We start from the raw sequence: 115,343 nt of genomic DNA on the forward strand, positions 1-115,343 counted from the left end.
CGCGCAGCTCGGCTCCGTGGGTGAAGGCGGCAGTCGTGTAGTCGAGGGTCGTCAGGCGCTCGGCCGTCTGCATGGTCATGACGAAGTTGGTGCAGAACGCCTTGACCGGCCACCGGAGCCCACGCACGTTGAAGATCGAGTCGCCGGTGATGAGGACGCCGCTGTCGCGGTGAAGGTATGCCGCGTGGCCGGGTGAGTGCCCGGGAGTGTGGACCACCTCGAGGCCACCGGCAACGGGCACGATCTGGCCGTCGACGAACGTCTCGCCGACCTCGATCGGCTCGAAGGCCTGGCGGCCACCCATGAGCCGGTTGGCGAGGGCGCCGATCCGCAGGGTGTCGTCGCGCGGTGGCGACTGACCGCTGCGGGCGAACTCGGCGTCGTCCTCGTGGATGCCGAACGGCTTGCCGGTCTCGCGCTGGACGTGGGCGGCACCGCCGGCATGGTCGGGGTGCGCGTGGGTGAGCAGGAGGCGCGTCACGTCGCTCGGGCCGGAGCCGATGGCGGCGAGCGCTGCAACGACCTTGGGGCCGTGGGACTTCAGGCCCATGTCGACCAAGGTCACCTGGCCGTCGTCGTCGCGGAAGATGAACCCGTTGATGAAGTCGCGCAGCAAACGAATGCGCCACACACCGGGAGCGAGCTCGACGACCAGGTCCGTGGCCATGTCAGGGCGCCTTCGCCGTCAGCTGTAGACGTGCGGGGCGAGGGTGCCGACCTGGCGGAGGCCGCGGTACTGCTCGGCGTAGTCGAGGCCGTAGCCGACGACGAACTCGTTGGGGATGTCGAACCCGACCCACTTGACGTCGACCTCGACCTTGGCGGCCTCGGGCTTGCGCAGCAGGGTGACGATCTCGACGGAGGCCGGCTTGCGGGACTCGAGGTTGGCCTTGATCCACGAGAGGGTCAGGCCGGAGTCGACGATGTCCTCGACGATGAGGACGTGCTTGCCGGAGATGTCGGCGTCGAGGTCCTTGAGGATGCGGACGACGCCGGAGCTCTTGGTGCCCGACCCATAGGACGAGACCGCCATCCAGTCGACGGGAGCGGTCATCGGCAGGGCGCGCATGAGGTCGGCCATGACCATCACCGCTCCCTTGAGGACGCCGACGAGGAGCAGGTCCTTGCCGGCATACTCCTTGGCGATCTCCTGCGCGAGCTCGCCGAGCTTGGCCTGGATCTCGTCCTCGGTGATGAGGACCCGCTCGAGGTCGGCCCCCATGTGGGCAGCGTCCACGGTGCACTCCCTGGTTGTGTCGTTCCTGGGTCAAACCGGTTGGTCGCGTCCTAGTCAACCGGACGCGACCAACCGGAGGACACCCGGGGATCACCCGGATGTCACCTCGGCCACCGCCGACGTGTCCCCTGCGATCACGCGGGGGCGGCGTCCGAGGAGGACCAGGGTCCCGATCAGGCCGATCGCGATCATCAGCGCTCCACCCACTTGGACGAAGGTAAGCAGCGCTACCAGCTCCTCACGTGTCCGCTCGATCGCCCTGCGCACCGAGATCCAGGCGCCGCACTCCCCCGAGGCCGACGCCTTCGTCACCGCCTGCACGCAGGCGCCGAACTGATCCCGATCGGCTGAACGACCCGCGCGACGCGTGCCTGGCCCTAGAGTGCGAAACAGACCCCGGAAACGGGCACATCCACGAGAGGCCCTTCCCATGAGCGAGCTCAACGTCGTCGCGACCATCCCCGTGAAGCCCGAGCACGTCGAGGCGATGCGTGGTCCGCTGAACCAGCTCGCCGAGGCCACCCGGCGGGAAGAGGGATGCGTGGCCTACGACCTCTACGAATCGGCCGCAGCTCCCGGGGTCTTCGTCACTGTTGAGCGATGGACGGGCCAGGACGCACTGGATGCCCACATGAAGACGCCTCACGTTGCGGCGGCCTTTGCCGCGGCCGGCGATGCGCTCGCCGGCGAGGTGGCCATCCACCCGCTGACCCCCGTCGAGGGCTGACCGCACGCACCGGGGCTCGGCCCTCAGGCCTCAGGCGAGGTGGATGCGACCGTCGGTCCGCGACACGCGCAAGGGGCCCGGGACGTGGGCCGCGCCCTGTCCGCGCCAGTCGACCACCAAGCTGTCACACGCGTCGGTATGCCGGGTGCTCACCTGCCCGGCCGGCGCACCGGCCGCGATGAGGAGCCTTCGCCACACGCGGCTGCGCACCGCCCGAGGCAGCGCGGCCAGCTGGGTGACCTCCCATGGCCCAGGGCCCAGCGCCGCAACTGCATCGTCGGCCAACGAGTCGAGGAAGTCGGCGTCCTCACGGAGCTGATCGGCCGAACGCCCCAGTGCTGCAACGATTCCCGGCCCGAGGTCAGCCTCGAGGTCGGCGACGGCCCGGCGTGCGCGCACCCGCGTGAAGGCTGCGTCATCGTTCATCGGGTCGTCCCACCACTCAACGCCTTCGGCCTTGAGCGACTCGCGGCACTCGGCCCGCGTCACCCCCAACAGGGGCCGTCGATAGATCCCGCGCACCGACGCCATTCCGGCCAAGGACCGCGCGCCCGAGCCTCGGACGAGCCCCAGCAGCACCTGCTCGGCCTGGTCCTCGAGCGTGTGGCCCACGACGACCACAGCGGCACCGAGCCGGTCGGCGACACCGGACAACGCGGCATACCGGGCATCTCGGGCCGCAGACTCGAGTCCGGAACCGTTGTCCACCACCGCAACTCGTTCCACGACGACCGGACCCAGCCCCAGGTCTCGCAGGCGACCAGCAGCCCGCGCTGCCACGTCGGCGGACCCTGCCTGCAGCCCGTGGTCGACGACCACGGCACCTGCCGACCACGACGCCCGCCGAGCCTCGTGGGCCACCGCCTCGGCCAGCGCCATCGAGTCCCCGCCCCCGCTGCACGCCACGAGGACGACAGCGTCAGGTGCAATGTCCGCCAGAGATGAGCGGACGGCATACCGGACCTTCGCCGTCGACGGGTGCGGACCACTCACGGGACAGGCCAGCTCAGCCGTGCACGCGCGTGACCCAGGCCGCCGGATCGGTGATCTCGAGCGGCTTGGGCAGAGTGTCGGGCGAGGTCCAGATCGCGTTGAAGCCCTCGACGCCGACCTTCTCCTGCACACCACGAACGAACGCCGCGCCGTCCTTGTACTGCCGCATCTTGGCCTCGAGCCCGAGCAGGCGGCGCAGCATCTTGTCGACCGCCCCGGCACCCTTGCGGCGCTCGGTGAACTTTGCGCGGATCTGCGCGACCGACGGGATGTGGGCCGGGCCCACGTCATCCATGACGACGTCGGCGTGACCCTCGAGGAGCGACATGACCGCGGTGAGCTCGGCGAGCTTGGCGCGCTGCTCGGGCGTCGTCACGAGGTCGGTGAGACCACCGGAGCCGCTGCTGAAGAGCTCGGGGAGCTTCTCGGTGAGGCGCTTGGCCAGCTCTTGGACGCGCTCGGGGTCGGGCGCCATGTCGGTCGCGAGCTGGCGGGCCTCGGCGATCATGTGGTCACGCAGCCACGGCACGGCGGTGAACTGCACGCGGTGCGTCTCCTCGTGCATGCAGACCCACGCGCGGAAGTCCTCGGCGTCGACACCGAGCTCGCGCTGGGTCTGGACGAGGTTGGGCGCCACGAGCAACAGGGAGGGAGTGCCGCCGGGCGCGAGGTCGTACTGACCCAGCACCTTGCTCGACATGAACGCGAGCAGCGCACCGGCCTCGGCCCCCGTGACCTTGCCGCCGATGGCCGCGCCGACACCGCTGGGCGCACCGCCGCGCTTGCTCACGATCTGCTCGAAGGCCGGCTCCAGCATGGCGCTCATCGAGTCGGCGTTCATCGCGATCCAGGTCGGGCGGTCGACGACGAGGGCCTCGGGGGCGCTGTCAGGAGTGGAGAGGCGTGAGGTCTCGGCGACCGGCCCGTGCGCCCGGCGGGCGGCCGCGTGGATGGCTCCCACCTCGGCTGCGGCCTCGTCGGCCGACACCGCCGGACCCGCAGCGACCAGGGTCCGGCCCGTGGTCTTGGCGAACTCCCAGTCGACGTAACTGTTGCTCACGTGCCCTCCTAGGTGCAGCCGCACAGAGTCAGTGCGGTGACGAACCGGTCCAACGCCGCACGTGCACCGAGCGTTCCCGATGAGGGTGGCACACGGTCGGCGAGGACGACGAACGTCAGCAGGCGCCCATCGGCGTCGACGGTCGTGCCGGCCAGGCTCGAGATGCCCTTGAGCGTGCCGGTCTTCGCCCGGGGTATGCCGGCCACACCCTTGGTCTGCTTGTTTCGGTAGCGATCCGAGAGGCTTCCGCTCAGGCCCGAGACGGGCAGGGTGGCGATGGCCCGGCGCAGCTCGGGGAGCTTGCCGGTCGTGGCCAGGGTGAGGACGTCCGACAGCGCCGTGGCGGTGACGGTCTGGCCCGGCGAGAGCCCACTCACGTCGAGGAGCTTGAGCCCGGCAGTGGGCACACCGGCCTCCGCGAGGGACTTCACGACGAACTGCGGCGGGGCCAAGGGCGCCGCGGGCGACTGACCGTCGGCGACCATCGCCTGGCGGACGAGGTTCTCGGTGAGGGCGTTGTCACTGTGGAGGAGTGCGGTCTCGAGGTGCTCGCCATAGGTCGCCGATTCGACGGCTCCGAGCTCGGTGGCACTGGCCGGCGCGGCCGTGCCGTGGCCAGACAGCGGAAGCACGGTCGTGGCGTGGCCCCGGGCCGTGAGTGCCTTGGCCAGGGCTGAGGCCACACCGGCTTCGGGCACCCGTGGCGCCGCTCTGCCTCCACCGGCTCGCTGGGACACGAGGTCGAGCATCGACACGGACTGGCTGAAGCCAGCGGCGATGTCCTCCTTCTTCCACGTCGCGGGGTAGCGCGGGCCAGCGGCATACGTCGCGTCGATCCGCAGGGTCACTGCTCCGGCGGATCGGTCGGTCAGGGACTGGGCCACCTGATCGGCCAGAGTCGCGATACCGGCGCGGCCCTCGACCGCAGTGGGATTCGAGGCGCCCCCGCCAAGCAGGGTGTCGCCGCCTGCGACGAGGACGATCTGGTTGGGGGTGTCGCCGGTGACGACCTTCGTCGTCATGCGGGCGTCGAGGTCGACGTGCTGCGTCACCGCCAGCGTGCTGAGGAGCTTGAGCGTCGACGCCGGGGCACGAGCAACGTTGGGCTGCACGGCATACAGCTCGGTGCCCGTCAGGCCGTCGCGCACGCTGATGCCCACGCTGGGACCCAGCCAGGGGTCCTTGCTGAGGGCTCCGATGGCCTTGGTCAGACCGGCTGCCGTGGGCACCGCGGCCGCGACCGCGGAGGGAGGGGCGGACGCACCCGACGCTGTCGGGCTCGGCAGCGCAGCCCACGTCGGGGACGCCGAGGAGGAGCCGGTCGGTGTCGGCGGGTCGACCGGCGCACCGTCGTACGTCAGGATGCCGGGAGCGATGTCCACGACGTCGGCGGCGGCATACCCGACACCGCCGACCAAGAGGCACGTGACCCCCGCCACAACAGCCCGTCGCATCCGACCCCTTTTCCTGCAGCACCCGATCCATGCGGGACAATGATCCCGAGCGTAGGTCATTGATACCCATCCGAAAGAAGGCCACCACCGTGGAGTTCGACGTCACCATCGAGATCCCCAAGGGTCAGCGCAACAAGTACGAGGTGGACCACGAGACCGGACGCATCCGCCTCGACCGGATGCTGTTCACCTCGATGGCCTACCCGTCGGACTACGGCTACATCGAGAACACCCTCGGTGAGGACAGCGACCCGCTGGATGCCCTGGTCCTGCTCGATGAGCCCACGTTCCCCGGTTGCCTCGTGAGCGCCCGCCCGATCGGCATGTTCCACATGCGCGATGAGGCCGGCGGCGACGACAAGATCCTGTGCATCCCCGCGGGCGACCCGCGCAAGGCGCACATCAGGGAGCTCGAGGACATCAGCGAGTTCGACCGCCTCGAGATCCAGCACTTCTTCGAGACCTACAAGGACCTCGAGCCCGGCAAGTCCGTCGAAGGCGCCCACTGGGCCGGCCGCGAGGACGCCGAGCGGACCATCAACGAGGCCGTCCAGCGCGCCAAGGATGCCGGCATGTCCACGGCCCGTTGGCGTATGCCGGAGGGTCACGACGCTGACGACCACGCAGCTTCCGCTGCGCGCACCGAAGAGGAGCACGCGGCAGCCCGGGCCAAGGCCAAGGAGGAGCTCGCCACCAAGGAGAGGCCCCTCAGCGACTCTCCTTCCTGATCCCTCCAGCAGTCACTTCCGGGCCGCCAGCGATGTTCGCTGGTGGCCCGTGTCGTCGAAGTTGCCGGGGGCGAGCCAGGCCTCGTGGGCGGTTCGCACGCGCGGCCACTCGCCGTCCGTGATCGAGAACCAGTCGGTGTCGCGGTTGCGGCCCTGCGTGACCATGTGGTTGCGGAACTGCCCCTCGTAGGTGAACCCCAGCCGCAGTGCCGCCCGCCGCGACGGCTCGTTGAGGCTGTCGCACTTCCACTCGAAGCGGCGATAACCGAGGTCGTCGAAGGCGTAGCGCATCATCAGGTGGATCGCCTCGGTGGCCCCACGAGTGCGCTGCAGGCTCCGGGCATAGAGGACACCCGCGACCTCGACCTGCCCGGTCTGCGGGTCGATCCGGTAGAACGACGCGATCCCGCTCGCAAGGCCAGCCCGCTCACCCTCCAAGGGGATCAGGGCAAAGGTCAGGTTGGGCGAGTCCAGGACGTCGGCGAGGTGCATCCACAACGTGGCGAGCGACGTCGGCTTCGGGATCGGCCGGTAGGTCCAGAGCGAGTCGTCCTCCGGGCCGCACACGGCAGCGAAGAGATCGGCATAGTGCACCGAGTCGAGGGGAACGATGCGGACGTAGTCGCCCTCCAGGGTCACCAACTCAGGAGCCGGCCGCCCCTCCCACCCGGGCACGACGTCTCCGACGGACTGACCAAAGCTGTTGAGTTCCGGCACGCGCCGAGGCTATCCGAGCGGCCGTTCGAGCAGTGCCGCCATCCCGCGTTCGCACGACCGCATCATCGCGCCGTGGTCCAGTCGCGACGGAACTGCCAGAGCCGGGTCATGACCTGAAGTCTCGTCCCAGGGTTCACCCGGGCGGCGCAGTGCGTTCACCCGACTTCGGTTGAGTGGGTCGTCTGCCACTCCACCCCTGAGGAGATCTGCCATGCAACGCCTTGCGTATGCCGTCCTGCCCGCGACCGTGGTCGCGCTCACTGCCGCTGTGCTCGCCCCGTCCGGCGCCGTCGCCGACCCGGCTCCCGCCAAGAAGGACCATTTCGCCGTCATCGGTGACGTGCCCTACGGCGCCGACCAGATCGCCCGGTTCCCCGCGTGGGTGCAGGAGATCAACGCCGCGAACCCGGAGTTCACCGTCCACGTCGGTGACATCAAGAACGGCTCGACGGTCTGCTCGGACGCCTACATCACGAGCATCCGCACGGTCTTCGACACCTTCGCCAACCCGCTCGTCTACACCCCGGGCGACAACGAGTGGACCGACTGCCACCGCGCCAACAACGGCAGCTACGACCCCCTCGACCGGCTGGCGTTCGTGAAGTCGACGTTCTACCCGACGCCCGGTCAGACGCTCGGCGAGACGACCCGCAAGGTCACGGCCGACACGTCCGCGGGCTACCCGGAGAACGTCCGCTGGCGCGAGGACCGCGTCTCGCTGGCGGCCGTGCACGTCGTCGGCAGCAACGACGGAACCCTCCCCTGGACCGGCGCCACTTCTGCGAACGCCGCCCAGCTTGCCGAGGAGTCCGCCCGGATGCGGAGCGTCCTGGCGACCGTGCGCGAGGCCTTCGCCGATGCCCGCCGTCGCCAGGACCGCGCCGTCGCGATCTTCCTGCAGGCCGACATGTTCGACCCGACCTACTCGCCCACGCTCGCGGAGGACTCGGCGTTCGCGCCGCTCGTCCAGCTGCTCATCGACGAGTCGTCTGCCTTTGCCGGTGAGACCTACCTCTTCAACGGCGACAGCCACGTCTACAACGACGACCACCCGCTCGCGGCGGGCTCAAAGTGGCTGTCGCTGTATGGAGTTCGAGGCTCGAGCAATCTGACGCGGGTCACCGTCGACGGCTCGGACAACAACAAGGACTGGCTCGAGGTCACCGTCGGTCGCGACAAGGACGAGCCGGTGCTCAGCTGGACGCGCGTGCCCTACGTGCACTGATCCTCAGGAGTTCAGGAGGCGTGCGTCGCCAAGTCCTCGCGCAGTGCCGCGAGGGTCTTGGCGATGTTGCGCTTCTGGAACGACGCGAAGGTGCGACCACCCGTGAGCCTGCTGTCGACCGCGTTGGCGACGACATCCGGCCAGTGGCGCCGAGCGTCGCTCCAGGTCTCGGTGACCTTGGTGCCGTCCGTGGTGGCCTCGAAGGTGTACTCCCAGCGCGCGATCGCGATCCTGAGCAGTGGCGACTTCAGGCCCCAGCCGACGACGTCGAACATGAAGCGCTCCCCCGGCTCGGCTGCAACGACCTTGCAACGCGTCTGCCACCGGGCGCCACCGCGCTTGTTGGCGCCGACGAAGACATCGCCGGCCGTGAGGCTCCCCAGACTGCCGCGCTCGACCTCGGCACCGGTGTTCTCCGGGCTCCACCGCGCCATTTGCGACGGGTCACTCACCTGCGCGTAGACCTCGGCCGGGGTGACTCCTGCAATGACGACCGAGTCGCTGACCTTCATCTCACGTGCCATCGTCCGAGCCTACGTGCCGCGCGAGGGCGCACTGACCCACTGCACCTGGTCGTCGAGGTGCCGGACAGCCGCTGCGCCTACCGGCTCACGTAGAGCTGGAAACCCGGGTGGTCGGTCCAGTCCAGGCTCATCACGCGGGTGCTCGAGAACGCGAACCCGTTGGAGGCGATGAAGTGCTGGACGGAGCCGTCGCCCTTGCGGTACATCCCGGACGGCACGTAGGTCTGCGCGTTGGGTGACCCGCCATAGGTCATGTTCCAGTCGCCGCCGAGGATGGCAACACCGCCGCTGTTGTAGCTCGCCATGATCGACTTCATCTGCTCCGCCTGACTCGTGCGAGCGGTGCCGCTGGTGGCGAGGTGGGTCACGCAGACTCGGAAGGCCCCCGAGGCACACGACAGCGTTCGCTTCTCCACCGTGGAGTTCTGGGCCGTGTAGGTGTGGCGCACGACAGAGGTCGCGGTCACACCCGGGCGGAACAGCACCGCGTTGCCGTAGGCATAGCCGTTGGTGCACTTCTGGGTGCCCGACTGGGTGAACTGGCCGCGGTAGCCGGCACTGTTCGCGATCGCGGTGATGTCGTTCGAGCAGGACTCGTTGAGCGTGACGGCATAGGGCGTTCGCGCCTTGATGAGCGCGATCGTCCCGGCCTGGGCTCGACCCGTGAAGCACGAGGCCAGGCCCGAGTTGCACATGTTGATCTGCAGCACGCTGTAGGCGGTCGCAGCATGCGCCGTCGTCGGCAGCACGACGACGGCGCTCGCCCCCACGAGCAGTCCGACGAAGAGCCTGATGAGCGAGCGCACCGTATGCGATGGGGTGTTCATGGATCGAGGCTAGGGATGCGACTCGGATCCCGCCACCGAATCAGGGAAGCCGGGTTGCTCTGGACGGCCGCGCTGGTGCTGCTGACCCTGGACTCACTCGAGCCCAGCTGGGCCGCTGGCCGCGCACTCCGGCCACTTGGACGATGCGAAGTGGTGAGCCTGCCGTGGGTAGGGTCGGCGCGTCCGTCGGCGAGGTCGCCGGCCGTCATCGCCACGAATGGAACCCCCGCATGAGCACCGCCCTGTCCCACGCCCCTGAGCCGACCGTGCGTGCGGCCCTGCGTTCTCCCAAGCTCTTGCGCACCGAGGTCCTGGCCGGCCTTGTCGTGGCCCTGGCCCTCATCCCCGAGGCCATCTCGTTCTCGATCATCGCTGGAGTCGACCCGCGCGTCGGGCTCTTCGCGTCGTTCACGATGGCCGTGTCGATCGCGTTCCTCGGTGGCCGACCGGCGATGATCTCGGCCGCCACCGGCGCAGTCGCACTCGTCGTGGCGCCGGTGGTGCGCGAACACGGACTCGACTACCTCATCGCAACCGTGCTGCTCGGCGGCACCCTGCAGGTCATCCTCGGCCTCGCAGGTGTGGCACGGCTGATGCGCTTCATCCCTCGGTCGGTCATGGTGGGCTTCGTCAACGCCTTGGCGATCCTCATCTTCCTTGCGCAGCTCCCCCACCTGGTCGACGTGCCGTGGCTCGTCTACCCGATGATCGCGGTGGGCATCGCGCTCATCGTCGGCCTCCCGAGGATCACCTCCGTCATCCCTGCCCCACTCGTCGCCATCGTCGCGCTGACTGCCTTCACGTTGGTGGCGTCGATCAGCGTGCCGAACGTCGGAGACGAAGGAGAACTGCCGGACAGCCTCCCGTCGCTCGTCATTCCCGACGTGCCCTTCACCGTCGAGACCCTGCGGATCATCGCCCCCTATGCCCTGGCCATGGCCCTTGTCGGCCTCCTTGAGTCGTTGCTGACGGCCAAGCTCGTCGACGACATCACCGACACGCACTCCGACAAGACACGCGAGGCCTGGGGCCAGGGCCTGGCCAATGTCGTCACCGGCGCCTTCGGCGGCATGGGCGGCTGCGCCATGATCGGCCAGACGATGATCAACGTGAAGGCCTCCGGTGCTCGGACACGGATCTCGACCTTCCTCGCCGGCACGTTCCTGCTCATCCTCGTCGTCGGGTTCGGCGACGTCGTTGCACTCATTCCGATGGCTGCCCTCGTGTCAGTGATGATCATGGTGTCCGTCGGCACGTTCGACTGGCACAGCATCCGTCCGGCCACCCTCCGGCGCATGCCCAAGTCCGAGACGTCCGTCATGCTCGCGACCGTCGCCGTCACCGTCGCCACCCACAACCTCGCCATCGGGGTTGCCGTCGGAGTCCTCGTGGCCATGACCCTCTTCGCACGCCGGGTCGCGCACCTGACCGAGACCGGCCGCGAGCTCACCGAGGACGGGCAAAGCGCACTGGCGGTCTACCGCGTCACTGGCGAGCTGTTCTTCGCCTCCAGCAACGACCTCTACACGCAGTTCGAGTACGCCGACGACCCCGACCGCGTGGTCATCGACCTGAGCGGGTCACACATCTGGGATGCGTCCACCGTCGCGGCACTCGATGCCATCACGACGAAGTACGGCCGGAAGGGCAAGACGGTGGAGATCGTCGGCCTCAACGAGGCCAGCGCCGCGCGCCACCAGCGGCTCACCGGCGAGCTGACCTCACACTGAGGACCCCGCCCGGCAGGGACACTGGGTCGATGGACAACTCAGCGGCACAGGCCACGTCGGTCGAGGCGACGTTCACGGTGACCGAGGACGACACCGCTGCTGCGCTCGGATCGGGGAGCCTGCCCGTCCTTGCCACGCCGCGGTTGCTCGCGTGGCTCGAGGCGGCGACGTGCACGTCACTCGAGCCGTTGATCGGCGTTGGACGCACGAGCGTCGGCACTCGGGTCGACCTGCAGCACAGCGCCGCCTCACCTGTCGGCGCAACGGTCATCGTCACGGCTGACCCGGCCTACGCCGATGGGCGACTGAACCGACTCAGGGTGAGCGCACGGCATACCGACGGGAAGGTCGTCGCCACCGGCGAGATCACCCGCGTCATCGTCGACACCGACCGCTTCCTGGGGCGAATCCAGTGACGTCGCCGCGGCAGCACGTGAAGAACGCCGCTGGCTTCGCCCTCGTGTGGGTCGCGGCCAAGGCAGCGCACCGCGTGCGGTTCCGCACCCTGGGCTCGGTGCCGCGGACCGGCCCGGTCATCCTCGTCGCCAACCACCTCACGATGACCGACCCGCTCGCGGTGGCGCGGGTGGCCATCGGGCACCGGCGTTTCCCCCACTTCCTCGCGATGCAGGAGGTGTTCGGCTGGCCCGGTGTCGGCGCGCTCGCGCGCGCGACCGGCCAGATTCCGGTGGCCCGCGGTTCGGCGTCCGCGGCCGACGCCCTCCGCAGCGCGTCGGAGCGGCTCGCGCAGGGCCAGCTCATCGCGCTCTATCCCGAGGGGCGGCTCACGACCGAGCCCGACCAGATGCCGGGGCCGGCTCGCACCGGTGCCGCACGGCTCGCGCTCCAGCACCCCGAGGCACCGGTGATCCCCGTGGGCACGTGGGGACCCAAGCAGGGCAACGAACACCTCTGGCACCGGCACACCGCCTGCCTGTCGGTCGGGCCGGCCATCGACCTGACACCGTGGGCGGGACGCACGGATGACGCCGCCGCTCGCGAGGTCACCGACGCGATCATGGCCGCCATCCGCGCCGAGATCGCGCACGCCAAGCAGATGTGGCACACCCGCTGAAACCAGAAACGCCCCCGCCACGAGGGCGGGGGCGTCAACTGAGCCGCTTATCGGAATCGAACCGATGACCTATTCATTACGAGTGAATCGCTCTGGCCGACTGAGCTAAAGCGGCGTGGTGCCCGAACCGAAGGTCAAGCACGCCGGACGAGTATACGAACAACCCCGCCCCATCGCGAAACCGGCCACTCCAGCCCCTGGCTCGCGCGGCCCAACGGAGCTGTGGCGGTGCCGGTCGGGCCCGGAGCGCCAGCTGCGCTGGGGACGGAAGGTGAGCGGGCGGCATACCCACCGCAGGTCCATCGGCTCAGCCGATCAGCACTTGAGCCCGTCCTTGGGGAGCGTGCCCTTGAGGTAGAACTCGTCGATCGGCTTGTCGACACAGCTGTTGGAGCGCATGTATGCCGTGTGCCCGTCGCCGTCGTAGGTGATGAGTGAGCTCTTGGCCAGCTGGTCGTGCAGCCGTTCCGACCACTCGTAGGGCGTGGCCGGGTCGCGGGTCGTGCCCACGACGACGATCGGCTCAGCGCCCTCGGCCGTCACCTTCTTGGGTGGCTCGGTCGAGCGCTCGGTCTTGACCGGCCAGGAGCCGCAGGTCAACGAGGACCAGGCGAGGAACGGCCCCCAGGTCGGCGCCTCCTTCTTCGAGGCCTCGGCCAGCGCCTCGTGCTCGGGGATGTCGGCCGACTCGGGCTTGTCGAGGCAGTTGACCGCGTAGATGACTTCCATGATGTTGCCGGAGTAACCGCCGTTGGGCTGCCGGTCGGCGTAGGAGTTGGCGAGCCCCATGAGGTCGGACCCGTCGCCCTGGAGCGCCGCCCGCATCGCCTCGACGAGCGCGTCCCACATGCCCTCGTCATACATCGCGGAGGCGATCCCGGTCGACGCCCACCCCTCGGTGAGCTCGGTGACGGCGGTGTCGCCCGTCTTGGGAAGGGGCGTCTTGTCGACCTGGGCGAGGAAGTCGCGGATGCCCTGCATGACACCGTCCACGGTGCTGCCGAGCGGGCAGTTCCCCTTGTCGATGCAGAACTGCGCCCACGCACGGGTCGCGGTCTCGAAACCCTTGGCCTGGCCGAGGTTCACCTCGGCGGAGGTGAGGTCGGGAGCGACGACCCCGTCGAGCACGAACCGCCCGACGAGCTTCGGGAACAGGTCGGCATACGTCGCACCGAGATAGGTCCCGTAGGACTTGCCGAGGTAGTTGAGCTGAGTCTCGCCGAGGCGCGCGCGCAGGATGTCCATGTCCTTGGCAGCGTCGACCGTCGAGACGTGGCCGAGCAGGGGGCCAGCGTTGGCGCCGCACTTCTCGGCAAAACCCTTGGCGTTGGCGGCGAAGGCCTGCTCCTCGGCGGGATCGTCCGGCGTCTGCTCCGCACCGAGGAACTGATCGAGTTCGGCGTCGCTCACGCAGTCGATCGGCGCCGAGCGACCCACACCGCGGGGATCGAACCCGACGACGTCAAAGCGTTCGCGCACACCGGAACCCACGATGAAGTCCGCGGCCCGCGCATAGTCGACACCGGAGCCACCGGGGCCGCCCGGGTTGACGACGAGAGCGCCGATCCGCCGCGACTGCTTGCTCGCCGGCACCCGCAGGACGGAGATCTGGATCGTGTCCCCGTCCGGTTTTGCGTAGTCCTGCGGCACCGTGAGCTGCGCGCACTGTCCGCCCTGGCAGCTCTGCCACTTCAGGTCCTGGGCATAGAACTGCTCAGTGCCCTCCATGCCGGCCGGCGGCGTCTGCGGCCCGACCGAGGCGGGCTTCACCTCATCCCGGTTGAAGAGGTCCTCGACGGCGGAGCAGCTCGACAGCAGCAGGGCAGCCGAAGCCAGGGCAGCGATGGGGGCGACACGACGCATGCGACGACCCTACGGGCCGTTCCTGAGGTATGCCGTCCGCCCCCGTCAGCGGGGCAGGCGGAGTTCCAGGGCCATCGCCTCGAGCGCGAGCAGCGGCTGAACGTTGGCGGCGATGCGCTCACGCGCCGTGCCGATGGCGTCCATCGCGACGAGCACCCGGACAGGGGAGAGCACCTGGGCCACCTGCTGAACGGTCTGGCGGGCGTCCTCGTTGACGAGCGCTGTCGGAGCACCGGTGTGCAGGACGAGGGCATCGCGATAGACCGACAGGAGGTCGACGAGGGCGCGGTCGACCATGTCGCGTGAGAAGCGGGTCGCGCGGGCCTTTTGGTCCTTCTCGAGGGAGGTCACCTGCGAGCGGATGTGGGGAGGCTGGGTCCTGGCCGACGGATCGGCGCCGAGAACCTCGAGGAGCTTGGCCTTCTCGGCGGCGTCGCGTTCGGCCGACGACGCCTGGGACTCCTCGGTGGCGATCGTTGACAGGTCCGAGGCGGCATCGATCGCGTCGCCGACCGTGCGGATCTTCGAGGCGAGGGTGATGACGTCGTGGCGGCGGATGCGGGCGTTCTCGTCGCGAGCCAGCCGACGCGCAAGGCCGACGTGGCACTGAGCTGCGCGGGCGGCATACATGGCCATGGGCGGGTCCACGCCGTCTCGGCGAACCAACAGATCGGCCACGGCTTCGACGGACGGGGTCCGCAGCCGCACGTGCCGCGAGCGCGAGCGGATCGTGATGATGACGTCCTCGACCGAGGGCGCGCAGAGCATCCAGACGGTCCTCGGCGTGGGCTCTTCGAGGGCCTTGAGCAGGGCGTCGGCCGCGCGCTCGGTGAGGCGGTCGGCGTCCTCGACGATGATGACCCGCCACGTGCCGACGGACGGGCGGTGGGCCGCGAGCGCGACGAGGTCACGGGCCTGCTCGACCTTGATCGAGAGGCCCTCGGTGGCGATGAGGTCGACGTCGGCGTGGGTTCCGTCGGCAGCGGTCCGGCACTCGCGGCATTCGCCACACCCACCCGAGGGGCACTGCAGCGCGGCCGCAAAGGCACGCGCCGCGACCGAACGGCCGGACCCCGGCGGACCGGTGAACAGCCAGGCGTGGGTCATCGAGGCCGGGTCCGTGACGGCCCGCGACAGGGTGGCGATGGCCGGGTCCTGTCCGATGACGTCACGCCAGACCGTCATGCCGGCCCACCCTCGGCGAGGAGACCGGAGGACTCGAGGCGCCCCATGACGGCTGCGTGGATCTCGTCGGGTGGGGTCGTGCCGTCGACGACGAGGTAGCGCTCCGGCGACCCTTGCGCCATGGCGAGGAAGTGGTGACGGATCGCGTCGTGGAAGGCGTCGGCCTCGGACTCGAGCCGGTCGTGGACCTCCCCACGACGACGTCGCCCCTCCTGCGCCGTGACGTCGACGATGACCGTGAGGTCGGGGACGAGGGAGCCGACCGCCCACATCTGCAGCTCGTGGACCTCGGACGCACCGAGGTCGCGCCCCGCGCCCTGGTAGGCGACAGCCGAGTCGGTGTAGCGGTCGGTGATGACGACAGAGCCGCGGTCCATCGCCGGGCGGATGAGCTGGTCGACGTGGTGCGCCTTGTCTGCGGCAAAGAGCAGGGCTTCGGCCCGCGGTGAGACGTGGTCGCCGTGGAGTACGAGGTCACGGATCTGGGCACCCAGAGGCGTCCCCCCGGGCTGGCGGGTCACGACGACCTCGCGGCCCAAGGACTCCAGGGCAGCGGCCAGCAGACGCACCTGCGTCGACTTGCCCGCGCCGTCGCCGCCCTCGAAGGCGATGAAGAGTCCCTGTGTCACGCGCCCGAGCCTAGGCGAGCCGGGAGACACCGACGCCTCGTGTGCCTCAGCGCGAGCCAGAGGTCGCACTGAGGCCCACGAGGCGAGGGGTCAGCGGGAGTGGCGGTCGGCGTTCGCGTGGATCGCGTCCCGCACATAGACCGCGAGGCCCGGCTGGATGTCCTCGTAGGTCTTCGTGAACCGCGGGTCGGCGACGTACATGTCGGCGAGGTTGCGGTGGAAGTCGTGGCTGAGGTCGTAGAACCACGTCTCGATGTGGACCCGCGCGGCCTCCGCGGCATCCATCGCTTCGGTCGAGTCCGCCGACAGTCCAGCCTTCAGCGCCGCGACGAAGGCGTCGTTGTTGGCGGCCGCCTCGGCCTTGACCTTCTCCCAGTCCGCGACCGTGTAGTTCTTGGTCCGGCCAGCCGACTGCTTCCAGGCGTCGGTCTCGCCCCAACGCTCCTGCGCCTCGGCCTGGTACTCGTCCTTGAACCCGTCGCCGAAGATCTCCTTGAGGTCCTCGCGGGTCGCCGGCTTGTCGTTCATCTCTCTCTCCAATGCTCGGTCGATCGCGTCGACGAGCCCGTGCAGCTCCTCGACCTTGGTCATGACCGCGTCGCGTTGGCGCCGAAGGTGCTCGAGGGTCGAGCCGTCACCACGGAGCAGGGCCGCCACCTCGTCGAGGGGCAGGTCCAGCCGCCGGTAGGTGACGATCGTCGCCAGTCGCTCCAGGTCCTCTGAGGTGTAGAGGCGATAGCCGGCACGGGTGCGCTCGGACGGGCTCAGGAGGCCGATCTCGTCGTAGTGGTGCAGCGTTCGCACCGTCACGCCGAAGGTTTCGGCCACCTGCCCCACCGTGAGCATCTCCATGTCGCCAGTGTCTCGCGACCAAACACCTGAAGTTGCGGTCTGTGTTCTCACATGAGCAACCGTCCTGCCTCACGTCGCGTGAGGGTCAAGTCCCTTCCCTTGCGTCTGCGGATGCGGTTGCCAGAACGACCAGATGCACAGACGCAACGGGGGTGGTGCAGGGTCAGGGTTGGCGGGGGCGGCGGGCTTCGAGGCCGTCGAGGGTGACGTCGAGGCCGAACTCGAACTCGGTCTGGTCGTCACAGAACCCCAGCGTCTCCTCGGGGCCGTCGACGTGGGCGGCATTCGCCAACATGGCCACGAGGTTGGGCACGAGCCCGGCCATTTGGGCGAGGACCTCTTCCGACGTGTCCTCGGCACCTTCGCCCGGATCGAAGAGCTCCTGGTTGAACCCGAGGACCCGGCTGCCAAGGGCGTGCAGGGCGTGGTGGGTGAGGTCGTGACCGAAGCCACCTGCCATGAGGATCGCCACGACCCCGTCGTAGTAGCGCACCACTTCAAGGCTCATCTGCGTGCGGCTCTGGAGCGCTGCCGGCATCCACTTGTGCCTGAGCATCACCTCACGGGCCGCGAGTGACCTGGAGCGCATTGCGCCCGCCCAGTCCTTCGTGGGATCGGGCAGGTCAAGCCCGGAGATCTCCGCGTTGAGCTCGGCGCCGACGTGCTCGACCATCGCGTCGAGCAGCGCCTCCTTGTTGGCCACGTGGTTGTAGAGGGACATCGCCTCGACGCCGAGCTCGGTCCCGAGGCGTCGCATCGACACCGCGTCGAGTCCGGAGGTGTCGGCGAGCTTCACGGCGCGGCGGAGCACCCGGTCGCGGCTCAGCGGCCGGCGCGTGGGGCGAGCGGCGCCGTCGGCGCGGGCCGTTCCGGTCGTGCGTCGCGCGGTGTTCGTCACGGGTGTCCTCCTGTCGGTGGGCATCGTATCCGTTCGGGCCATTGACGTACTTACACCGTAAGCCCTACCTTACAGCGTAAGTAGTCGGCGAACCCGCCGCCCACCCCGCACCAGGAGGTTCGTCATGACTGACTCAACGCAGGCCCCCACCCGGGACCACGCGACCAACTCCCCCGTCCCCGCAACGATGCGGTCCGCGTTCCACGAGCGCTACGGCGCCCCCGAGGACGTCGTGTCCGTCCGCACCGTCCCCACCCCGAAGCCGGCCCCGGGCGAGGTCCTCGTCAGGGTCCGCGCTGCGTCGGTCAACGCCCTCGACTGGCACTACGTCACCGGCCTGCCGATGTTTGCCCGTCCGAGCCTCGGGCTGCGGCGCCCCAAGCGTCAGGTCCCCGGCGCTGACGCCTCCGGTGAGGTCGTCGCCCTCGGCGAGGGCGTCACCCGTCACGCCATAGGCGACCCGGTCTTCAGTGAGGTCGACGGCGGCGGGTTCGCCGAATATGTCATCGCACCGGAGGACTGGTGGCAGCCACTGCCCCAAGGCGTCTCCCACGAGCAGGCCACGACGCTCGGTGTCGCAGCCGAGACCGCCCTCCAAGGTCTGCGCGACTGGGGCAACCTGCACGAAGGACAGCGCGTTCTCATCGCTGGAGCTTCGGGTGGAGTCGGGAGCTTCGCCGTGCGCCTGGCCAAGCTCCTCGGCGCCAGCCACGTCACCGCCGTGTGCAGCACCCGCAACGTGGACGCCGCCCTGGCCGGTGGCGCAGACCGCGTCGTCGACTACACCCGCGAGGACGTGCGCGACCTCGGCGACCGGTTCGACGTCTTCTTCGACAATGCCGGCACGATGTCCCTGCGCGAGTGCCGCAAGCTGCTCGTCAAGGGCGGCACCTATGTCTCGATCACCGCCCCGAAGACCAAGTGGGTCAAGCCGATGCCACGCATGCTGAGCGTCCCGCTCCACTTCGCCCTCACCAGCGAGAGCGCGCCCGCCTTCAAGGTCGCGTCACGCAGCGCAACCGACCAGTCCTGGCTCGCCGCCCAGATCGCCGCCGGTCGCCTCGAACCCCTCATCGAACAGCGCTGGTCACTCGAGGACGCTCCCGAGGTCCTGCGCCGCCAGGGCGAGTTCCACGCGCAGGGCAAGTCCCTCGTCATCCCGTGAGGACCGTGGGAGGGTGAGCCATGAGCTTCCTCAGCGCGCTGTCCGGCTCGTTCTCCACCCCGGCCGACGACAACCCGACGGTGGCGATGATGGAGGCGGCCTACGCAGCAGCGGGGCTCGACGCGCGCTACCTCAACTGCGAGGTGTCGTCGGCTGACCTGGCCGACGCAATCCTCGGCGCCAAGGCCATGGGGTGGGTCGGGTTCAACTGCTCGATGCCGCACAAGGTCGCCGTCATCGACCACCTCGACGGCCTCGGCGAGTCGGCGGAGCTCATCGGTGCCGTCAACTGCGTGGTGGCCCGCGACGGCGGCCTCATCGGCGAGAACACCGACGGCAAAGGATTCGTCGAGGCGATGCGCGAGCTGCGTCACCCGGGCGGGACCCACGTCGTCGTACTCGGCGCGGGCGGCGCGGGCCGAGCCATCGCCGTCGAGGTCGCTCTCGCCGGTGCGGCCCACGTCACCGTCGTCAATCGCAACATCGCCCGGGGCGAAGCCCTCGCCCAGCTCGTGGGCGACCGCACCGAAGCCACGGCGGACTTCCAGCCCTGGACCAGCGCGTATGCCGTCCCCACCAGTGCCGATGTCGTCGTCAACGCCACGTCGGTCGGGTTGGGCGACGCCGATGCCCTCATCGCCATCGACCTCGAGAGTCTGAGACCCGAGCTGCTGGTCGCCGACGTGATCCCCAATCCGCCGCACACGGCATACCTGCGCGCGGCAGCGCAACGAGAGGCGCAGACGCTCGACGGACTGGGCATGCTCGTCGCCCAGGGTGCGGTCGCGATCGAGCTCTGGCACGGCATCAGTCCCGACCGGGACGTGATGCGAGCGCGACTCTCCGAGGTTCTGGGCCTCAAAACGCCGAACTGACGAATACCTGTACCGTCCTTGTCGTTCCCTCGTCGGAGCAGCGACGAATCCGCTGCACGAGGTGATCAGCAAAGGAACAGGTACGCCATGAGTCCGACCAGCACGGGCCGCAAGCTCGTCATCGTCGAGTCACCCGCGAAGGCCAAGACCATCGCCGGATATCTCGGCCCCGACTGGATCGTTGAGGCGTCCGTCGGCCACATCCGCGACATCCCGACCCCGTCGGAGATGCCCGCCGACATGAAGAAGGGCCCCTTCGGTCGCTTCGGGGTCGACGTCGACAACGACTTCGAGCCCTACTACGTCGTCGATGCGGACAAGAAGAAGAAGGTCGCCGAGCTCAAGAAGGCACTGAAGAGCTCTACTGAGTTGTATTTGGCCACAGATGAGGACCGCGAGGGCGAAGCCATCGCGTGGCACCTCCTCGAGACCCTGCAGCCCAAGGTCCCGGTCAAGCGCATGGTCTTCCACGAGATCACCAAGGAAGCCATCCAGCGCGCCGCAGCCAACACCCGCGACCTCGACACGGCCCTCGTCGACGCGCAGGAGACCCGCCGCATCCTCGACCGTCTCTACGGCTACGAGATCTCGCCGGTCCTGTGGCGCAAGGTCAAGGCGGGCCTGTCCGCTGGCCGCGTCCAGTCGGTCACCACGCGCATGGTCGTCGAGCGTGAGCGTGAGCGCATGGCGTTCCGCAGCGCCAACTACTGGGACGTCGAGGGCGAGTTCACGCCCGACGCCGCGTCTTCCGCCTTCACGGCTCGCCTCTCGCAGGTCGACGGCAAGCGCGTCGCCAGCGGTCGCGACTTCGGCGACGACGGCCGCCTCAAGGGCGAGGTCGCCCACCTCGACGAGGCTGCCGCGACCGGGATCGCCCACGCCGTCCTGGCCGCCGACGTCACGGTGACCAACGTCGCCGAGAAGCCCTACACCCGCCGCCCGAGCGCACCGTTCACGACGAGCACCCTGCAGCAGGAGGCCTCGCGCAAGCTGCGCCTCAGCTCCAAGAACGCGATGCGCGTCGCTCAGCGTCTCTACGAGAACGGCTACATCACCTACATGCGTACCGACAGCACCGCGCTGTCGCAGTCCGCCCTCACCGCCGCCCGCCAGCAGGCGCGCGACCTCTACGGCGGCGACTACGTCCCCGACGCACCGCGCAACTACGCCAAGAAGGTCAAGAACGCGCAGGAGGCCCACGAGGCCATCCGCCCCGCCGGTGACCGTTTCCGCACGCCGGCCCAGGTCGCCGGCGAGATTCGCGGTGACGAATTCGCCCTCTACGAGCTGATTTGGAAGCGCACGATCGCCTCGCAGATGGCCGATGCGAAGGGTTCGACGGCCACCGTGAAGCTCGGCGCCACCCTTGATCGCGAGGCGCCCGCGGAGCAGGTCGAGTTCACCGCCAGCGGAACGGTCATCACGTTCCGAGGCTTCATGGCGGCATACGAAGAAGGCCGTGACGAACAGCGCAACGCGAACGCCGACGAGGAGCGTCGCCTCCCCCGCATGGGCGAGGGCACCGAGCTCAAGGTCATCCGCGCCGAGGCCGACGGTCACGACACGTCGCCGCCCGCCCGCTACACCGAGGCCACGCTGGTGAAAGCCATGGAGGAGAAGGGAATTGGTCGCCCGTCGACCTACGCCTCCACCATCGGCACCATCCAGGACCGCGGCTACGTGTCGAACCGCGGCAACGCGCTCGTGCCGTCCTGGCTCGCCTTCGCGGTGACGCGCCTCATGGAGGAGCACTTCACCCGACTCGTCGACTACGACTTCACCGCGTCGATGGAGGAGGACCTCGACCAGATCGCCAACGGTGACGCCCAGCGCGCGACCTGGCTCAAGCGCTTCTACTTCGGTGACGAAGCCACGTCGAGCGAAGGCCTGCGCGACCTCGTCGCGGACCTCGGCGACATCGACGCGCGCGCCATCTCGACGATCGACATCGGCGACGGCATCGTCGTGCGCGTCGGTCGCTACGGCCCCTACGTCGAGGAGGTCGCCCCCGCCGGTGTCGACCCCGTCACCGGCGAAGTCACCGAGGCGTATGCCGGTGACTCCGCGTCCGAGGGCGACGCTCCTGCCGCTCCGCGTCGCGCCACGATCAACGACGACATCGCGCCCGACGAGATGACGCCCGAGAAGGCCCGCGAGCTGCTCGCCACTGCCGCCGACGACGGTCGCGTGCTCGGCCAGGAGCCGGAGACCGGTCGCGACATCATCGCGAAGTCCGGGCGCTACGGTCCGTACGTCACCGAGGTCCTTCCCGAGGAGGTCGCCGCACTCAAGGGCAAGAACAAGGTGAAGCCGCGCACCGCGTCGCTCTTCAAGGACATGGACCTGGCGACTCTCGACCTCGACACCGCGCTCAAACTGCTGTCGCTTCCCCGCGTCGTCGGCCTCACGACCGACAAGGTCACGGGAGAGGACGGCAAGGAGTCCGAGAAGCAGGTGGAGATCACCGCGCAGAACGGTCGCTACGGTCCCTACCTCAAGAAGGGCACCGACTCGCGCTCGCTCGAAACCGAGCAGCAGCTCTTCGACATCACGCTCGAGCAGGCCGAGGCGATCTACGCCAAGCCCAAGGAGCGTGGCCGGGCTGCGGGCAAGCCGCCGCTCAAGGAGTTCGGCCCCGACCCCGTGTCGGGCAAGCCGGTCGTCGTCAAGGACGGCCGCTTCGGCGAGTACGTCACCGACGGCGAGACCAACACGACGCTTCGCCGCGACGACGACCTCGAGACGATGACCGCTGCTCGCGCGTTCGAGATGCTCGCCGAGAAGCGCGCCAAGGGTCCGACGACTCGCAAGCGCGCCGCCAAGAAGACGGTGAAGAAGGCCGCCACCAAGAAGACGGCTGCCAAGAAGACCGCGGCCAAGAAGACGACGGCGAAGAAGGCCACCAAGAAGGCCTGACCCCACCTCGGGCATTCACACGGGGCCAGACGCGCGACACACCGCGCCTCTGGCCCCATGTGCAATGGCGGTGGCGAGTTCTCGCCACTGCGGCACGCCAGACGGGTGCGACCGACTACCCTGACGCTGCCGTGCCAAGGGGGCCGGCCGCTGCGGACGGGGTACGTCCGCCAGAACCAAAGGCCTGGCACGATGCGCACCGCCCTTCGACGACTCCTGTCCACCCTCGGGGCCGCGGCCCTCGTGACCACCTTCGTCACGGCCTCGCCCGGCGCCTCCGCGGAAGCCGCGGACGCGGCATACCCGACCCTCAACGGGATCACGATGACAAAGTCGACCGTGACCGCCGGGTCGTCCATCACTGCCGCAGTGGACGCCAGCGACGACGTCGGCATCACGTCGGTCTCCATTCGATTCGTCAACACCGAGAACTACCTGCAGACGATCTCAGTGACGCGTCCTTGGCGCAGCGACGGGCTGCTCTCGGTCTCAACCTCGGCGGAGCTGGCCAACGGGCCCTACTCACTTCGTGCTGTGACGCTGTCGGACGCCTCGGGCAAGAAGGCGGAGTACCTGTCTGCAGGCCGCAAACTGACCCTCACCCCGGCCGTGCCCGACGGGCCGACCACCCACTCCCTCGACCTCGCGGCGACGGCGTTCGCCGTCACCGGCGGCGCCGACCTCACGGCGCCGCGGGTCACCTCGGTCGCCCTGCCGATCAAGCCGTCCACCGCTGGCTCCACGGGACGTCTCGAGTTCACGGTCGATGACGCCGGTCCCGTGACCGCCTCAATCGTCTGGGCCAGCTTCGCCGCAGACAGTGAGTACACGTTCGGCCCCCAGACTGCCACCGGTGGTCGGATCAACGTCCCATTCACACTCGGCCTTCCCGGCACCCACCGACTGGCCTACATCATCGTCACGGACGAACGCGGCAACCGCCGCCAGTACGACAGCGCCGGGAGGGCGACCTCGGTTGGATGGAGCGGGACCCACACGTTGGACTTCTCCCGGTTCGACTTCTCCCAGAAGCCGGCGGCACCAACCCCCATCGTCACGCCGCACCCGGCGTCCGTGCGGGTTCATCTCCACGCCACTGCGGAAGAGGCGAAGGCCCTGACCGGATGGCGAGTCGTCGTCAACCCCGGCAACATCGTGCGGGACGTCCCCATCAGTGAAGGGGCCACCCAGATCGACATCAAGGGCCTTGTCAACGGGACCACCTACAGCGCCTCCACCATCGGCCGCAGCACGGCCGGTGACAGCGCTGCGACCACCCTGTCCGTGCGACCCATGCAGTCCACGAACGTCTTCGCTGTCACGGACGCCACTGGCGGTGACCTGAACGTCGACGTCGTGGCCCGACAGCCCAGGACCACCACCACTGAGGGGCAGACCTACATCTACCCGACGAACGGAAAGGGTGCATGGGGTAGCCGCGTCACTGGCTTCGGCGCTGAGGAGAGGAACTGCGCCCGCGTTGCTCCAGGCGACATCTACGACCTGTATCGGTCCGAGGTCCTCTGCTACGGCAACGCGCTCACCGCGCTGAGCCGCGATGGCAGCGGAACCGTGATCGGCACAGCAGGGTGGTCGTCCATGCGGTTCGTCGACGGCGGTCAGGACCTGACCGGCGACGGCTGGCCCGACATCGTCGGCGTGACATCCGACGGCGTGCTCAAGATCTACCAGACAGGATCCGCGAGTCGCATCGTCTCCACGACGACCCTCGGCAGCGGCTGGAACGCCTTCACCGCGCTCCTGCAGGTCGGTGACTTCTCCGGTGATCGCAAGGCGGACCTGGTCGCTGTCGACACGGCCGGACGCCTGTGGATGTATCCGGGCAACGGCCGAGGTGGCTTCGGCGCACGCGTCGGGATCGGCAGCGGTTGGGGCGGCTTCGGCGCGGTCCTGCCGCTGCGCGACTTCAATGGTGATGGCCGGGCCGACATCGGCGCCATCACCACTGACGGCAAGTTGCTCCTGTACCCGGGCAACGGTCGCAATGGCTTCCTCACGGCCAAGACCATCGGCACCGGCTGGGGCGTGTACCTGTGATGCGCGCTTCCCTCCGACGGGCCCTGTCCATCCTTGGAGCGGTGGCCCTCGTGACCACCTTCTTCACGGCCTCGTCGGGCGCCTACGCCGAGCCGACCACTGACTCGCCAGAACTGACGTCCTTCTCGGTCGACCCCGGTCCGTATCGCCCTGGGGACCTCATCGACTTCCACTTCAGCATCAGCAACGCCGACCTCTTGCAGAGGGTGTCGGTCGAGTACCGCGAGTCCGAGACCGGGCACCTGGATGGCTTCAAGCCGTCTTGGGACTACTCCCCGGTCACGGGAGTCGCAACCCTGCCCTACGTGGTTCCAACGTCTCTCAGCACCATGCCGTTCGCGGACGTCACCTATCCCCTTCTCTCCGTCAACCTCCAGGACCGGCAAGGACGATGGACGCGCTACTGGTCCGACGGTTCGTTCAGCTCGGAGACTCAGCCGGGCGACACCCACGACGTTCCCCTCTCGTCCGAGATGACGTTCGTGGATTCCCCTCGCGATCACACACCCCCGGTCCTGAAGAGCCTGACGATCTCACCACTCACGGTGACGGCTGACGCCCCGGTCACCATCAGCTACTCCGCCTCGGACCCCGCCCTGTACAGCGTCAGCGTGCTGGGCTTTGACGAGACCAACTCGTGGACCCAACTGGCCTTCTTCGCCCAGACTGCCCTCCCCACCACGGGGAGCACCACGTGGTCCTACGGCCTGCCTGAGCGTGTGAGGCTGGAACGCGTCGATGTGGCCGACCGCTTCGGAAACGTTGCGCGCTACTACCCAGATGGACGGCTGACCAGTGGCGCCAAGTACGACTACGAGGCCACGGTCACGACGCACTCCGTCGCACTGCCGACGACACCCATCACGGTGCGCGCCAAGGCACCAGTCGGGCTGACCGCGGAGGCTGCCAGCACCTCTGTGCGGCTTCGCTGGTCCCAGCAGGCTGATCTGGGACATCGCATCGTGGTCTCCCCCGGCGGAAGGGTGCTCACCGGCGCCGGAGGCGCAGGCGCGCGCGATGTCCTCGTCACCGGCCTCAACAACGCAACCGCATACTCGTTCTCGGTCGTGGCCACCTCCACCGTGGCAGACAGCCTTCCGGGACAGGTGACTGCCACACCGCGCATGTCGATGCGGGTGTTCGGCACCGGGAACCACCACATCAGCAACCGTGGACACGACCTCTGGGGAGCCCCACGGCCAGGGGCAACAGAGCAGAACCGGTGGCTCTCCTACCCGGGCTCGGCGGCGGTCTCTTCGGCAAGACCGGACTCAGCCACATCTCCGCCGACTTTGCGCCCTTGCCCGGATCGGCCACCGGTCGCGGCCCGGGCGCACCTCTTGGCGCCATGTACCTCTCGGGTTCCTCCTTGGTGGAGCCCACACCCGGCGACCCGCGCGTCATCGGCAAGGGGTTCAACATCTTCCGCACGATCGACGCGTCCTCCGACCTCACCGGGGACGCCATCGCCGACCTCATCGGCATCACTCCGGCAGGTGACTTCTACCTCTACACGTCGACGTCCACCGGGGCCATCGGACGCGGCGTGCGGCTCGGCAGCGGTTGGGGCGCCTTCCACACCGTCTTCTCCCCGGGCGACTTCAACGGAGACACCCGCTCCGACCTCGTCGCGGTCGATGGTCTGGGCAAGCTCTGGCTCTATCCCGGCAATGGCCGTGGCGGCTTCGGCGCACGCGTCGGGATCGGTACGGGCTGGGCTGGTTTCGGGTCGGTCCTGCCCATGCGCGACTTCTCCGGCGACGGCAAGGTCGACATCGGTGCCATCACGACCGACGGCAAGCTCCGGATGTATCCCGGCAACGGCCGCGGCGGCTTCCTCACCTCGTCCCAGATCGGGACCGGCTGGGGCATCTTCCTCTGATCGTGCAAGCCCAAGGCACGGCAGCGACTACTCTGACGCTGCCGTGCCTTGGGGGGCGGCCGTTCGCGGGCTGACGATTCGCCCGCCGCTCACCTGAAAGTCACACCTGTGCGTTCCCCCCTGCGACGACTCCTGTCCTCCCTCGCCATCGCCGCTCTCGGCGCCACAGTCCTCGTCTCGCCGTCCGCCGCCGAGCCGGAGCCCGACACGACGCCGGTGCTGCGGTCAGTGGGGTTGCCAAACTTGCCTTACGTCCCTGGGACGCAGGGCACGGTCTCGTTCGACGTGGACTCGCCCACCCCGATTCAAAATGCCTATGTCATCCTCACGCAGCCCTCGATCTCTCTCGGGGAGAGTGTCCGGCTCACCATCCAGGTTCCGCCCGCGGGATGGCACAGCGGCGAACTCACCTTCACCACGCCGGCCGGCCCCGCGAGCGCGCCTCGCAACGGTCAGCACCAGATCCAGCTCGTGACCCTCATCAACAGCGCGGGTGCGTCCACCTACGGTCTGGGCGGCTCAGCGGACCTCTCGGCGCAGTTGACTGTCGTCGACTCCCCTCGAGACGACGTCCCACCCAGGCTTGACTCCCTCACCTTCCCCGAAGTGGGGACAGTCGGCGTGCCCGCGTTTGGGCGGTACAGCCTGACGGAAGCGTTCCCACGTGAGACCGACATCTACGGGGTGCGAAGCGACTATCCCTACGAGACTCTCGTGGCTTTCCACAACAAGGCATCGACCGGGCCTCTCGCCATGTCGATGCAGTCGGTCGGCGACATTCGTGTGACCAAGGTTCTTCTCAAGGACATTGCTGGCAACTCCGCCACCTACCTGCCCGACGGCACCTTCACGGCGACGTCAAACCTCGGTGGCACCACCACAGGGCGACATTCCCTCGCCATTTCCTCCCGAGTCGCGTTCCTCCCCGCCGCGGCAACCTCGGTGACCGCTGTCCCCCGGAGTGCGGGCGCGACGATCAGTTGGGACCAGCACTACTCCGCTGGATTCAAGGTCACTGTTCAGCCAGCCGGGCTGGTCTTGGAAGACGCGCCTGTTGCCCAAGGGGTCGATAGGCGAACGTTGACCCTCCCTTCGCTGCCCAACGGAACTGTGCAGACCGTGACCATCACGCCGACGTCGCCTTTCGGCAATGGTCCCAGTACCACCACGACCGTTACGCCTCGGATGGGGGCGATGCGCGTGTTCGGCGCCGGCGACCGCAGCAAGGACGGGAGGGCTGACCTCTGGGCTGCTCCGACCACCACCGACCCGAAAAGCACCGCGACCTGGCGGCTCTACAAGGGCGCAGGGGCTGGCAAGTTCGCTGGCACGATGACCAGCCAGATCCCCGCCACGAAGGCTCCCTTCCCCGGGGCCACCACGGCTCGCGGCCCCGGCGCATCACTCGGCGCCCTCCACCTCTCCGGCGCGGACCTCGTCGAGCCCACAGCCGCCGGCACAAAGGTCATCGGCAAGGGCTTCAACATCTTCCGCACCATCGATGCCTCGTCGGACCTCACCGGCGACGGAATCGCCGACCTCATCGGCATCACGCCGGCCGGCGACTTCTACGTCTACCCGTCCACCTCCACCGGGGCGATCGGCCGAGGCACCCGCCTCGGCTCCGGCTGGGGCGGCTTCCAATCGATCTTCACTCCCGGCGACTTCAACGGAGACACGCGGGCGGACGTCATCGGCGTCGACGGCCTCGGCAAGCTCTGGCTCTACCCGGGCAACGGGCGCGCGGGCTTCGGAGCACGGGTCCTCATTGGGTCGGGTTGGGCCGCGTTCGGTTCGGTGTTCCCGATGCGCGACTTCTCCGGAGACGGCAAGGTCGACCTCGGCGCCATCACCGCAACCGGCGCCCTCCGGATGTATCCCGGCAACGGCCGCGGCGGCTTCCTCACCTCGTCCCAGATCGGGACCGGCTGGGGCATCTTCCTCTGAGAGCCGCTCAGATGACCCGGGCGAACTCGCGCCATCGCGCGAGCATCCCCGCGTCGTCGGCGACGAACTCCTCGCCGCGGTTCCACAGTCCGAGATAGAGCTCGGCGGCGCTGCCGTTGAACGTCACGTCAACGTCGTCGAGCTCCGCAACACCCGGCGTATGCCGTGTGCTCACCAACGGTTCTGCGCTCACCTCGACGATCCAGGCGAGGTCAACATCGCTGGGGCGCACCGCGATTCGCATCGGCGTCTCGCTGCGCAGCTGATACTTTCCGCGCGGCAGGAAGCCGGTGAGCAGCTCGTCGATCCCGTCCGCAGCGACAGTCGCGCCGATGTCGGCGAGGTGAGCGGACGGCATACGCGACAGCTTTGCCGACAGCGCGTCGACCGCGTGGATCGTCGTCTCGTGGCACTGTCGGCGCGTCCAGAACTCGCGAGCCGCAGGCGCATCCTTGAGGAAGACGAGGGCGTCGAGGTCGGCGGGCGCGGCTTCGAGAGCCGCGACCAGCGCCGCGCCACCCTCCGCCACCCAGCGGACCGGATCGGCGAGCGCCAGGCCCTCGCGCTCGAAGGCCTCGATGTCACGCGCACCCTCGCCGTCACCCACGATGTTGGCGGTGGCCCAACGGTGCACGGCGCCCTGGTGCGCGAGGAGGTCGCGGACCGTCCAGCCGGGACACGTCGGAACGGGCGCGTCGAGGCCAGCCGATGCGGCGTCACGGACGAGCCGGTCGGTTGCCGCGGTCAACGCCACGAGGTGAGACTCACGATTCATGGCTGCATCGTTCCCCATCGGTGTGACCGGAGGCACGGGAGTGCGCGCCTTGTCGCCCTACCTACTCACAAGTAGGGTCGATCCTTGACCCCACGTACCTCAATGAGGAGGAGCCTCACGATGACTGACATCGACCCCACGAGTTTCGCCACGATGGCCCCGGCCGAGTTCGCGGCCACCGTCAAGAAGCTCTCCGACAAGGAGATCAACGAGCTCATGGGCGGCGAGCACCGTCAGGCCATCCTCGACGCGATCTTCAACCGCTTCCCCACGCTCTTCAACGCCGAGAAGGCTGCTGGCGCCGACGCCCGCGTCAACTGGCGGATCACCGGTGGCCCGGACGGCACCGATGACACCTACGCCGTGGTCGTCAAGGACGGCGCCTGTTCGGTCGAGAAGTCCCCGACCGAGGAGCCGAAGACCTCGATCATGCTCGGCCCGGCCGAGTTCGCGAAGCTCATCACCGGCTCCGGTAACCCCACCATGATGGTGATGATGGGCAAGATCAAGGCTCGCGGGGACCTCAGCGCGGCCATGGCCTTTCAGAACTGGTTCGACACCCCCAAGGCCTGATCGGATGTCGATCAGCCTGCTCACCGTCGGCACGGTCATGGCCAAGCGCGGCATGCTCGCGCCCGGCCCTCCCCACCGCCAGATCAGCCAGCTCCGCTCGCTCCACAAGTGGGGATTCGGCCTCGCCGGCGAACTCCGTCAGGCCGCACACCGGAGCCCCAAGCAGATCGCCGTCATCGACGAGCTGCGTGGGTCCGTCACCTACGGCGAGCTGCTCGCCAGGTCCGAGCAGGTCTCGGAACTGCTGAGCGCCAGGGGTTTCCGTCCCGGACAGCGCCTCGGCCTCCTCGCGCGCAACCACGTCGGGGCGATCGAGATCATGACCGGTGCGTCGGCTGTCGGCATCGACCTCGTGCTCATGAACACCGGCCTGTCGGCGGGCCAGCTCGCCCTCGTCGCCGGACAGCAGGAGCTCACCGCCCTCATCCACGACGACGAGTTCGATGGTGTGGTCGGTGAGCTGCCCGACGCGATCACGGTCATTCGCGAGAGTGACTGGGTGGCCGAGCTCAACGCTGCGCCCGTGGCCACCTCATTGGCTCCCCCGGCCAAGGGCGGCCGCACGATCATCCTCACGTCGGGGACAACCGGCACTCCCAAGGGCGCCGCTCGCAAGACCCCCGGCGGCTTCGGTCCGCTCATCTCGATCATCGAGCGCATCCCCCTGCACGCGGAGGACCGGATCCTCATCAGCGCGCCGATCTTCCACACGTGGGGGTATGCCGCGATGCAGCTGAGCTTTGCCCTGCGGGCCACGATCGTGCTCCAGCGGCGCTTTGACCCGCAGGCGGCCAAGGACCTGTTGGAGATGAAGGCGTGTCACGCAATGTTCGCCATCCCCGTGATGCTGCAGCGAATGATGGAACTGCCTGCTGACCCCGCCGGCAAGAAGCGGCGCCCGAACCTGCGGACGGTCGCAACGTCGGGATCTGCCTACCCGCACGGGTTCACGACGAAGTTCATGGACGAGTACGGCGACGTGCTCTACAACCTCTACGGCTCCACCGAGGCGTCCTGGATCTGCATCGCGACTCCGGAGAACATGCGCCGCGACCCCGACACCGCCGGCACGCCGCCGCTGGGCACGGTCGTCAAGATCCTCGATGCCGACAACAACGAGGTCACTCCGGGCGAGACCGGTCGGATCTTCTGCGGCAACGACCTCGTCTTCGACGGCTACACCTCCGGGTCCACCAAGGACTTCGTCGACGGGCTGGTGTCCACCGGCGACATGGGCCACGAGAAGGACGGCCTGTTCTACGTCGACGGTCGGGACGACGACATGATCGTCAGCGGTGGGGAGAACGTCTATCCCATCGAGGTCGAGTCCCTGCTCGTCGACCACCCGGCGGTGCGAGAGGTGTCCGTCGTGGGCGTCCCCGACCCGGACTTCGGTCAACGTCTGGCAGCGTTCATCGCCCTCAACGACGGGGCGCAGCTGAGCGCCGACGAGGTCAAGGCGCACGTCAAGGAGCACCGGGCGCGTCACTGCGTGCCACGTGAGGTGCACTTCCTCGAGGAGCTGCCCCGCAACGCCACCGGCAAGATCCTCGCCCGAGAACTCCGGGCCAGCATCACCTGATCCAGCCAGCGACTTTGTGCCCCAAACGGACACGCATCCTTGGCCGAAGGCCTCCGTCTGCGTGTCCGTTTGGGGCACGAAGTCGGGAACGCACGAACGACGGACGCCCCCGGTGGGGAGTGCTCAGTGGGCCCCTGATCCCCCACCAAGCACCCTCCGCCGGGGGCGTCCGTCGTCTGCGCTGCCTCACCCTGCTCGGCAGCGCCCGCACATGCGGCTACTTCACCTCGCGGTGCATCACCCGGTAGGACCCGATCGCCAGCGGCAGCAGGACCCACACGCCGAACGAGGTCGCCAGCTGCCCCCAGTTCTCGCCGGTCATCGTCCCGCTGAAGAGCGGGTCGGTCACCTGGTTGAGGTCGAACCACTTGCTCGGGCCCTCGAGGGCCGTGATGAGGCTGGTCGCGACCGTCCACAGCGTCGGGAGCAGCAGAGAAGCCACGATGGCGAAGGGCGTGTTGAGGAAGACGAACCCGAACGCGAGGCCCTGCAGCACATAGATGCCGAAGGCGACGATGACCCCGACGGCGACCTTCCAGGTGACGTCCCAGGTGCCGTCACCACCGGCAACGCCACCGCCGATGACGTTGGCGATCGCCGAGGCCGCGAACGCCGATGCCGTGACGATGAGGCCGAGCACGACTGCTGCGATGACCTTGGCGACGATGACTCGGCCGCGGCGCGGCTCAAGGGTGAAGGTGACCAGGCCGGTGCGTTGGCTCCACTCGGCGGTTGCGGCCATGATGCCGACGATCGGCAGGAGCATGACGAGCGGGAGCGCGGTGAACCCGAGGAACGTGCCATAGGTCATCTCGTCGGCCTCTCCCCAGATGAGGAGGGCGGTCACGACGAGGACCGAGATCGCCGACATGACGATGAGCATCCAGCGGCCGGCACGCGTGTCGACCATCTTGCGCAGCTCGACGTTGATCAGGCGGGACATCGGGACCCCGGGTCGCCCGTCCTGAGCGGGGGTTGCCACCGGCCGCGCGAGGGCGGGATCAATCTCGGGGGTGCGGGTGTCGGTGGTGGTCATGCTGCGGTCCCTTCGCGTGACGTGGCGGCGGTGAGGCTGAGGAACATCTCCTCGAGGGCCTCCCCGCCACCGGAGCGGAGCTCCAGGAGGACGATGCGTTCGTCGAGGGCGATCTGGCCGACGACGCCGGGCTCGGCGTCGACGACGAGGCCGGACGCGATGTCGTTGACCGTGACCCCGGCGCGCTGGAGTGCAGCGAGCAGGGCCGCGTTGTCGTTCGACCGGACGGTGGTGCCGCCGCGGCTGAGCAACTCGTCCTTCGTGCCCATCGCGACGATCTGGCCGCGGCCGATCATGACGAGGTCGTCGGCGATGACCTGAACCTCGTGGAGCAGGTGGCTCGACAGAAGGACCGTGCCGCCACCGTCAGCGAAGTTGCGGAGCAGCCCACGCATCCAGTGGATGCCCTGCGGGTCAAGGCCGTTGGCCGGCTCGTCGAGGATGAGCACCTCGGGCTGCCCCAGCAAGGCGGAGGCGAGTCCGAGCCGCTGACGCATACCGAGGGAGTAGTTGCGGACCCGGCGGCTGGCTTCCTCGTCGGTGAGCCCCACGATGGCCAGGGCCTCGTCGACACGCGACTTCGGCACACCGATCTGGATCCCGGCGAGACGCAGGACCTCTCGGCCGGTGCGGCCGGGGTGCTGCGCCGAGGCGTCGAGCATGACGCCGACCTGGCGGCCGGGGTTGTGGAGGTCGCGGTAGGACTTGCCCAGGATGGTCGACCGTCCACTCGTCACGGGCGTGAGGCCCGTCATCATCCGCATCGCGGTGGACTTGCCGGCGCCATTGGGGCCAAGGAAGCCGACGACGCTCCCCGGGCGGACCTCGAAGGAGATGTCGTCCACCGCGGTGAACCCGCCGTAGCGCTTCGTGAGGTTCTCGACTGTGATCATGGTGACCACTCTGGTCCGTGCGCGGGGCAGGCACATCGGCCGCCGGTCCCGACCGGCATACGACTTTGGTATGCCGGTCGCTCACCGATCGCAGTCCGTGGGCTGACGTGCCCGCACCCGTGGGCTGCCTAGGCTCGGGCCATGCCCGACACCGCCCCGATCGCCCACAGCCGACTGAGCTCGCTGTGGCGCTATGCCCTGGCGCTGCTCATCAGTGCGGTGGCGTGGGGCGCGATCGTCATCGCCGTGAGCAACACCAAGGTGGATGAGAGCGAGCCGATCATGGCCTGGCTCTTCTTCGGTGACACCGCGCTGGGGCTGGCGTCGTTCGTCCTCATCCGGTGGCGACACCGCTGGCCGGGTCAGGTCGCGGTGATCACCACCCTGGCCTCTTTCGTCTCGGCAACCAGCGCCGGTCCGGCGACCTGGGCCGTCGGTTCGCTTGCTGCGCGCAACCGCTGGCGGCTGCTCACCCTCGTGGTGCCCCTCAGCATCCTCGGGGGCGTGGCCCAGGAGCGGTTGTACCCCGGCGAGGACGACCTGCCACTGTGGGCGTCCATCCTGTTCGGGTTCCTCATCGTGGGGATCGTCGTCGCCGTCGGCTACGCGATGGGATCGCAACGCAGCCTGCTCGAGTCCCTGCGCGACCGCGCCGAGACGGCCGAGCGAGAGCAGCAGGCGCGCGTGGCCCAGGCTCAGGCCGCCGAGCGCACGCGCATCGCACGCGAGATGCATGACGTTCTCGCACACCGGATTTCACTCGTCGCGATGCACGCAGGAGCGCTCAGCTATCGCACCGACCTCACCCCCGAGGAGCAGGCGACAGCCGCCAGGACGATCGAGGACAACGCCCATCGCGCCCTTCGGGACCTGCGAGACGTCCTCGGAGTCCTGCGAGATCCGACGCAGCCGACGGACGGCGACCCCGAGCGACCGCAGCCGGTCATCAGCGACATCGCCCGCCTCGTCGAGGACGAGCGCGCGAGCGGCATGCGCGTCAGCCTCGACAACGCCATCGTCGGTGAGCTGCCCGACAACCGTGGGCGGACGGCATACCGGATCGTTCAGGAAGCACTCACCAACGCACGCAAGCACGCTCCGGGAACGTCCGTCTCGGTGACACTGAGCGGGAGCGAGGACGACGGTTTGACGGTGACGATCCGCAACGCCGCCCCCGTGGGTTCGCCCCGTTCCACCCTGCCCGATTCGGGCCTCGGCCTCATCGGGCTCGACGAGCGAGTCGGGCTGACCGGCGGCCGTCTGCGACACGGGCGCGACGCCGGGGGCGGCTATGTCGTCGACGCGTGGATACCGTGGCAGGTGTGAGCGACCCTGCACCCATCCGCCTGGCCATCGTCGACGACGACCCGATGGTGCGCGCGGCGCTGCGGATGATGCTCGGCGGCAACTCCGGGATCACCGTCGTCGGTGAGGCGACCAACGGCGAAGAAGCCCTCGCCCTCGTGCCCGAGTCCGGTGCGGAGCTCGTCCTCATGGACATTCGCATGCCGGTGCGTGACGGGTTGAGTGCGACCGAGGTTCTGCTGAGCCGTGATCGGTCGCTCAAGATCATCGTGCTCACCACCTTCGACGCCGACGACATGGTGCTGCGGGCGTTGCGTCTCGGTGCGGCTGGCTTCATGCTCAAGGACACTCCCCCGGCGCGGCTCGTCGAGGCGATCAAGACGGTGGCCGCCGGGCAGCCGATGCTCTCGCCGAGCGTCACCGCCCAGCTCATCGCGGCCGTCACGGGACCGGACTCCGGCGCCGACGAGCGCGCCGATGCCCGGGCCAGACTCGACACGCTCACCGACCGGGAGCGCGAGGTTGCGGACGCCGTGGGGCGGGGGCTGAGCAATGCCGAGATCTCGGCGGAGCTCTTCATGGGGGTGCCGACGGTCAAGACCCACGTCGGGCGGCTGTTCATGAAACTGGGGGTCGAGAACCGGGTCCAGGTCGCGATCCTCGTCCACGACGCCAGTGACTGAGCACCTCGTCGGGGTCATCGTCCACCCGGCCAAGCCACGCAGTGCCGCGGCACTGGCGGCACTGCGGCGGGCCACGCGGCGCCGCGGCTGGCCGGAGCCAATGGTGCTCGAGACCTCCGTCGACTCACCCGGCGCCACCCAAGTCGGCGAGCTGCTCGGCCAGGGCGTCGACCGCCTCGTCGCCATCGGCGGGGACGGCACGCTGCGTGAGGTCGCCGCCGCACTGTCCCGCTCCGGACCCGCGTCCGACCAGGTCGCCCTGGGGGTGGTCCCTGCGGGCACCGCCAACCTGTGGGCCCGCACCATCGGCGTCCACGGCTGGGATCTCGAGGCCGTGGCCGACGTCGCCATCGCCGGACCGGCACGAGACAGCGACCTCGCCTGGGTGACGATCACCCGGGCGGACGGCACGACCCGCACGCACGACGTCGCCGTCGTCGCTGGGGTCGGGATGGACGCCGAGGCCTTCGCCGCAACCCAGGAGCGCACGAAGCACCGGATGGGGTGGGCGGCCTATTTCGCGGCCCTCGCGCAACGTGCGGTGGGCGACCCGATCACGGTCGCAACGCAGCTCGACGACCGCCCCTCGGCACACGAGTCCGCGCGCACCGTGCTCGTCGGCAACTGCCGCGTGCTCCCCCTCGGCCTGCCGCTCATGCCCACGGCGTCGATGACCGACGGCCGCCTCGACGTGCTCGCCATCGCACCGCAGAGCGCCGTCGGCTGGCTCGGCGTGGGCGCCGGAGTGCTGACGGGCCGTCGCGGCGGCTGGACCGGCATGCGCACCCACCGCGCCCGCCACGTCGTCCTCGTCCTCGACGCCCCCACCGCCGTCCACGTCGACGGAGACCCTGTCGGCGAGGGCGTCCGACTCGAGTTCGGGGTCTCGCCGGCGGCCCTGCTCGTGCGCAGTCGCGAGGTGGCCGAGAGCCCCGACGAGCGCATCCACCGCCTCGTGGACGATCCGGAGCGCGACCTCGCCGACCTCGCGAACGCCCTCCACCGCAGCCGCCGCTGGTCCTCCGACCATGCGCGGGAACATCTCGTCCGCGACGCCTTCCTGTCCCTGCACGGCGCCGACCTCACCCGCTTCAAGAGCCTGCTCAGCGCGGGATCGGACCACCGCGACCTCGAGCACCTGGTCTTCGACGTCGTCGGCGACGAGGGCGCCCGGCAGGACATCCTCGATCACATCGCCGCGGAGGCCGCCACCATCGAGGTGCCCGACCTGCACGTGCTCAGCGACATCGACGACACCCTGCGGTGCGCGCTCCACGACAGGCGCTATCCGCGCGGCACGGTCTATCCGGGGGTCATCGCGCTCTATCGCGCCCTCGATGCCGGCCGCTCCGGTGACCCGACAACGCCCGGTGACCTCACCTTCGTCACGGCGCGACCCATGGACCCGTTCGGCCTCATCGAGCAGCACACGCGACGCGGTCTGCGTGATCTCGGGCTGCCCCCTCACGCCGTGCTCTCCGGCACGTTCGACGGATTGACGAGCCACGACTCGATGGCTGGCGCCAAGATCGAGAACTTCGAACGCTTCCGTTTGCTCATGCCCGAGACCCACGTCGTCTTCATCGGCGACAGCGGTCAGGGCGACGTCGAGGTGGGTCGCCGGATGCTCGCAGCCGACCCCGAGGCGGTGCGGTTCATCCTCATCCACGACGTGGTCGCCCTTGCTGAGGAGGAGCGAGCAGCGTTGCGATCAGAGGGAATCGTCGTCGTCGACACCCCCGTGGGTGGTGCCCTCGAGGCGTATGCCGCCGGGCTGGTTTCCGCTGCCGGCCTCACCTCCGTGGTCGAGGCGGCCGAGCGCGACCTCACCAGCATCGAGTGGGAGTCGCCCGAGCAGGAGAAGGCGACGACAGCGCTCCTGGAGCGCGACCTCGCCGCCGCACACGCAGCCATCAACGCGTGCTCCCCTCCGGACGACTGCGGCTCATCCCTTGACATGGGATAGACGCACTATCCACTATTGGAGAGAGCCACTATCCAAGGAGTTCTCATGTCTGCCCTGACCGACCCCCACACCCTGGCCACGACCACCGCCGTCCTCTCCGACGCCTCCCGCACCACCGCCGGGATCCTGCTGCTCGGACTCGTCACGGTCGAGACCGGCGGGATGTACCTGCTCAAGGTCGTCCGCGGCGGCGCGGACGTGACGGCGTTCCAGGAGAAGTTCGCTCGGGCCGGTCACGCACACGCCGGTGTGCTGCTCCTCCTCGCCCTCATCTGCCAGATCCTCGCCGACTCCACGACCCAGACCGGGGCCCTGAACTGGCTCTCGCGATCCGGCGTCGCGGCGTCGGCGCTGCTCATGCCCGGAGGCTTCTTCTTCTCGTCGATGGGGGCTGGCCGAACCCAGCCCAACAGGCTCATCGTGCTCGTCTTCGCCGGTGCCGCACTGCTGGCCGTCAGCCTCACCTCGCTCGCAGTGGGTCTGCTGACCGCCTGACGCACGACCCGTGACATCGCGTCGCGGACGTGCACAGAATGAACCATGGTCACCCCAGCGAGTCCATCCCGCCGCCTGATCCTGACCGGTGCCGCAGCTTCGGTTGTCGCGTCCTCCTCCGCCCTGGCCACCCCTGCAGCGGCCGAACCACGTCGCGCTGCCCCGGCGCCAGAGACCGTCCCGCTGCCTGACGGCATCCGCCCCGAAGGCATCACGTCCGGACCCGGCACGCGCTTCTATGTCGGCTCACTCGCCGACGGACGCATCGTTGCTGGCGACCTTCTCACGGCGACCTCGACGACACTTCTGGCTGGCATGACCGGGCGGGCCCTGCGCGGACTCTTCTGGGACGAGCGCACCGACCTCGTCTGGGCTGTCGGCAACGTCGGCTCCAAGGCCCACGTCTGGGCGGTCGACGGCACAACTGGCGCAGTCGTCCAGGACACCGAGGTGCCCGGTGGGGTGTTCCTCAACGATCTCGTCGTCACCTCGGACACCGTGTGGGTGACCGACTCCCGCATCGTCCCGGACGGCCTCACCGCCATCGCCCTCACGTCCGAGGGTGCACCCACGGGCGCCGACCCGACCTTCGTGCCGCTGGGCGGCGACTGGCCTGCTGGCGATGGAAACGCGGTGAACGCCAACGGGATCCGGGCTCTGCCCGACGGCAGCCTCATCCTCAACAACTCTCGCGTCGGCGGCCTGTGGCAGGTCGACCCGGCAACCGGCGAGGCCTCCGAGATCCCTGTCGGCGGCGGACCCGGCATCGTCGGGGGCGACGGGCTCGTCCTCGAAGGCTCCACCCTCTACAACGTTCGCGGGTCCGGACAGGCCGAGGTGTCGGTCGTCGAACTCGTCCCTGTGGGAGCGGCCTGGGCCGCACGCTGGCGAGGTGCCCGCACCGACGAGAGCCTTGACGTGCCATCGACGGCAACGCTCTCCGGTGGCTGGCTCTGGGCGGTCAACGCCCGGTTCGGTGTCGCCTCACCGGGCACCGCGACCTACTGGATCACTCGGCTCCCAGCGCGCTGACCCGGGCCTCCGCGTGGAGTGAGCCCTGGGTTTTGGAAGTGGGCCTAGAGTCGGGACGTGGACACGCGAAGCCCGGTCATCTATCTCAGCCACGGCGCCCCGCCCCTCGCGGACGACGAACGCTGGACCGGCGAGCTCGCCACCTGGTCCGGCGACCTGCCGCGACCCACGAGCATTCTTGTCGTCTCGGCGCACTGGGAGCAGGCACCGATCTCGGTGAGCTCCACGACGGCGAACACTCCTCTGCTGTATGACTTCTGGGGCTTCCCACAGAAGTACTACGACGTCACCTACGCCGCGCCGCCCGCACCCGAGCTGGCCAAGTCCGTGGCCGGCCTCCTTGGCGAGGTTGGGGGCGGGCTGCACCAGGACCCGTCGCGCGGGCTCGACCACGGCGCCTACGTGCCGCTCGTCGAGATGTTTCCCGAGGCCGACATCCCAGTGATCCAGCTGTCCATGCCGACGCTCGATCCGCAGGAGCTCTTCACCATCGGCACCAGGCTCGCACCGCTGCGCGACGAGGGCACGATGATCATCGGCTCCGGCTTCACGACCCACAACCTGGGATGGTTCAACCCGCACGCCGGGGCCGACAGCGCTCCTCCGGCGCCGTCCGCAGAGTTCGACCACTGGGCTGCCGAAGCCGTCGACGCCGGTGATGTCGACGCGATTCTAGACTTCATGGCCAAGGCCCCCGCCGCCCGCGAGGCCCACCCGCGCACGGAGCACTGGGCGCCACTCTTCGTCAGCCTGGGTGCCGCTCACGCCAGCGGTGGCATCGATGGCCAGAGCATCATCGACGGGTTCTGGTTCGGCCTGTCGAAGCGCTCCTGGCAGTTCGCCTGACGGTCGCCCCACGAAACGGAAGAACGCCCGGTATGCCGGGTGGCCGGCATACCGGGCGTTCTTGCGTTTGTCCTTGGGCTGGGAGTCAGCGCCGCTTCTTCTTGGACTTGTTGGAGTTGTTGGACCTGGGCTTCTTGCGCGGCGCAGGTCGCGTCGCGTCATCGACAACCGGCTCGACGTGGTCGGGCACGACCGTCGGCTTGGCCTTGGCCCAGCCGAGGAAGCCGGCCGAGACGACGAGCAGGGCGAGCCCCGTCCAGAGGTTGGCGTTGACCCCACCGGTCTTGTCCAGCTCCTTGTCCCCGAAGAGACCCGTGAGCGTGAGGATGATGCCGTAGAGGCCGAGCAGCATCCCGATGAAGTTGCGGATGTCGAAGGCCCCGGCCGTCTTCTTGCCGTCGGCCTTCGTGGCGGTTGTCTTCTTGGTGTTTGGCATGTCGCGCACCCCTTAGAAGGCGAAGTTGAGGATGAGGACGAGGACACCCGCGATGATCGCGAGGGGAATCGTGCGCTGGAACCACGGACGGCCCGCTTCCTCGGGGTCGATGAGGTCCTCCTTGGGCGTCTCGGAGTAGACGAGACCCTTGAGCTCGGAGGCTGGTTTGGGCTTGGTGACCAGCGAGACGGCGACCGAGACGACGATGTCGACGACGAACGCCGTGGACGCCGCGACGAAGCTGGCGCCCTGCCCCTCGAGCGGAATCACACCGAGGCTGGCCGTGCCGAACGAGTCCTTGGACAGGAACGCCACCGCGACCGCGGAGAGGGTTCCGGCGACGAGGCCGGCCCAACCAGCGGTCGGGGTCATGCGCTTCCAGAACATTCCGAGGATGAACGTCGCGAACAGCGGTGCGTTGAAGAACCCGAACAGCGTCTGGAGGTAGTCCATGATGTTCGAGAAGCCGCCGGCGATCGACGCCGTGAAGATGGCGATGATCGTGGCCGCAACCGTCGCGAGCCGACCGATGCGCAGGTAGTAGTCGTCGGCGCGGTCCTTGCGGATGTAGCGCTCCCACAGGTCATAGCTGAAGACCGTGTTGAAGGCCGAGATGTTGGCTGCCATGCCCGCCATGAACGCCGCGAGCAGACCGGCGATGGCCAGACCCAGGAGCCCGTTGGGCAGGACGTCACGCATGAGGAGCAGCAACGCGTCGTTGTACTTGACGCCCTCGCCGCTCGCGCCACCGGCAGGAGTGCCACCGTTCTTGAGGTCCATGATCTCCTGCACCAGCACGGCCGCAACCATGCCGGGGAGGATGACGATGAACGGCACGAACATCTTGGGGAAGGCGCCGATGATCGGCGTCTTGCGGGCCGACGAGATCGAGTTCGAGGCCATGGCGCGCTGGACCTCGACGAAGTTCGTCGTCCAGTAGCCGAAGGACAGGACGAAGCCGAGACCGAAGACGATGCCGATGACGGAGAGGAAGCCGGAGTCGAATCCGGTGAGGGCCTGCCCCGGCCAGGACTCGAGCTGCTGGGCTGCCGGTGCGACTCCCGCCTCGGGCGGAGCGGCCTCTGCGAAGGCGGTGAGCTTCTCCTTGAGGCCGCCGTAGCCGCCCACCCGGTGCAGACCGATGAGGGTCAGCGGGAGGAGCGAGGCGACGATGACGAAGAACTGCAGCACCTCGTTGTAGATCGCGGCCGAGAGACCACCGAGGGTGATGTAGGACAGCACGATGATCGCGGCCACGATGAGGGCGACCCAGAGGGGCCAACCGAGGAGCGCGTGGACGATGGATCCGAGCAGGAAGAGGTTGACGCCGGCGATGAGGAGCTGGGCCACCGCGAAGCTGATCGCGTTGACGAGGTGCGCGCCCTTGCCGAAGCGCCGCAACATGAACTCGGGGACCGAGCGCACCTTGGAGCCGTAGTAGAACGGCATCATCACGATGCCGAGGAACAGCATCGCCGGGATGGCCCCGACCCAGAAGTAGTGCACGGTCGGCAGGCCGTACTTTGCGCCGTTGGCCGACATGCCCATGATCTCGACGGCACCGAGGTTGGCCGAGATGAAGGCCAGACCGGTGACCCAGGCAGGCAATGACCGCCCTGAGAGGAAGAAGTCGATCGAGTCCGAGACGGCTCGCCGGGCGGCGAGGCCGATTCCCATGACGAAGACGAAGTACAACGCCACGATGATGTAGTCGATGGCGTTGGCGTCGATGAGTGGCTCAGCGGCGATCAGTGCTGGTGCGAGGGCCGATGACATCGGCGACCTCCTCGGATCGAGGGCGGCTCCACGAGCCCGAACGCCCCAAACCTACTCCCGCACCGTGCCGTATCGGGGGACCAGCACCGCCCCTGACCTGCGACGGTGGGCCAGATCCGCTGGCGCAGGTCACTCCACCGTGGCGACTCGCTCGGTGATCCAGTCGCCGAGTTCCTGCAAGGTCTCGAGAGTGATGCCGTGTCCGCCCGGGTCACGGCGCGAGCGGGTCGTGGCCCCGGACTCGTCGTGGAGGTAGGTCCACGTGCGATTGAGCAGTTCGCGCGGGATGACGTGGTCCTGGTCGCCCTGGGCCACGAAGGTCGAGGCCCCTTCCAGATGACCTGGCGCGACGGACAGGCCCACATCGAAAGGCAACGTGCCATACAGAACGGCCACGCCGGCATACCTCGTGGGGTTGTCGAGCAGCAGGCCGCCGGCGAAGGCGGCACCGCCGCTGAAGCCCACCAGGACGACGGGGCGCCCCTGCGGCGCAACATCATTGAGCCATGTGGTGAACCAGCTCATGGTCTGCTCGAGCGACTCGGCGATGGGGCGACCGATGCCGCGGTTGGCGAACCACGCGTAGCCGCCGCCTTCGGCGATCGGTGCCCGAACCGCGGCGTATGCCGGCCCCACCGGAAGGTGGTCGGCAAGACTCACGATCTGGGTCTCGTCCGACCCCCGCCCATGGAGGAGAACGACGAGGGGGGCGTCGGGTTCGGTCGAACCAGCCTGTGCGACAGCGGGTGCAGCGAAGTTGGCGTCGTTCACGCCGGGGCTTCGGTGACGATGCGGCCAGCGGTGCGGACGCCGGACCACTCGTTGATGGCGCCGGGGAGGTCGAGCGGGAGCACGGGTGCGAGGTCGTCGAACTCACCCCACTTCTCCACGGGGAGCATCCACATGATCTCGAACTCGTTGCCGTCGGGGTCCGTGCCATAGATGCTCTTGGTCGCACCGTGGTCGGACTCGCCCGAGTAGGCGTCGGCAGCGGTCAGGAGCTGGCGCGCGGTGTCGAGGTCCTCGATCGCGTCGACCTGCCAGGCCAGGTGATAGAGCCCGATACGACGCTTCGGGGTGGCGTCCGGCCCGACTGCAAAGAGGCCGAGGTCGTGGTGGTTGCCCGAGCGGGGCAGACGCAGGAAGGCCGCGCCCATGCGGGCCTCGCTCGCGGCGATCTCCATGCCGAACACCTCGGTGTAGAAGGCGACGGAGCGCGCGAGGTCGGAGACATAGAAGACGGCGTGGTTGAGGCGGACCGGGTTGATGCCCATGGCGAACTCCTTGACGTTGGTTAGTTGATCTTACAACTATCTCCAACGGAGCGCGGACGCGTTCTGTTCCGCGATGGGGCCAGGCGGGGACCCGGAAGTCCTCAGCGGCGCAGGTCAGGCGGGACTGTCGCGCGGGTCCTGCGGCGCGTGACCCAACGGGTCGATCCTGGCGAGGATGGCGGCGAGGGCGTCCGACAGCGCTTCGGTCTGCGTCGACGTCAAGTTGTCAAAGACGCTCTCTCGCACCGCATTCAGGTGGCCGGGAGCCGCTGCCTCGAGCGCGTCGAAGCCGGCATCGGTGAGCGTGGCGTTGCTGGCTCGTCGGTCCTCGGGTGCCACGACACGCTCGACGAAGCCGCGATCCTCAAGGCGTCGGACGACATGGGACAGGCGCGGCAGGGTCGCGTTGGTCTGGAAGCCGAGCAGGGTCATGCGGAGCGTGCGATCCGGCGCGTCCGACAGCATCGCGAGCACTTGGTACTCGTAGTGGGTGAGGGCGCTCTCTCGCCGCAGCTGGGAGTCGAGCACTCCCGGCAGGCGCTCGGCCACCGCGATCAGCCGCAGCCACGCGGTCATCTCGGTCTGGTCCAACCAGCGCGGTTCGTCCTTGCCACTCACGATCGCGAGCCTAGCCGGGCGCCGCCGCCCGCAGGCAGGGGCGAGGTCGGCGGCATTTCCAGGTCACCCTTGCCGCTGGCGAGAAGGTCTCCTGGAACGGTGGGTTCTGCGTCGTCCGCTGACCCTGCCCCCGGAACGCGACGGTGCGGCATACGCCATCCCTTGCCATCGCGTCACGGCAGAGAGACAGTGATGGGGACGGAGAAACGAAGGGTCGGGGTTGGTATGGGGCGCAGGGACCGCTGGGCAGCTTGGGTATCCGTGGGGGCGCTGACCGCCGCACTGGGGATCGCGACGGGGAGCCCGGCGTCGGCGTTCGCTCCGGTGACGGCGAGTCCCGCCCAGGACGTGTTCGCCCGGATGAGCGTGGCGCAACGGGTCGGCCAGTTGTTGATGGTCGGGACGCCCGCGACGGGGGTGAGTTCGGCGACGGCGACCGCGATCGCCAGCTCGCACGTCGGCAACGTCATCCTCACCGGACGCAGCACTGCAGGAGTCAGCGCCACACGGACCGTCACGAACAACCTGAAGTCGCGCGCCACGACCTCGGCCACGTTCGGGGTGCCCCTCGCCATCGCGACCGATCAAGAAGGTGGTCAGGTCCAGGTCCTCCAGGGCAGTGGATTCACGCGTATGCCGTCCGCTCTCGTTCAGGGGACGTGGTCCACGACCACTCTGCGAACCAATGCGACGACCTATGGGCAGCAGCTGGCCGCGGCCGGGGTCAACCTCAACCTCGCCCCCGTCATGGACACGGTCCCGAGTGCTGCGTTCGCCCCGCAGAACATCCCCATCGGCTACTACGACCGCGAGTTCGGCTACACCCCCAGCACCGTCGGCAGCCACGGCAGCGCGTTCGTGAGCGGCATGCATGCGGCGGGGGTTGCCACGTCGGTCAAGCACTTCCCGGGACTCGGCCGGGTCACGGCCAACACCGACACGACGTCGGGAGTGACCGACTCGCAGACCACGAGCACCGACCCCTACCTCCAACCGTTTGCCGACGGAGTCAGCGCGGGTGCGGACTTCCTCATGATGTCGTCGGCGATCTACAGCAAGATCGACGCGACCCGACCCGCGGCCTTCTCCCCCACCATCGTGACCGGCATGGCGCGCCAGGGCCTGGGCTTTCGCGGCGTGATCATCAGTGATGACCTTGGCGCCGCCAAGCAGGTGTCCGGCTACACGGTGGGCGCCCGAGCGGTGAACTTCATCGCGGCGGGCGGCGACATGGTCCTCACCGTCAACCCGTCGCAGGCCGCGGCAATGGCGAGCAGCGTGATCTCCACGATGTCGTCGAACGCGTCCTTCCGGGCCAAGGTCAACGCCTCCGTGATGCGGGTGCTCACGGTCAAGCAGCGCATGGGTCTGCTGCGACCCAACGGCGCCGTCCGCTCCACCGACGTCGATGAGGACGGCGGTCCCGACGTCATCGCTCGACGGATCAGCGATCGCGCGCTCCTGCTGTATCGCGGCAACGACATGGGCGCGTTGCAACCGACCGGAACCGACATCACCGGGGACTGGGGTTTCGCCAACCTGGTGATCAGTGCGGGTGACTGGGACGGCGACCGGCACGCAGACGTGATCGCCCGCCGGGCCTCCGATGGAGCGCTTCTCCTCTACAGCGGCAACGGCCGTGGTGGACTGGGCAGCGGTCGGGTCATCGGCACCCACTGGGACACCCGAGACCGCATCCTTGCCATGGGCGACCTCAGTGGCGACTCCCACCCCGACCTGTTGGCCACCGACCCCAGCGGCGCCCTCCACCTCTATCGCGGCAACGGCGTCGGCGGGTTCGGCACCGCATCGGTCATCGGGCAGGGCTGGCAGTCACTCGACCTGCTCGCCTCGGTCGGCGACTTCGACCGCGACGGGCATCCCGACCTCATCGCCAGGGTGAAGGGCGCCGGAACGCTCCGCCTCTATCGCAGCAACGGTCTCGCCTCCTGGCGCACCACCCTCGCGATCCCCAGCTCGGGCTGGGGCAGCGTCAACGCCCTCGTGGGCCCGGGCGACTTCGACGGTGACGGCCTCAAGGACCTCATGGGCCGATCCGCCTCGACCGGCGCTCTCGTGCTCTATCCGGGCAACGGGGTCTCCGGCATTCGCAACGGCCCCGTTGTCGGCACCTTCAACGGGATCGACCTCTTCGGCTGACGGCCCTTCCCTTGCGTCCGCGCCGATGGTCGCGTTCTCGACCATCGGCGCGGACGTCAGCGGGGTGGAGTTGGGCTACTCGACAGGTTCGGCGACAGCGGCACGGAACTGTGCGGCATACAGCTCCGCGAATGCGCCGCCGGAGGCGAGCAGGTCCGCGTGCGAACCCTGCTCGACGATCCGACCGTTCTCCATGACGAGGATGAGGTCGGCATCGCGGATCGTCGAGAGACGGTGTGCGATGACGAAGCTCGTCCGGTCCTGCCGCAGCGCGGCCATGGCCTGCTGCACGAGGAGCTCGGTGCGCGTGTCCACCGACGACGTGGCCTCATCGAGGATGAGGAGCGCCGGGTCGGAGAGGAAGGCGCGGGCAATGGTGATGAGCTGCTTCTCACCGGCGCTGATGTTGCCGCCCTCGGCGTCGAGCACCGTGTCGTAGCCGTCGGGCAGCGAGTGCACGAAGCGGTCGACGTAGGTCGCCTGGGCCGCAGCGATGACCTCGGCCTCGGTCGCATCGGGGCGACCGTAGGCGATGTTCTCGCGGATCGTCCCGCCGAACAGCCACGTGTCCTGCAGGACCATCCCGATCTCGCCGCGCAGGTTGTGCCGGCTGAGGTCGGTGATGTCGACACCGTCGAGCGTGATGCGGCCGGAGTCGAGCTCGTAGAACCGCATGATGAGGTTGACGAGGGTCGTCTTGCCCGCGCCGGTGGGTCCGACGATGGCGACCATCTGGCCCGGCTCGACGGTGAGGTCGAGGTGCTCGATGAGCGGTGTCTCGGGCACGTAGGAGAACGAGACGTCCTCGAACGCGACGCTCCCGTGGGGGTCGTCGAGGACGACGGGAGTGGCGCTCTCGGCCTGCTGCTCGGGGGCGTCGAGGACATCGAACACCCGCTCCGCAGAGGCGACTCCGGACTGCATGAGGTTCGCCATCGACGCCACCTGGGTGAGCGGCTGGGTGAACTGGCGGGAGTACTGGATGAACGCCTGCACGTCACCCAGGCTCATCGATCCGCTCGCCACGCGCAGCCCACCGACGACGGCGATGATGACGTAGTTGAGGTTCCCGATGAACATCATCGTCGGCATGATGATGCCGCTGATGAACTGCGCGCCGAAGCCCGCGTCGAAGAGGTCATCGTTCTTGGCCTTGAAGGAGGCGCGAACCTCATCCTGACGGCCGAAGACCTTGACGAGCTGGTGACCGGTGAAGGTCTCCTCGACGATGCCGTTGAGCTCGCCGGTCGACTTCCACTGCTGCACGAAGTGCTTCTGCGACCGCTTGCCGATGGCCGCCGTGACGAGCATCGTGATGGGGATCGTCACCAGCGCGATGAGGGCCAGCAGCGGCGAGATGTAGAGCATCATGACGACCATCGCGATGACCGTCAGCAGCGAGGTGAGCAGCTGGCTCAGCGTCTGCTGGAGGCTCTGCGCCACGTTGTCGATGTCGTTGGTGACGCGGCTGAGGAGCTCGCCGCGCGGCTGGTTGTCGAAGTAGGGCAACGGCAACCGGTTGAGCTTGTCCTCGACGTCGCGTCGCAGGTTGAAGATCGTCCGGTTGACCGCGCCGGTGAGGATGAAGCTGCTGGCCCACTGCAACAGGCTCGCCACGACATAGATCGCGAGCACGAAGAGCAGGACGCGGCCGACGGCGCCGAAGTCGATGCCCGCGCCCGGGACGAGGTGCGGCATACCCGCGACGAGGTCGGCGAACGTGTCCTGACCATTGGCGCGCAGCCCGGCGACGATCTGGTCGACGGACCCCTCGGACGGAAGCTTCTTGCCGACGAACCCGGCGAAGATGAGGTCGGTGGCCTTGCCGAGGATCTTGGGGCCGATGGCGTTGAGGATGACGCTGGCGAGCGCAAAGGCCAGGACGCCGTAGAGCGCGAGGCGTTCGGGCTTGAGCAGGCCGAGCAGACGCTTGGCCGACGGCTTGAAGTTCGTCGACTTCTCGGTCGGCTGACCGATTCGCATGTGCGGCGGTCCACCTCGCTGCGACGCGGCTGGCCCCCGACGCTGCTCAGCTGCCTTCTCTTCCTCGGTGAGGATGCGGTCCCCGCTCATGCTGCTGCCTCCTCTGCGCTGCGCTGGCTCTCGACGATCTCGACATAGGTCGGGCACGTCTCGAGCAAGGCGTCGTGCGTTCCTGTGCCGACGACGGCGCCGTCCTCGAGGACGACGATCTGGTCGGCGTCGATGATCGTCGAAACCCGTTGTGCGACAACGATGACCGTTGTATGCCGGGTGACCGGCTTGAGTGCCGCCCGGAGCCTTGCGTCCGTGGACAGGTCGAGGGCCGAGAAGCTGTCATCGAAGAGATAGACATCGGGTTTGGCGACGAGGGCCCTGGCGATGGCGAGCCGTTGGCGCTGGCCGCCGGAGACGTTGGTGCCTCCCTGGGCGATGGCCGACTCGAGGCCGTCGGGCATGGCCTGGACGAAGTCCTGCGCCTGGGCGATCCGCAGTGCCTCCCAGAGCTCCTCGTCGGTGGCGTTCGCGTCGCCGTAGCGCAGGTTGGACGCGACGGTGCCGGTGAACAGGTAGGGCTTCTGCGGGACGAGTCCGATGCGCGACCAGACGTCCTCGAGCGTTGCGTCCCGGATGTCGACTCCGCCGAGCAGCACTGCGCCACCCGTGACGTCGTAGAGCCGTGGGATGACCGAGAGCAGGGTCGACTTGCCAGAGCCTGTGCTCCCGATGATCGCGGTCGTCTGGCCGGGCTCGGCTGTGATCGAAACCCCCTGCAGGACAGGCACATCGGCGCCCGGATAGGCGAACTCGACGCCACGCAGCTCGACGGACGTGCCGCCGACCGGGATGGCGACGGGATTCGTCGGCGGGACCACCGTCGAGTCGGTGTCGAGGACCTCTGCGATGCGCCCGGCCGAGACCGTGGCACGCGGGATCATCATCGACATGAAGGTCGCCATCATGACCGACATGAGGATCTGCATGAGGTAGCTCATGAAGGCGGTGAGCTCGCCGATCTGCATCTGGCCGTTGTCGACGCGGTGGGCACCGAACCACAACACCGCAACCGTCGACGCGTTGAAGATGACCATGACGATGGGGAAGACCAGGGCCATGAGCTTGCCGACCGCAAGGGCGGTCCCGGTGTACTGCGTGTTGGCCTCGGCGAAGCGCGCGCGCTCGTGGTCCTCACGGACGAAGGCCCGCACGACGCGGATGCCGGTGATCTGCTCGCGCAGGACCCGGTTGACCCAGTCGACCGACTCCTGCATGAGGCGGAAGTTCGGGATCATCTTGCGGATGACGAGGGCAACGCTCAGGGCGAGCAGCGGCACGGCGACCGCAACGAGCCAGGACAGTCCGGCGTCCTCACGCAGCGCCATGACGATGCCGCCGACCATCATGATCGGCGCAGACACCATCATCGCGGCGCCCATGAAGACGACCGTCTGCACCTGGGTGACGTCATTGGTGTTGCGCGAGATGAGGGTTGGCGCACCGAAGCGCGACACCTCCTGCGCGGAGAAGTCCCCCACGCGGGCGAAGACGCCGGCGCGCAGGTCCCGGCCCATACCGGCGGCGGCGCGGGCACCGAGATAGGTGGCGGCCACGGTGGCCGCGATCTGGATGAGGGAGACGGCGAGCATCCAGCCGCCGGCCGACAGGATGTAGCCCGTGTCGCCCTTGGCGACACCCTGGTCGATGATGCGGCCATTGAGGCTGGGCAGGTAGAGCGAGGCGATCGTTCCGACCAGCTGGAGCAGGACGAGCACCGTGAGCGGCCCGCGATAGGGCCGCAGATAGTCGCGCATGAGTCGAAGCAGCACTACTTCTTCCTCCGGGTCGTGGTGGATGTGGTTTTTGTGGCCTTGGTCGCGGCCCGCTTCAACGCGCCTTCGAGCAGGACGTCGACGAGCTGCTCAGGAGAGGACGCTTCGCCGTCGAGCATGGGATGGACACTGGAGAGGGTGAGCATGCGCAGGTAGCCGATGAACGTGGTTGCGGGGACGCGGAGCAACCTCACGTCTTCCCCCAGGACCTCGACGAAGGCCGCATCCAGCTCCGCTGTGGCCTCGTGCCGACGCTTGTGGGCATCGCCCCCGACGGGCGGCCGCAGTGGCTGACCCGAGGAAGCCAGCACCGTCATGAGCTGGAAGATTCCCTGCAGGTGCACCTGCATGATGGCGACACCCGCCGCGAGTCGCTCGGGCATCGAGAGTGAGCGGTCGATTTCCCCGAGCTCGGTGACCAGGGTCGAGTTGTCGAAGGCGTCGTGGATGACTGCCTCGATGAGCGCGTCCTTGCTCTCGAACACCCGGAAGATCGTGCCCTCGGCAATGCCCGCCGCCTTGGCGATCTCCTTGGTGCTCAAGCTGCTCCCCTTCGCGCGCAGCAGCGGCAGGGTGGCAGCAATGATCGAGGCCCGACGTTCGTCGGGGCTCAGGGCGGGGGCACGAGGTGGCACGTCCTCAAGTATGAGTGAGTGAGCACTCACTCACAACAAGTTTTCTGACCTGCACATATGCCAACCCGGGCAACTCCCCACGTGAGTGTCACTCACTCAGCGGACCCCTCAGACGAGCAGTCCGTCCTTGGCCGCGTCGCGGATGAAGGCGACCACTTCGCGCTCGGTCTCGTCCGTCTCGGCCTCGAGGATCCCGGCGATTGCGCTCGCCGCTTGCCTGGGCGTGAGCTCACCGTCCGCAACGGAGAGGTATGCCGCCGTCACCGTCGTGAGCGTGATGATCCGTCCCAGCCCACCGCCCTGACGCGCCACGATGACCGACGGGTCGGGGGCACCCGGGCGTGTGTGGCGTTCCTCGGTGACGTCGGGGGTCGCGGTCCACGCCCGGTCGAGGACCTCGTCGTCGGAGTGCTCCGCCAACCAGGTGCGGGCCTCGAGTCCCACCCGGACCACGTCTCCCATCGCCGGCGGCACCGGGCCGCGCGCATCCATGAGGTCGACGAACGGCTCCCGGTCGCCCACCGGGCGCTGGAGGGTGATGACTCCGAAACCGATCGACTCGACATCGCGAGCTGCGAAGTCATCCAGCCACGCGGCATACATGGCATCGAAATCCGCCGTGCCCGGGTGGTGACCGCCGTCGCGAGACCACGTCTCGGCATACTCCGCCGGGTCCTGGACCTCACGCTGGACGATCCAGGCGTCGACGCCGGCGCTGTCGAGCCAGGAGCCGACTCGGTCGGTCCAGGTCGAACCGCGGGGCACCTCCCAGTTGCCGAGGAACTGTGCGACTCCCCCGGGCTCGAGGTGCTCACCGACGGAGCGCACGAGGTTGGCGACGATCGCGTCACCGGAGGCGCCACCGTCGCGGTACTCGAAGAGCGGCACCTCACCCGAGCGCGGCGTGATGACGAACGGCGGGTTGCTGACGATGAGGTCAAAGCGCTGCCCGGCAACGGGATCGAGCATCGAGCCGGCCCGCACGTCCCACTCGACCTCGTTGAGGTTGGCGTTGAATCGCGCGAACGCCAGCGCCCGCTCCGAGAGGTCAGTGGCAACGATGGAGTCGGTGTGCGCGCCGAGGTGGAGCGCCTGGACACCACACCCGGTGCCGACGTCGAGGGCGGCACCCACGGGCCGGCGAATCGTCCACGCCGCCAACGTCGTCGAGGCCCCACCGATCCCGAGGACGTGGTCGTTGCGCACCGGCGAACCGGTCGCGACCTCGGCCAGGTCGGAGGCGATCCACCAATGACGTTCATCGGCGGCATAGGGGCGCACGTCGACGCGGGCGACGACACCGTCACCCTCTTCGTCCACGAGTCCGAGGGCCACGGCCCCCTGAGCGCGAAGGGTCGGCAGTGCCCGGTCGACCTCGGCCACATCGACCGGGTCGCCGAGCGTGAAGAGGCGAACGAGGATCGCAACCGGTTCGGTGGAGGCACCGGCCGCGCGACGTGCGGGCAGCGGCTGTTCACGCAGCAGGGCACCGCTGGCCAGCGGACCGAGGAACTCCGTGACACCCGTGACGTTGAAGTCGGCGGCCGTGAGATCGGCTCGGAGCCGGGCGATGAGGTCCTCGTTCAGGCGAGGCACGCGAGGGGTCACAGGGCGTCAGCCGTCGAGGAGCGCATGCCGCCCAGCCTAGAGCCGCCCGCGGACCCACACGCGAGCCGACCACTTCTCAGCGGGAGGTCCACCTCTGGATGGTTGCGCCGCCAAGAAGTGGACCCCTGGTCGTCATGCTGCGTCGAACCACGTGTTCCTCGGTTGCCGCCTGATCCCCTGCGCCTCCAACTTGGCCACCATCTGCATCGGGCGCGTCGCGTCGGCCCACACCCAGCGCGCCATCTTGTTCCCCTTGGCCCTGATCCGGTCCTCCCGCGCCTTCTCGCTCCAGAGGGTCTGCTCGATCTGTTCGGGGCTCATCCCCTCTCGCACGCGGTACTTCATCCGTCCGTCAAACTCACCGACGACGCCCTCCCACCCGAAGTCGCCAACGCCAATGAGGCCGCCCTCGTCCTCGATCGGGACCTGAAGAGTCGGGCGGGGGATGTTGAGCCGGAACATTTGCACGCGTGACAGCGACTCGCCCACCGACATCGCACCGGCCTCGGCGAAGTCCGCGACGAGGGCGGCCTGGACTCGACCACGAGCTCCTGCCGGGACCAGTTCGAGCTCGGCGAACAGCTCCTCCCGCGAGCACAGATGGTGATGCAGAGCGTGATCTGCGGCGGCCACGGCGTCAGGCAGGCACTCCGTCCTGGCCAGGTCGATGAGAGTTCTCGCCAGCGGAGTCACAGGCAGACCGTCGATCCACTCCACGTCTCCCACCTGTGCTCGGTGACGACGCACCAACCCCGACGAGTGGATGTTGCCGCCGTCGATGGACACGTCGATCCGCTTCGGCCACGAAGTGATCCGCGGTAGTCGCCACAGCGCCGCCGCCTACGCGTGGGAGTAGGTGGACGCCATCGCACCCTTGGCCTGCAAAGCCGTCGCGTGCACGAATGCAGCGTGCCGCTGTTCATGAGTGAGCGCGTTCCACGTGTCCGTCCTGACAACGACCCCACGACGCACTTTCGCCCACCTCGGCTGACCCGTGGAATCGCGGTCCTCCGGCGTCTCGCCGAGCCGACGCAGGTCTGCTGTTGGCCGCAGGAGGGCCGGACGAAACGGTTCGGGACGTGACGTGGGCATGGCCGATGGTCGCAGTTTTGGCGATTCTCACCGCCTCGTCATCCACAGCCTGCCGCCACAGGACCACTTCTTGGTGGGGCGTCCACCTCTACTTGGTCGCGCCACCACGGAGTGGTCGACTCGAGCTCTGCGCACAAAGCAGGCGGCCGGCTCACCCTGTCGGGTGGGCCGGCCGCCGTTCACTGCTTGTGGCGTATGCCGTGTGCTCGCCTAGCGCTGAGCAGGAGCCTCGGCGTCTTCGAGCGTCTCGTCGACAGCCTGACCGGGGTCGGTGACCGCACCCGAGTCCGGGGCCTCGTTGTCGAACGCGGCGACGGGCTCGTTCTCGTCGTCGCCACCGATGGCCAGGTCGCGACGCTTGGAGATTGCGACGGCCGTGACGACGATGACGAAACCGACACCGGCGATGCCGTAGCGGATCGGCGCACTGGCGTCCTCACCCACCGACAACATGACGATGGCGGGGGCGATGAGCACCGCAACGAGGTTCATGACCTTGAGGAGCGGGTTGATGGCCGGGCCGGCGGTGTCCTTGAACGGGTCGCCGACGGTGTCACCGATGACGGTGGCCTCGTGGGCGGGCGAGCCCTTGCCGCCGTGGGTGCCGTCCTCGACGATCTTCTTCGCGTTGTCCCAGGCGCCGCCCGAGTTCGCGAGGAAGACGGCCATGAGGCAACCGGTGCCGATGGCGCCGGCGAGGAAGCCGGCGAGGGCACCGATGCCAAGACCGAAGCCGATGATCACCGGGCTGAGTGCAGCGAGCAGCCCCGGGGTGGTGAGTTCGCGCAGCGAGTCACGGGTGCAGATGTCGACGACCTTGCCGTACTCGGGCTTGGTCGTGCCCTCCATGATTCCGGGGATGTCGCGGAACTGGCGACGCACCTCGAAGACGATGGCTCCGGCAGCGCGGGTCACGGCGTTGATGGCCAGGCCCGAGAACATGAACACGACGGCCGCACCGAGAAGCAGGCCGACGAGCGTCGACGGGTTCGTGACGACCGCTTCCGCATCGTTGAGGAAGCGGGTGGCCTGCTCCTGAGTCGTGTCACCTGGCGCCTTGATCTCGCGGACAGCGGTCTGCCAGGCGTCGGTGTAGGAGCCGAAGAGCGCCGTCGCGGCCAGCACGGCCGTGGCGATGGCGATGCCCTTGGTGATCGCCTTGGTCGTGTTGCCGACCGCGTCGAGCTCGGTGAGGATCTGCGCGGCCTCGGGGCCGACGTCACCGGACATCTCGGCGATGCCCTGCGCGTTGTCGGAGACCGGACCGAACGTGTCCATGGCGACGATGACACCGACGGTCGTGAGCAGCCCACAGCCGGCGAGTGCAATGAGGAACAGCGACAGGGCCACCGAGCCACCTCCGAGGAGGAAGGCGAGGTAGACCGCGCCACCGATGATCGCGGCGGTGTAGACGGCCGACTCGAGGCCGACGCCGATGCCCGAGAGGACGACGGTCGCAGCACCGGTGAGCGACGTGCGGGCAACGTCCTTGGTCGGACGCTTGTCGGTGCCGGTGAAGTAGCCGGTGAGCCAGAGGATGATCGCGGCGAGAACGATGCCGATGATCACGGCAAGGATCGCGGTGATCCGCGGGTTGCCGTCGAGGGCGCCGATGGCCTGGTCACGCGAGCCGAGCTCGGCGTAGGTGGCGGGCAGGTAGAGCCAGGCAGCGACCGAGCAGAGCACGGCCGCGATGCCGGCGGAGATGTAGAAGCCCTGGTTGATGGCGTCGAGCGCGCTCTGCGTGCCACGGGCCTTGGTGATGAAGACGCCGATGAGGGCGGTGATCGCACCGAGAGCCGGAACCAGAAGCGGGAAGACGAGACCGAACGACCCGAAGGCAACCGAACCCAGGATGAGAGCGGCAACGAGCATCACGGCATACGACTCGAAAAGGTCTGCTGCCATGCCGGCGCAGTCGCCGACGTTGTCGCCCACGTTGTCGGCGATGGTCGCCGCGTTGCGGGGGTCGTCCTCCGGGATGCCGGCCTCGACCTTGCCGACGAGGTCGGCGCCGACGTCAGCGGCCTTGGTGAAGATGCCACCGCCGACGCGCATGAACATCGCGAGCAGGGCGGCGCCGAAGCCGAAGCCCTCGAGGACCTTGGGGGCGTCAGCCTTGTAGAGGAGGACGACGATGGAGGCGCCGAGCAGGCCGAGGCCCACGGTCGCCATGCCGACGGTGCCACCGGTGCGGAAGGCGATGCGCATGCCTTCGTCGCGACCGTTCTCACCGCGCGAGGCGGCGGCAACGCGGACGTTGGCCTTCGTCGCGAGCTTCATGCCGAGGTAGCCGATGGACGCGGAGAAGACCGCACCCACGATGAAGAAGCCGGAGCGACCCAGCTTCACACCCCAGTCGGGAGCGGGCAGGAGGAGCAACAGCCCGAAGACGAGCACGACGAAGATTCCGAGCGTCTTGAACTGACGCGTGAGATAGGCCTGAGCCCCCTCTTCGACTGCGGCGCCGATCTCGCGCATCTTGTCGGTACCAGTGTCCGCGGCCAGAACCTGCGCCCGGAAGACGAACGCCATGGCGAGGGCGATCACGGCGATGACCGCGACCCCCACGACGAGCGTGACGTTCGATCCGGTGAGTTCCAGCGTGGACGTCGCCTCGGCCGGTGCGAGCGCGAGTGCAGCCATTCCATCCTCCTTGACGGGTGTGCGTCATCGAACCTCCACAGGTCTCGCGATTCTCGCGATCCCGTGGACCACAGGCAGACGCGGGGTGGACCTTACCCGGTGACACAGGTCACATGAACCCTCAGTGGGTGGGTGTGACTGCTCTCACGCTCACGAAGGCGAGGGAGAGGGCTGGTTCAGGCGGGGACGTCGGGCTCGAGGAAGTCGTCGGGACCTGCCGCGAGGGCCGCGTCGACGGACTCGTGGATGGGCAGGACGCGGTCGAGACCCGTGATGCCGAAGAGGCGGAGGATGCGCTCGTTGGTGCAGACCACGCGCAGCCAGCCGTCGACCTTCTTGACAGCCTTGAGCCGGCCGACGAGCACGCCGAGACCGGTCGAATCGAGGAAGCCCACGCCCTGCAGGTCGACGATGATGGCGGTGTGACCTGCGGCGATGCGCTCCTCGAGGGCAGATCGCAGCTGAGGCGCGGTGTAGACGTCGACCTCACCGGAGACGGTGACGATGGTGACGTCATCGCGTTCCGTGGTCGCCACAGTCAGCTTCACTACAGCCGGCTCCTTGTTCGCAATCCGCCCATGTGTTGGGCCCACCCTTGGCACCGACCCCCGAAGCGTTCGCGCCACGAGGTCTGTCAGTGCACCGCATTACGGTAACCGTTGTGCCGTCATCTGCCGAGCCAACCGCGATCCTCGCTGCCTTGGCAGCCGGGGAGCGCGGAGCCCGGCTGCGCCACGTCGAACGCCTGCCCGCCCGGGCCGCTCAGGTTGCCGACTGGCCCGACTGGATGGCGTCACCCTTGCTGGCGAGCCTGACGGGCTCCGGCATCGCTCGCCCCTGGTCGCACCAGCGCGAAGCCATGGACCTCGCCCACGCCGGGTCGCACGTCGTCATGTCGACGGGCACGGCGTCGGGCAAGAGCCTGGGCTACCTCGTGCCAGCGTTGACGGCGGTGCTCGACGGGCTCTCGTCCCCGACGGGGCGTGGCGCCACTGTCCTCTACATCGCCCCGACCAAGGCCCTGGCTGCCGACCAGTTGGCGCGCATCGAGGCGCTCGCGATCCCGGGCGTTCGCGCGGCGACCTATGACGGTGACACCCCGAACGACGAGCGCCGCTGGATCCGCGAACACGCCAACGTCGTCCTCACCAACCCCGACCTCCTCCACCACTCGATGCTGCCGGGGCACAAGAACTGGTCGCCGTTCCTGCGGTCCCTGAAGTACGTCGTCATCGACGAGTGCCACATCTATCGCGGCGTCTTCGGCTCGCACGTGTCGTCGGTCCTGCGGCGCCTGCGGCGGGTGTGCACTCGCTATCGCTCGACGCCGACGTTCGTGCTCGCCTCCGCGACCGTCAGCCACCCCGCGTCCCATGCCAGTTCCTTGGTGGGTATGCCGGTCAGTCCCGTTGACGTCGACGGTTCGCCTCGCGAGGCGCTCACCTTTGCCCTGTGGGAGCCGCCGACCATTGAGGAATCGCGGCGCTCGGCGACGACTGAGGCTGCTGAGCTGCTGGCGGATCTCGTGGCCGCTGGCGTGCAGACCCTGGCGTTTGCCCGCAGCCGCGCCGGAGTCGAGTCGTTGGCGTCGTCGGCGCGGCGACGACTCGGACAGGTGAGCGGGAGCGCGGAGGCGAGCATCGCGGCATACCGGGGCGGTTATCTTCCGCAGGAGCGGCGCGAGCTGGAGCGCGCACTGCGCGACGGTGAGCTGCGCGGACTCGCGGCGACGAACGCGTTGGAGCTGGGAGTCGACATCAGCGGGCTCGATGCCGTGCTCATGGCGGGGTGGCCCGGGCGCCGGGCCAACCTGTGGCAGCAGGCTGGGCGGGCCGGGCGTTCAGGGCGGGAGTCGTTGGCTGTCTTCATTGCGGCTGACGATCCACTCGACACCTATTTCCTGGAGCATCCGGAGGCGATCTTCGGTGCGCCGATCGAGTCGACCGTCATGGATCCCGCGAACCCGCACGTGCTGGCGCCGCACCTTGCGGCCGCGGCTCACGAGCTGCCACTGACCGAGGCGGACCTGCCGATGTTCGGGACCGGGGCCCGGGGCGTCGTCGACCTGCTCGTCGAGCGCGGGATCCTGCGGCGGCGACCGACGGGGTGGTTCTGGGCGCGTGATGACCGGCCCGGCGACCACCTCAACCTCCGTGGGACGACCGAGGTGGTGTCGATCGTCGAGCGGCGCAGTGGTCGCGTGCTGGGGACGATCGACGAGGCGTCAGCGCACTCGCAGGTCCACACGGGCGCAGTGCACGTGCACCAGGGCGACACGTTCGTCGTGACCGACCTCGACCTGCCGGGGGCGACCGCAACGATCGTGCGCGGCGACCCGGGGTGGAGCACGCACTCGCAGTCGCAGAGCTCGTTCTCGATCCTCGGCGCCAAGCGGACGCAGCGGTGGGGCGAGATCGACGTGTGCTTCGGGTCGGTGCGGGTGACGACGCAGGTGACGGGGTTCTTGCGGCGGTTGCCGTCGGGTGAGGTTCTGGGGACACACCCGCTCGACCTGCCCGAGCGCTCGCTGGTCACTCGTGGGGTGTGGTGGACGATGCCGCTCGACCTGCTGGAGGAGGCGGGGATCGAGGAGGCGCAGGTGCCCGGGGCGGCACATGCTGCCGAGCACGCGGCGATCGGGATGCTGCCGCTCGTCGCGACGTCGGACCGGTGGGACGTCGGCGGAGTCTCGACCGACATGCATCCCGACACGGGGCTGCCGACGATCCTCATCTATGACGGCTATCCGGGTGGGGCGGGGTTTGCCGAGCGGGCACATGGGGCGTTCGGCGAGTGGATCGAGGCGACCCGTGACGCCGTGGCGAGGTGTCGGTGCGAGCGCGGGTGCCCTGCCTGTGTGCAGTCGCCGAAGTGCGGCAACGGCAACGAACCCCTCGACAAGGCGAGGGCGATCACGCTGCTCGACCTGGTGCTCCTGTCGCGCCCTGCTGCCTCCTGACCGGCGTCCCGAAGTGACCCAGTTGGACGGTTGGGGACGGGCGGGCAGCGTCCCCATCTCTCCCATCGGGTGAGTTCGGGACAGGACGCGAGCCTCTGAACAGGGACGATGCGTCAAAAGAGCGCTAGCCTCGCAGGCGTGATCATCCTCGGACTCATCCTCGTACTCGCCGCCATTGCCGCAGGAATCCTGCTGTTTGAAGGCACCTCCCAGTTGACCGACAAGGTCGACATCGACACGTTCAGCGGCACCTTCAGCCTGCCGCCGCTGGCCCTGCTCATCACCGGAGCAGCGGTCATCACCGTCTTCTGGCTCGGATGGGTGTTGATGCGTGAGGGGTTCAAGCGCGGCGCCCGTCGCCGTCGTGCGGCCAAGGAGGAGAAGGCCCTCACCGAGCAGCGCCGCGTCGAGAACGAGCGCAAGATGCAGGAGGAGTTCGCCCAGCGTGAGCGTCAGCTCACCGAGGAGCGTCGCCGCCACGAGGAGGAGACCTCCACCCTGCGCCGCGAGGGCGACGCCCGCGTCGAGGAGCAGCACCTCTCGACCGAAGAGGCTCGTCGTCGTGCCGAGATCGCCGAGGCCGAAGCCCGCGCTCGCTCCGGCGAGGCCCCGCGCACCGACCCCCGCGCCTGACCCAGACACCGGGAGCGAACCTTCGCCCGGCATGGCATCCACCGATGCCGTGCCGGGCGCTCCTCATTTCTGCGCGGCCGGCGCCAACCGCGCAGAAGCTGACCAGCCGCGTCCGCATTCATGTGCGGTTGGTCACGTTCTGCGCCCTCGGTCACGCGGGGCCGGCGCGGGCTGAGGCGACGGCGCGATCAGGCACGCCCGGCCAGCTCGTCGCGACCTGTGTGGACACCCGGACCGAGACCGACTCGTTGACACCGAGGGCGCACTCGACGACCTGGGCGCCGTTGCGTCGGGCGACGACTGCAGCCCGGACGCAGGCGTCTGCCTGACCCGACTGAAGGGCGCCGGCTCCGGCCAGCGCCGCGAGGTCGGCGGCGGTGCGAGCGCGATGGGCAGCGCTCGCGGCGGCGCCGAGCTGGAGGCCGGCCGTCGTGAGGACCAGGAGTACTCCGATGGCCGCCACGGTCAGCACCGTGCCGGAGCCCCGCTCCCGCCAGGTGCAGGACGACTCAGGACCCGTTCGCGCAGGTTCCGGCATCAGGGAGCCGTGGGAGGGGACGCGCGAACGGGCGGTCATGGGGCGGCTTCGGGGACGGCATGGGCGATGCCCCGGGGGCGGGCGCTGACACCCAGAGCCCTGAGCAGGGGTGGCGACTCCGCCGTCACGTTCACGGTGATCGCATCGGCGCCGACGTCGAACCCGATGACGGCGCCTTCCGGCGCCTGGAGTGCCACCTCGGCGCGAACCCGACCCGCGTCCTCGCCCCGGGCAAGGAGTCGCGCACCCACCCGCGCAGCGTCGACGCATCGGAGATGGTCCGTGACCACCGACACGGCGCCGAGAGCGAGCGTCAGGACGAGGACGAGGGCCGGCAGGGCCACGGCGATCTCCGCCGTGACCATGCCGCCCTCGCTGCGTCGACCTCGGATCACGTTCCCGTGCCGAGAGCAGCGGTGATGACGCTCGCCAGGGCGAACTTCACCGGGCCGGACTTGACGACGATCATGAGCACGGCGGCGAAGGCACACGCGGCGAGCGTGCCCACGGCATACTCCGCAGTTGTCATGCCTGCCTCGGCAGACTCCTTGATGCGCGCCAGACGACGCGAAAGACGCTGTGTCACAACGGATCTCCTCGATTCGGAGCGGGGCGAGTCCCCGCTTCAGGACGAGTCCAGCGCACGCGCTCCTCGAGCGCGAGCGCCGTTCGGAGATCTGTGGACGACCGACAGCAACGCGGCCTTCTGTGGACAACTCGCTCAGCCGACACCGAGGCTTGATCGGGCGAGGTGGAGCACGACCGGCACCACCGTGGTGCCGACGAAGCCGGGTAGGAAACAGGCGCCGAGCGGCAGGACGAGAAGGACGCCTGCGCGCTGGACGGCGGCCTCGACCCGCGATGCTTCCTCGCGCCGCATCCGCTCGGCAGCGGCGAGGACGACACCGGCCGGTGCTGCGCCGGACTGCTCCGCCGCCTGCCAGGCAAGGGCGGCCGGACGCCACGCCTCCCCCACGTGCGCCCAGGAGGTCGCAGCATCCTGGCCCCACCGGTGAGCGCTGGCGACCACCCGCAGCTGGCGTGCCACAGCCCCGCCGACGTGGTCGGCCACTGCCTCGAGGGCTTCGATCGGGCCGAGCCCCGAACGCAGCGCAAGGGCACACAGCACCAGCGCATCAGCCGCTTCATCGACGGTCAACACGGTGGCTGCATCGCGCATCGCGGCCGACGCCGCGCCGACATCACCGCCGGGGCTCAGTTCGTCGTCGGACTCAGGACCCGATGGCTCGAGGCTGGCGGGGGCTGCACGGCTTCGACCTGAAGGCCACAGGAGGCAACCGCCAACCACGGCGAAGAGGGCGAGGACGAGGGTCACGGAATCTCCGCCGGTCGCAGGGCCCGGCGCAGCACCGTTCGCGACCAGAGCCAACCGCAACCCGTGAGGACGAGCCCGACGACCGCAGCAACGAGCGATGCGGTGCTGCCGTAGACATCGCCGACAGGCAAACCGAGGACCAGGGCAACGAGGGGTCCAGTCAGGGGCAGCAGCGTGAGTAGCCACATCGAAGCGCGGGGGCCCGCGGCCAGAACCATGCGCCGGTCGTCACTCTCGGCACGTTCGCGCAGAACCGCCGCCGACGCCCGGGCAGCCGGTGCCGCCGCCACTCCGAACTCATCCGTGAGGCTCCAGGCCGCAGCCAGGAAGGCGAGGTCGCGATCTCCCTCCGCGACGCGCAGCAGGCACTGCCCGATCGGGCTCCCCCTCCCCTGTGCCGCCGTGATCTGCTCGCCGAGGACGGCGAACTCCGGTCGGGTCGCGGCAGATCCGCCCACATCACAGGCGAGGCGGGCGGCTTCGGCTGCGGGCAGTCCCGCGTCGAGGCCCACAGCGGACAGCTCGGCGAAGTCGGCCACCCACCCACGGCGACGCCGGCCGAACCGAACCTCTCGCGCCAGCAGAGCCTGCAGCCACCCGGGCCATCCACTCGACGATGCGCCGCCATCTGCGTCCAACTGGACGATTGTGGCGCTGGGTCTCGAGCCCAGCACGGGGCGAGCGAGCGGCCACAGGACGATCGCCGTCACGAGGAGGGCGACGAGCAGCAGGGTCACGCGACGTCCCGATCCGAAACAGCGGCGTATGCCGGCCGCGCACCTTCGCTTGCGTCTGCGCCTTCGGTCGTTCTAGCCACCGGATCCGCAGACGCAACGAGGGCAGCCTCGGCGGGGCGCAGCAGGGCGTCGAGTCGGGCAGCACCGGGCCCACGGCGCACCCCGCCCGACGGACGCGCTCCCAGCACCCCGCCGGCCGATGCCTCCCCGGGCGCTCCGTCGACAACAACAGCCTCATCGACCACCACCTCCGTGCCTGTCCAGCGCGTCACCCCCACTGCCCGGATGAACCGCGCCGGTCCGACCCGGCCCACCTCGATGACGACCTGCACCGCTCCACGCAGCTGGGCGTGCACCGCCTCGCGACTCATCCCGGCCAACGCGCCGAGGGCCTCGATCCGCGCGGGAACCTCGCCCAGACCGTTGGCGTGCACCGTCCCGGCGCCGCCGTCATGTCCGGTGTTGAGCGCGGCCAACATCTCGCGCACCTCCGGTCCGCGAACCTCCCCCACGACGAGCCGATCGGGGCGCATCCTCAGCGCCTGCCGCACGAGGTCCACCATCGTCACGCCGCCGACGCCCTCGACGTTGGGCATGCGCCCCTGCAGCCGGACGACGTGCGGGTGAGCCGGAGCCAGCTCGCGCACGTCCTCCACGACCACGATCCGCTCATCAGCGGCGCACTCGGACAGCAGCGCCCCGAGCACCGTGGTCTTGCCGACGCCCGTCCCACCGATCACGACGAACGACAACCGAGCCGCCACCACCCGACGCAGCACCCCAGCCAAGCTGTCGCCCACCGCCCCGAGAGCCACCAACCCGTCGACTCCCACGGGCTGGTGTCGTGGCACTCGCAGACTCAGGTGGGTCCCCGACTCGGCCAGCGGAGGCAGGATCGCGTGCAGCCGGACTCCCCCGGGCAGCACGCCGTCGACCCACGGCTGGGCCTCGTCCAGCCGTCGGCGAGCCAGCCCCGCCAACCGTGTCGCCAACGCCCGAGCAGCCCCAGGAGAGAGCCGCACCCCGGTGTCCTCCACGCCACCACCGCGGTCGACCCACACTGCACCGTCCCCGTTGACCAACACATCGGTCACCGCCCCCATGGCGATCCACGGCTCCAACGGCCCGAACCCCAACACCTGCTCGCGCAGCAGCGCATTCTCGGCCGCCGCTCCCTGAGCACCCAGCTCGACCACCGCCCCCGTGACGTCCGAGATCGCCGCCGCATCCGGGGCCCGACCGGCACGGATCGCCTCCTCGATCCCGGGCCACCTCGGCGCCCCACCACCTGCAACACCCCCAGCAGTCATGCGGCCCTCCACCCCAGGTCGTCCAACAACTCGAGCACAACGTGATCGGCGGTGTCCCGCAGCGGACCTCGCAACCCGGGCCACTCACCCCGCTCCGCGTCACGACGGACACGAGGGTCGTGGCGTACGTGCGCCAAATGCGGTGTGCCCAGGTGCTCGAGCACTTCGTCGAATTCCGCCCCGAGACCGCTCGACGAACGCGTCACCAGCCCCACCCCGGAGCCGGACAGGTCGGACAGCAGCGCCTCTGTGTCAGCCAACTGCCGCGCCTGAAGCCCCGACACCACATGGACCGCGGCGGCGTCCTCGGCCAGAGCCGCAAACAGCGGAGTCAGGGAGGGAGCGTCAAGGACCACCGGCACGTCCCAGCGGATCGACCCGAGCACGTCGATCAGCACGGAGTCATCGACCGCGGCGCCGTGCCCACCCGCCGACAGGACCGGCACCTCCCCGCGCGGCAGGGCCGCAATCAACCGCGAGCACGACGTCGTCCCCCGCAACCGCGCCAGGTCCGGCCAGCGCAGCCCGGGGATGTGCTCCGTGCCGCAGGTCATGTCGAGCCCGCCCCCGCGGACGTCGCCATCGACGAGCACACACTCACCAAGGTGCGTGGACAGGCGTCGAGCCAGCGCGGCCGCCCACGTCGAGGCACCCAGCCCACCACTGGCACCGAGCACCATCACCAGAGGGGTCACAAGAGAAGTCATGCCGACGACGCTCACCCACCAACCGACCCGACCACCACCCCGGTGAGCCGATCTGTGGACAAGAGCACCCGGCATACCCGGCCTGTGGACGACGGAATCACCCACGAAAACGGCACCTGAAAAAGAAAAGGCGACGGCCCCGGTCGGGGGGATGACCGGGGCCGTCGGGCGGGCCGAGCCCCGGGGGGGAGAGGCCGGACCACCCGTCGCTGCAACCCCGAGGGGGAGCGATGACTCCATCGTTGCCCATCGATCCCATGCACGCAAGGTGAACGTTGAAACTCGCACAAAATGACCATTCAATGGTCACCCGAACGACGATGACGCCCCTGAAAGAGGGGCGTCATCCGCCGCGAGCGTGCGAGGCGACCAAGCGTGCATTTCCTTGCCGTCGTATCGGGTCAAGCCCGAACAGACCGGTCCATCAGTGGACTGCCCGCGCGTGGGTACCTGTTGCGTCTCGCGGTTGTTTCAAGGACGGGTGGTTCCGGGAAGGCCTGCCCGATGAACCCTGTCTACTCCCCTGCCCCGACAACGACAAGACTTGACTTTCGCTCAGGTGAAGCGTCAGGTCAGGCGGCCGGCGAGGACCGCGTCAGCAATCGCCTCACCCTCCGCAGCGCCGGCGACGATCGCGTCGCAGCAGTGCGTGAGCCACAGACCGACGCCTGCGGCGTCACCGCGGGTGTATGCCGTGAGCCCGCCGAGGTATGCCGGCCCACCTCCCGTGCCGTGCCCGGCTTCGGGAACCGCGACGCCGGTGGGGTCGAGGCCGCCGGCCTGGATGACGGCGCGCTCGATGGCGCGGGCGACGACGCCGTTGCCGCGGGTGAAGGGTCGGGCGGTGACGATCTCGGCGTGGGCGAGGGCGGCAACGATCGGGATGGGCAGGGTCTTCGCGCTGGCGAGGAGCTCGACGACGCGCTGGAGGCGTTCGCGGGCCTCGGCCGCCGGAGGGGCGTCGCCGATCTCGATGAACTCTCGGCTGTCCTCGCCATCCAGACGTGGGCGACCGAGCTCCGAGTCGGGGACCAAGCCGGCGGCGGCAGCGGTGTGGAGGCGGGCCAGGGCCTGCATCGGGGCGGTGAGGACGACGGAGCCGAGGCGTTCGGTCTCGGCGGTGGCGGCAACGACTCCGCGCATGACCTGCTCGACGGGGTCGGGTTCGTCGTGCCAGGTGACGGCGCCGCGCATGAGGTCGCGGACGATGTCGACGGACAGGCGGGCGCCGTCGAGCTCGCCACTGGCCCAGGCGCCGCGGACGCGGGACTCGGCGGCGGCCTCGGGGATGCGGCGGCGCAGGGCGTTGTGCCAACGAAGCTTGGTGCAGGCCTCGCGGGCGGCGTCGATCTTCTCGGGCATCCCGGGCAGCGTGGCGAGGGCGTTGACGGAGGCGGAGAGCTGAGTTGCGTTGGTGGACACGGGAGTTGGGCCTCAGACGGTTTCGGACGCGGAGGGGACCGGGGCACTGTGGGGAGCGGGCGGCATACGCACGCCTGCAAGTTGGCGCGACTGCGCCACGACGCGACCGCGCGAGTCCCAGATGATCGCGTCCTCCTCGAAGAGGCCACCGATGACGTTGTTGGTGGTGATGCGCATGCGCAGCCAGCCGGGTACGGGGCGCGAGCGGATGTGCCCGGAGAACGCGATCGTGGGCGCCCAACCCATCGCGCCGAAGGTCATCGTGACCGGCGGCAGGGCGTCGAGGAAGAACGGGAGCGAGGCAACATCGGGTTCGCGGCCGTCCTTGAAACGGATCCACGCGCGCATCTCCCCGTCGCGAGCCGGCTGACCGATGGCCCACCCAGCCGTCGCGGGGTCGATGCGGATGTCGACGCGGTCGAGGATGGCGATCTTCTCGGCAAAACCCATGCGCAGCGCAGGGGCGCACTGGTCAGGGTCGGGCAGCGCCGGCGGGACCTCTTCGCGGTGGATCGGCGCACTGTTGGCGTCGAGGTCGGCGAAGGTCGCGGTGTGCCGGACGCAGACCTTGCCTGCCTGGCTCATCGTCACCTCGGCGGTGGAGAAGGAGCGGCCGGTGCGCAGGATCGTCGTCTCGAGGTCCACGGTGCCCGGCTGCGAGGTGGCAAGAAAGGTCGTGCTGAAGGCGACCAAGTCGGTGTGCGATCCGGCGGCTGCGAGCGCCTCCGTGGCGGCCTGGGTCACGAGGCTCATGACGATCCCGCCGTTGACGGCTTCGCCGATGACCCAGCCGTCGGTGAGCTCGGCCTGGCCGTGGGTGATCCGGACGATGTCGTCGAACTCGCTCATGGCGACGAGCGTATGCCGTGGGCTCGCACCCCCGGCCGCTGCGTCTGCCGATGTGGTGGATCTGGCAGCCGCATCCGCAGACGCACGGTCGCGTCACCCGCGGAGGCCTAGGCTTCGCGGCATGTCGCCCTCGTTTGACGTTCCCACTGCCGTGGTCGTCGCGGGGGCCATGCTGCTGCTGGGGCTGGGGATCTGGTTGGCCGGGCGTGGGCGGCGGCGGGGATTCCTGTCGACGGTCGACCGGGTGACCTACTCGACGCTGCACACCGCCTCCCTCGCGTCGCGCCACCTTGCCGACGGCCTCACCCCGGAGTCGGCCGACCGAGCAGGCAAGCACCTGCTGGCAATCCTCGGGGCCCGGTCGGTCGCCATCTGCGACGCCTCGGGGCTCCTGGCGTGGACCGGCCCCGGCGAGCACCACTCCAACGACGCCCACTCGCACGCGGAGGCGACGCGCAACTCCGGCGCGCCCACCGTCATCGGCGCCGGTGAGATCACCTGCAGCGACCCCGACTGCCCCATCCGTGCCGCCGTCACGGCTCCGCTCATCGCCGACGAACGCGTCGTCGGCACCCTGACGGCCTACGCCCCGACGACCTCGGCCGGGTTGGCCCAGGCCACGGGCGAGCTGGCCCGCTGGGTCTCGGCCGAGCTCGACGTCGCCGAGCTGGGCCGCGCCCGCACCCGCGCCATGGAGGCGGAGCTGCGTGCTCTGAGGGCCCAGATCAGCCCGCACTTCATCTACAACTCCCTCGGCGCCATCGCGTCGTTCGTGCGGACCGACCCCGAGCGGGCGCGCGAGCTGATCCTCGAGTTCGCCGACTTCACCCGCTATGCCCTGCGCCAGGGTGGCCCGTTCACAACCCTCGCCGAGGAGCTGCGCAACGTCGAGCGCTACCTCGTGCTGGAGCAGGCGCGCTTCGGTGAGCGGCTCCAGGTGAGCCTGCTCATTGCGCCCGAGGTACTGCCGGTGCGCGTGCCCTATCTGGCCGTACAACCGTTGGTGGAGAACGCTGTTCGGCACGGACTCGCCACCAAGGAGGGCGTCGGACACGTGACGATCACGGCGGCCGACATCGGGGGCGAGGCGGAGATCTCGATCGAGGACGACGGCGTGGGGACCGACCCGGAGCAGGTCCAGCGCATCCTCGACGGCCAGTCGCGCGCCGACTCCGTGGGGCTCGGCAACGTCGACGCCCGACTGCGTCAGGTCTACGGCGACGAGTTCGGGCTCGTCGTCGAGACGGCCGTGGGCGCCGGGACCAAGGTGAGCTTCCGGATCCCGAAGTACGCACCCGGCGTTCACCAGGACTAGATCGGCGTATGCCGCCCCGCCTTGCCTGACCGGACTGGCCGGCCTGACCGGCCCTGACCTGCCCCACCCCTGCTGGGCAGGTCAGGGCAGGTCAGTAACCCGCGCAGGCGTTCGCGTCGTCGAAGTGACCTGGTGTCGTCGGATAGGCGCTACCGGTCCCGTGGTCCTTGCCGTCGGGGTTGTAGACGAGAGCCAGCTCGTCGTAGGCCGAGGTCCCGGGCGTCAGCACGTCCGCCGAGGCGCCGCCTCCGCCAGGTCGACCGGCACCGTTGCCCGTGGCCCAGGCCTTGAGGAAGTCCTCCACCGCCGGGGCCGGGACCCTGACGTCGGTGAAGCCGCCATAGGCCGCGTTGCAGTGGCTCCACAGGTTGTAGACGCCGGACCAGTCGATGAGCCGGTCGCCGTTGTGCGGGCCGTTGTTGGACAGGTCGCCCTGCATCACGTCACGGTCCCAGCCGCCGTAGACCCAGTCGACACCCTGGTGGTGCTGGTTGTTGGCCAGGGTCGAGGTGGTCGTCACGACGTCATCGGCGCGGTCCGTCATCTCGAACCAGGAGCACGGGTCGGTCGTGCCATCCTTCTTGGTCGTGACCGGGTCCGTGCTCGTGCTGCAGGTCCGGCCGGTGAGCGCCGCTCCCGTGCCATAGGCACCACGGGGCCGCCAGTCGATGACGTCCTCGTCCTTGCCGCCCGCAATGTGGTCGATGAACTCACCATTCGTGCCCGCGTCGGCCAGGCATAGCGCGTCCGTGTAGGTGCAGACCTTGCCGGCCCCACCCCACATCACGTCCTTGCCGCGGTCGCCGAACAGCGAGTCGCCGCCCGAGTCACCGTTGGCGAGGTCGTCTCCCGCTCCCGCGTGGATGGAGTCGTGGCCTGCGCCACCGCGGATGCGGTCGGCGCCACCGAAGGTGATCCCGTTCAACGGCATCGGGGTGCTGGTCGCACCGCCGACGAAGTCGGTGCCGTTGACGTCGTGCAGCAGGTCGGCCTCCCGGCTCACCGAACCGTCGCGACGCGTCGTGAAGCTGACGGCCGGAGGCATGGTGAGTGTCGTTGTCGTGGAACGCGATCCGGTCTCGAACCGATTCTGTATGCCGCCTCGGTCGCCGAGGATTGCGTCCTCACCGTCCTCGCCGAACAGGGTGTCCGCACCGAGCTCGCCGTAGATGTCGTCGTCGTCCGCGCCACCCAGGATGTTGTCGCCACCGTCCTGGCCGTAGAGCACGTCCTGGCCGTCGTCGCCGAACACCGTGTCCGAGCCAAAGGCTCCGGCCACCTCACAGGTCGACGTGGTCGTCGAGCCGGTGGTGGGGCAGAAGCGCGTCGACGACGCACCTCCACCGGCGACCCTGACCTTGGCCTGGCCGAGACGTGAGGTGCCGTAGCGCGGCGTGTAGACGCGGTCCGTCGTCCCGCCGTCGACCACTCGCTGGATGGAGCCGTTGTCGCCGACCACGAAGTCGTCGTTGCCGTCTCCGTGGATGACGTCGTTGCCGTCGCGGTAGCCCTGGCGGCCCCAGCCGCCGGTGAGGTCGTCCTGACCCGCGGTGACTGGTGCAGCGTCGACTGCCGGCGTGGACCAGGCGGCACCCGCGGGGGCTGCCACGATCTCCGTGGCCGCGAGCGCGACGTCCCCGTGGATGGTGTCGGCTCCTCCGTCAGCCTCGACGTAGTCGTCGTCACCGCCACCGCTGATCCGGTCGTCGCCATCCTGGCCGAAGATCACGTCGACGCCGTCCTGACCCGACAGTGCGTCACCGGCGGAGTGCGTGGCGTTCGCGGCCGCAGGGGCCGGGCCGACGAGGTCGTGGAACGTCACACCTCGCGACGGGACGAGCGCCGTCTGGGTCGCGTTCGCCCGGAGCGTGCGCCAGTCGCGCTCAGTCGTGGGCCGGTTGAGCAGACTGTTGTCGCCCATGATGAGGTCCGAACCCGGGCCTCCGTAGACGTTGTCTGCGCCGTCCGGCTGACCGACCTGGCCGGTGCTGGTCGTGGCGCTGCCAGCGGAGGACCCGCCCACGACGTCGTCGTCCTCGGTGCCGCCGAGCACCAGGTCGGCACCCTGTCCGCCCTCTGCATAGTCGGCTCCAGCCCCGGCGTCGGCACGGTCTGCGCCGCCCTGGCCCAGGAGCACGTCGTTGTCGGCGTCGCCCGTGATCGTGTCCGCACCGGAGGTGCCGGCAACCGGGGAGTCACCGAGGTCGTAGGGCAGGACCGTCCGCTGCGTGGTGACCCGGTTGAAGGTCAGGAGCGTGGCTGGTGAGACGGGCGGTGTCCCGGCGGGACGGGTGAGCGACCCGTTGTCTCCGAGCACCACGTCCTGACCGGCATCACCGGCCAAGGTGTCGCCGCCGTCCGGCTGACCAATCACCAGCGGCGACACCTCGGAACCCGGGGTGTAGGAGCCGCCCACGACGTCGTCGTCCTGGGCACCTCCTGAGATGGAGTCTGCGTCGGGACCGCCCTCGCCGTAGTCGGCTCCGTCACCGAGGGTGACGGTGTCGTTCCCGCGCTGGGCGAAGACGACGTCGGCGTCATTGCCGGCATCGATGACGTCGTTGCCCGAGACTCCGGTCGGAGAGCCAGCTCCCTCGTCGGCCAGGTCGACTCCGCGTGTGGTGGTGAGACCCCGACCGCTCATCACGGGGTGGGCCGGTCCGCCGCGCGTCACCTTGGCGTTGTCACCGGTGATGACGTCCTGGCCGTCACCGCCCGTGAGGGTGTCGCCCGCATCCGCCTGACCGGCCTCGCCCGAGGCCGTGGTGAAGGATCCGCCGACGACGTCGTCGTCCTGGGCGCCACCCGTGACGGAGTCCGTGTCGGGGCCACCCTCGCCGTAGTCGGCTCCGTCACCGAGGGTGACGGTGTCGTTCCCGCGCTGGGCGAAGACGACGTCGACGCCGCTGCCGGCATCGATGAGGTCGTTGCCGGACACGCCGGTCGGCGAGCCGGAGCCCTCGTCGGCGAGGTCGACCCCGCGCGGTGTGGTGAGCCCACGGCCGGCCATGACGGCGTGCGCAGTGCCGCCTCGGGTCACCGTGGCGTTGTCACCGGTGATGACGTCTTGGCCGTCGCCGCCGGTGAGAGTGTCACCGGAGTCGGGCCGCCCCTGCTCAGTGCCGGAGGCCAGCTGCGAGGAGCCACCGATGATGTCATCGTCGCCAGCCTCGCCCCAGATGCCGTCGGAGCCGGGGTTGCCCTCGGCGACGTCGTTGCCCAGGCCGCCGTAGACCGTGTCGTCGGCGAGGCCGCCGTAGGCGCGGTCGTCGTCGTCGCCAGCGACGAGGTAATCGGCGCCCCCGAGGGTGGCGTCGGTCGAGCCGAGGTCGGTCGGGTAGGGCTGGTCGGAGAGGACGTCGCTGGGCGCGTTGTCGCCCACGAGGACGTCGGCGCCACCGGCGCCCAGAAGGACGTCACCGCCGTCTGCCGCCCCAGCCACGGACGTGCCGCCAAGCAGCACGTCGGCCTCGGAACCTCCGTCGACCCAGTCGGAGCCGGCGTTGCCCTGGAGCCGGTCGGCCCCCGTGCTGCCGTAGAGGGAGTCGGCGCCGTCGTTGCCATAGACCTGGTCGGGTCCGTCCTCGCCGTAGGCCTGGTCGTCGCCGCTGCCACCGAAGACGAGGTCGGCGGCGTCGCCGGCGTAGAGGTGATCGGCACCCGAGTTGCCACAGAGACGGTCACTTGCGCCTGCGGCATACGCCCAGTCGTTTCCGCCTCCGGCGTTGACGACGTCAACGCCGTTGCCACCGAGGATGAGGTCGGCCGCGTCCGCGGAGACGGTCGTCTCGGCCGGCTGGGCGCTCACCGGGTTCGACTGCACGTCGCAGGCGTCGACGGTGGTGTCACCGAAGATCGTCGACGGGCCGTCGGAGCCATAGATGCGGTCGCTGCCGGTGCCGCCCACGAGCAGCTTGGTGCTGCCGCCCGCGTCGGGCAGGACGGCCACGTCGCGGGCCGACCCGAGCACGTCGGTGATGGCGCCGGGAGCACTGACCGTGGCTGGCGCTGCCACGACATAGTCGTCACCCGGACCGCCGTAGATCTTGTCCGAACCCAGTCCACCGGTGAGGACGTCGGCCGCACCTCCGCCGAAGACGGTCGCCGTCTGCGTCGCGGTCGACGCCGTGGTGACGAAGTCGAAGCCGTTGGAGCCGTAGACGGTGTCCGACCCGGTGCCGGTGCTGACCGTGTTGGTGTCCGTGTCGGCGTCGCCGGAACCCGCGTCGCTCTCGCCGATGGCGGCGAAGGTGCCCGTGTAGACGGTGTCGGTGGCCGAGCCGCTCTTGAGGACGTCACTGCCGGCGCCGCCGACGATCACCGAGCCCTGCGCGCGGTAGAGCGCCTCCTTCTCGGCCGAACCGCCGGTCGTCCCAGCCTTGATGCCCTTCGAGTCGGCGAGCACGCTGTCGTTCGCGGTGCCGATGGTGTCGGCGCCGCCGTTGCCGGACAGGCGGACCTGGCCGAGACCGGCCGCGATCTGGTCGATGCCCGAGCCCGTCGGGTTCGCGCTGTAGAAGTCGGCGTCGGCAGCGTCGGTGAGGGTCGAGTCGACCTTCACGGCGTTGGTCAGCGTGACCGAGCCGGCCTTGTCGGGCGACAGCGCGACGCTGGGTGAGGAGTCGGCGTGCGCGAGCGAGGCGTCACCGGCCACGACGTCGTTGCCGTTGCCGACGGTGATCGCGTCCGGACCCTGGCCGCCGGCGACGTGCGCCACCGCCGAGCCGGGCGCGGTCGCGAGGTCGGTGCGGTCGAGGGTCGTGATCGTGTCGGCGCCCTTGCCGCCGTCGACCCACGAAGTGCCGACACCGGTGCGGATGACGTCGTCACCGTCGCTGCCGAAGACGACTGCGGTCTTCGTGAACGGTTCGGCCTTGAGACCCTCGACCGGCGGCTGACCACCGGTGAAGCTCACGGTGAGCGGCGTGGAGGTGTCGCGGGCGTCGACGACGACGGTCGAGATCGCCGTGTCACCGGTGTCGGGGAAGGTCTCGGTGATCCCGAGCCCGCGGACCTCGACGACGGCCGGCTGCTGGACACCTTCCTCGTCCTTGTAGGTCGGCACCTGCCGGATGACCCACGTCTCGGCCTTGTCGGTCGCACCCCACGGAGCACCACGCTGGGCATCGGTGCCGAACTTGCCGGCGAAGACGTAGAGCGTGGACCCGGTGCGGCCGGCGAGCCTCGGCGGGGCCGGTTCGCAGTCCGGCTTGAGGCTGAAGTCGAGCAGCTTGATGTTGATGAGGGTGAAGTCGAAGCTCACCGAGAACGGGCTGAACCCGAGGGTGACGAAGACCTTGATGTAGAGAGAGAGCTCTCCTGAGACGTTGAACAGACAGATCGGGTTGATCGCCACGGCCTTGCCGAACTCGAAGAGCCGGAACTTGCCGTCGTTGTTCGGGTCGTTCCAGTAGAAGCCGACGGTGAGCCGGACACCGCCGACCACCCCGACCTCGATGATCGCGAGGGACACCGATGCGCCGGCCTCGAGGTAGCCGGTGAACTGGACGACCGGGATCGGCTTTCCGGTCTGGTCGACCGTCTTGAAGTAGAGGCTGTCGAGGATCTCGGCGGCACCCTTGCCCTCGATCGCCCGGCGGATGCCGTAGGTGTCGAACCCGGCGGCGATCCGCATCGAGACGGAGGCGCCTCCGCCGATGACCATCATGACCGGCGGCGGTGCGTAGATCGGGCCGAAGGACTTCTGGAACTGGAAGCCGAGGGTGAGCGGCCCGCTGTCGAACTCCACGAGCGGGATGTCACCGCCGGAGATGAGGTCGAAGAGTCGGGTCGGGTCGTCCAGGACCGGGAAGGACAGGCCGGCGAGGGCCCGCTTCGCGGTGTTCGACATCCGGCCCGAGGCGTCCTTGGCCGCGACCTGCTGGGCGGGCGTCTTGCCCGTCGAGTCGACCGGCGCCGGGTCCTTGGTGGCAATCATTTGCGAGGCGTTGCCGGCCGAGGCGCGGGTCGTCGTCACCGCCGTCTTCGACAGGGTGAAGCTGCCGATGTTCACGCCGCAGCCGCCCGCGGTGGCGTCAGGGCAGTTGACGTTCTTGAGGAAGTCCTTCGTCGTCTTGATGGCGTCGAGGAAGGGCTTGATCTTCGGCCCGCCGGCAATGGTGCTGAAGGTCTCGGCGAGGGTCGCGATCGTGATCGGCTGACCACCGGCGGCCGTCGAGAGGTCGGAGATGACCGGCATGGGCGTGAAGATCGTGTCGAGCACCGGCTGGAGCGGCTTCGTCGCGTCGACGACCTGCTGGAGGTAGGGCTTGAGCGCCTTGCCGAAGAACTTCCCGGCATCCAGGGTCACGTTGTTGAACTGGACGAGGAGGCCGGCCGGGTTCTTGGGGTCGTTGCTCGTGGACGCGCTCCAGGCCCACTTGAGGACGAAGTCGGTCGAGATGCCCGGCAGGGCGGCGTCGGCCGTGCCCTCGAGGTGCCAGGCGATGTCGACGATCGCGTCGAGGTTGACGGTGATCGCGTCGGCGATGCGGGTGCGGGCGATGTCAGCGAGCTTGAGCTTGCCGTCCTTGCCCTTGATGTCGATCCCGAAGGAGCCGACGAACTCGGACCGTGTGTGCTTCTTCGACACGTCGACCTTGATGATCGACAGCTGCGCGGTGAGCGCGGTCGTGTTGATCGGCGCGTCGAGCCTGAGGGCGGCACCGACGGCCAGCTCGTTCTGCGTCGAGGTGTCGACGTAGAAGCCTTCGGTCCGGCTCATGACCACCTTGAGCGACAGGCGCCAGCCGACGTCGCCGACGATCTTTCCGGAGTCACCGGTCTGCAGCGACAGCCCGGGGATCCCGAGGTCGACGGGCAGCTCGGCGCCGATGCAGTCGTTCTTGCCGTCGGCGGCGTCGACACAGCCCTTGTCGCCGGACACGACGCCCTGGCCCATCGTCAGGCCGAGGCTCACGCCGTCGACCTTCTGGACGGGAGTGTCGTCGGGGCAGGTCGTGGCGGGGAGGAGCGGGTTCGTCGTCGCGGCCGCGTAGGCCTGCGTCGGGGGCGTCCCGAGGTGGTCGTCATAGGTGGCGAGGGCACCGACGGTGCCGACGAGCCGGTATGCCGTGGCCGGAGGATCGGTCGTACCGGTCTGGGTCGCCCGGATGATCTGGTATCCGTTGGCGCCGACCGCCTTGGTCCACGTGACGGTGTTGAACTTGCCGCTCGCGCCGGCGGTGAGGGTGGCGGCATTCTTCACCACGACGGTGGCGGCCGACGGGACGGAACGCTTGAGCGGGTCAGTGCCCTGGGCGTAGGTCGAGACGACCTTGTAGACGTACTGCGTCGTGTCGGCGGCGACGGCGTTGTTGGGTGTGGCCGCGGGTGCCGTCGGGGGCAGAAGGGTGAGCTTGCAGGTGAAGTTGACCTCGATCCCGGACGAGCCGCCGACGACGACCCCGAGCGCCTTGGAGAGCTCGTCGGTGAGGAGCTTCTTGGCCGGGCCGACCTGGCTGACGTCGCCGTTGTCCTCGATGAAGGTCGCGAGATCACCGCGGACCTTGCCCATGAAGTCGGCCCCGGCCTGGAGGTCCTTGCCGACAACGGGCATCTCTCCGCCGTTGGACGCCGTCCGCAGAGCGGTCTCGGAGTAGAACATGTACTGCTGGACCCCCTCGAGCAGGGAGCCGAACTTGAAGGCGCCGTTCTCGAGGATGCTCTTGATCTCCTGCGGGTAGGTGATCTCGGTGGACGCGCCGGTGAAGAGGTCCGTGAGGCTGTCCTCCTGGGCGCCGAGGGTCGTCGTCACCTTGAGGTTGCCCGTGACCTTCGTGCCGTTGGCCCACAACGGGAACGCTGCGCAGACAACCTGGTCGTCCTCGTCGCAGGCGTCGCCACCGCCGACGGCGAGCTCGAAGCCGTCGGTGAAGAAGTCCGAGATCGACGGGTCGTCCTTGGTCGTCGCGCCGGACGCCTTGACGGCGAAGCCGGCGTGCACCGAGCCCCGGTCGCCGTCGCTGTCGCGGCCGAGCTCGAGGCTGATCGGGCCGAGGTTGGCGCCGAAGAACGCGTTGTCCGCGGTGACCTTCGCCGCGAAGCTGACCTCGGACCAGTCCTTGTCGACCTTGGTGTTCTCGATCGGGCTCGTCATGGCGGCCGCGGTGAGCGGCAGGTAGAGGCGCAGCTTGACGGTGCCGCTCGCCGCGACGCTCAGCTCACCACCACTCGACAGACCGACGACGTCGAGGTCGTCCCCGAGGGTGAGGCTCACCGGCTGCGTCACCTCGTAGGCGCGCGCCCACGAGAGGTCGAGCCGCAACTGCTTTTCGCCGGCACCGTTCTTGGCGAGCCCGAAGTCGATCGTCGAGCCGTTGCCGAGGGAGGCCTCGGCCATCGCCAGGGTCTCCTGGAGGGTGGCCGGTGTCATGGCGCTCAGGACGTGAACTGCGCCGAGGAGCTCGTTCTCGACGAGGTAGGGGGTGTTGTCGACCGGCGGGCTCGGGAGCTGCGGAGCGAGGTCGAGGGTCGTGCCGTCGGCACCGACGATCGTCGCGAGGGTCGAGCCGACGACGATCTGGCGGCCGAGGAACGCCTTCGTGAAGGAGGCGCCGGGGTCGGTGAGGACGGTGACCGCAGGGCCGCCGTCGACACCGGCACGGTCGGCATACTTCGCGGTTCCGCTGGCGCCCGCGCCGATCAGCTGGCTCACCGAGGACCCGACGAACGGGATGGGGGTGTCGAGTCCGCCCCCGGTCATCGTCGTGAGGTCGGCGCCGGCGCCCTCGAGGGCCGCTCGCACTCCGCCGAAGAGCGACGTCGGCTCGAGCTCCTTGTCCAGAGCATCCTTGATGTTGAGGGCCTTGAGGAGGTCCGCGCGGTCCGCGTCCTCGGCCGCGACCGTGACGTCGCCGGTGTCGATGCCGTCGGCCAGGGCGGCGACCGTGGCGGTGAGGGTGACGCCCGTCGAGTCGGGGTTCTCCTCGTCCTCACCGAAGGCGGTCGGGGCGTCCGGGACGGAGATGTCGAGGGTCGCCTTGACGGTGCCGCCAAGGGTCCGCTTGAAGACGTCGTCGGTGGAGGCCCCGGTGCGCACCGTCTGCTGCCGAACCTGCTCGACGAACGCGGGGACGGGGACGTCTCCGGTCTTGGTCAGGGCGAGGGTCTGGAGGTGGCCCGTGGGGACCGACAGCTCGACGTCACCGGTGATGTCGAGGGCGAGGAAGCCGCTCGTGGTGCTGATCTGCACGGGCGAGGTGATGGCCGCGTCGGCGACGAGGAGGTCGCGGACGCTCTGCCGGAGCAGGACGCGGTCGGCCGGCAGCGGGAGAGAGGTGATGATGCGGGCGAGCCCGGAGTCGTCGATCTGCTTGAAGGGGCACGGGGCGGTGCCGGTCCCGGGGTCGCAGTCGAGGACGACCTCGTTGGCCGCGTTCGTGTACGTGTCGGGATCCCTGAGGTCCAGGACCATCGGCAGCGTGACGACGACGTCAGGGGTGATCTTCGCCGTGGAGACCTCGGCGTTGGCGCCAGCGATGCCGGTCCGCGTCTTGAGCACGTCGGCGAACTGGGGCGCGCCGGTCTTGGGGTCGGCCGCCTCGATCGCGAAGAGCGTGCCGTTCGTGGGTGTGCCACCTGTCCAACCGTCGGCGGTGAGGGTGAGCTTGGTCCCGCTGTCGATCGTGGCGACCGTGCCGGTCGAGGTGCCGGCAGTGACCTTGCGGCCCGCGAGGAGCGCGGCGCCGTCGTTCTTCGGGCCGTCGAGGTCGACTCCCGAGGCCGTGAGACCCGTGGCCGTGTATGCCGTGCCCGTGCCGGACGTTGCCGCGCCGAGTGGGTTGAGCTCGAGGTCGGTCTTCCCACCGCGGGTCGTGACGACGGTGAAGTTGACCTTCTTGGTCCCCGGGTCATAGGTCGCGGCCTCGGTGCCGTCGCCGTCATCGCTGTCGAGGACGTCGATGGACCAGCCTCCGTCGGTGTACTCCGCCGCGTCGAGGGCGGCGAGCATGTCCTGGAGGGAGGCGAACTTCGGCTGCCCGGGGGTGGCGTCGTCGGGGTCGGCGTCCGGCACCTGGTCGGCGAGGAAGGTCTTGATGCCGCCGACGGCGTCGATGGCGTTCGACAGGGAGCCACGCATGAGGGGGAGGTCGCCGTCTCCGGCGTTCTGCATGCCGAGGACGGCGGAGGCCGCCTGGGACAGCGCGGCAGCGAGGTCGCGCGGGGTCATGGTGAGGAACGGCTTCGCGGCCTCTGGGACGACGGCCGTCACGAGCGGCGCCTCGAACGAGGCCGGCGCGGCCGAGCTCAGGGTCACGGTCGTCCCCACGCTCGGGAGGCCGGCGACTCGGTCGCTGGCCCGGGGCTTCGCATCGAGGCTGCCGGCCAGGCTGCCCGTCTGCGTGGCGGTGACGATGCCCGTGCCCGCGCCCTCGGCGGCGAGCTCGCCGTCATCGGGCGCCGCGGTGTCGGGGTTGTCGAAGGCGAGCAGGCCGGCGGCGTCGTTGTCCGGGTTGGACCAGCTGGTGCTGACGTTGCTCTGGAGGCGGTAGTCGTCGGTGTCGGCAGTGCCCGTCACGCTGACGCCGAGGATGCCGAGGCCGGCGTTGATCGTGGTGGTGGCCGGCAGGTCGGCGCTGGTGGCGATGGACAGCGAGGGCGCGGTCAGGCTGGCCTTGCCGGAGGTGGAGTCGAAGACGAAGGTGAACGAGCCGGTCAACGTCCCCGTGACGACGATCCCGGTGCCGCTCGACAGGCTGAGGGTGCCGCTCTCGTCGCGGATGTCGAGGCCGGCGTTCTGGGTGAGCGTGCGGGTGAAGCCGACGGTGAGGGAGGTGTCGCTGGGGTTGCTCGACGTGAAGACCCAGCCACTGTCGTCCGCGTCGTCGACGTAGTCCTTGAGGTCCGCCAGGGTGTCCTGCGTGCCGAAGTCCTTGAGCGGTCCGGTGGCTCCCAGCGCCGAGGAGAACGCGGTCTTGAGCCCGACGGACTCGGCCGGGGTGACGGCCAGTGTCGGCAGCTGCTTGGCCACGGCCGTGCCCGACGCGACCTGCGGCAGGAAGTCGGTGGCGAGCCGGGTGAACAGGGCACCGACCGCCGTGGTCGCGGCGTCCGGTCCCGCCGCCTGAGCGGACGGTGCCGCCGCGATGCCCAGGGTCCCGAGCATGGCGAGAGTGACGGTGGATGCGAGAGCAGATCTGCGCAGAGCGAGCACGTGAGTTCCCCGACGTGAGGCTCGGGGTCTTGACAGGCCCTGAGTGGCGGCGGCTACCGGAGTCGCTAGCCGAAATTGGTGCCGGTCCTTCACCTCAAGGATCGTCATTTTTGGGTCATCCCAACGGCACTCGCTGGCCACCCAGAGAGCACAGTCCCACTGCCCGGTCAACCGCCGATATGACCTTTTGTGACTATGTTTACTAGTTACTTTCTTCCCGGGAGCGCCCTCGGGGCCGAATCGGGCATTCCTGCAGGTCCGGGACCTGCGTCCGCGCGTGACTCACGATCAACCCCCGATTCCGCGCCGTTCCCCCGACGTGGCATCTGGTCCGAATTGGCCAGCCTGCACGACTCCGACTCCGGCCAGCATTGGGGTGGCACGGCTGCTCGTGATGGTCACCTCGATCTGCTGCGCACGAGTCGGCGGGAACTCGATGAAGCGCTGGTATCCCACGCTTCCGGCCGTGGCCAGGAGCACGCGTTCGTCGCCGTCGACGCGATGGATCTCGACGCCCTCGATGCGTTGCCCCAGGCGGATGTCCTCCTTGAGCACCACCGCCCTGACCTCGCGTTCGGCGGGCCACCGGAGCGTCACGCAGGGGCCGACAGAGTTCGCGGAGAACGTCGTCTCGGCCTCCCCGGCGATGTCGCTCGCCTCCCACTCCCGGATGAGGGCGCCCAGGCCGCGCAGCGCGACGGCGTCCTCCGCCGCGATCGTGCCGTCACGTCGCGGCGGCACGTTGAGCAGCAGCGTCGCATTGCCCCCGACGCTGCGCCGGTAGATCTCGAAAAGCTCATGCGCAGAACGCACTTCGGCATCTTCGTGGTCGTGGTGGAACCAGCCGGGACGGATCGAGGTGTTCACCTCCGCCGGATACCAGACCGGCTCACCCGGATAGCCCTCGAGCGCCTCGCGACTGCCGAGGTCCTCGTCCGCCGACCGCACCGCCCGGGAGAACGCACCGTCGTCGGCCTGCTGCGACAGGCTTGCCGTGAGTTCGGCCGACCGCAGCTCCCACGGCACGACGCTCCACTCGTCGGGGCGCGTGTGCCCGGCTTCGTTGCCGCACCACCGCACGTCCGGTCCGCACACGCTGATGACCGCCTCGGGCTGCAACGCCCGCACCACGCGGTGGTAGCGGTCCCAGTCGTACTCCTGCCGCCGCCCACTCGGCCCCTCACCGTTGGCGCCATCGAGCCACACGCAGAAGATCGGCCCATACCCCGTCAGCAACTCGGTCAGCTGGGCTACATAGAAGTCGTCGTAGGCCGTCCCCTCCCCATACGTCTTTTCCGCCCGGTCCCACGGCGAGAGATAGATCCCGAACTTGAGGCCGGCCCGGGCGCACGCCTGCGCCACCTCGCGCACGAGATCCCCTGAACCCGAGCGCCACGGGCTCGACCGCACCGAATGGTCACTGTGCCGGGTGGGCCACAGCGCGAACCCGTCGTGGTGCTTGCAGGTGAGGATGACCGCCGACATCCCCGCTTCAGCGCACAGCGCCACCCAGTCGTCGGCATCCACCGTCTCCGGCGCGAACAGCGCAGGACTCTCGGTGCCGTCGCCCCACTCCCGATCCGTCATCGTGTTCATCCCGAAGTGCAGGAACCCATAGAACTCGAGCTCCTGCCACGCGAGCTGCCGCGCCGACGGGACGACATGGGCGAGATGGGTGAGGTCCGGGCCTGGCTCAGCCATGAGCGGTCCTTCCGAGACGAGTTCCTGGGCAACGGCCATGACTATCCTCGGTGCATGGCCAATGACGGCTCCTTGAGGGCCCTCGTCGTCGATGACGAGCTCCCCGCCCTCTCCGAGGTGCGCTTCCTGCTCGACTCCGACCCGCGGATCGGAGCGGTCCTGACGGCCACCAACGGCACCGAGGCCCTCCAGATGCTCGAGGACCACGAGATCGACGTCATCTTCAGCGACATCTCGATGCCGGGTCTCGACGGGATGGCCCTGGGCCGGGTTCTGGCTCGCTTCGCCTCTCCCCCGCAGCTCGTCTTCGTCACGGCCCACGAGCAGCACGCGGTTGACGCCTTCGCCCTCGCCGCAACGGATTACGTGATGAAGCCCGTGCGCGGCGAACGTCTCGCTGAAGCCGTCCGTCGCGTCGTGGCCAAGCAGGACGAGGCGGGTATGCCGCCCGCTCCCGTCGGTGAGACCGGCTCACCTTCCGCTCCGGGAGGGTCTGCAGGCGGGGCTGGCCCGGCGCCGGCCGAGGACGAGACGATCCCCGTCGAGCTCGGTGGCGTCACCCGCTTCATCACCCGGTCCCAGATCCGCTACGCCCAGGCGTCCGGCGACTACGCCCGGCTGCACACTGCCGAGGGGTCGCATCTTGTGCGGATCCCTCTCGCCGTCCTCGAGGAGAAGTGGGCCGACCACGGCTTCATTCGGATCCACCGGTCGACCCTCGTGGCACTGCCGCACGTCACCGAGGTACGGATGGACCACGGACGGTGCTCGATCGTCATCGGTGACGTCGAGCTGCAGGTGAGCAGACGGCATACGCGACAGCTTCGGGACGTGCTGCTGAGGCGACCAGGCACGGGAAGCTGATGGCCGCCGAGCGGTCCGGTGTGCCGCCGCGGGTGCGGGTCACGAGCTCGCGGCGTTCAGCGGTGACGGCGGTGACGGCGCACGCCCGGGTGCGTGCCAGCGACCTCGACGACCAGACCGACTTGGGTGACGTCTACATCGACGGGTTGCGGCGGGCCCAATTGCGCTTGGCCCTAACCGTTTTGGCGTTGATGGCGGGGGCGATCGGGGGCTTCCCCTTGCTCCTGACGCTCGTGCCCTCCACGCGGACGATGACGTTGGCGGGGGTGCCGTTCCCGTGGCTCGTGCTCGGGGTGCTCGTCTATCCGGCGGCGTGGTTGCTGGCGCGCGCGTATGTGCGGCAGGCCGAGCGGATCGAGTCGGAGTTCGCCGACATCGTCGAGCCCGGGCGTGAGGGTCGCGAGGCTCGGGATGGCTGACGCCTTCTCGATCGTCGCGGTCGCGCTCGTGTGCCTGACGACGATGGTCGTGGGGGCGTGGGGATTGCGGTTGTCGCGGCGGACCTCGGACTTCTATGTGGCCGGTCGGACGGTGTCGCCGCGCTTGAACGCGAGTGCGATCTCGGGCGAATACCTTTCTGCCGCTTCGTTTTTGGGTGTTGCCGGGCTGATCTATGACCAGGGCGTCGACCTGTTGTGGCTGCCGGTGGGCTACACGTTGGGGTATCTCGTTTTGTTGGTGATGGTGGCGGCGCCGATGCGGCGGTCGGGGGCGTACACGTTGCCCGACTTCGCCGAGGCGCGGCTCGGGTCGGTGCTGGTGCGGCGGCTTGCGGCGGTGCTCGTCGTGGCGATCGGCTGGATGTATCTCGTGCCGCAGTTCCAGGGCGCGTCGTTGGCGTTGCAGCTCGTGACTGGGGCGCCGCAGTGGGTGGGGTCGCTGCTGGTTGCTGTGGTCGTTGCCGTGGCGGTTGGCGCGGGTGGGATGCGGTCGATCACGTTCGTCCAGGCGATGCAGTACTGGATCAAGCTCACGTGTCTGGCGGTGCCGGCGTTCGTGCTCATCGCGCTCTGGATGCGTTCTGGCGGTGGGGCGCCCGTCGTGTCGGAGTCATGGTCGGAGCCGTTCGCGGGGCGCGGTCCTGGCGACCATCCGTTCTATCGGACCGGCTCGATGATGCTCGCGTTGTGCCTCGGGACGATGGGGCTACCGCACGTGTTGGTGCGCTACTACACGAACCCCGATGGGGTGGCCGCGCGACGCACGACCGTGTCCGTCGTGGCCCTGTTGGGCGTCTTCTATCTGTTGCCCCCGGTGTATGCCGTGTTCGGTCGTCTGCACCTACCGTCACTGCCCGCTGGGGTGCGGTCCGACACGATCGTGCTGCAGCTGCCGGCGCGGGTCGTGGATGGTCTTGGTGGCGATGTGTTGACGGCGATGTTGGCTGGTGGCGCCTTTGCCGCGCTGCTGTCGACGGCGTCAGGGTTGGCGATGTCGGTCACGGGGGTGCTGCACCAGGAGTTCCTGCGGCCCCGGCTTTCGCGCCTGACGGGTGGGGACGCTTTTGGGTTTGGCGGGTTCCGGCTGGCGGCGGTGGCTGCGGTGGCGGTGCCGTTCATCGCTGCACGGTTCGTCGAGCAGATCGGGATCGCGACGACGGTGGGGTTCGCGTTCTCGTTGGCAGCGGCGACGTTCGCGCCGTTGCTGATCCTGGGGGTGTGGTGGAAGCGGTTGAGTCGAGCGGGGGCGGTGTCGGGGCTGGTCGTCGGGGCACTGGCAGCGACCTCAGCGGCGGTGACGACGTATGCGGCCGGGCCCCTGGATGGATGGGCCGGCGCACTACTGGCGAACCCGGCGGCGTGGTGTACGCCCTTGGCCTTCGCGACCGCGATCATCGTGTCGCTCGCCACGCCGGCCACGATCCCCCGCGAGACCGCTCGGCTCATGGTTCGTCTCCACACCCCCGAGAAGGTCCACCTGGCCCGAAGCCGCCTCGCCGACTGACCCGTCGGTCCGAGCTCGTCTCTTTTTGGACGGAGGCACCTGCGTCTTTGACTTGGACGTGAGGTGCCAGCATCGGCACTCGCTGCAGATGTAGGCACCCGTTGGCACCTTGACGTCTTTCCCCTCGCTCCGACGGACGATGGCGCGCATCGCCCGCAGCGCCATCCATTGAGTCTTGTAAGGCAATTTCGAGCACGACATGTCGGTGTTCCTCGACTTGTCGCACTCGGCCGGCTCACATCCGGCCCGGTGCGCGGTTCACGCCTCATAGCGCTCGGCCACCAAGGAGCCTGAAGGCTCCACTCGCACCAACGGTAGGGCAATGAGGCCTGCGGACCTAGGGACCGTCGCAAGAACATCGCCGACGAAGGTGCGTCTCCCCCTGCTCGCGAATGCGTCGGCAGGTTTGTGCTCCGGTGCCACAATCTCCCCATGTCGCAGCCGCCCGTCCTTGCCTCGGCCTGGGATCCGCCTACGGGTGCGATGTGGGTCCCGATGGCGCTGTACGGCGGGGTCCTGAGTTTGGTTATCTGGGCTCTACCCATTGCTGGGTGGTGGAATGCGGCAGCGCTCATTTCTGGCTGGGTCGCGGTGATCTTTGCGGGCTCACGCCTCTACGCCAGCGCCGAGTACGTACTCACCCGCGACGCACTGACGCGACGCAGCCGAGGAACAGTCGAGACGCTCCCAGTCGCATCCATCACCACGGTCTACGGCCATTACGACCACGCCGGCGACGTCCTGTCGATCAGTGGCGAGACGGTTGGCTTCAGCCTCCAGCTGGGGACCGACGACGTCAGTGGATTGCTGGCGGCTCTGGGGCCACTCCTGGTGGAATTGGGGCGAGACCAGAAGGTCATCGAGGACGAGCGAGCGCGACGGTGGCTTGGGCTACCGGGCGGTGGTCTCCGCGACCCGTGGATCGCGCCTCCCTCCAACACTTGACCCCGTCCATCAAGCTTCTTTCGGCGGACGGAAGCAAGGTAAGCCTTGCCTATGTCATATGCTCTGGTCGTCCCGTCCGGGATGCACGCACCCGACCAGGAAGTCGCTTCGCTCATGACTCATCGCCCACTTCGCCTCGTGGTCGCCACGGCAGCCATCTCCGCTGCAGCGCTGCTGCTGTCCGCCTGCGGCGGCGACGCCACTGACACCAGCGCCCCGTCCTCTAACGCCAAGGTCGAGGGCGCCATCACGGTGTACAACGCCCAGCACGAGGAACTCAGCCAGGCGTGGGTCGATGCCTTCACCAAGGAGACCGGCGTCAAGGTCACCATCCGCAACGGCTCCGACACCGAGCTGTCGAACCAGATCGTGGCTGAAGGCAAGGCCTCGCCCGCCGACGTCTTCCTCACCGAGAACTCCCCGGCGATGGCCCAGGTCGAGAATGCCGACCTCTTCGCCGACGTCGACAAGGCGACGCTGGAGCAGGTGCCCAGCCAGTTCCGACCGTCCACCGCCAAGTGGACCGGCATCGCGGCACGGTCCACCGTGCTCGTCTACGACAAGCGCAAGGTCAAAGAAGACGAGTTGCCGAAGTCGATGCTCGACCTGGCCAAGCCCGAGTGGAAGGGACGCTGGGCCGCGTCGCCGACCGGCGCCGACTTCCAGGCCATCGTTGCCGCGCTGATCGAGCTCAAGGGTGCCGACGCCGCCGAGCAGTGGCTGACCGCCATGAAGCAGAACGCGAAGCCCTACAAGGGCAACAGCACGGCCATGAAGGCCGTCAACGCTGGCGAGGTCGAGACTGCGCTGATCTACCACTACTACTACTACGGCGACCAAGCCGGCACCGGCGAGAACTCGGCCAACGTCGCGCCGTACTTCTTCAAGAACCAGGACCCCGGAGCCTTCCTGTCCGTGTCCGGTGGTGGCGTGCTCAAGTCCTCGAAGAACCCTGCCGCCGCGCAGGCCCTGCTCAAGTTCATCACCGGCAAGGCTGGCCAGGAAGTGCTCCACACGGGCGACTCCTTCGAGTACGCCATCGCCTCCGACGTCCCGGCCAACGCGGCTCTGGTCCCGATCGCGGACCTGCAGTCCCCCACGGTCGACCCGGCAAAGCTGAACTCCAAGACGGTCACCGATCTGATGACCAAGGCTGGTCTGCTGTAGTTCTCCCTGTGACCAGCACCAACACGAGCTCCACCGTCGACGCCGATCGGCGGACCGCGACGGGTCAGGGCATTCGCCCTCGCCCGTCGCGGGCCTTGCTCGCGCTCGGCGCCCTGGCCACCGCAACGGCCTTGCTGTCACTCCTGCCTCTGGCCTACGTCATCGGCGCGACAGCAGAGACCGGTTGGGGCACCGCCGCCGAGCTGATCTTCCGACCTCGTGTGGGTGAGCTCCTCGTCAACACCCTTCTCCTCGTCGCCTGCACGGTTCCCCTGTGCATCGTCATCGGGGTGGGCGGTGCGTGGTTGGTGGAGCGAACCCAACTCGCGGGCGCGCGGTGGTGGTCGCTCGCCCTGGCCGCTCCCTTGGCGATCCCCGCCTTCGTCAACAGCTATGGCTGGGTGTCCGTCGTGCCCTCTCTGGGCGGCCTGCACGCGGGAGTCCTGATCGCCACGCTGTCGTACTTCCCTCTGGTCTACATCCCGGTGGCGGCCACCCTGACGCGGTTGGACCCGGCACTGGAGGAGTCGGCCGCAGCCCTCGGGCTCGGCCCTTGGGCCGTCTTTCGCCGGGTGGTGCTGCCGCAGCTGCGGCTGGCCATCAGCGGAGGATCATTGCTGGTCGGCCTGCACCTGCTGGCCGAGTACGGCGCCTTCGCCATGATCCAGTTCGACACCTTCACCACCGCGATCATGAGCCAGTACCAGTCGACCTTCAACGGCGTCGCTGGCTCGATGCTGGCGGGCGTCCTCGTCCTGTTGTGCTTCCTCATGCTCTGGCTCGAAGCGCGCACTCGCGGCCGGGCCCGCCTGTCCCGGATCGGCTCGGGGTCGCAGGCTCTGCCCCCGCGGGCGCGTCTGCACCGCTTCCAGGCTCCGGCACAGCTGGCACTGGTGGCCGTCACCGTCCTCGCCTTCGTGCTGCCCGTGTCATTCGTGCTTCGGTGGGCCTTTGCCGGACGCCCCGGCACCTGGGTCGCCGATGACCTGCTGACGGCACTGGCCCAGACCCTCGGTTACGCCTCGGCCGGGGCCGTGGTCACGGTGATCCTCGCGTTCCCGTTGGCCTTCCTCGCCGTTCGCCACTCCACCGTCTTCAGCCGCTTCCTCGAGCTGTCCAACTACGTCACGAGCTCGATGCCCGGCATCGTTGTGGGCCTGGCCTTCGTGACGATCAGCATTCGCGTCGTCCCCGATCTGTACCAGTCAGCGGCAGTCCTGATCACGGCATACTCACTGCTCTTTCTCCCGAGGGCACTCGTGAGCCTGCGCTCCGGGCTGGCCCAGGCCCCGCCCGAGCTGGAGGAGGCGGCCCAGACCCTGGGATGGCACCCCGCGATGGCCTTCGTGAGGGTGACCCTGCGACTCTCCGCACCCGCCGCAGCCGGTGGCGCAGCCCTCGTGTTCCTCGCCGTCGTGAACGAGCTGACGGCCACCTTGCTCCTCGCGCCCAACGGCACCCGGACGCTCGCGACGGCGTTCTGGAGCAAGAGCAGCGAGATCAACTACACGGGCGCCGCGCCCTACGCCCTGCTGATGATTGTGTTGTCGATGCCCATGACCTACATCCTGTTCCGCCAGTCCCGAAAGGTCGCCGGCCAGTGACGACACCCATCTCCTCAGGGACGAACTCCGGCGGAGGCCACCTCACCGTCTCCGGCGTCGTCAAGGCCTTCGGCGAACAGACCGTGTTGCGCGACGTGTCGCTGACGGTTCGGCCCGGGTCGACCACGGCGATCGTCGGTCCGTCGGGCGCGGGTAAGACCACTCTGCTTCGCGTCATTGCCGGTTTTGAACGGCCCGGTGGCGGGGTCGTGGACCTCGACGGCACCGTCCTTGCCGGTGACGGCCGGTGGGTGCCGCCGCACCAGCGGGCGATCGGCTACGTGGCGCAGGACGGGGCGCTCTTCCCGCACCTGAGCGTCGGTCAGAACATCGCCTTCGGGATGGAGTCGGCGTCCGGTCGCGCGGGCAAGGCCCAGACGCGGGCACGTGTCGACGAACTCCTCGAGATGGTTTCGCTGGACCCGTCGCTCGCCCGTCGAGGCCCGCATGAGATCTCTGGTGGCCAGCAGCAACGGGTGGCGCTGGCACGTGCCCTGGCCCGAGAGCCACAACTGCTGCTCCTCGACGAGTCCTTCTCCTCGCTCGATGCTGGCCTTCGAGTCGCGACCCGTCGTGCCGTCGCCGCCGTCCTCGAGCGAGCCGGCGTCACCACCATCCTGGTCACGCACGACCAAGGTGAAGCCCTGTCGTTCGCTGATCAGGTTGCCGTCATCCGCGACGGGTCCCTGACCCAGGTGTCCGCGCCGATGACCGTCTATCAGCAGCCGGCAGACCTGGGCACGGCTGAGTTCCTCGGTGAGGCCGTCGTGCTTGACGCCTGGGTCGAGGGGACCGTGGCTCGCAGCGCCTTCGGAGACCTGTCGGTCCGCGCCGATTCGCCCCAAGGTCGCGTGCGGCTGATGCTGCGGCCTGAGCAGGTGCGGGTGGTTGACGACGGGCCCATCAGCGCAACGGTGGTGTCGACGGAGTTCTATGGGCCCGAGGTCATCGTGCGGTTCCGCCTCGAACCCGACGTTGTTGCGGGTGCTGGCAATGGGCACACGGCTGCGGCCGACTTCACCGTCCGTCACTGGGAGCCAGCAGGCGTGCGGGTCGGCGCTCAGCTGAAGCTGCGGGTGTTCGGCGATGGCGTCGCTTACCCCTCCGCGCAGGCCTAGCCTCACCGACGCCCGCAGGCTCTAGCTGCCGGACCAGGCGGGTTCGCGCTTCTCGATGAACGCTCGGGCGCCCTCGGCCGCGTCACTTGAGGTTGCGGATCGGTGCCGCGTGGTCCTGTCCCTGTGCATGTCGGCAGTGCGAGCTGCAGCCATTTTCGTCGCGGCAAGCGGCCGATCACGTTCGTCCAGGCGATGCAGTACTGGATCAAGCTGACCTGCTTGGCGGTGCCGGCGTTCGTGCTCATCGCGTTGTGGATCCGTTCTGGCGGTGAGGCGCCCGTCGTGTAGGAGTCGTTCGCGGGGCGCGGGCCGGGCGACCACCCGTTCTATCGGACGGGCTCGATGATGCTCGCGTTGTGTCTCGGGACGATGGGGCTGCTGCACGTGCTGGTGCGGTTCGACACGAACGCGGACGGGGTGGCCGCGCGGCGCACGACGGTCTCGGTCGTGGCCCTGCTGGCGATCTTCTGTCTCTGGCCGCCGGTGCATGCCGTGCTCGGCCGTCTGCACCTTCCGTCACTGCCGCCGGGGGCGCGGTCCGACACGATCGTCATCCAGCTGCCGGCGCGAGTCGTGGATGGCTTGGGCGCGGACCTGCTGACGGCGATGCTGGCGGGTGGGGATGCCTTTGGGTTTGGAGGGTTCCGGTTGGTCGCCGTAGCTGCGGTGGCCGTGCCGTTTGTTGCTGCACGGTTCGTCGAGCAGATCGGTATCGCGACGACGGTGGGGTTCGCGTTCTCGTTGGCGGCGGCGACGTTCGCGCCGCTGCTGATCCTGGGGGTGTGGTGGAAGGGGTTGAGCCGGGCCGGGGCTGTTGCCGGGCCCGTTGTCGGCGCGCTGGCGGCGACGTCAGCTGCGGTGACGACCTATGCGGCCGGGCCGCTGGACGGTTGGGCCGGAGCGCTACTGGCCAACCCGGTCGCGTCCCATACGCCCTTGGCCTTCGCCACGGCAATCCTCGTCTCGCTCGCCACCCAGCCACCACCCCCCGTGACACGGCAAGGCTCATGGTCCGCCTCCACACCCCCGAAAAGGTCCACCTCGCCCAAAGGCGCCTCAGCGAATCGTCCTTTCGGCGAGCCGATGGTCAGCGAGCGCTCGCCGATCGAGGGAAGGCGAAGTCGGTGCGCACGCCAGGGCTGAAGGCCACGTGATCGGGCGGACTGTCGGTCAGGCCCGGCAGCCCCACCGACGCCACGAGCTCGTCGTCGAGCGCCAGCACCTCGGCATCGTGCACCGGCCACACCTCGTGGTGGTTGGGCACATATAACGTCGTGCCCCACCAGTGCACGTGCAATCCCCAGCGTGCGCTGAGGAACTCGTCGAGCTCCGTGCTCTGACGCCGTGCTCCCGCACGGATGACTACATGGCTCTCTGGCCGCTTCCCGGATCGGCGAAGGCGGGCGTCATACGAGTGAACGTCGCCGCTCACCCCGTAGCGCATCCGCGCCCAGCGATAGGGCAGCCCAAACGCCCCGCGGGCACCGAGCACCACAGCCGCCCGGTCGGCATCGAGACTGAGGAACACGATGCCGCGCCGCCCCGTCTCATCGACCGAGTAGAGCCGCACGTTGGTCTCGAGGAACGACCCGAGCCAAGGGACCCCAGGACCGCTCGCGATTCCAGCGCCGACCATCCGGAAAGGAATCAGTCCGACGTACGTGACCCCGTCGAGGGTGTCGGGCCGGACGCCGGGCGGCATGAGGCGCGCGACCAGGGCCGGGTCGACAGCCCAGTGCAAGAAGGTCAGGTCGCGCCAGCTCTGGTTCATCATCACGCGCCCAGTCAGCTCCGGCGCCTCCGGGGAGACAGGCTCGACACCTGGGTCATTCACGCTCCCACCCTAGGCTTGCTTCGCAACGCTGCAGTACCCCTGGAGCCGAGTCACGGAATGACGATCCCGTTGCGAAGTTGAACCTCACGCAACTCGTTGACTCCTGAAGATCTCAAACCCGTGTCGCACCGCCGCGAATGACCTCTGCCAACCGGCCCTTCTCGTTCGGAGCCGTTTAGATCCCTTGGCCGCAAGTTACGCTCAGCCGAGGCGTACTGAACCCTCAACGGGCAAGGGCACAGGGAGGATCAACAGCGATGTCAGCACAGGAAGCGTGGCCCAAGCTAGACGACCTTCTCCAAGAAGAGTCAGAGAGTGTGCTTCCGGCTCTCTCGGAGAAGATCGCCTATGACCTGGGTCGGCGCGCGACCGATGCTGCTTGGGCCGAGGGCCTCACTGTGGTGGTCGGCATTTGGCGAGGCGATCACCAGTTGTTCCATTCCGCCCTCCCTGGTTCGACCCAGGACAACGACGAGTGGTTGCAGCGCAAGGGCCGAACCGTTAGGCGCTTCGAGCACTCGTCGCTCTACATGGGACAGCTCTGCCGCGACGCAAACACCACCCTGTCCGAGAAGTTCTTGTTGCCGAGTTCGGAGTACGCGGCGCACGGCGGCGCAGTTCCACTTCGTGTGGAGGGCGCCGGCGTCGTCGGCTGGATGGGTGTGTCCGGGTTGCCCCAGCTGGACGATCACAGGTTTGTGGTGCGCATCCTGCGTGAGCACCTGCGCGGCTGAGCCTCAGTCACGCCAGTAGGACGCTGGCGCGATCGACACACCTTCGACCACGAGGCGCTCGTCATCCTCGTCGAACTTCGCGCCGTCAACGAGTTCGCTGGGGTCTCGGGAGGCCATCGAGAACACACAGAAGCCAGCGTCGTAGACCCTCCCGATGTCGACTGGCCGACTCGTGAACCCACCGATTTCCAAGTCCTCCACAACGTCGTCCATGAGCCGGAACGTCAGTTGGATCTCCCCAAGGAAAGCCTCCGCGGCGCCCTCACCGTGAACGACCTCGATGAGCTCCACCGTTCCGGCACCGTCGTAATGGACCGAGAAGTTCGGCTCCCTGTCGAAGTAGAACGCCCGACCCTCTTCGCTCGAGCTCGGTTCACCCAACCTCGATTCGACGTCCGACCTGGAGTCGCCGATGGAGACCTCAGGGATGCCGACCGCTGGCGTGATCTGCATGACCGATGACGCCGGCTACTCAGGCGTCCGCGTCGCGAGCCGCCACGAAGGCGTCGACGCAGCGACGCACGTCTTCCTCAGAGTGAGCAGCGCTGAGTTGCACCCGAATCCGCGCTTTGCCACGGGGCACCACCGGGAACGAGAACGGGATGACATATACGCCATCCGCCAACATTCGATCCGCAACCTCAGCCGCCAACCGCGCGCCGTCCTCACCCGGGAACATCACCGGCGTGATCGGGTGCGACCCCGGCAGCAGCTCAAACCCTGCCTCCGTCATCAGCGAACGGAACAACGACGTGTTCGCGACCAACTGCTCCCGCGCCGACGAGGACGAGTCCACCAGCTCCAGCGCCTTCAACGACCCGGCCACAACACCAGGCGCCACCGAGTTCGAGAACAGATACGGTCGCGAGCGCTGACGCAGCAAATCCACGATCTCTTGGTGCGCAGCGACATACCCGCCACTAGCCCCACCCAGCGCCTTGCCCAAAGTCCCCGTCACGATGTCGACGCGGTCCTGCACGCCAAACAGCTCCGGCGTGCCCCGCCCGTTCGGCCCGACAAACCCCACAGCGTGCGAGTCGTCCACCAACACCATGGCCTCAAACTCATCCGCCAGGTCGCAGATCTCGTCCAACGGCGCATAGAACCCGTCCATCGAGAACACGCCGTCGGTCACGATGACCTTGCGACGAGCCCCCGCAGCAACAGCCGCCTCGAGCTGCACCCGCAAGTCGGCCATGTCGGCATTGCGATACCGATAGCGAGCAGCCTTCGACAGCCGCACCCCATCGATGATCGACGCGTGGTTGAGCTCGTCGCTGATGATCGCGTCCTCCGCGCCGAACAGCACCTCGAACACTCCCCCATTGGCGTCGAAGCACGACGAATACAGGATCGTCGCCTCCGTACCCAGGAACGCACTGAGCGCCCGCTCCAACACCGAGTGCTGCGTCTGCGTGCCACAGATGAACCGCACCGACGCCATCCCGAAGCCCCACTCGTCGAGGGCCTTCTTCGATGCCTCGACAACCTCCGGGTGGTCCGCGAACCCAAGGTAGTTGTTGGCGCAGAAGTTCAGCGCCTGACCGCCACTCGTCCCCACGTGCGATGACTGCGGTGTGGTGAGCTCTCGCTCGCTCTTCCACAACCCCGCGTCCTTGATCTCGACCAACGTCGCAGCGAGCTCGGCCTTCACGGATCCGTACACGGCATACCCTTCGTTTGTTCGTCGCAGACGACAGCCAGCGTAGGCCGTCCGCCCACCTCGGGAACCACCCCCGGCACCCCTCAGAAGTACTGCGTCATGCAGAACTCGTGCCCCTCGGGATCGGCCATGACGACGACCACGCCTTCGGGATACTCGTGCCGCTCCCCCGTCGCGCTACCCCCGAGCCGCGCCACATCTGCCATGCCCTCGTCGATGCCGTCGACCTCGATGTCGAGGTGCAGCCGCACCTTGCCCTGCTTGGCCTCCGTCACCGGCTGGAACACCAACCGCGGCAACGCATCCCCGCGCTCGCCGAGATAGACCCAGCCGTCCTGCGACGGCCCTCGCTCGCGCCCGAGCAGCGCACTCCAGAACCCCGACACCCGCTCGACGTCGAGACAGTCGACGGTCACGCCACTCCATCTGTTGCCCACAATCGCAGCGTATGCCGCCCGCTCACCTTCTCGGGTCGCGCTCGGCGCCTCCGCTGGTTACGTTCGACGGATGCTGCGCATCCGAAAGCCCCTGACCCTGCTGGCCGCTGGAGCCCTCGCGCTCACCCTCACTGCGTGTGGCTCCGAGACCCCTGACGCCCCCTCGGGGACCACGTCCTCGAGCACCACCACGGCGCCCACGACGGGCTCCTCGCCGGCTCCCACCAACAGCGGCATCGTCCCGGAGAACACGTGGGCGTCCGTGTTCAAGAAGGCCGTACCCCCGCTCGCGAGCAAGAGCGATGAAGAGGTCGCGACCGCCGCCAAGAAGGTGTGCGCCGACTTCGAGGCCGCCCCGACCGACGCGACGGCTGAGGCGATCCTCCAAGGCGCCCAGTCGGGCCTCGGGCTCGATGCCACTCAGGCCCAGATCTTCGCAACGGGTGCGATCACGCAGTTCTGCACTCCGCAGAGTGGCGCTTGGACCAAGGCCGCCATCGGCTGAGCCTTGTGTGCCTCAGCGGTGTCCCTGGCATCCGCTGAGGCACACAAGGAGTAGGTGGGCCATCAGTCGAAGATGGCCAAAGTGAGGGTGTGCCACGTGTTCGGGCCGACGATGCCGTCCGATGGCGGGGAGAACATTGTCTGGTAGTTCCGCACCGCCGCATCGGTCGACGGGCCGAACGACCCGTCGACGGTGAGTCCGCCGGGCACCAGTGTCTGGACCGCCTTGACCGCCTCGCCCTTGTCGCCGAGCTTGACCGTGACGATGAGCGCCGGCCAGTCGAGCTGACCCACGGTCGTGCTGATGAAGGTCGCTCGCAAGGTCTGCTGGAAGGTCCGGATCGCGTTGCCACTCGCCGGGCCGAAGCTGCCGTCAGCAGTGATCGTGGCGCCGTGTGCCCGCAGCAGGTGCTGGGCAGCCAGCACCCGCCAGTTGGTGGCCTGCGTGGCGCCCTGTTTGACCAGGGGCCACGGGCGCGGTCCCGGCGCAAAGGTGCTGAGGAACGACCACGCTTCCTGCCCCGCGGCCCCGTCCATGGTCAGCCCCCAGGACCGCTGGAGGTCCTTGACCCGGGCCGTGGTGGTTGGTCCGTAGGAGCCGTCGACGACGAGCGGTTCATCTCCGGGCGAGGACAGGAGTCCGAACTGCTGCACCGCACGAACCGCGTCACCCGCGGACCCGGAGCTCGTCGCAATGACCAGCTTCTGCCACGTCACGGTTCCGACGACACCGTCAGCCGGCAGACCCTTGGCCTTCTGGAAGGCGATCACCGCCGCTTTCGTGCCTGGCCCGAACGACCCGTCCGTGGCGACCGCGTGCCCGTGCGCCTTCAGGAGGTACTGAATCCCCGACACGGCCTGTGACACAGCACCCTGACTCGCGGTCTTCCACGGCTCAACGTTCATGTGCATCCTCCTGCGTCACGGACCTGCCCAGGTGCAGGGTCTCCACGAAGAAGGAGTCAGCCGCCCGCCCCCAGATACATCTCTGCGCCCACAAATCCGACTTCGTGCCCCGTACGGACAGGTTCCGTCGGCCGAAGGCCTCCTTCACGTGTCCGTACGGCGCACGAAGTTGCAGGCGTCATCAGGGGCTCAGGCGACGTCGCGGCGGCTGGTGACGAACGCGGCGGCGACCACGGCGACGACGAGATAGACGAGCACCGTCACCAACCCACGACTCCCGTCGACCAGCGTGTTCACACCGGGCGCACCCTCGGCTCCACCGTTGCTCGGCAGGATCGACCCGATGAGCGAACCCGCGTTCACCCCCGGCAGCACATCCCGCAGCCCAGCCAGCGACGTCAGCGTCGAACGCGACACCGCGGTGATGAGGTTCTCGATCGCGAGGATCCACACGACCCCGAGTCCGATCGGCATCGCCACCGCCCTCAGCAGCGCACCGAGCGCGGCGCCGATCGCTCCCCACATCGCGAGGATCGCCCACCCGGCCCCGAGCCCGGACGCCAGGTCACCCACGGACGTCCACACGAGCGTCTGCCCTTCAGCGAGCCCGACGACCACCGCCGACAAGGCACCCGTCAGCGCCAGACCCACGATGCCAACGCCGACCGCCGCGATGACGGCCAGCACCTGACCGATCACCACCGCGGCATGCCCTGGCCGTTGGGTCAGCAAGGTCTTCAAGGTCCCGCCCGTGTGCTCCGTACCCGTGACGAGCGCCCCGAGCACCAGCGCCAGCGCGCCGACGAACACCGCGAACGCGCCCACCGTGTTGGCGACGAGCGAGGCCGGCATCATCCCGGCGAGCAGCTGTTCCGGAGTCGACCCACCGTCGGCGAAGTCGCCCGTGGTGTCGCCGCGATAGGCGAAGTAGGGAATGACGTACGCAAAGATCTGGTTCAGCGCCACGGCCGTACCCACCAGTGCCCACGCCGCCGGTCGACGAGCCAGCTTGGACAGCTCGGCCCGCGTCACGGCGCCCAAGCCGGTGAAGCTCCGACCGCCGGCAACGCGACTGCCGACGCTCACGCCCGTGATGTCAGTCATGGTGCTCATGACGCCCTCCTTGAGGACAATGCCTCCGGGATGGTGTCGTGGTTGGTCAGGTCGAAGAAGATGTCCTCGAGCTCGCGCTCCGTGCGGCGCAGCCCGGTGAGTGCGACTCCCGCGCCGACCAGCGCAGAAGCAACAGCTGCCGTATGCCGTGTCGGCACGTCCACGACCAGCCCACCGTCTGCGTCGCGCACCGACAACACTTCGGGCAACGCCTCCAGGGTGCGGCGAGCCACATCGCGAGGATGGGCCGTGACCTCGAGGTCGGACTGCCCGCGCAGCTCCTCGACGGACGCATCCGCCACGACGCGACCCCGGTCGATGACCGCCACCCGCGAGCAGATCGCCTGCACCTCACTCATGAGGTGGCTCGACAGGATGACCGTCCGCCCCTCACGTCCGAGCGACTGGACCAGGGCGCGCATGTCACGCATCCCCTGCGGGTCAAGGCCATTCGTCGGCTCATCCAAAATCACGAGTTCCGGATCCTTGAGCAAGGCCGCGGCGACACCGAGTCGCTGCTTCATCCCGAGCGAGTACTTCGAGAACTTGTCACCGGCCCGGTCGGTCAACCCGACCGTCTCGAGAGCCGGGGCGACCGCGGAACGCGAGACACCGGCATACCGGGCAATGATCTCGAGATTGGCGCGGCCGGTGAGGTACGGATAGAGCCCGGGCCCTTCGACGAGGGAACCGATGCGGCGCAACGATTCTGGGTGCCCGGGCGCTCGTCCGAGGACGAGCGCCCGACCGGAGGTGGGTGAGACGAGACCGAGCAGCATGCGCAGGGTCGTCGTCTTGCCGGCACCGTTGGGACCGAGGAAGCCGAAGACTTCGCCGGCCCGAACCTGCAGACTCACGTCGTTGACCGCACCCAGGTCGCCGTAGCGCTTGGTGAGTCCGTGGACCTCGACGACGTTGGTCATGACTGCTGACCACGACGGAGGACGGCGCGACGAGCCTCGTACTCCTGCTCGTCGATCTCGCCCGCTGCGAACCGCTCGGCCAGCTTGGCCTCACCGGCGCGCGAACCTTCGGCGGCCTGGAAGCGGCGCCAGCGACGCATGCCGCCGAAGCGGGCCATCGTGATGAAGGCGGCGATGACGATGAACCAGAAGATCGGGAAGAGGATGAACCACGGTCCCGGTCCACCGTGCCAGCGGTCGTCGTGGATGGGGAGGGATGCTGCCGTGGTGAGAAGGGTGTTCATGATCGCTCCTGGATCGAGGGGTGAATCTGACCCTTTGATCCTTCGCGGCGGACGCCTCCACCGAATCCCACAGAGGGCGGCACCTGAAGGCCTCCCCGGGGCGTACGGGTCACCCCTGAGACACACCCGACCCCAACCCCATCGACTTATTGCGCAATCCGTCGGATGCGCGCACGTATTGCGCAATCCGTAGGGCCGACGGATTGCGCAATAAGTCGAGCTAGCCCTGGCTCCAGCCCGGCGTGACGAGGCCGGACTCGTAGGCGAGGACGACGAGCTGGGCGCGGTCGCGGGCGTGGAGCTTGACCATCGCGCGGCTCACGTGGGTCTTCGCAGTCGCCGGCGACACCACGAGCCGAGTCGCGATCTCGTCATTGCTCAGCCCCTCACCCACGAGCCCGACGATCTCGCGCTCACGGTCGGTGAGCAACGCCAGCTCACGAGCCGCCGGCATCGACGTGTCACGACTCCGGCTGGCGAACTCACCAATCAGCCGACGCGTCACCCGGGGACTCAGCAACGCATCTCCCCCGGCCACGGCACGCACACCCCGCAGCAACTCGGTCGGCTCCGTGTCCTTGACGAGGAACCCACTCGCGCCGATCCGCACCGCCTCAAAAACGTACTCGTCCAGATCGAACGTCGTGAGGATGACGACCTTGGTCTCAGCAAGGCTCTCGTCAGCGGCAATTCGCCGCGTGGCCTCGAGCCCGTCCGTCCCCGGCATGCGGATGTCCATGAGCACGACGTCGGGCGTGAGCGTCCGCACGAGCTCGACCGCCTCGGCGCCGTCGCTCGCCTCACCCACCACCTCGATGTCGTCTTCGGCGTCGAGCAGCGCCCTCAACCCGGCCCGAAGCAGAAGCTGGTCGTCAGCCAACACGACGCGGATCATGACGAAACCCGTTCTCCCGCAGGGATGCTCGCGATGATGCGCAGCCCACCGAGCGGCGACTCGTCGATCCGTACGGACCCACCAAGCGCCCGCGCACGCTCGGTCATCCCGGAGATCCCGTTGCCAACGACGAGTGTGTCCGGATTGGCACCATGACCGTTGTCCTCGACCGTCACAGTGAGGTCGATGTCGTAGTCGAGCGTGATGACTGCACGCGTCGCGAAGGCGTGTCGAACGACGTTCGTGATCGCCTCCTGGACGATCCGGTATGCCGCGAGGTCGACCGCCGCGGGCAGCTCCCGTTGGGTGCCCAGCCGCTTCACGGTCACGTCGAGCCCCGCCGCATGGCTCCGCTCCACAAGGTCGCCGAGAGCAGCCAGCCGTACCGTCGGAGCCCGCGGCGCCGGAGCATGATCGGAACGCAAGACATCCACGAGAGAACGCAATTCGCCCAGCGCCTCACCACTCGCATCGCGGATGGCGCGCAACGCCGGCTCGACGTGCTCGGGCTTCTCTCGCTGGGACAGGTGCAGCGCCACTCCGGCCTGGACGTTGATGAGTGACATGTGGTGGGCGACAACGTCATGGAGCTCCTGGGCGATGAGCAGCCGCTCCTCGCCTTCGCGCCGCTTCACCGACTCACGATGCGCCGTCCGCGCAGCCGCGAATCGGTCCCGCCGCGCCCGCACCAGCTCAGCCACCGCGAGCGCCACGAGCAGCCACGCGACCATCCCGCCCGTCCCCGTCCACGACCACTTCGTCTCGGGCGCGATCCACCCCCGGGCCACCTGCCCGATCACCGGAAGCACAGCCGCACCCCACGCGGCCCAACGCAGACCGCGAGCGACGCAGATGACGGTGAGAACGGCATACCCGAGAAAGACCGGACCATAGGGGTAGCCGAGCGCGAGCCACCCCCCGACCGCCGCCCCGGCCGCGATGACGGCGGGCACCGGCCACCAACGTGCGAGCGCCAGCGAGACCGGGCCCACCAGCAACAGGGCGATCCCGAGGGCATCGATGGACCGCGTCCCGTCCTGCCCGCGCGACGCACCAAGGCTGCCGCCGATCGAGATGATCGCGAGGAACGCCGGCCCGATGACCCACGCGATCGGCGGCAGGCGGCGCGGCGGACCCCAGGTCTCGGCGTCGCGTTCCCAAGGCATGTCGCCAGCGTAGGGACCTTGGGCACTCCAGGACGGCCTGCGACGGGAGGGGTTCGGACTACTCCCTGCGGCGTATGCCGTGACTCACCTCCCCCCATCAGGCACCGTGCGCTCGGGTTGGGTAGCGTCGGCGGCATGTTGACTACGGGGAAGTCCATCACCAAAACCATGTCCATCACCGCCGGACTTGCGCTGGCGCTCACTCTCACCGCGTGCGGTTCGGAGAAGGCCGACGACGCGACGTCCGGCAGCACGGGCACGACGCCCGCAGCCACCACGACGGCGTCGCCGGGTGGCGCCTCGGACGGCTCGGCCGACGAACAGTGGGCCGGCCGCTTCAAGAAGGCCATCCCGCCCCTCGCGGACACCCCCGACGCTGACCTCGTCGCCGCGGGCAAGAAGATGTGCGCGGACTTCACGGCTGCGCCCACGGCGCCGACGGCCAAGGCGATCATCAAGGACGCCGAGACGACGCTGAAGCTCGACCCCGTCCAGGCGAACCTGTGGACCGGCGGCGCCATTGCTCACTTCTGCAACGACCAGGGCACTGCCTTCCTGACAGCCTCCGTCGGCTGACCGGCACGTTCGACTTCGTGCCCCGCACGGACAAGGCGAGCCCAGCGAGCCAGGTCCGTGCGGGGCACGAAGTCGGCTGAGGTTCGGGGCCTCAGGCCTCGCGCGCGAGCTTGGCGGCGAACCCGACGAGGAACGCCCCACTCACCGCATCGATGACCCGACGGGTCCGGCGGCGGAGCAACGTCTCCCGAGCCCGCGAGGCACCGAGCACGATGACCGCGAGCCACGCGCACCCGATGAGCGGCAGCATCAGCGCGTGCCCGAGCCAGACCGCCGCGGACGCGCTCGGCTCGACGAACTGCGGCAGTAGCGCGAGATAGAACACGAGCATCTTGGGGTTGGTGAGGTTGCTCAGCGCACCCGTCCGGAACCCACGCGCCATCCCGGCGTCGGCCGAGCCGTCGATCTCCGCATAGCGGCCGGCCAGCGCCGAACGCCAGGCACTGATCCCGAGCCACACGAGGTAGGCGACGCCCGCCCACTTGATCGCCTGGAACAGCGGCTGCACCCGGACGATCAGCGCGCCGACACCCACGGAGACGAGCACTCCCTGGACCGCCGACCCAGCGCCCACCCCGAGGACCGTGCCGAATCCGGCCCGCCGCCCCGACGTGATCGTGTTGCGCAGGGTGACGAGGACGTCGACGCCGGGCGTCGCGACAACGGCCAGAACGACGATCAGGTATGCCGGGGACATGCCTCCCAGCCTCCCACCCGCATGCGTCCCGAGCTCACCCAATTGGACGGTTGGGGACAACGCGGGTCCGGGCCGGTCAGCTCCAGTCGAGGACGACCTTGCCGCACTGACCCGAGCGGGCGACCTCGAAGCCCTTGGCCCACTCCTCCGCCGGGAAGCGGTGGGTGATGACCGACTGGACGGCATCGCGCAGTTCGGCGCTCGTGGCGAGCATCGACCCCATGAGGTACCAGGTCTCGAACATCTCGCGCCCATAGATCCCGCGGATCGTGATCATGTGCGTGATGACCCGGCCCCAGTCGATCGGGTACGGGTCCTTGGGCAGGCCGAGCATCGCGACGCGGGCGCCGTGGTTGAGGTTGGCGAGCATGTCCTCGACGGCCTTGGGCGCGCCACTCATCTCGAGGCCGATGTCGAAGCCTTCGAGCATGCCGAGCTGCTTCTGCGCCCATTCGAGGTTCTCGCCGCGGCCGACGTTCACGCACAGGTCGGCACCGGCAACCTTGGCCAACGCCAGCCGCTCGTCGCTCATGTCCGTGACCGCGATGCGACGCGCCCCCGCATGCCGCGCAATCGCCACAGCCATGACACCGATCGGCCCGGCGCCAGTGACGACGACATCCTCCCCGATGACCGGCCACTGCAGAGCCGTGTGGGTTGCGTTGCCCAGCGGGTCGAAGATCGCGCCGAGGTCGGGGTCGAGGTCAGCCGGTTGCACCCACGCGTTCATCGCCGGGATGACGACGTAGTCCGCGAACGCGCCGTCCCGATTGACGCCCACCCCAACGGTTTTGATGCAGAGGTGGCGGCGGCCGGCCCGGCAGTTGCGGCAGTTCCCGCAGATGAGGTGCCCCTCGCCGGAGACCCGGTCGCCAACCTTGATGTGGTCCACGAGCGCGCCGGTCTCGACGACCTCGCCATAGAACTCGTGACCGATCGTCATCGGCGCCTTGACCACTGACGCCGCCCAGTCATCCCACTGCTCGAGGTGGAGGTCGGTGCCGCAGAGCCCCGCCCGCAGCACGCGGATCTTGACGTCAGCGTCACCACACGTGGGTTCGGGGACGTCGATGAACTGGAGGCCAGGACCGGCTTCGGTCTTCACGAGTGCGCGCACGGCACCCATCATGGCGTGACCACGTCGCCGTCGAAAACTCAGCCCCGGCGCAGGTCCTTGCCGAAGCAGCGCACCAGGTCCGACTCCGCATAGTGACCGAAAGGTTCCACTCGCTCGTACCCCTGCGACTCGTACAGTCCGATCGCGTCCGGCTGCATCAGTCCCGTCTCGAGGATGAGCCGCTCCACCCCATCGGCGTATGCCGTCCGCTCCAGGAACGCGAGTACCTCACGTGCGTAGCCCCGCCCCCGCACCCGCGCGGGGACGAACATCCGCTTGACCTCGGCCACCCGGTCCCCACCGAAGCGCGCGTCCAGGTCAGGGCGCCAACGCCACCCACCCATCGCGACCGGCTCGCCGTCCTGGTCGTCCTCGACACCGAGAACGAACCGCCCCATGGGCGCCGCGAACTCGCGTGGGTCAACCGGCGACTCGTCCGGCGTGCCATAGATGACGACGTAGTGCGCCTGCACCTCGGCGACGAGTTCCTGCACCCTCGGGTCGACGAAGGGCACCTCCACAAGCGACATCACGGCGCCATCGTGCCTCAACCGCAAAACGTGCAGACACGGCATACCCAAAAGGGTTCGCGCCGTGAGGTCAGTGGGTCGCTGCCACAGCCGTTCCATGGAGGCCTATGGCTTCAGCGGGAAGGCTGAGCGCCGCCCGGCGAGCGCGATGGTCAGCGCGACCGCGGCGAGGCCAACCATGACCAGAGGCAGGACCAGCCCGGAGAAGGCGCTGAGCGCGATGGCTCCCAGAATCCCGGCACCAAAGATGGCGAGGTTGAACGCGACTCCGAGCATCAAGTTCGCGACGTCGGCGTTCTCGCCGCTCGCCATGCTGATGGCGGTCTGCAGCTGAGCCGCCGCACCGCCAAAGGCCAACCCCCACAGGATGATCGCGGCCACCACGGCGACGAGCGACTCGCGACCAACGATGAAGACGGCGCCCGCCACGATGAACAGGCCAATGCTGGCCAGCACCAAGGGTCGCAGCAGGCGATCGATGACGACGCCGGTGATGCCGATGCCGATCAGCGCCGCGACACCGAAGGTCATCAGCGCGAGGTCCACCGAGAGCTGCAGGTCGCCGGAGCGCAGGTAGGCGGAGATGTAGGTGTACATGGTGTTGTGCGCCAGCATCCACACGACGATCACCCCCAGGATCACCGCAACGCCGGGAAGACGCACGACGTTCAGCAGTGACATCTGGGAGGTCGCGGCCTGGCCGGGCGCGTCGGGGACGAGGACCACAACAAGCGCAACGGTGATGAGCGACAGGATCGCCAAGGCCCCGAAGGACCAGCGCCAGTTCAAGGTCGTGCCGAGCCAGGAGCCGAACGGCGTCCCGACGGCCAGCCCGATCGGCGTGCCGAGCGACGCAATCGCAAGTGCCCGCCCGGCATACTCCGGGGCGGTGATGCGGCGGGCGTAGCCCGCAGTGATCCCCCAGATCAGTCCGGAGAACGCGCCCGCCACGAAGCGTGCCCCGAGGGACAGCCCCACGTTCCCGGAGAGCGCAACAACGCCGGTGGCCGCGAGGAACCCCAGCACGGCCACGACGAAGACCGGCTTGCGGCGCATCCTCCGCGTCAGGGCGACGGCCGGAATCGCGGCGATGACCGTTCCGAGGGCGTAGGCCGTGACGAACTGACCCGCCAGTCCCTCGCTGATGCTCATCCCCGCGGCGATCTGTGGCAGGAGTCCCGCGGGCATGGTCTCGGTGGCGATGAGGAGAAAGCCGACCAGGGCCATCACCAACAGGGCAGCCAACGGCAGTCGGGCCGGCTCGCGGGAGACGCCATCGCTGCTCTCGAGGCCGGGTGCGCGGTGTGCGGCTTGCGTGGACAAGGTGGATTTCCTCCAGTTCGAGTGCGGTCTTCATCCATGACACCGAACTTCCGAGACCGCAGGAAGTCACCGCTAAGAGGTGTACCGGCAGGGCATCCCTCACGCCTCCGCGACGCCTTACGGTGAAACCCATGGACAACCGATCCGAGGTCCGCGAGTTCCTCACCACGCGACGGGCCAAACTCACGCCACGCGACGTCGGCCTCCCGGATGTCGGCCAGCGTCGGGTGTCGGGCCTGCGTCGCGGCGAAGTCGCAGCACTCGCCGGCGTCAGCATCGAGTACTACTCCAAGCTCGAGCGTGGGGCCATCGCCGGCGCGAGTCCCTCTGTGCTGGAGGCGATTGCGCGCGCCCTGCAACTCGACGACGCCGAGCGCGAGCACCTCTTCCACCTCGCCCAGACCGCGGCCGGCTCCAGCCCGCTGGCCAGCCCCCGACGCCGAACTCGGGCCGTGTGGACGCCTCCCCCGACGCTGCAATGGGTACTCGACAGCATCACCGGAGGACCCGCCATCGTCCGCAACGGTCGGATGGACCTGCTCGCCACGAACCAGCTCGGTCGGGCGATGCACGCCTCCCTCTACGAGCGCGCGACCGGGCCCGTGCCCAACTTCGCCCGCTACACGTTCCTGGACGAGGACTCGCACACCTTCTACAGGGACTGGGACACCGCCGCGGACACGTGCGTCTCAATCCTTCGCACCGAGGCCGGTCGGGACCCGCGCGACCCCCACCTGCACGACCTTGTCGGTGAGCTGTCGACCCGCAGCGACGACTTCCGCCTGCGCTGGGGTCGGCACGACGTGCGACTCCACGGAGCCGGCACCAAGACCTTCCACCACACCGCAGTTGGCGACCTCGACCTGGCCTACGAGAGCGTCGACATGCTGTCCGAGCCGGGTCTGACGCTCACCATCTACGCAGCCGAACCCGCCTCACGCACCGCCGAAGCCCTCGCCCTGCTGGCCTCACTGACCGCGCCGGCGCCGGCACGTAACACCCCCAGCCAGCACTGAGACCGCGTCACGCCGGGCACGGTGAGCGGCAAAGGGCTCGAATCGCTCCGGTTCCACGCTCAGCAGACCCCGACAGACCGTCGTTTGCCGCGCGCTGTGCCCGGTCGGGTCCGACCCAACGAAACCAGCAGCGCGTATGCCGCCCGCCTGACCGCTCGTCGCACCTCACCTGCCGCTCGGCGCGAGGACCTCAGCCACCGAACGAAGGTGCGCATCCGCCCGGCGAGAGGCGGTCACGAACGGGAGCGGACGGCATACCCATGCATCGACAGTGTGGGGTGACCCGGACCCCAACCGGGACCGACCACTGGAGGTGCACCCGTGAGCAACGACGCTCGCATTGGCAGTGACGAGGACCCCTACGTCGCACTGCAAGCCACCGACGAGTTCCAGGACCTGCGCCGCAAGTTCCGCGGCTTCGTCTTCCCCATGACGGCGTTCTTCCTCGTCTGGTACTTCGTCTACGTCCTGCTGTCGATCTTCGCGCCCGGCTTCATGGGCACCAAGGTCTTCGGCAACATCAACATCGGGCTGCTGTTCGGCCTGGGCCAGTTCGTGACGACCTTCGCCATCACCTTCATCTATGCCCGGTGGGCCAACCGTGAGCTCGACCCCTTGGCCGACGCCCTGGGTGCCCGACTCGACGGCGACAAGGAGCACTGAGCCATGACCTCCCTCATCACCGCCGACACCACGGCGGCAGTCGGCTCCCCCGCCCTCAACATCTCGATCTTCATCGGCTTCGTCCTCGTCACCCTCGTCATCATCATCAAGCTGGCGTCGGGCAAGAAGTCGGCCGGCGAGTTCTACACCGCCAGTGGTGGCTTCTCCGGTCGCCAGAACGGTGTCGCGATCGCTGGCGACTACCTGTCGGCCGCGAGCTTCCTCGGCATCGCCGGCGCCATCGCATTGCAGGGTTATGACGGCTTCCTCTACTCGATTGGCTTCCTCGTCGCGTGGCTCGTCGCCTTGCTGCTCGTCGCCGAACTGATGCGCAACACAGGGCGATTGACGATGGCTGATGTTCTCAGCTATCGCCTCAAGCAGCGCCCGGTCCGCATCGCCACCGCGATCTCGGTGCTGTGTGTGTCGTTCTTCTACCTGCTCGCGCAGATGGCTGGAGCCGGTGGCCTCGTGTCCCTGCTCCTCGGTGTCTCGGGTGAGACGGCGCAGAACCTCGTCATCGCCCTCGTCGGCTTCGTGATGATCGCCTACGTTCTCATCGGCGGCATGCGTGGCACGACCTGGGTCCAGATCATCAAGGCGGTCCTGCTCATCACGGCCACCGCGATCATGACGGTCTGGCTGCTCGGCAAGTACGGCTTCAACTTCTCGGCCCTGCTCCAGGCAGCCGTCGACAAGAACCCGAAGGTGGGCGAGAAGCTCCTCGCTCCCGGCGTGAAGTACGGCGCCTCGACCACCACGAAGATCGACTTCATCTCGCTGTCGCTCGCGTTGGTGCTCGGCACCGCCGGTCTGCCGCACGTGCTGCAGCGCTTCTACACGGTCCCGACTTCGCGTCAGGCTCGCAAGTCCGTCGAGTGGGCCATCTGGCTGATCGGTGGCTTCTACCTGTTGACGCTCGTCGTCGGCTACGGCGCCGGAGCCCTCGTGGGTTCGGCCGAGATCAACGCCGCACCTGGCAAGGCCAACTCGGCCGCACCGCTGCTCGCGTTCCACCTCGGCGGTTCGCCCCTGCTGGGCATCGTCTCGGGTATCGCGTTCGCCACGATCCTCGCGGTCGTCGCTGGTCTGACGATCACGGCTTCGGCCACCTACGCGCACGACATCTACAAGGAAGTCATCAAGCGCGGCAAGTCCACGTCTGACCAAGAGGTGCGGGTCGCTCGCATCGCGGCCGTCGTCATCGGCCTCGTCGCGATCCTCGGTGGCATGTTCGCCAAGAGCCAGAACATCGCGTTCCTGGTCGCCCTGGCGTTCGCTGTCGCGGCCTCGGCCAACCTGCCGACGATTCTCTACTCGCTGTTCTGGAAGCGGTTCAACACCCAGGGCGCACTGTGGTCGATCTACGGCGGACTCATCTCGACGATCGGCCTGATCATCTTCAGCCCGGTCGTGTCGGGCAAGCCGGCGGATCCCAAGACCGGCCTCAGCCCGTCGATGATCACGAACCCGGACATCGACTTCTCCTGGTTCCCGCTCGACAACCCTGGTCTCGTCACGATCCCGCTGGCCTTCTTCCTCGGCTGGCTCGGAACCGTCATGAGCAAGGAGCACAACGCGCAGAAGTACGCCGAGATGGAGGTGCGCAGCCTCACCGGTCACGGCGTGGGCAAGGCCCTCGACCACTGACCCTCGGTTGACTCGTGTGCCCCAGCGGCCCCTTCCCGGGACCGCTGGGGCACACTACGTTGTGCGGCGTATGCCGCCCGCTCCCCTCCCGCTGCCAACCTTCGCCCGGCCATATGACTACCCAAATTTGGGTATATGATCGTTGGTATGGACTCGCACTACCGCCTTCGTCAGCGCCTTGCGGCGCTCATCGACGCTGCCGGTTTCAACCGGAGCCAGGCCGCCCACGCCGTCGGGTGCACGCCGTCCCGACTCGGGGACTACTTGGCCGGACGCACCATCCCCTCAGCCCTGGTTCTGCTCGAGCTCGAAGACGCAGCAGGCCAGGCAGAGAACCGCACCTGGATGCGAGCCGCAGACGTCATTGACGCAGTCGCCTCATATTCCGAGTCTGATCCGATGTGGGCGATGCGAATGCTGCTCCAAGGACGCGACCAGTCACTCGCACTGAGCACCCCCGCTCGCCGCGCGATCTGGGCCACGGGATCCCCACGGCGCCCTTTGACTGGCCCTTGGAAGACCTTGGCCCACACAGTCCTGCGTGAGAGTGCCCGCGATGGGCGGCCGATTCCCAAGTGGCTCGCCGCTCCCATGCCCCTGCGCGAACCTTGGGCCCCATTGCCAGTGAAGCCGGGACGGCACTTGGACGAGAACCTCGCCAGGCTCGGGATCGAGATCAACGAGCGCGAGTTGGTTACGGCGTGAACTTCGACTTCGACGCAACGCAAATCCGACAGCTGCTGGACGAACTCGACGAACGACTTCGCGCTGCGGGGATCGCGGCGACGGTCTACGTCGTCGGAGGCGCCGCGATCTCACTTCACCTTCCCGAGACCGAACGCCGGACCCAAGACATCGATGGCATCACATCCGAGGTTCGCCTGGCCGAGATCATCGCGCAGATGGCCGACGAGCTCGGCCTGCCGGAGGGGTGGCTCAACGGTGCTGCTCGCCCCTTCCTCCCGCCCATCCCCGCGGATGCCCTCACACCGCCCACCTCCCCTGGGCTGCGAGTTCAGTTGGCGTCACTCGAGCAACTTCTCGCCATGAAACTGGCGGCGGGCCGAGCGCGCGACCGAGGGGACATCGTTGCACTGGCCAACGCGTTGCAAGTTGACCCGGACGAAGCGATCCTGCTGACGCACGAGGCATATGGAACGGATGCACTCGAGCTGCTGACCACCTTGGAAGACGTGAAGTCCGACGCCCACGCCTTGATCCCACGGCGCCCCAAACACTGATGGGAAGGGGCCCGAACGCTGCCCTGTGGGACGTGGAGGCCGGCTCTTTCACGGATCACGCGCGACGGGGCAAACGACAACATTCAGCTTGGGTGCTGATCGAGCCAGGTTTCGGGCCTCAGGGATCGGGGAGCGGGTTTAGCGATCGCGTCCACCACTGGTTTCCAAGTCTTGTCCGGCACGTCCTCGGCGAACCAACCAAAACGGAGAAGGCTTGGGTGCTCTCGTATGGCCGACACATCGTGGGTGTCGAGTTTGACCATCCGAGACAGTTGGAGCTCTTGGAGCCCGGGCGCCGCCAAGATAGGGGTGATCGAGGACAACCCCTTCATCGAGCCCAGTTCGACGCGGGTCAACGATCGCAATCGTTCAGTCGACGGGAGGGACTGAACGCGTGGCAAGCCATACAGGCTGAGCAGTTCTAGAGTGGCGAGTTGTCCAATGGCGGTGAGGTCACTCATGCCACGGACCTGGTTGACGACGAGCACACGTAGTGCCCGACAGCCCGAAACTCGGCTGATGCTGGCGCCAGACCCGCCGCGAATGTCCAAGAATTCCAAACGTGGCAGTCGTGCCAAGAAGTCGACCGGATGCTTCACCGCCCAAAGGGTCACTCGCTTGGCGGACCTGAGCCACTCCTCATCCGAGTCGACGAGAGTGGCGTGATCGATCCAGACGTCATCTTGGGATCTCCACCGGGCGACCTCGGATGCACCACGGGAACCAGACACGACAAGGATCGTCTCAGACACGTCCTCGTTCAGAGGGAAATCAGGCAGCAGGTATCTGGTGGGGCCCTCGAGTCTCCTTCTGTGTCAACCGGGCAGGGCGGCATACGCGTCTTCTCCGTATAGGCACACCAACGCAGGAGGACACCATGAACCGCAGGACCATCCGACGAAGTGCCGCCGCCCTGGCCATCGGCCTCGCAGCTGCCACCGCACCCGCCGCCATCGGCGCCACCACCGCTTCTGCCGCTCCCTACTGCGGCATCACCTGGGGCTCGCTCGCCAAGACGAACGCGACCATGAACGTCACGTCCGTCGCGGGCCTCCGCGCCGGCCGGCACGACTGCTACGACCGACTCGTCATCGACCAGAAGGGCAAGGCAACGGGCTACGACGTCCGCTACGTCTCGGTCGTCACCCAGGACGGCTCGGGCAACCCCGTACCCGTCGCCGGTGGTGCTGCTCTGCAGGTCATCACCAGGGCCTCGCGCAACACGACGGCGCCGGCGATGCCGAACGTCTCGGGTTTCACCACGTTCCGTGAGGTCAAGTGGGCCGGCTCGTTCGAGGGCCAGTCCACGATCGCTCTCGGGGTGCGGGCGAAGCTGCCCTTCCGGGTGCTCAGCTACAACGACACCGCAACCGGCACGAGCCGCCTCGTCATCGACGTCGCCCACAAGTGGTGACCTGATCCCGCCTCACGCAAGTCGAGGTAGTACGAAACGCCGAGCCCGGTCGACTGGGTTCGGCGTTTCGTACTACCTCGACTTCACATTCAGCGGGCGTCGGCCTCGGCGCGCAGCCGGGCCGCGAGATCGTCGTCGACCTCGTCGAAGAACGTGCCCACGACATCCTCGAGCTGGTCCATGCCCTCGGCGCAGAACAGCACCGGCTGATAGCTCGTGATGTCGTAGTTGAGCGTGCCCATGTCGACCAGGTCCAGCGCCCGGTGCTCCATGTGCCCGAACTCGTCCATCTCGCCATAGCTGGACAAGATCCCGGCGCCATAGGCCTTGACCTCGCCGTGCTCGCGCATGATGCCGAACTCCATCGAGAACCAGAAGACGTCGGCGATGAACTTCATCGCGTCGTCAGTCTCCACTCGCAGCGACGCCTTGCCCGCGGCTTCGGTGATCCGCGCGAATCGCGGTGAGGCGAGCTGGTTTCCGTGCCCGATGACCTCGTGGATGATGTCCGGCTCGGGCGTGTAGAGCGGTTGGGTGCCGTAGCGGAGGTACTGCGTCGAGTTGAACGTGTTCGCCCCGAGGTCGCCATAGAAGTCGCGCAACGGGACGAGCCCCGGCGCGGCCACATAGGTCCATCCGGTCAGCGGTTCGAGCCGCTCGCTCACCTCGTGCAGCTGGGGCACGTGCTCGGTCGGCAGACGCAGCGCGTGCTTGGCCGCGAGGTACTCACTGTGCGCGTACTTCTCGTGCTTCGGCGCAAGCTGGTGACTCACCGTCCGCCAGATCTCGTGCTCGGCCTCTGCGTAGTCGATCACCGGGATCGGCTCGCCGCGCGTCCAAGACATCGCGGCTGCTGCGATCTCACCGCGACGTTCCATGTAGGCGGGATCGTCGCGCCCAGGGTGGTTGTCACTCAGGTGGACCTCAACGGTCCCGTCCTCGCGCCGGGTCACGGGCGAGTACAGCTGGCCTTCTTCGAACATGGCCCACCTCCTTGTGGTCGTGTTGACCTCAGGGAACCATTCGACAGCGCAAAGCGACACCGTTGCCGGACACACTGGGCACAGAGTGCACGTTCCGACCAGCCTGAGTGACGGCATACCCGACATCTTGTCCAACAGACCAAAGAACGGGGTATGCCGCCCGCTCGCCTCCCTGTGGACAACTCAAGTCGCGCTGTGCGCACCTTTCTCTAAACTGGATGCAGTCCTTGACACACGACGGGTGGGGAAATCCGTGAACAAGACCTGGGGCCGTACTGCGGCCATGCTGTCCATCGCTGCGCTCGCGTTGACCGCGTGCAGCGACAAGGACGAGCCAATTGCGACACCAACGCCGAGCGCGTCAACGTCGGCTGCGTCGCCGTCGAGCTCGGGTTCGACGAGCCCGTCGGCGTCCGCGAGCCCGTCGCCGTCGACCAACGCGAGCGTCCCGGCAGCAGCACGAGCCCGCACCGAAGCCGGCGCCATCGCCTTCCTCACGTTCTTCCTCGAGTTGTCGAACAAGGCACTCCTTGATCCACCGAATGCGCCAAACCTCTTCGCCTACGCGGACAAGGACTGCATCGCGTGCAAGAAGACTCAGGCCCTGTTCGCCGAGTACGCCAAGGGCGGATGGAGTCTGCGTCAGTCGGGTATTCGCATCGAGAACGCCGCCCTCGCGACGAAGGTCTCGGATCCGAAGGTCATCGTCAACTTCACCTATGTGGAGGCGTCACAAACGCTCTATCAGCATGGCAAGAAAACGACGAACACCGTCCCTGCAGCGAGCACGAAGAAGGGCGCCGCGTTGAAGTGGGTGAACGACGCATGGCAGATGTACGACATCGAAAATATGTGACCGCCTCACTACTTCTTGCGATCGCGGTGAGTGGAACCGGTCCGGCCTCCGCGGAGCCAGAAGCTCCTCCACCTGGAACAACCACAGGAACAACCACGGGCGGCGGATCCAAAGTCCAGCTGACCTTGAGGCAGATGCAAGGGGCGCGCGACGAAGCAGCGAAGGCTGCGGCCGCGGCGGCCACTGGCAAGCCGGTGCCGCGCTGGGAGTACAAGACCCACATCAACTGCGCCACCGGCAACACCAACCCCGATGCTGGCTGTGGCACCGCCGCGCAGGCCTGCACCAACGGTCAGTTCCAAGCGGTCGTCCTTCGCCGCCTGATGGTGCCGGTGCAGCGGACCAATGCCCCCGCTCCGTTGCCGAGTGGCAGCAGCACCGGGCCGGGCTCGGCGGTGCCGGTTCCCGGCGGGTCGACCATGGCTCCCGCACCGGGTGCGCAGGGGCAGTGGCACGTCTGGGGCGTCACCTGCTACCCGCAACTGCTCCCTGGCAACGCCCTTCCGACGATGGCGCAGGTCCTCAAGGCGTTCCGGGAGATCGACTTCGCCAAGGGCGACGTGAGCATCCAGCCCGTCGGCAACGTCACCCTCGTCAACCTCCCGACCTACTTCGCGGCGACGTGGCCCCAAGCCGGTGTCGGGCCCGACGAGAGTGACGTGACCAACCTTCTCGGGTACCGCCTCGAGATCCAGCCGTTGGCGCGCTCACTCACCTACGTCTACGGCGACGGCAACAGCAGCGGCCCCACCACGTCGCTGGGCGGCCCCCACCCCGACGGCGACATCCGCTGGACGTACAAGCGGCCGGGCACCATGGCGACGCGCGTTGACACCTTCTATGGCGGCCGCTTCCGGTTCGGGACCGGCGCCTGGATGACCATCCCCGAGACCGTCACCGTCCAGGGGACGCCGGTGAACTTGACCGTTCGTGAGGCCAAGGCGCGCCTCTACAACAACGGCTGACGCACACCTTGCGTCTGCGCATGCGGCTGTTCTCACCACCAGATGCGCAGACGCAAGGTGCGCCGCTCAGGTCAGGCGGTCACTTTGCCTTGGTGCTCGTCGTGGTGCTCGTCTTCGCGCACTGACGCTTGAGGACCTCGGCGGCCACGACGAACACGATCGCCAGCACGACAGCGAGCCAGATCCAGTCGGTGTAGGCGCGAGCGGATGCCTCGACGATCTCCGACCACTGGGAGCGCAGGTACGTCACGAACTCGCGCCCGACGACCTTCGCCGCCTCGAGCGGATCATCGCCCAGCACTCCCGGACGCAGCTTGGACCACCCGGCGTGCAACCCCACGGCGATGAGCACCGCAAAGAGCCACGTGAGGACAACTCGAACGACCGCAAGAATGGTCGGGGCCAGGCGGTCCTTGCTCGCGACCCAGAACGGCAACGCGACCGCCACCGTGAGGAGCGGGCCCCTCCCCCAGGTCGCCGGCGAGAGCCCGGCCACCAAGGCGAGGAAGCTGGCGATCGCCACGGGTCCGCCGTGAGCCCGGGCGCCGACCCAGAGGCCGAGCAGCATGCCGAGCCCGGCCAGGGCAGCAAGCGCCGTCCGCTCTCCCGGAAGTCCGGGAGCCACGTCCGTCATCACCCAGCCGATGGCGGTCAGTCCGAACGCACTGCCAAAGCGGGGCCACGGGGACTTCACCAGGGCAGACACGACCGCAGCGCCGACGAGAGTGCCGAGGAAGAGGAACGAGCCGGTCTTCGCGCTGACCGGAAGGGTCATCCAGTCGCCCGTGCCGGAGAACGCGGCAGGCCACCACAGGACAACCGCGAGCGCCATGGCGGCGATGGGCCAGACCTTCCCCGCGAGCGCATTCCAGTCACGCGCGACCACGGGAGTCGCCGGAGCCTCGCTCACTGCCGCCGGCGTCGCGGTCTCTGATGTCGCTGTGCTCGCGGTGGTGGCGGTGCTCGTGCCAGTCGCGGTGGTGTCGGCGTCAGCTGTGACGTCGGCGTGTGTCTTTGCGTCGCCCATGAACTCGAGGTTACTGCGAGTCGCCAGACCCAAGGCGTCAGAAGCGGTCCGGATCACCCGAACCCGTGACCCTCCTGCGTCTTCGTGCCCCGGACGGACATCGGCGCCTGTGCTCGCGTGTCCGTCTGGGGCACGAAGTGCAGGTCCGTCTGGGGCACGGAATGCACCCGTCCGTCGCGGCCGTGCGGCATGCTCAAGACCCATGACCATGATCGAGGTGCGGGGCCTCCGCAAGACCTACGGCAAGGTCGTGGCGGTCGACGGCATTGACCTCGACGTGGCCGAGGGCGAGATCCTGGGCATCCTCGGACCCAACGGCTCGGGCAAGACGACGACGGTGGAGTGCATCGCCGGCCTCCGCACGCCTGATGCGGGCACCGTGCGCGTCGCCGGACTGGACCCAGCACGGGACCGCACCGGCATCACCCCCGTCCTCGGCGTGCAGCTCCAGCAGGCCGGCCTCCAGGCCAAGCTCACGGTCCGCGAGGCACTCGGGCTCTATGCCTCCTTCTACCCCAACCCCGTCAACGGCGTTTCCCTCGCCGGACGACTCGGCCTCGGCGACAAGCTCGATGCCCGCTACGGGAAGCTCTCCGGCGGTCAACAGCAACGCCTCGCCATCGCCCTTGCCCTCATCGGTCGGCCGCGCATCGCCCTCCTCGACGAGCTGACCACCGGGCTCGACCCGAGGTCCCGGCGCGCCGTGTGGGGCCTGATCGAGGAGGCCCGCAACAACGGCATCACGATCGTCCTCGTCACCCACTTCATGGATGAGGCACGCCACCTCTGCGACCGTGTCGCACTGATCGACCGTGGCCAGATCACGGCACTCGACACCCCCGACGGGCTCATCGGCAGCACGACCGCCCCGACGATGATGAGCTTCGCCGCGCCCGACGGACTCGACGTCAGCCTCCTCGCAGACCTGGCGGGCGTGACCTCCGCCCGCCGTCGCGATGGGGGCCGCGTCGAACTCAGCCTCGACGACGACGCCGTCCTCGATGTCCTCGCCTGGCTCACCGCGCAAGGCGTCCGGCCAGAGCGGCTGCGCATCGTCGACTCCACCCTCGACGACGCCTTCCTCGACCTCACCGACCATGCGCCCGAGCGAGACCTCGAGGTGCCGTCATGAGTTCACCGACCGGCGCTCTCATCCGCACCGAGTTCAGGCTCTTCCTGCGCGAGCCGGGCGCCCTCTTCTGGATCATCGCCTTCCCGAGCATCGTCGTCGGACTGCTCGGTCTCGTCCCCGCGATGAAGGAGCCGATCAAGGATCTCGACGGCGTCCCCCTCATCACGCTCTATGTCCCGATCGCCATCCTGATGGCGATGTTGTTCGCCGGTGTCTCGACGATGCCGATCGTGCTCGCGGCCTACCGGGAGCAACGGATCCTGCGCCGGATCGCGACCACTCCTGCTCGCCCGGGCCACCTGCTCTTCGCGCAGTTCACCATCCACGCGGGGGCCGCCATCCTCGGTGGCGCCCTCGCCCTGACGCTGGCCAAGGTCGCCCACGGCGTTCCCCTTCCGGGTGACGCCCTGGCCTATGTCCTCGTGCTGCTGCTCATCCTCGCGGTCTGCCTCGCCGTCGGCGCGCTCGTCGCCGGGGTCGCGAGCACCACCAAGGTCGCCACCACCTTGGGGTCGGTTGTGCTCTTCCCACTCATGTTCACCGCCGGCGTCTGGTTGCCCGTCCAAACCATGCCCGGGCTCCTGGGCGACATCGTCTCGTGGACGCCACTGGGCGCCGCCGCCCTCGCCCTGCAGGAGGCGGCCGCCGGCTTCTCGCCCTCGTGGGAGCACCTCGCCGTCATCAGCGGATGGCTCGTCGTCCTCTGGGGACTCGCGATCCGGTCCTTCCGCTGGGAGTGAACTGGACGGCATACGCCGTCTGTCCTTGTATGCCGCTCGGCGCACCGTCCGTCGCAGGTCTCCCGCCTCCGGGCGACAAGGAGCGGACCCACTGTTGATGCACGGGGCCGGACACGGTTGGCTGGGCACCAAGACGTGTCCCGTATCGCAGTCCCCCATGACGAGGAGCCCCGAAGTGACCGACGAGAACCTCTCCAGCCACCTGGCCGAGCTCGACCTCTCCCCGAGCGACGAGCTCAAGGCCCAGGCCAACGGCACCGAGGCGCTCTACGCCGAGGCCGACGCCGACTACGAAGCCTTCTGGGCGCGTCAGGCCCGCGAGCGCATCACGTGGAGCAAGGACTTCGACCAGACCCTCGACTGGAGCGGCGCTCCCTTCGCGAAGTGGTTCGTCGGCGGCGAGCTCAACGTCGCCTACAACTGCGTCGACCGACACGTCGAGGCCGGCAACGGCGACCGCGTCGCGATCCACTTCGAGGGCGCCGGCGGCGACACCCGAACGATCACGTATGCCGACCTGCTGGCTGACGTGTCCCGCGCGGCGAACGCTCTCATCGAGCTGGGCGTCCAGACCGGCGACCGCGTCGTCATCTATCTCCCGATGATCCCGGAGGCGATCGCGACGATGCTCGCGTGTGCGCGTCTCGGCGCCCCGCACTCGGTGATCTTCGGTGGCTTCTCGGCCGAGGCCCTGCGCACCCGCATCAACGACGCCGAGGCCAAGATCGTCGTCACGGCCGATGGTCAGTGGCGTCGCGGCAAGGCCGCACCGCTCAAGGCGGCCGTCGACGAGGCAGTCGCCGGTGGCGACACCCCCGTCGAGAAGGTGCTCGTCGTCAAGCG

At 68.6% G+C, this 115,343-nt stretch carries 104 protein-coding genes and 1 tRNA gene (2 of these 105 running past the window's edge); 47 read left to right on the top strand and 58 right to left on the bottom strand.

Going from position 1 to position 115,343, the window contains the following annotated elements:
- From JNB_RS09325 to JNB_RS09335, 3 genes are all read right to left on the bottom strand, one after another.
- Positions 1-667, bottom strand: the 5' portion of a protein-coding gene (locus JNB_RS09325; protein WP_009776197.1) for an MBL fold metallo-hydrolase. The gene continues 50 nt to the left of window position 1, outside the view; the window shows 667 of its 717 coding nt (coding positions 1-667); its start codon is at positions 665-667; its stop codon lies off the left edge, out of view.
- Positions 668-685: 18 nt separating this feature from the next.
- Positions 686-1,222 carry a hypoxanthine phosphoribosyltransferase gene (hpt, locus tag JNB_RS09330; RefSeq protein WP_202795266.1) on the bottom strand — a complete coding sequence of 179 codons (537 nt, stop codon included), beginning with the start codon at positions 1,220-1,222 and terminating at the stop codon, positions 686-688.
- A gap of 105 nt (positions 1,223-1,327) precedes the next feature.
- Complete coding sequence (locus JNB_RS09335) at positions 1,328-1,549, bottom strand: hypothetical protein (protein ID WP_148232365.1); 222 nt, start codon at positions 1,547-1,549, stop codon at positions 1,328-1,330.
- A 118-nt stretch (positions 1,550-1,667) separates the two neighbouring features.
- Between JNB_RS09335 and JNB_RS09340 the strand changes: the two genes are divergently transcribed.
- Positions 1,668-1,964, top strand: a complete 297-nt coding sequence (locus JNB_RS09340) for a putative quinol monooxygenase (protein WP_009776200.1) — start codon at positions 1,668-1,670, stop codon at positions 1,962-1,964.
- A gap of 30 nt (positions 1,965-1,994) precedes the next feature.
- Here JNB_RS09340 and tilS read toward each other — a convergent pair whose 3' ends face one another.
- From tilS to JNB_RS09355, 3 genes are read right to left on the bottom strand one after another with little or no spacing between them, the layout of a single operon-like run.
- Positions 1,995-2,957: a tRNA lysidine(34) synthetase TilS gene (gene tilS, locus JNB_RS09345; protein WP_009776201.1), complete on the bottom strand. Its 963-nt coding sequence runs from the start codon at positions 2,955-2,957 to the stop codon at positions 1,995-1,997.
- A 13-nt stretch (positions 2,958-2,970) separates the two neighbouring features.
- Positions 2,971-4,017 (bottom strand): zinc-dependent metalloprotease, encoded by a 1,047-nt coding sequence (locus tag JNB_RS09350; protein WP_009776202.1) that lies wholly within the window; start codon positions 4,015-4,017, stop codon positions 2,971-2,973.
- An 8-nt stretch (positions 4,018-4,025) separates the two neighbouring features.
- Positions 4,026-5,471: a D-alanyl-D-alanine carboxypeptidase/D-alanyl-D-alanine-endopeptidase gene (locus JNB_RS09355; RefSeq protein WP_040883676.1), complete on the bottom strand. Its 1,446-nt coding sequence runs from the start codon at positions 5,469-5,471 to the stop codon at positions 4,026-4,028.
- 89 nt (positions 5,472-5,560) lie between these two features.
- On the opposite strand from JNB_RS09355, the gene JNB_RS09360 reads away from it, so the two are divergent.
- On the top strand, positions 5,561-6,199 hold the full coding sequence (locus JNB_RS09360) for an inorganic diphosphatase (protein WP_009776204.1): 639 nt from the start codon (positions 5,561-5,563) through the stop codon (positions 6,197-6,199).
- Between the two features lie 12 nt (positions 6,200-6,211).
- Here the strand turns inward: JNB_RS09360 and JNB_RS09365 are convergent, their stop codons facing one another.
- The gene (locus tag JNB_RS09365) at positions 6,212-6,916 is read right to left on the bottom strand and encodes a GNAT family N-acetyltransferase (protein WP_009776205.1); all 705 of its coding nucleotides are present in this window, start codon (positions 6,914-6,916) and stop codon (positions 6,212-6,214) included.
- Between the two features lie 211 nt (positions 6,917-7,127).
- On the opposite strand from JNB_RS09365, the gene JNB_RS09370 reads away from it, so the two are divergent.
- Positions 7,128-8,141: a metallophosphoesterase gene (locus JNB_RS09370; RefSeq protein ID WP_009776206.1), complete on the top strand. Its 1,014-nt coding sequence runs from the start codon at positions 7,128-7,130 to the stop codon at positions 8,139-8,141.
- An 11-nt stretch (positions 8,142-8,152) separates the two neighbouring features.
- Here the strand turns inward: JNB_RS09370 and JNB_RS09375 are convergent, their stop codons facing one another.
- Positions 8,153-8,665 (bottom strand): SRPBCC family protein, encoded by a 513-nt coding sequence (locus JNB_RS09375; protein ID WP_009776207.1) that lies wholly within the window; start codon positions 8,663-8,665, stop codon positions 8,153-8,155.
- A gap of 77 nt (positions 8,666-8,742) precedes the next feature.
- Positions 8,743-9,492 carry an endonuclease/exonuclease/phosphatase family protein gene (locus JNB_RS09380; RefSeq protein WP_148232366.1) on the bottom strand — a complete coding sequence of 250 codons (750 nt, stop codon included), beginning with the start codon at positions 9,490-9,492 and terminating at the stop codon, positions 8,743-8,745.
- A 230-nt stretch (positions 9,493-9,722) separates the two neighbouring features.
- Between JNB_RS09380 and JNB_RS09385 the strand changes: the two genes are divergently transcribed.
- The 3 genes from JNB_RS09385 to JNB_RS09395 are packed head-to-tail and all read left to right on the top strand — an operon-like array spanning position 9,723 to position 12,297.
- Complete coding sequence (locus tag JNB_RS09385) at positions 9,723-11,222, top strand: SulP family inorganic anion transporter (protein ID WP_009776209.1); 1,500 nt, start codon at positions 9,723-9,725, stop codon at positions 11,220-11,222.
- Between the two features lie 29 nt (positions 11,223-11,251).
- Positions 11,252-11,638, top strand: coding sequence for a thioesterase family protein (locus tag JNB_RS09390; RefSeq protein ID WP_009776210.1), 387 nt, complete (start codon positions 11,252-11,254; stop codon positions 11,636-11,638).
- A complete protein-coding gene (locus JNB_RS09395) occupies positions 11,635-12,297 on the top strand; it encodes a 1-acyl-sn-glycerol-3-phosphate acyltransferase (protein ID WP_009776211.1) in 663 nt (220 codons plus the stop codon). The genes JNB_RS09390 and JNB_RS09395 overlap by 4 nt, the downstream gene beginning before the upstream one ends.
- Before the next feature lie 41 nt (positions 12,298-12,338).
- Here JNB_RS09395 and JNB_RS09400 read toward each other — a convergent pair.
- The 6 genes from JNB_RS09400 to JNB_RS09425 all read right to left on the bottom strand — a co-directional run bounded on the left by JNB_RS09400 (position 12,339) and on the right by JNB_RS09425 (position 17,724).
- Positions 12,339-12,412 (bottom strand) — tRNA-Thr (locus tag JNB_RS09400).
- Positions 12,413-12,612: 200 nt separating this feature from the next.
- The gene (locus JNB_RS09405) at positions 12,613-14,160 is read right to left on the bottom strand and encodes an alpha/beta hydrolase (RefSeq protein ID WP_009776212.1); all 1,548 of its coding nucleotides are present in this window, start codon (positions 14,158-14,160) and stop codon (positions 12,613-12,615) included.
- Between the two features lie 45 nt (positions 14,161-14,205).
- Positions 14,206-15,345, bottom strand: coding sequence for a DNA polymerase III subunit delta' (locus JNB_RS09410; protein ID WP_009776213.1), 1,140 nt, complete (start codon positions 15,343-15,345; stop codon positions 14,206-14,208).
- Positions 15,342-15,974 carry a dTMP kinase gene (tmk, locus tag JNB_RS09415; protein WP_009776214.1) on the bottom strand — a complete coding sequence of 211 codons (633 nt, stop codon included), beginning with the start codon at positions 15,972-15,974 and terminating at the stop codon, positions 15,342-15,344. The genes JNB_RS09410 and tmk overlap by 4 nt, the downstream gene beginning before the upstream one ends.
- Before the next feature lie 90 nt (positions 15,975-16,064).
- Positions 16,065-16,826 (bottom strand): MerR family transcriptional regulator, encoded by a 762-nt coding sequence (locus JNB_RS09420; protein ID WP_009776215.1) that lies wholly within the window; start codon positions 16,824-16,826, stop codon positions 16,065-16,067.
- 163 nt (positions 16,827-16,989) lie between these two features.
- Entirely contained in the window at positions 16,990-17,724 is a 735-nt protein-coding gene (locus JNB_RS09425; protein WP_009776216.1) for a TetR/AcrR family transcriptional regulator, read from the bottom strand.
- 124 nt (positions 17,725-17,848) lie between these two features.
- Here JNB_RS09425 and JNB_RS09430 point away from each other — a divergent pair, with 124 nt between their 5' ends.
- From JNB_RS09430 to JNB_RS20420, 6 genes are all read left to right on the top strand, one after another.
- Positions 17,849-18,889 carry an NAD(P)-dependent alcohol dehydrogenase gene (locus tag JNB_RS09430; RefSeq protein WP_009776217.1) on the top strand — a complete coding sequence of 347 codons (1,041 nt, stop codon included), beginning with the start codon at positions 17,849-17,851 and terminating at the stop codon, positions 18,887-18,889.
- Positions 18,890-18,909: 20 nt separating this feature from the next.
- Complete coding sequence (gene aroE, locus JNB_RS09435) at positions 18,910-19,764, top strand: shikimate dehydrogenase (protein ID WP_009776218.1); 855 nt, start codon at positions 18,910-18,912, stop codon at positions 19,762-19,764.
- Between the two features lie 87 nt (positions 19,765-19,851).
- Entirely contained in the window at positions 19,852-22,680 is a 2,829-nt protein-coding gene (topA, locus tag JNB_RS09440) for a type I DNA topoisomerase (protein ID WP_009776219.1), read from the top strand.
- A gap of 192 nt (positions 22,681-22,872) precedes the next feature.
- Entirely contained in the window at positions 22,873-24,738 is a 1,866-nt protein-coding gene (locus JNB_RS09445) for a VCBS repeat-containing protein (RefSeq protein WP_009776220.1), read from the top strand.
- Between the two features lie 1,222 nt (positions 24,739-25,960).
- Entirely contained in the window at positions 25,961-26,620 is a 660-nt protein-coding gene (locus JNB_RS09450; protein WP_009776223.1) for a VCBS repeat-containing protein, read from the top strand.
- 108 nt (positions 26,621-26,728) lie between these two features.
- On the top strand, positions 26,729-28,567 hold the full coding sequence (locus JNB_RS20420; protein WP_009776224.1) for a VCBS repeat-containing protein: 1,839 nt from the start codon (positions 26,729-26,731) through the stop codon (positions 28,565-28,567).
- 7 nt (positions 28,568-28,574) lie between these two features.
- Here the strand turns inward: JNB_RS20420 and JNB_RS09460 are convergent, their stop codons facing one another.
- Entirely contained in the window at positions 28,575-29,342 is a 768-nt protein-coding gene (locus tag JNB_RS09460; protein WP_083784460.1) for a maleylpyruvate isomerase family mycothiol-dependent enzyme, read from the bottom strand.
- 120 nt (positions 29,343-29,462) lie between these two features.
- Between JNB_RS09460 and JNB_RS09465 the strand changes: the two genes are divergently transcribed.
- Entirely contained in the window at positions 29,463-29,915 is a 453-nt protein-coding gene (locus tag JNB_RS09465) for an SCP2 sterol-binding domain-containing protein (RefSeq protein WP_009776226.1), read from the top strand.
- 4 nt (positions 29,916-29,919) lie between these two features.
- Positions 29,920-31,497: an AMP-binding protein gene (locus JNB_RS09470; RefSeq protein ID WP_009776227.1), complete on the top strand. Its 1,578-nt coding sequence runs from the start codon at positions 29,920-29,922 to the stop codon at positions 31,495-31,497.
- 217 nt (positions 31,498-31,714) lie between these two features.
- Here JNB_RS09470 and JNB_RS09475 read toward each other — a convergent pair whose 3' ends face one another.
- Both JNB_RS09475 and JNB_RS09480 read right to left on the bottom strand, forming a co-directional pair.
- Complete coding sequence (locus tag JNB_RS09475; protein ID WP_009776228.1) at positions 31,715-32,533, bottom strand: ABC transporter permease; 819 nt, start codon at positions 32,531-32,533, stop codon at positions 31,715-31,717.
- Positions 32,530-33,426: an ABC transporter ATP-binding protein gene (locus JNB_RS09480; protein ID WP_192807990.1), complete on the bottom strand. Its 897-nt coding sequence runs from the start codon at positions 33,424-33,426 to the stop codon at positions 32,530-32,532. The genes JNB_RS09475 and JNB_RS09480 overlap by 4 nt, the downstream gene beginning before the upstream one ends.
- Before the next feature lie 141 nt (positions 33,427-33,567).
- Here JNB_RS09480 and JNB_RS09485 point away from each other — a divergent pair, with 141 nt between their 5' ends.
- The 6 genes from JNB_RS09485 to JNB_RS09510 are packed head-to-tail and all read left to right on the top strand — an operon-like array spanning position 33,568 to position 39,753.
- Positions 33,568-34,752, top strand: coding sequence for a sensor histidine kinase (locus JNB_RS09485; protein ID WP_009776230.1), 1,185 nt, complete (start codon positions 33,568-33,570; stop codon positions 34,750-34,752).
- Positions 34,749-35,414, top strand: a complete 666-nt coding sequence (locus JNB_RS09490) for a response regulator transcription factor (protein WP_009776231.1) — start codon at positions 34,749-34,751, stop codon at positions 35,412-35,414. Before JNB_RS09485 ends, JNB_RS09490 begins: the two co-directional genes overlap by 4 nt.
- Positions 35,407-37,380 (top strand): diacylglycerol kinase family protein, encoded by a 1,974-nt coding sequence (locus JNB_RS20425; protein WP_009776232.1) that lies wholly within the window; start codon positions 35,407-35,409, stop codon positions 37,378-37,380. Before JNB_RS09490 ends, JNB_RS20425 begins: the two co-directional genes overlap by 8 nt.
- A gap of 45 nt (positions 37,381-37,425) precedes the next feature.
- Positions 37,426-37,875, top strand: coding sequence for a hypothetical protein (locus JNB_RS09500; protein ID WP_009776233.1), 450 nt, complete (start codon positions 37,426-37,428; stop codon positions 37,873-37,875).
- Positions 37,876-37,920: 45 nt separating this feature from the next.
- Entirely contained in the window at positions 37,921-38,907 is a 987-nt protein-coding gene (locus JNB_RS09505; protein ID WP_009776234.1) for a hypothetical protein, read from the top strand.
- A gap of 57 nt (positions 38,908-38,964) precedes the next feature.
- Positions 38,965-39,753, top strand: coding sequence for a dioxygenase (locus JNB_RS09510; RefSeq protein ID WP_009776235.1), 789 nt, complete (start codon positions 38,965-38,967; stop codon positions 39,751-39,753).
- 85 nt (positions 39,754-39,838) lie between these two features.
- Here the strand turns inward: JNB_RS09510 and JNB_RS09515 are convergent, their stop codons facing one another.
- The 5 genes from JNB_RS09515 to JNB_RS09535 form a co-directional block, all read right to left on the bottom strand.
- Complete coding sequence (locus JNB_RS09515) at positions 39,839-40,189, bottom strand: hypothetical protein (RefSeq protein ID WP_040883678.1); 351 nt, start codon at positions 40,187-40,189, stop codon at positions 39,839-39,841.
- A gap of 12 nt (positions 40,190-40,201) precedes the next feature.
- Positions 40,202-41,965 (bottom strand): sodium:solute symporter family protein, encoded by a 1,764-nt coding sequence (locus JNB_RS09520; RefSeq protein WP_009776237.1) that lies wholly within the window; start codon positions 41,963-41,965, stop codon positions 40,202-40,204.
- A gap of 129 nt (positions 41,966-42,094) precedes the next feature.
- Positions 42,095-42,736 carry an alpha/beta hydrolase gene (locus JNB_RS09525; protein WP_009776238.1) on the bottom strand — a complete coding sequence of 214 codons (642 nt, stop codon included), beginning with the start codon at positions 42,734-42,736 and terminating at the stop codon, positions 42,095-42,097.
- The gene (locus tag JNB_RS09530; protein WP_009776239.1) at positions 42,733-43,239 is read right to left on the bottom strand and encodes a VOC family protein; all 507 of its coding nucleotides are present in this window, start codon (positions 43,237-43,239) and stop codon (positions 42,733-42,735) included. The genes JNB_RS09525 and JNB_RS09530 overlap by 4 nt, the downstream gene beginning before the upstream one ends.
- 114 nt (positions 43,240-43,353) lie before the next feature.
- The gene (locus tag JNB_RS09535; protein WP_009776240.1) at positions 43,354-43,857 is read right to left on the bottom strand and encodes a MarR family winged helix-turn-helix transcriptional regulator; all 504 of its coding nucleotides are present in this window, start codon (positions 43,855-43,857) and stop codon (positions 43,354-43,356) included.
- 261 nt (positions 43,858-44,118) lie between these two features.
- Here JNB_RS09535 and JNB_RS21505 point away from each other — a divergent pair, with 261 nt between their 5' ends.
- Positions 44,119-46,017, top strand: a complete 1,899-nt coding sequence (locus JNB_RS21505; protein ID WP_009776241.1) for a glycoside hydrolase family 3 N-terminal domain-containing protein — start codon at positions 44,119-44,121, stop codon at positions 46,015-46,017.
- 75 nt (positions 46,018-46,092) lie between these two features.
- On the opposite strand, the gene JNB_RS09545 is transcribed toward JNB_RS21505, so the two are convergent.
- The 7 genes from JNB_RS09545 to JNB_RS09575 all read right to left on the bottom strand — a co-directional run bounded on the left by JNB_RS09545 (position 46,093) and on the right by JNB_RS09575 (position 56,355).
- Entirely contained in the window at positions 46,093-48,090 is a 1,998-nt protein-coding gene (locus JNB_RS09545; RefSeq protein WP_009776242.1) for an ABC transporter ATP-binding protein, read from the bottom strand.
- Positions 48,087-49,823 carry an ABC transporter ATP-binding protein gene (locus JNB_RS09550; RefSeq protein WP_009776243.1) on the bottom strand — a complete coding sequence of 579 codons (1,737 nt, stop codon included), beginning with the start codon at positions 49,821-49,823 and terminating at the stop codon, positions 48,087-48,089. The genes JNB_RS09545 and JNB_RS09550 overlap by 4 nt, the downstream gene beginning before the upstream one ends.
- Positions 49,823-50,461: a TetR/AcrR family transcriptional regulator gene (locus tag JNB_RS09555; protein WP_009776244.1), complete on the bottom strand. Its 639-nt coding sequence runs from the start codon at positions 50,459-50,461 to the stop codon at positions 49,823-49,825. Before JNB_RS09555 ends, JNB_RS09550 begins: the two co-directional genes overlap by 1 nt.
- Before the next feature lie 108 nt (positions 50,462-50,569).
- Positions 50,570-52,057 (bottom strand): methyltransferase, encoded by a 1,488-nt coding sequence (locus tag JNB_RS09560; RefSeq protein WP_009776245.1) that lies wholly within the window; start codon positions 52,055-52,057, stop codon positions 50,570-50,572.
- Between the two features lie 144 nt (positions 52,058-52,201).
- Entirely contained in the window at positions 52,202-52,855 is a 654-nt protein-coding gene (locus JNB_RS09565) for a hypothetical protein (RefSeq protein ID WP_009776246.1), read from the bottom strand.
- 516 nt (positions 52,856-53,371) lie between these two features.
- Positions 53,372-55,807 carry a sodium-translocating pyrophosphatase gene (locus JNB_RS09570; protein ID WP_009776247.1) on the bottom strand — a complete coding sequence of 812 codons (2,436 nt, stop codon included), beginning with the start codon at positions 55,805-55,807 and terminating at the stop codon, positions 53,372-53,374.
- 176 nt (positions 55,808-55,983) lie between these two features.
- Entirely contained in the window at positions 55,984-56,355 is a 372-nt protein-coding gene (locus JNB_RS09575) for an STAS domain-containing protein (RefSeq protein WP_009776248.1), read from the bottom strand.
- Between the two features lie 113 nt (positions 56,356-56,468).
- On the opposite strand from JNB_RS09575, the gene JNB_RS09580 reads away from it, so the two are divergent.
- Positions 56,469-58,766, top strand: a complete 2,298-nt coding sequence (locus tag JNB_RS09580; RefSeq protein WP_009776249.1) for a DEAD/DEAH box helicase — start codon at positions 56,469-56,471, stop codon at positions 58,764-58,766.
- Positions 58,767-58,904: 138 nt separating this feature from the next.
- The gene (locus JNB_RS09585; RefSeq protein ID WP_009776250.1) at positions 58,905-59,399 is read left to right on the top strand and encodes a hypothetical protein; all 495 of its coding nucleotides are present in this window, start codon (positions 58,905-58,907) and stop codon (positions 59,397-59,399) included.
- Between the two features lie 151 nt (positions 59,400-59,550).
- Here JNB_RS09585 and JNB_RS09590 read toward each other — a convergent pair whose 3' ends face one another.
- From JNB_RS09590 to JNB_RS09630, 9 genes are all read right to left on the bottom strand, one after another.
- Positions 59,551-59,976 (bottom strand): Rv3654c family TadE-like protein, encoded by a 426-nt coding sequence (locus JNB_RS09590; RefSeq protein WP_009776251.1) that lies wholly within the window; start codon positions 59,974-59,976, stop codon positions 59,551-59,553.
- On the bottom strand, positions 59,973-60,302 hold the full coding sequence (locus tag JNB_RS09595; RefSeq protein WP_050766598.1) for a TadE family type IV pilus minor pilin: 330 nt from the start codon (positions 60,300-60,302) through the stop codon (positions 59,973-59,975). The genes JNB_RS09590 and JNB_RS09595 overlap by 4 nt, the downstream gene beginning before the upstream one ends.
- A gap of 26 nt (positions 60,303-60,328) precedes the next feature.
- Complete coding sequence (locus tag JNB_RS09600; protein ID WP_009776253.1) at positions 60,329-60,523, bottom strand: DUF4244 domain-containing protein; 195 nt, start codon at positions 60,521-60,523, stop codon at positions 60,329-60,331.
- Between the two features lie 135 nt (positions 60,524-60,658).
- Positions 60,659-61,273 (bottom strand): type II secretion system F family protein, encoded by a 615-nt coding sequence (locus tag JNB_RS20430; RefSeq protein WP_009776254.1) that lies wholly within the window; start codon positions 61,271-61,273, stop codon positions 60,659-60,661.
- Complete coding sequence (locus JNB_RS20435; RefSeq protein ID WP_009776255.1) at positions 61,270-62,010, bottom strand: hypothetical protein; 741 nt, start codon at positions 62,008-62,010, stop codon at positions 61,270-61,272. Before JNB_RS20435 ends, JNB_RS20430 begins: the two co-directional genes overlap by 4 nt.
- On the bottom strand, positions 62,007-63,320 hold the full coding sequence (locus JNB_RS09615) for a TadA family conjugal transfer-associated ATPase (RefSeq protein WP_040884533.1): 1,314 nt from the start codon (positions 63,318-63,320) through the stop codon (positions 62,007-62,009). The genes JNB_RS20435 and JNB_RS09615 overlap by 4 nt, the downstream gene beginning before the upstream one ends.
- A complete protein-coding gene (locus JNB_RS20440) occupies positions 63,317-64,027 on the bottom strand; it encodes a hypothetical protein (protein WP_148232368.1) in 711 nt (236 codons plus the stop codon). Before JNB_RS20440 ends, JNB_RS09615 begins: the two co-directional genes overlap by 4 nt.
- A 567-nt stretch (positions 64,028-64,594) precedes the next feature.
- Positions 64,595-65,449, bottom strand: a complete 855-nt coding sequence (locus tag JNB_RS09625) for a Fic family protein (RefSeq protein ID WP_009776258.1) — start codon at positions 65,447-65,449, stop codon at positions 64,595-64,597.
- 12 nt (positions 65,450-65,461) lie between these two features.
- Positions 65,462-66,298, bottom strand: a complete 837-nt coding sequence (locus JNB_RS09630; RefSeq protein ID WP_009776259.1) for a thioesterase family protein — start codon at positions 66,296-66,298, stop codon at positions 65,462-65,464.
- A gap of 121 nt (positions 66,299-66,419) precedes the next feature.
- Between JNB_RS09630 and JNB_RS09635 the strand changes: the two genes are divergently transcribed.
- Complete coding sequence (locus tag JNB_RS09635; RefSeq protein WP_009776260.1) at positions 66,420-67,613, top strand: sensor histidine kinase; 1,194 nt, start codon at positions 66,420-66,422, stop codon at positions 67,611-67,613.
- A 91-nt stretch (positions 67,614-67,704) separates the two neighbouring features.
- Here JNB_RS09635 and JNB_RS09640 read toward each other — a convergent pair whose 3' ends face one another.
- Complete coding sequence (locus JNB_RS09640) at positions 67,705-78,720, bottom strand: calcium-binding protein (protein WP_148232369.1); 11,016 nt, start codon at positions 78,718-78,720, stop codon at positions 67,705-67,707.
- Between the two features lie 336 nt (positions 78,721-79,056).
- On the bottom strand, positions 79,057-80,469 hold the full coding sequence (locus tag JNB_RS09645; protein WP_009776262.1) for an alpha-L-fucosidase: 1,413 nt from the start codon (positions 80,467-80,469) through the stop codon (positions 79,057-79,059).
- Between the two features lie 54 nt (positions 80,470-80,523).
- Here JNB_RS09645 and JNB_RS09650 point away from each other — a divergent pair, with 54 nt between their 5' ends.
- From JNB_RS09650 to JNB_RS09685, 9 genes are all read left to right on the top strand, one after another.
- Complete coding sequence (locus tag JNB_RS09650; RefSeq protein ID WP_040884539.1) at positions 80,524-81,333, top strand: LytTR family DNA-binding domain-containing protein; 810 nt, start codon at positions 80,524-80,526, stop codon at positions 81,331-81,333.
- Positions 81,333-81,752 (top strand): hypothetical protein, encoded by a 420-nt coding sequence (locus JNB_RS09655; protein ID WP_009776264.1) that lies wholly within the window; start codon positions 81,333-81,335, stop codon positions 81,750-81,752. The genes JNB_RS09650 and JNB_RS09655 overlap by 1 nt, the downstream gene beginning before the upstream one ends.
- Positions 81,745-83,277 carry a cation acetate symporter gene (locus tag JNB_RS09660; RefSeq protein ID WP_040884541.1) on the top strand — a complete coding sequence of 511 codons (1,533 nt, stop codon included), beginning with the start codon at positions 81,745-81,747 and terminating at the stop codon, positions 83,275-83,277. Before JNB_RS09655 ends, JNB_RS09660 begins: the two co-directional genes overlap by 8 nt.
- Before the next feature lie 432 nt (positions 83,278-83,709).
- Positions 83,710-84,222 carry a hypothetical protein gene (locus JNB_RS09665; protein WP_148232370.1) on the top strand — a complete coding sequence of 171 codons (513 nt, stop codon included), beginning with the start codon at positions 83,710-83,712 and terminating at the stop codon, positions 84,220-84,222.
- A 114-nt stretch (positions 84,223-84,336) separates the two neighbouring features.
- On the top strand, positions 84,337-85,389 hold the full coding sequence (locus tag JNB_RS09670; RefSeq protein WP_040884543.1) for an iron ABC transporter substrate-binding protein: 1,053 nt from the start codon (positions 84,337-84,339) through the stop codon (positions 85,387-85,389).
- 8 nt (positions 85,390-85,397) lie between these two features.
- Positions 85,398-86,993: an iron ABC transporter permease gene (locus tag JNB_RS09675; RefSeq protein ID WP_009776268.1), complete on the top strand. Its 1,596-nt coding sequence runs from the start codon at positions 85,398-85,400 to the stop codon at positions 86,991-86,993.
- Complete coding sequence (locus tag JNB_RS09680; protein ID WP_009776269.1) at positions 86,990-88,111, top strand: ABC transporter ATP-binding protein; 1,122 nt, start codon at positions 86,990-86,992, stop codon at positions 88,109-88,111. The genes JNB_RS09675 and JNB_RS09680 overlap by 4 nt, the downstream gene beginning before the upstream one ends.
- Positions 88,112-88,213: 102 nt before the next feature.
- Complete coding sequence (locus tag JNB_RS21905) at positions 88,214-88,399, top strand: hypothetical protein (protein WP_237700637.1); 186 nt, start codon at positions 88,214-88,216, stop codon at positions 88,397-88,399.
- 54 nt (positions 88,400-88,453) lie between these two features.
- Positions 88,454-89,254 carry a putative transporter gene (locus JNB_RS09685; RefSeq protein ID WP_009776271.1) on the top strand — a complete coding sequence of 267 codons (801 nt, stop codon included), beginning with the start codon at positions 88,454-88,456 and terminating at the stop codon, positions 89,252-89,254.
- Here the strand turns inward: JNB_RS09685 and JNB_RS09690 are convergent.
- Positions 89,199-89,945, bottom strand: a complete 747-nt coding sequence (locus JNB_RS09690) for a YqjF family protein (protein ID WP_040883680.1) — start codon at positions 89,943-89,945, stop codon at positions 89,199-89,201. The genes JNB_RS09685 and JNB_RS09690 overlap by 56 nt on opposite strands.
- Before the next feature lie 257 nt (positions 89,946-90,202).
- On the opposite strand from JNB_RS09690, the gene JNB_RS09695 reads away from it, so the two are divergent.
- Positions 90,203-90,679, top strand: a complete 477-nt coding sequence (locus JNB_RS09695) for a heme-degrading domain-containing protein (RefSeq protein ID WP_009776273.1) — start codon at positions 90,203-90,205, stop codon at positions 90,677-90,679.
- 3 nt (positions 90,680-90,682) lie between these two features.
- Here JNB_RS09695 and JNB_RS09700 read toward each other — a convergent pair whose 3' ends face one another.
- The 3 genes from JNB_RS09700 to JNB_RS09710 all read right to left on the bottom strand — a co-directional run bounded on the left by JNB_RS09700 (position 90,683) and on the right by JNB_RS09710 (position 92,758).
- Positions 90,683-91,132: a 2-amino-3-ketobutyrate CoA ligase gene (locus JNB_RS09700; protein ID WP_009776274.1), complete on the bottom strand. Its 450-nt coding sequence runs from the start codon at positions 91,130-91,132 to the stop codon at positions 90,683-90,685.
- A 19-nt stretch (positions 91,133-91,151) separates the two neighbouring features.
- Positions 91,152-92,345, bottom strand: a complete 1,194-nt coding sequence (locus JNB_RS09705) for a glycine C-acetyltransferase (protein ID WP_040883681.1) — start codon at positions 92,343-92,345, stop codon at positions 91,152-91,154.
- 80 nt (positions 92,346-92,425) lie between these two features.
- The gene (locus tag JNB_RS09710; protein WP_009776276.1) at positions 92,426-92,758 is read right to left on the bottom strand and encodes a VOC family protein; all 333 of its coding nucleotides are present in this window, start codon (positions 92,756-92,758) and stop codon (positions 92,426-92,428) included.
- 13 nt (positions 92,759-92,771) lie between these two features.
- Here JNB_RS09710 and JNB_RS09715 point away from each other — a divergent pair, with 13 nt between their 5' ends.
- A complete protein-coding gene (locus JNB_RS09715) occupies positions 92,772-93,284 on the top strand; it encodes a DUF732 domain-containing protein (RefSeq protein WP_148232371.1) in 513 nt (170 codons plus the stop codon).
- Positions 93,285-93,346: 62 nt separating this feature from the next.
- On the opposite strand, the gene JNB_RS20445 is transcribed toward JNB_RS09715, so the two are convergent.
- The 6 genes from JNB_RS20445 to JNB_RS09750 form a co-directional block, all read right to left on the bottom strand.
- On the bottom strand, positions 93,347-94,189 hold the full coding sequence (locus JNB_RS20445; protein WP_050766600.1) for a peptidoglycan-binding protein: 843 nt from the start codon (positions 94,187-94,189) through the stop codon (positions 93,347-93,349).
- A gap of 189 nt (positions 94,190-94,378) precedes the next feature.
- Positions 94,379-95,302, bottom strand: a complete 924-nt coding sequence (locus JNB_RS09730; protein ID WP_009776279.1) for an ABC transporter permease subunit — start codon at positions 95,300-95,302, stop codon at positions 94,379-94,381.
- Positions 95,299-96,225 (bottom strand): ABC transporter ATP-binding protein, encoded by a 927-nt coding sequence (locus tag JNB_RS09735; protein ID WP_009776280.1) that lies wholly within the window; start codon positions 96,223-96,225, stop codon positions 95,299-95,301. The genes JNB_RS09730 and JNB_RS09735 overlap by 4 nt, the downstream gene beginning before the upstream one ends.
- On the bottom strand, positions 96,222-96,509 hold the full coding sequence (locus JNB_RS09740) for an SHOCT domain-containing protein (RefSeq protein ID WP_009776281.1): 288 nt from the start codon (positions 96,507-96,509) through the stop codon (positions 96,222-96,224). The genes JNB_RS09735 and JNB_RS09740 overlap by 4 nt, the downstream gene beginning before the upstream one ends.
- Positions 96,510-96,729: 220 nt before the next feature.
- Entirely contained in the window at positions 96,730-97,404 is a 675-nt protein-coding gene (locus JNB_RS09745) for a response regulator transcription factor (RefSeq protein ID WP_009776282.1), read from the bottom strand.
- Positions 97,401-98,570 carry a sensor histidine kinase gene (locus JNB_RS09750; RefSeq protein ID WP_009776283.1) on the bottom strand — a complete coding sequence of 390 codons (1,170 nt, stop codon included), beginning with the start codon at positions 98,568-98,570 and terminating at the stop codon, positions 97,401-97,403. Before JNB_RS09750 ends, JNB_RS09745 begins: the two co-directional genes overlap by 4 nt.
- A 135-nt stretch (positions 98,571-98,705) precedes the next feature.
- Between JNB_RS09750 and JNB_RS09755 the strand changes: the two genes are divergently transcribed.
- Positions 98,706-99,146: a DUF732 domain-containing protein gene (locus JNB_RS09755; protein WP_148232372.1), complete on the top strand. Its 441-nt coding sequence runs from the start codon at positions 98,706-98,708 to the stop codon at positions 99,144-99,146.
- Between the two features lie 91 nt (positions 99,147-99,237).
- On the opposite strand, the gene JNB_RS09760 is transcribed toward JNB_RS09755, so the two are convergent.
- From JNB_RS09760 to JNB_RS09775, 4 genes are all read right to left on the bottom strand, one after another.
- Entirely contained in the window at positions 99,238-99,843 is a 606-nt protein-coding gene (locus tag JNB_RS09760; RefSeq protein ID WP_009776285.1) for a LysE family translocator, read from the bottom strand.
- Between the two features lie 76 nt (positions 99,844-99,919).
- On the bottom strand, positions 99,920-100,960 hold the full coding sequence (tdh, locus tag JNB_RS09765) for an L-threonine 3-dehydrogenase (RefSeq protein WP_040884556.1): 1,041 nt from the start codon (positions 100,958-100,960) through the stop codon (positions 99,920-99,922).
- 38 nt (positions 100,961-100,998) lie between these two features.
- Positions 100,999-101,490 (bottom strand): GNAT family N-acetyltransferase, encoded by a 492-nt coding sequence (locus JNB_RS09770; RefSeq protein WP_009776287.1) that lies wholly within the window; start codon positions 101,488-101,490, stop codon positions 100,999-101,001.
- Positions 101,491-101,595: 105 nt separating this feature from the next.
- On the bottom strand, positions 101,596-102,813 hold the full coding sequence (locus JNB_RS09775; protein ID WP_237700638.1) for an MFS transporter: 1,218 nt from the start codon (positions 102,811-102,813) through the stop codon (positions 101,596-101,598).
- A gap of 131 nt (positions 102,814-102,944) precedes the next feature.
- On the opposite strand from JNB_RS09775, the gene JNB_RS09780 reads away from it, so the two are divergent.
- The 5 genes from JNB_RS09780 to JNB_RS09800 all read left to right on the top strand — a co-directional run bounded on the left by JNB_RS09780 (position 102,945) and on the right by JNB_RS09800 (position 107,383).
- Positions 102,945-103,829 (top strand): helix-turn-helix transcriptional regulator, encoded by an 885-nt coding sequence (locus JNB_RS09780; protein ID WP_009776289.1) that lies wholly within the window; start codon positions 102,945-102,947, stop codon positions 103,827-103,829.
- A 321-nt stretch (positions 103,830-104,150) separates the two neighbouring features.
- A complete protein-coding gene (locus tag JNB_RS09785; RefSeq protein ID WP_009776290.1) occupies positions 104,151-104,492 on the top strand; it encodes a DUF485 domain-containing protein in 342 nt (113 codons plus the stop codon).
- Positions 104,493-104,495: 3 nt separating this feature from the next.
- A complete protein-coding gene (locus tag JNB_RS09790) occupies positions 104,496-106,142 on the top strand; it encodes a cation acetate symporter (protein ID WP_009776291.1) in 1,647 nt (548 codons plus the stop codon).
- Positions 106,143-106,289: 147 nt separating this feature from the next.
- A complete protein-coding gene (locus tag JNB_RS09795) occupies positions 106,290-106,847 on the top strand; it encodes a helix-turn-helix transcriptional regulator (protein ID WP_009776292.1) in 558 nt (185 codons plus the stop codon).
- Positions 106,844-107,383, top strand: a complete 540-nt coding sequence (locus JNB_RS09800) for a DUF6036 family nucleotidyltransferase (protein WP_009776293.1) — start codon at positions 106,844-106,846, stop codon at positions 107,381-107,383. The genes JNB_RS09795 and JNB_RS09800 overlap by 4 nt, the downstream gene beginning before the upstream one ends.
- An 83-nt stretch (positions 107,384-107,466) precedes the next feature.
- Here JNB_RS09800 and JNB_RS21910 read toward each other — a convergent pair whose 3' ends face one another.
- Positions 107,467-107,844 carry a hypothetical protein gene (locus JNB_RS21910; RefSeq protein ID WP_237700639.1) on the bottom strand — a complete coding sequence of 126 codons (378 nt, stop codon included), beginning with the start codon at positions 107,842-107,844 and terminating at the stop codon, positions 107,467-107,469.
- Between the two features lie 416 nt (positions 107,845-108,260).
- On the opposite strand from JNB_RS21910, the gene JNB_RS09810 reads away from it, so the two are divergent.
- The gene (locus JNB_RS09810) at positions 108,261-108,797 is read left to right on the top strand and encodes a hypothetical protein (RefSeq protein WP_009776295.1); all 537 of its coding nucleotides are present in this window, start codon (positions 108,261-108,263) and stop codon (positions 108,795-108,797) included.
- Positions 108,798-108,886: 89 nt separating this feature from the next.
- Here JNB_RS09810 and JNB_RS09815 read toward each other — a convergent pair whose 3' ends face one another.
- Positions 108,887-109,780 (bottom strand): phenylalanine 4-monooxygenase, encoded by an 894-nt coding sequence (locus JNB_RS09815; protein ID WP_009776296.1) that lies wholly within the window; start codon positions 109,778-109,780, stop codon positions 108,887-108,889.
- Positions 109,781-110,033: 253 nt separating this feature from the next.
- Between JNB_RS09815 and JNB_RS21665 the strand changes: the two genes are divergently transcribed.
- Complete coding sequence (locus JNB_RS21665; RefSeq protein WP_040883683.1) at positions 110,034-110,636, top strand: DUF6318 family protein; 603 nt, start codon at positions 110,034-110,036, stop codon at positions 110,634-110,636.
- 134 nt (positions 110,637-110,770) lie between these two features.
- Positions 110,771-111,601, top strand: a complete 831-nt coding sequence (locus JNB_RS09825) for a hypothetical protein (RefSeq protein ID WP_009776298.1) — start codon at positions 110,771-110,773, stop codon at positions 111,599-111,601.
- Positions 111,602-111,680: 79 nt separating this feature from the next.
- Here JNB_RS09825 and JNB_RS09830 read toward each other — a convergent pair whose 3' ends face one another.
- The gene (locus tag JNB_RS09830) at positions 111,681-112,628 is read right to left on the bottom strand and encodes a hypothetical protein (protein ID WP_009776299.1); all 948 of its coding nucleotides are present in this window, start codon (positions 112,626-112,628) and stop codon (positions 111,681-111,683) included.
- 202 nt (positions 112,629-112,830) lie between these two features.
- Here JNB_RS09830 and JNB_RS09835 point away from each other — a divergent pair, with 202 nt between their 5' ends.
- From JNB_RS09835 to acs, 3 genes are all read left to right on the top strand, one after another.
- Positions 112,831-113,760, top strand: coding sequence for an ABC transporter ATP-binding protein (locus JNB_RS09835; protein WP_009776301.1), 930 nt, complete (start codon positions 112,831-112,833; stop codon positions 113,758-113,760).
- Positions 113,757-114,500: an ABC transporter permease gene (locus tag JNB_RS09840; protein WP_009776302.1), complete on the top strand. Its 744-nt coding sequence runs from the start codon at positions 113,757-113,759 to the stop codon at positions 114,498-114,500. The genes JNB_RS09835 and JNB_RS09840 overlap by 4 nt, the downstream gene beginning before the upstream one ends.
- 157 nt (positions 114,501-114,657) lie before the next feature.
- A protein-coding gene (gene acs, locus JNB_RS09845) for an acetate--CoA ligase (RefSeq protein ID WP_083784463.1) crosses the window boundary here: on the top strand, positions 114,658-115,343 show its beginning. Its footprint extends 1,297 nt past the window's final position; the window shows 686 of its 1,983 coding nt (coding positions 1-686); it begins with the start codon at positions 114,658-114,660; its stop codon lies beyond the right edge, outside the window.

It is taken from the genome of Janibacter sp. HTCC2649 (assembly GCF_000152705.1).
In the GTDB taxonomy this organism is placed as follows: domain Bacteria; phylum Actinomycetota; class Actinomycetes; order Actinomycetales; family Dermatophilaceae; genus Knoellia.

Bases quoted from the DNA above. Each gene is read 5' to 3' on its own strand.
- hpt (WP_202795266.1), bottom strand. From the start codon at position 1,222: ATGGGGGCCGACCTCGAGCGGGTCCTCATCACCGAGGACGAGATCCAG.
- JNB_RS09340 (WP_009776200.1), top strand. From the start codon at position 1,668: ATGAGCGAGCTCAACGTCGTCGCGACCATCCCCGTGAAGCCCGAGCAC.
- JNB_RS09355 (WP_040883676.1), bottom strand. From the start codon at position 5,471: ATGCGACGGGCTGTTGTGGCGGGGGTCACGTGCCTCTTGGTCGGCGGT.
- JNB_RS09370 (WP_009776206.1), top strand. From the start codon at position 7,128: ATGCAACGCCTTGCGTATGCCGTCCTGCCCGCGACCGTGGTCGCGCTC.
- JNB_RS09375 (WP_009776207.1), bottom strand. From the start codon at position 8,665: ATGGCACGTGAGATGAAGGTCAGCGACTCGGTCGTCATTGCAGGAGTC.
- JNB_RS09380 (WP_148232366.1), bottom strand. From the start codon at position 9,492: ATGAACACCCCATCGCATACGGTGCGCTCGCTCATCAGGCTCTTCGTC.
- JNB_RS09385 (WP_009776209.1), top strand. From the start codon at position 9,723: ATGAGCACCGCCCTGTCCCACGCCCCTGAGCCGACCGTGCGTGCGGCC.
- JNB_RS09390 (WP_009776210.1), top strand. From the start codon at position 11,252: ATGGACAACTCAGCGGCACAGGCCACGTCGGTCGAGGCGACGTTCACG.
- JNB_RS09405 (WP_009776212.1), bottom strand. From the start codon at position 14,160: ATGCGTCGTGTCGCCCCCATCGCTGCCCTGGCTTCGGCTGCCCTGCTG.
- JNB_RS09410 (WP_009776213.1), bottom strand. From the start codon at position 15,345: ATGACGGTCTGGCGTGACGTCATCGGACAGGACCCGGCCATCGCCACC.
- JNB_RS09420 (WP_009776215.1), bottom strand. From the start codon at position 16,826: ATGGAGATGCTCACGGTGGGGCAGGTGGCCGAAACCTTCGGCGTGACG.
- JNB_RS09430 (WP_009776217.1), top strand. From the start codon at position 17,849: ATGACTGACTCAACGCAGGCCCCCACCCGGGACCACGCGACCAACTCC.
- aroE (WP_009776218.1), top strand. From the start codon at position 18,910: ATGAGCTTCCTCAGCGCGCTGTCCGGCTCGTTCTCCACCCCGGCCGAC.
- topA (WP_009776219.1), top strand. From the start codon at position 19,852: ATGAGTCCGACCAGCACGGGCCGCAAGCTCGTCATCGTCGAGTCACCC.
- JNB_RS09445 (WP_009776220.1), top strand. From the start codon at position 22,873: ATGCGCACCGCCCTTCGACGACTCCTGTCCACCCTCGGGGCCGCGGCC.
- JNB_RS09460 (WP_083784460.1), bottom strand. From the start codon at position 29,342: ATGAATCGTGAGTCTCACCTCGTGGCGTTGACCGCGGCAACCGACCGG.
- JNB_RS09465 (WP_009776226.1), top strand. From the start codon at position 29,463: ATGACTGACATCGACCCCACGAGTTTCGCCACGATGGCCCCGGCCGAG.
- JNB_RS09470 (WP_009776227.1), top strand. From the start codon at position 29,920: ATGTCGATCAGCCTGCTCACCGTCGGCACGGTCATGGCCAAGCGCGGC.
- JNB_RS09475 (WP_009776228.1), bottom strand. From the start codon at position 32,533: ATGACCACCACCGACACCCGCACCCCCGAGATTGATCCCGCCCTCGCG.
- JNB_RS09480 (WP_192807990.1), bottom strand. From the start codon at position 33,426: ATGATCACAGTCGAGAACCTCACGAAGCGCTACGGCGGGTTCACCGCG.
- JNB_RS09485 (WP_009776230.1), top strand. From the start codon at position 33,568: ATGCCCGACACCGCCCCGATCGCCCACAGCCGACTGAGCTCGCTGTGG.
- JNB_RS09500 (WP_009776233.1), top strand. From the start codon at position 37,426: ATGTCTGCCCTGACCGACCCCCACACCCTGGCCACGACCACCGCCGTC.
- JNB_RS09505 (WP_009776234.1), top strand. From the start codon at position 37,921: ATGGTCACCCCAGCGAGTCCATCCCGCCGCCTGATCCTGACCGGTGCC.
- JNB_RS09515 (WP_040883678.1), bottom strand. From the start codon at position 40,189: ATGCCAAACACCAAGAAGACAACCGCCACGAAGGCCGACGGCAAGAAG.
- JNB_RS09520 (WP_009776237.1), bottom strand. From the start codon at position 41,965: ATGTCATCGGCCCTCGCACCAGCACTGATCGCCGCTGAGCCACTCATC.
- JNB_RS09530 (WP_009776239.1), bottom strand. From the start codon at position 43,239: ATGGGCATCAACCCGGTCCGCCTCAACCACGCCGTCTTCTATGTCTCC.
- JNB_RS09545 (WP_009776242.1), bottom strand. From the start codon at position 48,090: ATGAGCGGGGACCGCATCCTCACCGAGGAAGAGAAGGCAGCTGAGCAG.
- JNB_RS09570 (WP_009776247.1), bottom strand. From the start codon at position 55,807: ATGGCTGCACTCGCGCTCGCACCGGCCGAGGCGACGTCCACGCTGGAA.
- JNB_RS09590 (WP_009776251.1), bottom strand. From the start codon at position 59,976: ATGACCGCCCGTTCGCGCGTCCCCTCCCACGGCTCCCTGATGCCGGAA.
- JNB_RS09595 (WP_050766598.1), bottom strand. From the start codon at position 60,302: ATGGTCACGGCGGAGATCGCCGTGGCCCTGCCGGCCCTCGTCCTCGTC.
- JNB_RS09615 (WP_040884533.1), bottom strand. From the start codon at position 63,320: ATGACTGCTGGGGGTGTTGCAGGTGGTGGGGCGCCGAGGTGGCCCGGG.
- JNB_RS20440 (WP_148232368.1), bottom strand. From the start codon at position 64,027: ATGACTTCTCTTGTGACCCCTCTGGTGATGGTGCTCGGTGCCAGTGGT.
- JNB_RS09630 (WP_009776259.1), bottom strand. From the start codon at position 66,298: ATGAGCGAGTTCGACGACATCGTCCGGATCACCCACGGCCAGGCCGAG.
- JNB_RS09635 (WP_009776260.1), top strand. From the start codon at position 66,420: ATGTCGCCCTCGTTTGACGTTCCCACTGCCGTGGTCGTCGCGGGGGCC.
- JNB_RS09640 (WP_148232369.1), bottom strand. From the start codon at position 78,720: ATGCTCGGGACCCTGGGCATCGCGGCGGCACCGTCCGCTCAGGCGGCG.
- JNB_RS09645 (WP_009776262.1), bottom strand. From the start codon at position 80,469: ATGGCTGAGCCAGGCCCGGACCTCACCCATCTCGCCCATGTCGTCCCG.
- JNB_RS09650 (WP_040884539.1), top strand. From the start codon at position 80,524: ATGGCCAATGACGGCTCCTTGAGGGCCCTCGTCGTCGATGACGAGCTC.
- JNB_RS09655 (WP_009776264.1), top strand. From the start codon at position 81,333: ATGGCCGCCGAGCGGTCCGGTGTGCCGCCGCGGGTGCGGGTCACGAGC.
- JNB_RS09660 (WP_040884541.1), top strand. From the start codon at position 81,745: ATGGCTGACGCCTTCTCGATCGTCGCGGTCGCGCTCGTGTGCCTGACG.
- JNB_RS09665 (WP_148232370.1), top strand. From the start codon at position 83,710: ATGTCGCAGCCGCCCGTCCTTGCCTCGGCCTGGGATCCGCCTACGGGT.
- JNB_RS09670 (WP_040884543.1), top strand. From the start codon at position 84,337: ATGACTCATCGCCCACTTCGCCTCGTGGTCGCCACGGCAGCCATCTCC.
- JNB_RS09685 (WP_009776271.1), top strand. From the start codon at position 88,454: ATGATGCTCGCGTTGTGTCTCGGGACGATGGGGCTGCTGCACGTGCTG.
- JNB_RS09695 (WP_009776273.1), top strand. From the start codon at position 90,203: ATGTCAGCACAGGAAGCGTGGCCCAAGCTAGACGACCTTCTCCAAGAA.
- JNB_RS09700 (WP_009776274.1), bottom strand. From the start codon at position 91,132: ATGCAGATCACGCCAGCGGTCGGCATCCCTGAGGTCTCCATCGGCGAC.
- JNB_RS20445 (WP_050766600.1), bottom strand. From the start codon at position 94,189: ATGAACGTTGAGCCGTGGAAGACCGCGAGTCAGGGTGCTGTGTCACAG.
- JNB_RS09730 (WP_009776279.1), bottom strand. From the start codon at position 95,302: ATGAGCACCATGACTGACATCACGGGCGTGAGCGTCGGCAGTCGCGTT.
- JNB_RS09735 (WP_009776280.1), bottom strand. From the start codon at position 96,225: ATGACCAACGTCGTCGAGGTCCACGGACTCACCAAGCGCTACGGCGAC.
- JNB_RS09740 (WP_009776281.1), bottom strand. From the start codon at position 96,509: ATGAACACCCTTCTCACCACGGCAGCATCCCTCCCCATCCACGACGAC.
- JNB_RS09745 (WP_009776282.1), bottom strand. From the start codon at position 97,404: ATGATCCGCGTCGTGTTGGCTGACGACCAGCTTCTGCTTCGGGCCGGG.
- JNB_RS09750 (WP_009776283.1), bottom strand. From the start codon at position 98,570: ATGCCTTGGGAACGCGACGCCGAGACCTGGGGTCCGCCGCGCCGCCTG.
- JNB_RS09755 (WP_148232372.1), top strand. From the start codon at position 98,706: ATGTTGACTACGGGGAAGTCCATCACCAAAACCATGTCCATCACCGCC.
- JNB_RS09760 (WP_009776285.1), bottom strand. From the start codon at position 99,843: ATGTCCCCGGCATACCTGATCGTCGTTCTGGCCGTTGTCGCGACGCCC.
- JNB_RS09770 (WP_009776287.1), bottom strand. From the start codon at position 101,490: ATGTCGCTTGTGGAGGTGCCCTTCGTCGACCCGAGGGTGCAGGAACTC.
- JNB_RS09780 (WP_009776289.1), top strand. From the start codon at position 102,945: ATGGACAACCGATCCGAGGTCCGCGAGTTCCTCACCACGCGACGGGCC.
- JNB_RS09790 (WP_009776291.1), top strand. From the start codon at position 104,496: ATGACCTCCCTCATCACCGCCGACACCACGGCGGCAGTCGGCTCCCCC.
- JNB_RS09795 (WP_009776292.1), top strand. From the start codon at position 106,290: ATGGACTCGCACTACCGCCTTCGTCAGCGCCTTGCGGCGCTCATCGAC.
- JNB_RS21910 (WP_237700639.1), bottom strand. From the start codon at position 107,844: ATGAGTGACCTCACCGCCATTGGACAACTCGCCACTCTAGAACTGCTC.
- JNB_RS09810 (WP_009776295.1), top strand. From the start codon at position 108,261: ATGAACCGCAGGACCATCCGACGAAGTGCCGCCGCCCTGGCCATCGGC.
- JNB_RS09815 (WP_009776296.1), bottom strand. From the start codon at position 109,780: ATGTTCGAAGAAGGCCAGCTGTACTCGCCCGTGACCCGGCGCGAGGAC.
- JNB_RS09825 (WP_009776298.1), top strand. From the start codon at position 110,771: ATGCAAGGGGCGCGCGACGAAGCAGCGAAGGCTGCGGCCGCGGCGGCC.
- JNB_RS09830 (WP_009776299.1), bottom strand. From the start codon at position 112,628: ATGGGCGACGCAAAGACACACGCCGACGTCACAGCTGACGCCGACACC.
- JNB_RS09835 (WP_009776301.1), top strand. From the start codon at position 112,831: ATGACCATGATCGAGGTGCGGGGCCTCCGCAAGACCTACGGCAAGGTC.
- JNB_RS09840 (WP_009776302.1), top strand. From the start codon at position 113,757: ATGAGTTCACCGACCGGCGCTCTCATCCGCACCGAGTTCAGGCTCTTC.